This window comes from Bradyrhizobium sp., assembly GCF_047605465.1.
Classification (GTDB): Bacteria; Pseudomonadota; Alphaproteobacteria; order Rhizobiales; family Xanthobacteraceae; genus Bradyrhizobium.
Map to the genome: position 1 here is coordinate 1 of NZ_JASGFS010000026.1, position 81,364 is coordinate 81,364.

Below are 81,364 nucleotides of genomic sequence, written 5' to 3' on the forward strand. Positions count from 1 at the left end.
CCTCGTGCTCGGTGATGGAGCAGAAGGTGCAGCCGCCGAAGCAGCCGCGCATGATCGTCACCGAGAACTTGATCATGTCCCAGGCGGGAATCTTCGCATCGCCATAGGACGGATGCGGCGCGCGCGCGTAGGGCAGGTCGTAGACCGCGTCCATCTCTTCGCTGGTCAGCGGGATCGGCGGTGGATTGAGCCAGAGATCGCGGTCGCCGTGACGCTGCACCAGGGGCCGCGCATTGCCGGGATTGCTCTCCCGGTGCAGCACGCGCGAGGCGCGGGCATAGGCTTCCTTGTCCTGCTCGACCTGCTCCAGCGCCGGCAGCCGGATCACGGTCGCGCCCTTCTGGCGCGATGCGCCCTCGTCGGCGGAATCGAGATCGTCGGCGTGCAGCTCGGAATAGTCCTCGGGCACGCGGCGGAACAGCGCGACGCCTCTGACGTCGTCGAGCTCGCGCGGCGCTTCGCCGGCGGCAAGGCGCTGGGCGACCTCGACGACGGCGCGCTCGGCATTGCCGTAGAGCAGCAGGTCCGCCTTGGCGTCGGCTAGCACCGAGCGGCGCACCTTGTCGGACCAGTAATCGTAATGCGCGATCCGGCGCAGCGAGGCCTCGATGCCGCCGAGCACGATCGGCACGTCCTTGAACGCCTCGCGGCAGCGCTGGGCATAGACGATGGTGCAGCGGTCCGGCCGCTTGCCGCCTTCGCCGCCCGCCGTATAGGCGTCATCATGGCGCAGGCGACGGTCCGCGGTATAGCGGTTCACCATCGAATCCATGTTGCCGCCGGTGACGCCGAAGAACACCTTCGGCTTGCCCAGTGCCTTGAACGGTTCGGCCGAATGCCAGTCGGGCTGCGCGATGATGCCGACCCGGAAACCCTGCGCTTCCAGCAGGCGTCCGATGATCGCCATGCCGAAGCTCGGGTGGTCGACATAGGCGTCCCCGGTCACCAGCACGATGTCGCAGGCATCCCAGCCCAGCGCATCCATCTCGGCGCGGCTCATCGGCAGGAACGGCGCGGGCTTGCGGGGTCGCGCCTGGGCCATCAGGGGCTTTTCGGCGATGATGATATCGGTGTTCATGGGGCCTACGGATAAGACTCCGGGCCGGCGAATTCAACCAACGGGCGCGTGAAAGATTGATGGGTTCCGCGAGATTTCGGGACGCCTCAGGACCGGCCGCACAATGCCTGCTCGACACCGGCCGCGAAGGCGATCAGGCGTTCCTCGCTGTGCGGCGGGCCGACGATCTGCAGCGAAACCGGCATGCCGGCCTGGTCGCGCCCGGCGGGCACCGCGAGCGCGGGGCAGCCGAGGATCGACCAGACATAGGTGATCATGATCCAGTCGATGTAGCTCTCGCAGCGCATGCCTTCGATCTCGGTCGGCCACATGGTCTCGACGGGGAACGGCGCGACCTGCACGGTCGGGCAGATCAGGATGTCGAACTCCGTGAAGAAGCCCTGCATGCGCCGGTAGGTCGCCGCGCGCTGCTCCGTCGCGGACGCGATGTCGCGTGCGGACAGGCTTTCGCCATGCGCGATATCGCCGGCGACCTCGCGCGTGAAGCGGTCGCGCGATTGCGGCCAGAGCCTGCCCCAGGTCGTGAGATAGGCAAGGCCTCGGAGCGCGCGGATGGTCTGCGGCAGTCCGGTGAGATCGGGCGAGGCTTCGCTCATCGCGCAGCCGGCGCGCTGCAGCCGCTCGATGGCGCCGCGAAAGCCGGAGCGGATATCCCGATCGACCGGCAGCAGGCCGAGATCCTCGGAGGCGGCGATCCGTCCGGTCCAACTCGGCCGCGCGGCCGCGTTCCGGAATGACGTGTGCTGCCCGCGTGACAACAGGTCGGGCGCATGGAAGCCGGTCATCGCATCGAGCATCAGGGCAAGATCGGGAATCGTGCGCGCCATCGGTCCCTCGACGAACACGGTGTCGAAGGGATCGGAGAGCGGCTTGCGGGACACGAGGCCGGGCGTCGGCCTGAGGCCCGCGACGCCGCAGAATGCGGCCGGTGTGCGCAGGCTGCCGCCGACGTCATTGCCGTGGCCGAGGCATATCTGATGCGCCGCGAGCGCCGCCGCGGAGCCGCCGGAGGAGCCTCCCGAGGTCAGCGCGGGAAACAGCGGATTGCGCGTCGCGCCGAACAGCGCGTTGGTCGTGTTGGCGCCCCCGAGTTCCGACAGATTGCTTTTGCCGATCACGATGGCGCCGTTGCGCTGCAGGTAGTCGATCGTGGGGTTCGAGACATCGGGCACGCGGCCGGCCGTCAACGCGCTGCCGCCGCTGGTCGGCACGCCGGCGACGTCCGTATTGTCCTTGACCGCGAGCGGGAGGCCGCACAGCAACGGCCAATCCGCGCCGCCGGCCTTCTTGTCCATCAAGCGCCGCGCTTCGCTGCGCGCCGCCTCGAAGCGGCGCACGGGAATCGCATTGATGCCAGCATCCGTGGCCTCGATCCGGCCGATCGCGGCGTCGATGACCTCGAGCGGCGACAGATGTCCCCGGTGAATCTCGGCGATGGCTTCGACGGCGGATAGCGCGGCGATGCCGGATGAAGGCGGAAGGCCCGACGCGTCGCTCATGGCTATTTCCGGATCGCCGCGGTGGAACCGCGCACCACGAGCGCCGGCTGGAGCTGGATCGATCTGGTTTCGTCGTCACCGAGGCCGGACCGGCCTTCGGTGATTCGCGACAGCAGCGTGGACACCGTGGCTTCGGCGATAGCTTCGGAAGGCTGCGTGACGACAGTCATTCCGGGACGCACCAATCCGGCCCAGGGCAATTCGTCGACCGCGATGATGGAGAGATCGTCGGGCACGGAGACGTTCCGCTCGGTGATGGCGCGCAGCAATCCGAGCGCGAGGTGGTTGTTGGTCGCGAAGATCGCCGTCGGAGGTTCGGAATGCGCGAGCAGCCGCAACGCGGCCGCGTGACCGGCGGCCTCGGAGAAATTGTCCTTCGCGATCAGCCGTTCGTCGAGCGTGACGCCGCGCGCGGCGAAACCGGTTCTGAAGCCATCGAGACGGTGGCGCGCGATCGGATGCTCGGGCGAGCCCATGATCACGCCGACGCGCCGGTGGCCGAGATCGTCGAGATGCTCCGCGGCGAGGCGCCCGAGCGCGACATTGTCGGTCGTGACGGAATCGAGATCGAGCCCCTCGATCCGCCGGTCGACCATGATGCCGGGCATCGGAAGGCTCGCGAGCGCGGCCTGGCGTCCGCTCCAGCCGCGCCGGGTCGGAATCACGATGGCGCCATCGGCGCGCTGCGACAGCAGCATGGACAGATGCCGCTCCTCGCGTTCGGGATCCTCGGCACTGTTGCAGAGGATGACCGAATAGCCGGCGGCACTCGCCAGCCGCTCGATGCTCTCGACGAGCTTGAGGAAATAGGGATTGGCGAGATCGGCCACGAGCAGGCCGAGGATACGGCTGGCGCCGCTGCGCAGGCTGCGGGCGCTGGCATGCGGCGCATAGCCGAGCTTGCGTGCCGCGGCGGTGACGCGCTCCTGCAGGAGTTCGCTGACCTTGCCCGAGCGGTTGAGCGTCTTCGACACCGTGGCAACCGAAACGCCCGCCAGCCGCGCGACCTCATGGATGGTGGGCAACGGCCCTCCGGACATCGGCTCCTCCTGTTAAACGTTTTTCTATAGACACGGATTGTCGCAGGCAAGTCGGATATTCCCAATAAATACAAGCTATTGCGAATAAGCGACGTCCGTGCTTACTTAGAAAAACGTTTAACTAAGGGAGGCGAAAGTGCGGGGCGGTTGTTGCAACCGGCAGGCGCCGGGCCGCATTCGCGGTCCGGAGGAGGCAGCATGACCTCCTATGTGCTGGGCCGGTTGCTTGCGGCCATTCCCGTATTGCTCGCGGTCGCGGTGTTCGTCTTCCTGTTGCTGAGCCTCGTGCCGGGCGATCCGGCGGTGCTGATCGCCGGTGATTTCGCCTCGCCGCAGCAGGTGGAGGCGGTACGCCAGGCGCTCGGGCTCAATCTGCCGCTGCTGCCGCGCTTCCTCGCCTGGACGGGACGCATGCTGAGCGGTGATTTCGGTCTGTCGCTGTTCAGCCGAATTCCAGTCTCGCAACTTGTCGCGCAACGCATCGAGCCGACATTGATCCTGTCGCTGATGACGATCACCATCGCGGTTGTCGTCGCGGTGCCGCTCGGGCTCGTTGCCGCCTATCGACCGAAGGGATTTGTCGCGCGATTGACCATGGCGGGTGCCGTGCTCGGCTTCTCGTTGCCGGTCTTCGTCGTCGCCTTCGTTCTCGTCTACACGCTCGCGCTTGGCCTGCACTGGTTTCCGGTGCAGGGCTACAAGCCGCTGTCGCAGGGTGTGCTAGCCTCGCTTCATTCGCTGGTGCTGCCCGCGATCTCGCTGTCCTTTCTCTATATCGCCCTGATCGCGCGGGTGACCCGGGCCGCCGTCCTCGAAGTGCTGCGCGAGGATTACGTCCGCACCGCTCATGCCAAGGGGCTTTCGAACCGCAAGATCATCGCACGGCACGTGCTCAGCAATGCCGCGGTGCCGATCATTACGGTCGTCGGCATCGGGTTTGCCGCGCTGCTCGGCGGCGTCGTCGTCACCGAGACTGTGTTCTCCATTCCTGGACTTGGCCGGCTGACGGCCGATTCGATCCTGCGGCGCGACTATCCCGTGGTGCAGGCGCTGATCCTGCTGTTCGCCTTCGTCTATGTCGTCGTCAATCTCGTGGTCGACATTCTCTACGCCGTCGTCGATCCGCGGATCCGGTACTGATGCGGGACGAGCCGATGACGATCACCTCTGCAGCTGACGGACTTGAAACGGCGGATGTCGGCAGCAACCGGTTCGCGCGGATCGCCGGCCTGCCGCTGCGCCAACCCATGTTGGCCGTGAGCTGCGTCCTGCTCCTCGCCTTCGGCGCGCTGGCCGTGGCGAGCCCATGGATCACGCCGGATCCGGCCGCGCTCGACCCGCTGAGCCGGCTGCAGCCGCCATCCTTCGCGGAGCCCTTCGGCAGCGATCAGGTCGGCCGCTCGGTGTTCGCTCGCGCGTTGTGGGGCACCCGTGTCTCGTTGTCGGTCGGGATCGCCGTCGCGATCGTCACCACGTTGATCGGCGTGACCATCGGTGTGATCGCCGGCTATTTCCGCGGCGCCGACACGATCGTCATGCGCGCCATGGATGCGGTGATGGCGATCCCAGCGATCCTGCTCGCGATCGCGCTGGTCGCGCTGATCGGAGCCTCCCCGGTCGTGATCGTCGCGGCGATCAGCCTGCCGGAAATTCCCCGCATGGCGCGCGTGGTGCGGGCCAGTGTCCTTACCTTGCGCGAACGCGTCTATGTCGAGGCGGCCATCACCTGCGGCGGTCGTACGACGACCATCCTGCGCCGTCACATCCTGCCCGGCGCCGTCGGGCCGATCATGGTGCAGACGACCTACGTCTTCGCGTCGGCGATGATCCTGGAGTCGATCCTGTCTTTTCTCGGCGCGGGGACGCCGCCGGACGTGCCGAGCTGGGGCAACATGATGGCGGAAGGCCGGCAGTTCCTGCAGATCGCCCCGTGGATCCTCGGCTTTCCCGCGCTGATGCTGGCCGCCACCGTGCTTGCCGCCAACCTGCTCGGTGACGGGCTGCGCGACATGCTCGACCCGAGCCTTGGCGGAGGCGAGGTGCGATGAGCGCTCCGCTGCTCTCCGTCGAGAATCTCTCGATCTCGCTCAACGCGCGCGGAACGCGGGTTCCGCTCGTCCGCAACGTGTCCTTTGCGATCGATCCGGGCGAAACGCTCTGCCTGGTCGGCGAGAGCGGCTGCGGCAAGAGCCTGACCGCGCTCTCCATCATCGGTCTGCTCAACCGCAACGTCATGCAGGTCACCTCGGGCCGGATCCTCTTCGAAGGGCGCGACCTCGTCACGCTCGGCGGCGATGCGATGCGCAAGCTGCGCGGCGATCGCATCGCCATGGTGTTTCAGGAGCCGATGACGTCGCTCAACCCGCTGCTGCGCATCGGCGAGCAGATCGCCGAAGTCATCGTCGAGCATCGCGGGGTGTCCCAGTCAGATGCGCGGCGCCAGGCGATCGGGTTGCTCGATCTGGTGCGCATTCCGGATGCGCGTCGGCGCGCCGCGGAGTTTCCGCACCAGCTATCGGGCGGCATGCGGCAGCGTGTCATGATCGCGATGGCGCTCGCCCTGCGCCCGGCGTTGCTGATCGCCGATGAGCCGACGACAGCACTCGATGTCACCATCCAGGCGCAGGTGTTGACTTTGATCGACGACCTCCGCCGCGAGTTCAACACCTCGGTGCTGCTCATTACGCATGATCTCGGTGTGGTCGCCGAAATGGCGGACCGCGTCGTCGTGCTCTATGCCGGCAGCATTGTCGAGCAGGCGGCCGTCGACGACATCTTCGACGCGGCCGCCCATCCCTATACGCGCGGCCTGCTCCGCGCGATCGGGCAGCTCAACAGCGGGACGCGGGATCGCCTCGCCGAAATCCCGGGAAGCGTGCCGGGCTCCACCGCGCTCGGCATCGGATGCGCCTTCCGTCAGCGCTGCGGCGTGGCCATGCCGATCTGTCAGTCCGAGATGCCGCTGCTGTCGGGCTCGGGCGCGCACCGGGCGGCCTGCTGGCTCGGCGAGACGAGCACGGAGGCGCTTGCATGAGCGCCGTACTCGAAGTCTCCGGCCTGACCCGGATATTCACCTCGCAGAAAGGGCCGTTCGGAATGTTCGGCCGCCGCGAACTGCGTGCGGTCGACGATGTCAGCTTCACGGTCGCGCGCGGACGTACCTTCTGTCTCGTCGGCGAAAGCGGCTGCGGCAAGACCACGATCGGCCGCATGGTGGTGCGCCTGCTGAAGCCGACGGCGGGCTCCGTCCGCATCAACGGCGAGGATTTCGGCAATCTGTCCGGCGAAACGCTGCGGCTCCGGCGGCAGCAGGTGCAGATGGTGTTCCAGGATCCGTTCGCCTGTCTCAATTCCCGGATGACGGCGGCCGAGATCGTCGAGGAGCCTCTACAGAATTTCGGCATTGGGGACGCCGCCTCGCACCGGCGGAAGGTCGCGCGCCTGTTCGATCAGGTCGGCCTGCCCCAGCATTTCCATGCACGCCTGCCGCATCATCTATCCGGCGGCCAGCGGCAACGGCTCGGTATCGCGCGGGCGCTCGCCGCGGAGCCTGCGCTGGTCGTCGCCGACGAGGCCGTGGCCGCGCTCGACGTCTCGATCCGCTCGCAGATCCTCAACCTCCTGAAGGACGTGCAACGCGAGAGCGGGATTTCCTATCTGTTCATTTCCCACGATCTCGCCGTGGTGCGCTATCTCGCCGACGACGTCGCCGTGATGTATCTCGGCGCGATCATGGAGCGGGGACCGGCGGAAATGGTATTCGCCGCACCGGCCCATCCTTATACGCGCGCGCTGATCGATTCAGTGCCGGCAGTTCATCCGCGCAACCGCCGCCGCCGGGCCGCCCTCGAAGGTGAGGTGCCGAGCGCCGCCGCGCTGCCGTCGGGATGCCGCTTTCGAACGCGCTGCCCGTTCGCCACCGACATCTGCGCGCAACAGGCGCCGGCGATGACCGAGGTCGCGCCCGGCCACGACGTCGCCTGCCATCACGCACGATCACTGCCGCGCTTCGACGCTCTGCGTCCGGGCGCGGCCGGCACCAACGCCATCGTCTAAAAACAGTGAAAACGGGAGGAGTACAGAGAATGAAACGGCCGAACCGATTGTTTGCCGTCATGATCGCGGCGGGCCTGCTGGGCGCAACGTCGCCAGCCTTTGCCGAAACGGTGTTGAAGATACGCCCATTCGGCGATCTCAAGCAGATCGATCCCGTCATCACGTCCGACTACATGGTCCGTAACCACGGCTACATGGTCTACGACACGCTGTTCTCGCTGGATGAGAAGCTCGTCGCGCAGCCGCAGATGCTCGAAGCCTTCACGGTCAGCAACGACCAGCTCACCTATACCTTCACGCTGCGTGGCGGCCTGACCTTCAGCAGCGGCCAGCCGGTGACCGCGGAGGACGCGGTCGTTTCGCTGAAGCGCTGGTGGCAGCGCGACGGCCTCGGCCAGCAACTCGCCTCGGTCAGCGACACGCTCACGGTGAAGGACGACAAGACCTTCGAGCTGAAGCTCAAGCGTCCATGGGGCCTCGTGATCGAAGCGCTCAGCAAGCCGAGCTCCAACGTGCCGTTCATCATGCCCAAGGCGATCGCGGCGACGCCGGCCGATACCGCGATCACCGACGCCACCGGCTCCGGCCCCTTCATCATGAAGAAGGACGAATGGGTCCCGGGCTCCAAGGTCGTCTATGTCAAGAACCCCGGCTACAAGCCGCGGTCCGAGCCTGCGAGCGGGCTGGCCGGCGGCAAGCTTGCCAAGGTCGATCGCGTCGAATGGCATTACATTCCGGACGCGCAGACCGCGCTCAACGCGCTGCAGGCCGGCGAGATCGACATCTTTGAGGAAGTGCCGCCGGATTTCCTGCCGACGCTCGCCGGCAATCCCGACATCAAGACCATGCCGCAGGACACGCTCGGCATGCAGATGGTGTTCCGCATGAACACCTCCGTGCCGCCCTTCAACAACCAGAAGATCCGGCAGGCGATCAGCTACATGATCGACCAGGAGAAGTTCGCGCGGGCCTATGTCAGCGATCCCAAGCTCTACAAGAACTGCCCGAGCTTCTACATGTGCTCCTCGCCCTACTTCTCGGCCGACGGCTGGGTGAAGCCGGATATCGAGAAGGCCAAGAAGCTGATCGCCGAGAGCGGCTATGACGGCACGCCAGTCGTGGTGCTGCATGCCACCGAAAGTGGCCCGACCAACACGTTCAGCCTCGTTGCCGAACAGCTGATGCGGCAGATCGGCCTCAAGGTCGAGCCGCAGGCGATGGACTGGGGTACGCTGGTCGGACGCCGGGCGTCGAAAGAGCCCGCCGACAAGGGCGGCTGGTCGCTGTTCATGTCGGGCCCGACGGGCGCCGACATGTTCGAGCCGGTCGGACATCTTGGCCTGCGCGCCAACTGCGACAAGGCCTGGTTCGGCTGGCCCTGCGACGAGCAGATCGAAAAGCTGCGCAGCGAGTTCGCGCTGGCGACGGACCCCGAGCAAAAGAAGAAGATCGCGACGGCGATTCAGCTCAGGGCCGTCGACTATGTGCCGTATTGGCCGGCGGCGCAGCTCTATCTCGTGCGGGCGGTGCGCGGCAATGTCGACGGCATCGTGAGCGCGGCGGTCCCTGTCTACTGGAACATCGCCAAGAAGTAATCCTGCCCGGCCGGGGTATCGCAGCTTGCGAACGCCCCGGCCGGTCGCGTCGGGACTGTGACACGGTCCACATACCGCCCGGCATGGTCATGTCATCCTCCCATCGTTTCGAGGGAGAGAACCATGTTCCTGGTCGACGCGCTGCTGATCCTGGCGATGACGTTTTTCCTGTTCCTGCCCATCACCGATCGCAAGACGGTGCGGATGAAGCTCTGCGTGCTGTGCGCGCTGGTTGCGGTGTTCTCGGTCACCATCAGCCGGACTGAGGTCGCGCCGGTGCGGCTCGCGGGCGTCGTCTCGACACGTTGAGCGGCGCACCCCCTCCACGTCGGCCGGTTGCCTTTTGGGTTCTCGTCGCGCCGCACATGGGTTATTCGGTTGTGCATGGGCAAGGGAATACCAGAGGCCGGCGGTCGCGGCGCCGCGGCGTCATCCACAACCGGCTGGCTCGGCGCGGTGGCGCTGATCGGCTTCATCCTGGTGGCGACCGCACAGGCGTCCAATCAAATCCTGGCGCGCGGCCTCGCGGGTTCCGTCCCGCCTTTCGCGCTGGCCTTCTTCCGCTGGAGCATCGTTGCGATTGGGCTTGCGCCGATCGCGCTCGCCGAAATCCGCGACGGCCGCGTGCCGCTCGGCCGGAACGCCTGGCCGGTACTGGCCGCAGGCTTCATGGGCATGTTCCTCTGCGGCGGCCCGGTCTATGCCGCTGGCGTTTCCACCACCGCGATCCATATCGCGCTGATCATGGCGCTGTCGCCGATCACCGTGCTGCTGATCTCGGCGGCGCTCGGCATGGAGCATATCGGTCCGCTGCAATGGCTCGGCACGGCGCTGGCGCTGGCCGGCGCTCTGCTCATCATCTCCGGCGGCCATTGGCAGGCGCTGACCGAGTTGGGCGCCGCATCCGGCGACGGGCTCGTCGTGCTCGCGATGCTCGGTTGGTCGGGTTACACCCTGCTGCAATCGCGCGCGGCGCCGCAGGCGTCACTGCTTGCGCGGATCAGCCTGTTCTCCGGCGCCGGTGCGCTGTTCTCGCTGCCGCTGGCGGTCATGGAGATGTGGGCCATGCCGTCGCAGGTCTTCAGCGGCAAGGCGTTGTCCGCCTATCTCTTCGCCGGCATCGTTCCCGGCCTGCTCGCCTATGCGGGCTTCGCCTGGCTCGGCGGCAAATTCGGCTCGGTACGGACATCGCTCGTGCTCTACATCGGACCAGTCGCGAGCGCCCTGCTGTCGTTCGCGATCCTCGGTGAGCCGCCGAAGCCGATCCATTTTCTAGGTGGCCTGCTGATCCTCGGCGGCGTCTGGGCGAGCCTGCGCAAATAGTTCCATCTGCCGTGCAATCGGCTATGGTGTGAACGGCGGTTCGCATGCGGGAACCAACCGCCTCCGCGAACATTCTGATGAGGGATCACGCCTCGCGCGCGCCTTTGCGACCGCGCCTGCGCCCGCAATCGGATGCCTGCCTCGATGTTCGCCTTGGGCGATGGAGGTGCTGTGAGTACGGTCATTGAGAATTTGCTGTTGCGGAAGCAGAAACTGGTGGAGCAGCTCCAGACGGAACAGTCGCTGGAGGAGCGCGACAAGATCGAGCACCAGCTCGAGCAGATCAACACCGCGCTGGATTTCCTGGATAGGCCGGGTCCGCAAGGCGGGCGCTAGCCGCGATCAATCCATCTTCAGGGCCTTTGCATAGGTCACGCCCGAATTGGTGATGTGCGTCGTCATCAGCCGTTCGAACTCGGCGAGATCCCCGCGCGCGAAAAGATCGAGCAGCTTGCGATGCTCGTCGAACGAGGTCCGCGTCCGCACGTCGATCGGCGAGGTGAGATTGGTCCGCAGCGCCGCGACGCGGCCCGCAACGAGCTGATAGGATTCGACGAGATAGCGGTTGCCGCAATGGGCGAACAACGCCTCGTGGAATGCGGCATCGGCGCGGCCATAGGCGATGTTGTCCCTGGTCGCGACCGCCGGCTCCATGGCGGTGATCGACGCGCTCATCGCCGCGACAGCACCGTCGCGGTCATGATGATGCGCGAGCTCGGCCGCCTTGGGTTCGAGCGCGATCCTGAAGGTGCAGAGCGCATTGATGTCCTCGGCGCTCGGCGTGAAGACGAAGCTGCCGACCTGGGGGCGTATCACCACGAGCCCCTGCGCCTGCAACAGCCCCATCGCCTCGCGCACGGGTGTACGGCTGACGCCGAACGAATTCGCCACCATCTCCTCGGAGATGTCAGCGCCGAGCGCGAACTCGCCGTCGATGATGGCCTGGCGCAGCCGCAACATGACGCGCTGCGCCAGCGACCTCGGTGTGTCGAGCTTCAAAGATCTCGCTGTGGCCTCCGGGCGCGGCACCTCGGTCAGACCACCTTGCCGGGATTGAGCAGGAGGTCGGGATCGAGCGCGGCCTTCAGCGTCCGCATCAGCACGATCTCGGCGTCGCTGCGGGCGTGACCCAGCCATTGCTTCTTCAGCGTGCCGATGCCGTGCTCGGCGGAGACGCTGCCGCCCATCTCGCGCACGAGGCCATAGATGATCGCGTCCATGGCGTCCTTCGGCTGGCGTTCGACGGGAAGGCCGCTGACCCAGGAGACGAGATGCAGATTGCCGTCACCGATATGACCGTAATAGACGCTCTCGCATCCCGCGATCTCTGCGGCGAGCGCCGCCTTGCAGCGCGTGACGAATTCGTCCATTCGCGCCACCGCAAGCCCGATGTCGTAGGAGATGTGCGGGCCCAGCACCTGGCCGAATTCGGCGCAGATGTCTCGCACGCGCCAGAAGCCCTGCGCCTGCGCCAGCGATTGCGCCACCGCGGCATCCACCAGCAGCCCGCGCTCCATCAGTTCCTCGAGCCAGCTCTGGAAACGCGGCGCATCGAAGCTTTCGTCGGTGCCCTGCGCCTCTACCAGCACATAGAGGCCATGACCTGCGGCGACCGGCGGCTTCACCCCGGCGCGCGTCGTGATCACGTCCCAATAATCCGGCCACATCACCTCGAACGCCGATAGCAGCGGGCCGAGCCCGGATCGCGCCGCATCCAGCAGCGCGATCACCCCGGCGTAATCCTTCAGCGCGCACAGCGCGGCCATCGTCGAGCGCGGCTTCGGAAACAGCCGCAGCACCACGCGGGTGATGATGCCGAGCGTGCCTTCCGAGCCGATGAAGAGATGCTTGAGGTCGTAACCGGCATTGTTCTTCATCAGCTTGTTGAGGCTGGTGATGATGGTGCCGTCGGGCAGCACCACTTCGAGGCCGAGCACCAGTTCGCGCGTCATGCCGTAGCGGATCACGCGATTGCCGCCGGCATTGGTGGAGAGGTTGCCGCCGATGGCGCAGGAGCCGCGCGAGCCGAGATCGAGCGGAAAGAAGAAGCCGGCTTCGTCGGCTGCCTTCTGGATCGTCTCCAGCGGTGTGCCGGCCTTCACGGTCATCGTCGCCGATGCGCGATCGATCTCCTCGATGCCGGTCATGCGCTCCAGCGAGATCGCGACCCAGCCCGTTTCGGGCGAGGCGCCGCGGCACAGTCCGGTCAAGCCGCCTTGCGGAACGAAGGGCAGGCGTGCCCGCCGACAGGTGGCGATCGCATCGGAAACGCCCTGTGCGTCGATCGGACGGATCACTGCGCGCGGCGTCTGCGGCAGACTCGCGCTCCAGTCGTTGCAATTGCGCGCGGGCACATCGCCACCGGTCAGGACGGCCGCCGCGCCGAGCTTGTCGCGGAGAGCGCCGAGCAGTTGGGTCGGATTGTCGACGGGGATGATCATGTCCATGTGAGGCCTCTCGTGGTCCGGCCGGGTGGTCATCGCGCGCCATCGCGGCGGACAATTGCATGGCTGTTGTATGTAAGGTACAACAGAAAGACAAAGCAAGAGAAAGCTGGGCACAGGCCTCGAAGATCGTTTTTGATCAAAGGCTTAGCGCCGAGCCGCAGCAACGGGTAGGACCATGAGCGAGGCAATTCGCGGGTTTTGGGTAGCGTCGGCAACGCCCCTGGCGGCGGATGGCGGCGTGGATCACGCCAGGCTCGCGGGCCATGCGCAGCAGCTCTTCGGCAAAGGCGTCGACGGCGTCGTGCTGTTCGGCACCACGGGCGAGGGCGCTTCCTTCAATGTCGCCGAGCGCGTGGCCGCGCTCGAGGCAATGCTCAAGGCCGGCGTCGCGGCCGAGCGTATCGCCATCGGCGGTGGCTTTCCCGCGATCAGCGACAGTATCGCGCTGACGCGCGCAGCGCTCGGCCTCGGCCTTCGCCACGTGCTGCTGCTGCCGCCTTACTTCGATCGCAGCGTCACGGCGGAGGGTATCGAGGACGCCTTCGCCGCGGTGCTCGACGGCGTCGCCGATGATCGCCTGCGCGCCACGCTGTATCACATCCCGCAAGTCTCCGGCGTCGCGATCCCGACCGTCGCCGCCGCCAACCTGCGCAAGCGCTACGGCAAGCTGGTCGCGGGCCTGAAGGACTCCAGCGGCGACTTCAAGCAGTTCCAGGCGTTTCGCGCCGCGGCTCCCGAGCTCGCCATCACCGTCGGCAACGAAACCGATATCGCCCGCGCGATCGCCGCCGGCGGCGCAGGCACCATCTGCGGCATGGCCAACATCGCGCCCGCGCTGGTGAAGGCGATGATCGACGGCAAGGACGTCGAAGCGCGCATGCAGGCCGCGGTCGACATCGTGGTGAAATCGCCGTCCTTCCTCGCGACGTTGAAGGCGATCCTGGCGGCGCAGACCGGCGATGCAGCCTGGCTCCGCGTCCGGCCGCCGCTCCGCGCGCTGTCCGATGGCCGCGCGCTCAAGCTGAAGCTCGACGAACTGATCAGCCCGGTCGCCGCCTGAGGCCGCGACCGGCCTCATCACGACGGGAGTGATGCGACATACTGTCGCTCATTCGCGCGCGATGTGCCGCAAATTGCCGTGCGAGCAATCGCGATCGCGGTTCGCAGCCACCGCCCTCTTAGAATGATTCCACGTTAGAGAGATTCAATCCCGCCTACGGTTCTCCGCTGACGCTTCGATTGCTAGACGCGCAAGCTTCAATGTCACTGCAGAAGTGAAGTGGGGCGAAAGTGCGTGTGTATGTGGATGGCGAGCGCGTCGGCGGCCATCGTCATCGTGCCGGCAAGGGCCGGGCAAGTCTTCTCATTGGAGCGGCGGTGCTGCTCGCGGAATGCCCCTCCAACACGACGACCGCGCAAGCGCAATCGGCGCTGCCGCCGGTGACCGTGGATGCGCCGGTGCAGCGGCCCAAGCCCGCGCGCGCCTCGGAATCATCCCAACGCCGCGCCCAGACGGCCGCGCGTCAGCGCAACCGGAGCGCCACACCCCCGGTCGCGCCGACGATCTCGGAACGTGCGGCTGCCGCAGCGGCGGCCCAGCAGGTCGCAAAGCTCGGCTACCGTGCAATGCCGAGTTCGACCACGCTGCGCACCGGTGCCTCGCCGCTCGATACCTCGCAAGCCGTCAACGTGGTGCCCGAGCAGGTGTTGAAGGACCAGTTGCCGCGCAACATCGACGATGCGCTCGGCAACGTCTCCGGCATCACCCAGACCAACACGCTCGCCGGCAGCCAGGACGCGGTCATCCGCCGCGGTTTCGGCGACAACCGCGACGGCTCGATCATGCGCAACGGCATGCCGCTGGTGCAGGGCCGCAGCTTCAACGCCGAGGTCGAGAGCGTCGAAGTGCTGAAGGGACCGGCCACGATGCTGTACGGCATCATGGATCCCGGCGGCATCGTCAACACCATCAGCAAGCGTCCGGAGCTCTATCAGCACGGCTCGGTCACGCTGCTCGGCTCGGCCTACAGCGCCTCGAAAACCGGCGCCGACGGCTTGCTCGACGTCACCGGTCCGATCGGCGACCAGGGTCTCGCCTACCGCTTCATCGGCTACGGCGTCAGCGAGGACTACTGGCGCAATTTCGGCCGCCACCGCGAAATGCTGATCGCGCCGTCGCTGGCCTGGTACGGCCAGGACACCACCGTCCAGCTCAACTACGAGCATCGCGAGTTCATCTATCCGTTCGACCGCGGCACGGCGTTCAATCCGGTCACGAAGGCACCTCTGGCCGTTCCCGCCACACGCCGGCTCGACGAGCCGTTCAACAACGTGTGGGGCACGTCCGACCTGATCCAGGCCTCGGTCGAGCACCGCTTCAACCAGGACTGGAAGCTCTACGCCGGTTACAGCTACAACACCGAGACTTTCAGCGCCAACCAGCTCCGCATCTCCGCCCTCAACTTCACGACCGGAGTCGAGACGCGCAGCAATGACGGCACGCAGGGCTCGCTCAGCAATGTCAGCTATGGAACGTCCTATATCTCGGGCGGCTTCTGGCTCGGTAACATGCGCAACGACGTGCTGTTCGGCGGCGACGGCCAGTATCGCACCATCTACCGCGACAACCTGATCCGGCAGACGACGCCGGCCATCAACGTCTACAATCCCGTCTACGGGCTGATCGGGCCGGGCACGACCGTGTCCAACAGCGACAGCGCACAGACCGACAAACTCGGCCAATGGTCGCTGTTCTTCCAGGACACGCTGCATCTGACCGAGCGCTTCGCGCTCGTCGGCGGCGTGCGCTACATGGACTACGATCAGCTTGCCGGAAAGGGCAAGCCCTTCGTCACCAACACCAATGTGTCGGCGGACAAGGTGCTTCCGCTCGGCGGCGCCATCCTCAAGCTCACCGACGAGCTCTCGCTCTATGCGAGCTACACCCAGTCGCTGAAGCCGAACTCGACCATCGCGCCGCTGAACAACGGCGGCGGCGTCGTGCTCGGATCGAACATCGCGCCCGAAGAGGGCACGCAGTACGAGACCGGACTCAAATTCGATCTCAACAAGCGGCTGTCCGGCACGCTCGCGGTCTACGACATCCAGAAGCAGAACGTTCTGGTCAGTCAGCTCAACACCTCGACCGGGCTGAACGTCTATACTGCGGCCGGCAAGGTGCGTTCGCGCGGCGTCGAACTCGACGTCACCGGCCGCCTCTCCGACAATTGGAGCATGATCGGCAGCTACGGCTACACCGATGCGCGGGTGACCGAAGACCCGACCTATGCGGGCAAGCAATTGCAGAACGTCGCGATGAACACGGCCTCGTTGTTCGTCGTCTACGATTTCGGCACGGCGCTGCCCGGCCGTCTCCGCGTCGGCGGTGGTCCCCGCTATGTCGGCGATCGGCCCGGCGATGCCTTGAACACCTTCGTCTTGCCGTCCTACGTGGTCGCGGATATCTTCGCGACCTACGAGACGAAGTACCAGAACCTGCCGGTGATCTATCAGTTCAACATCAAGAACCTGTTCGACACCGTCTATTATCCCTCCGCCGTGAACAATCTGAACGTGGCCGTCGGCGACGCGCGACGTTTCTCGTTGGCGGCCACCGTGAAGTTCTAGCGATGGGCGCGCGGCACACGGCCGTCGCGGCCCTGATTGCGCTGGCATCTGCCTGCGCCGCGACCGCGTGCCGTGCCGAGGAGATCACGCTCTATTCGACCAGAGAGGCAACTCTGGTCGAGCCCGTTGCCACGGCGTTCACGGCGACGAGCGGCGTCAAGGTCGACATCGTCTTCGTCGAAGACAGTCTGGTCAGGCGCCTCGCATCCGAGGGAGAGGCATCCCGCGCCGACGTGCTGATGACGATCGGGCTGGACAAGACGACCCAGCTCGTATCCCGTGGGTTCACGCAGGCCATTGCCTCGCAACGCATCGAACAAGCCGTGCCCGCGAACCTGCGTGGCGAAGATGCGCAATGGTTCACACTCGCCATTCGTCCGCGCGTCGCGCTGGTCCGCAACGACAATGCGACGACGGCCATCGACTATGAAGACCTCGCCGATCCCAAATGGCGCGGCAAACTTTGCATGCGGGCGGCTCTGCATCAGAACAATGTCGCGCTGGTTGCTGCCTATCTCGCCCATCACGGCGAGGCCGAGACGGCCCTCTGGCTCTCCGGCCTGAAGGCCAATCTCGTCCACAGACCGACCGGCAAGGACAACGACGTGATCCGGGAGCTTGCGCAAGGGACGTGCGAGATCGGGATCGGGAATACGGTGGCGCTGGCGCAATTGCGTGACGGACGGGAAGGTGCCGACTGGCGCGACTGGGCGCTGGCCGTGAAGGCGATACCTTCGAAGTTCAAGGGCGGCGGCGCGCATGTGAACCTCACCGGCGCCGCCATGGCGAGACACGCGCCGCACCCGGCGACCGCGCGAAAATTCCTGGAATTTCTTGTCACTCCAGCGGCGCAGCGGATCTTCGCGGCCGCCGAACTCGAATATCCCGTGCTCGCCGCGGCAGAGCGCACCCCGATCGTTGCCGATATCGGTTCGTTCGATGCTGATGCAATGCCGGTCGATCGGATCGCCGCGCAGCAGCAGACCGCGATCGCGCTGATCAGGAGGGCCGGCTTCGATGAATAGGCTCGGTCACAAGATCAAGGCGATCCTGCTTCAGGTCCATTCCATCGCCGGTCTCGCGCTTGCGCTGCTGCTCGCCCTGATTGCCCTGACGGGCTCGATCATGAGCTTCGAGGACGAGATCTCCGACTATCTGAACGCCGACATCATGCATGTGGCGCCGCGGACGACGCCCGCGCTGTTGCCGGACGACCTGGTCGTGCGACTGAAAACAGCGGAGGTCGCCGGAAAGGTGGCCTCCGTCGTGCTTTCGAGCGATCCATCTGCGGCCGTGCGGGTTCGCTTCGCTCGCGACGAGCGGGGCGCACGGCAAGGCTCGCTCTACGTCGATCCCTACGACAGCCGAGTGCTAGGTGCGCCTCGCGGCGAAGAGTTTTTCGTCACAGTGCGCAGGCTGCATCGCTGGCTGCTGATTCCCGGCGAAGCCAAGGGATGGGGACGCCAGATCACCGGCGTTGCCGCGCTCGGCCTGATCGTGATGCTCGTTTCCGGCCTTGTGCTGCGCTGGCCGCGCCGGGCAAATAGCGTGAAGATGTGGCTGAAGCCGAATGTCGGTCTTCGCGGCCGCGGTCTGCATCGTTCGCTGCATGCCGTCATCGGCACCTGGGTGCTGCCGGTCTACCTGGTGATGGCACTGACCGGGCTTTGGTACTCGTTCGACTGGTACAAGGATGGCGTCGTCTGGCTGTTGTCGCGCCCGCATGTCGCCGTCGCCAAGATGCAGCCGAAAGGGCCGCATACCACCCCCCGTTCCGAGCCGGATCAGCCGGCAGGTTTCGATCGAGCGTGGGCGACGATCCAGCGAGAGGAGGGCGGAAATTTCTCCAGAGTGCTGCTGGCGCTGCCGAATGGGCCGGGCACCGTAATACGGATCCGGTCTTGGGCGAAGGATGCGACGCTCGATACCACGCGCGATGAATTCCGCATCGACGCCGTCACCGGCCAGGTGATTTCGGCGGAGCGCTATGCCGACAAGACATTCGGCGAGAAGATCATCGCCAACGTGCTCGATATCCATCGTGGCGCGTTCCTTGGCTGGCCCGGCAAGCTCGCCTTCATGATCGCCGCGGCGTTGATGCCGCTGTTCTCCGTCACCGGCATCCTGCTCTATCTGTCGCGCCGCAAGCTGCGGCGCCCGGCACAGCCGCCGCTCGGACGGCTCGTTCCGGGCGAGTGAGCACGAGGCCTGTTCGATCGCTCGGTCATTCCCAAGCAACGCCTCGCGCGGAAAGCACGACGAAGCGCCTGCCGCACGGCAGACCAGAAGTACTTGCCATGAATCTCGTAAAATGGTTCGATCTTCGCGGCGCACGCCGGGGTTGTTGTAATCCGCATGGTACTATCAGTACGAGATGAGATCGAAGAGACTGCACGCCCTGCTGTGCTTGTTAGACGCAGCGACCTGCCGGTACCGCTCTCGCACCCGGCGCGAAGTTTTTTCGGCGGCCTCCCCAAACTACCCCCGCAGTTCGAGTGGCCGAAGGCTGAGGTCAAGGCGCACGAGGTGCTAGAGACGGTCGCGCTCACCTTCGTGGCCCAGATCGATCTGGCCGAAGTGCCTGACGCAAAATGGTCGCCGCTTCCGAAGCGAGGCACGCTGTATTTCTTCTGCAGCTCGGTATTCGAGGGCGAAGCGTTTCCACCGTGTCGCGTAATCTACAGTGATACGGCGGGTGATGCGTATGCCGATCGTGCTCCACCGCCGGATCTGATGCCACTCGCTGGTACCAGCGGTGGTTTCCGGGTCAAGTGGCTCGATCCAGCCCTCGATTTTCATTCCAAGGTCGAGTTCAAATATCCGCTTTCCTTCCTGCCGTATCGCGACTTCCTCTTTCTGGAGGATGAAGCCGTAGCCGGCGAGCTCACGATCGAGGAACTATGTAAGGCGCTGGGCCCGGGCGAGCCCGAGCAACGGGATCTGCTCCAATTTCGAAGCCTCTCTGAATATGAGAAAGACGAGCATTGGCCCTTCAACTGGCTCCTGGTCACATATGTAGTTCGGGCGGTTTTGTGGCACGTGGAGCACGATCTGACGCCTGGTTCCCATTATCGACCGCTCACCGATGAAACAGTGGTGGAATTGACGCGCCTTCGCGCCGGCGCAATCGAGTGGTTCGAGCGTTGTCGAGCGCCGATCCCTATGGATCGGGTCGATACGGATACGAAAGCGATCTTCAGGTCCTGGTGGCTCGACGTCGCGCGGGCCTACAAGGAGATGCATGGACGGACCGCCACCTATCCGGGCCAAATGCCAACGGACCTAGGCAATGCCATCAATCATACGATTCGCTACATGGCCATCGAGGACGCCGATCTTCTCGACGACGTTCCTCTTAGCTATGTTGTGAATCTCGAGCGGCAGAATCGCTGGATGACGCCGACCGGGACGGATGGACAACACCGTTTCTTCAGCATCGCGCTTCACCAGATGCTGGGGTATGGTAGCAGTCCGCCGGTCCGAACGAGGAGCATCCGGAGAACATATCGTTGCTCCAGATGCATGGCGATCTCGCTTTTCTTGATTGGCACGCCAACATCGGGTGCGTCCTTCAATTTTGGATCGATCCGGATGCTCTCACGAAGCTCGACTTTACGCAGGCTGTCGCCACGCTCGAATGCGACTAGCGTGATGTCTGCCCTGTGAACGCGCGATTGCGCCAAGGGTGCCGGGTATCGCGTCCTTCTTGATCCAGCCCATTCGACAATCCTGTCGCCCCGTTCCATGACATGGCTAGCCAACACCGCGACAATGGTCCAAAAGCTGACGGCCGTCGTCCCAGGGTTCGCGACATGAAGCTTCCGGCCGTCACTTCCGCCGATATCCGCCGCGCGCTGCTCCTGCGCAGGGAGATCGCACTGCTCGATCTCAGATCCGAGGCCGCCTTCGCCACCGGCCATCCTCTGTTCGCGGCCAATATGGCTATCGACAGGATTGCGGTCGAAGCCGAGGTGAGGCTGCCGCGCAAGGATGCCCCGGTCGTGGTCTATGATGACGGCGAAGGCCTGATCGCAGCGGGGAGCGAAAGCCTTGCGGCGCTCGGCTATGCCAACATCAATACACTGGACGGCGGGCTGAAGGCCTGGCGGGCTGCGGGCTACGAGGTGTTCGAGGACGTCAATTCCTACTCCAAGGCTTTTGGCGAACTGGTCGAGGCGCGCCGCCATACACCCTCGTTGAGTGCCGACGAAGTCGCTAAACTTATCGCGGACAAGGCCAATATCGCGATTCTCGACGTCCGCCGCTTCGATGAATACGCCACCATGAACATCCCGGGCTCGGTCAGCGTGCCCGGCGGCGAGTTGGTGTTGCGGGCAGGTCGAGCCGCGCCCGATCCCGACACCACGATCATCGTCAATTGCGCGGGGCGCACGCGGTCCATCATCGGGACGCAATCGCTGATCAATGCCGGCGTGCCGAACAAGGTGCGGGCGCTGCGCAATGGCACGATCGGCTGGACCCTGGCGCGCCACACGCTCGATCACGGCTCGGACCGACGCGGCCTCATCGGGCCGTTCGAGAACGGCCCGGCCAATGCCCGTGACGTCGCCTATCGCGCCGGCGTCCGCCACATCGGCCCGAGCGACGCGGCGGCGCTCCTCGCTCAGAGCGAGCGCACGCTCTATCGCTTCGACGTCCGCGACGAGCAGGAATATGCTGCCGGCCATCTCCCCGGCTTTCGCCATTATCCGGGCGGGCAGCTCGTTCAGGAAACCGACATGGCGGCACCGGTGCGCGGTGCGCGCATCGTCTTGACCGACGACAAGGGCGTGCGCGCCGACATGACCGCGTCGTGGCTCGCGCAGATGGGCTGGGAGGTCTATGTCCTCGAAGGCGGCTATGATGGCGAACTCGAGGTCGGCCCGCCGCGTGTCCTGCCGAAACCCGATCCGGCACATCGCTACCGGCGTCCCTATGAAGGCACCGAAGTCGCCGAGCAGGCGATGCAGGCCTATCTGGATTGGGAATATGGTCTCGTCGAACAGCTCCGCCGCGACGGAACGCATGGGTTCTATGTCGTCTGACGCACGACGCCGCCGGGAGTGGCCCGCGCGGGGGCGGGACGCCCGACGCGGGCGGGAACCTGCCATCTTCTCCTCATATCCGAACCCTATTGTGTTCTTCGCCGTCCGCAGTCTATGAGCAGCGGCAAAGCCGTTATTCATGGAGACACTATGCCAGCCTCAGGCCAAAGCCCGGAGCGCGACGCGAAGGCGTTGCTGCTCGAAGGCGTCAATGACAGCGCCGTGGATCTGTTCAGGACCGCCGGTTTCACCAACGTCGAGCGACTGACCAAAGCGCTGGACGGCGAGGCGCTGCGGCAGGCACTCAAGGGCGTGTCGCTGCTCGGCATCCGTTCGCGCACCCAGATCACCGACGAAGTGCTCGCGGCCGCCGACCAGCTTCTCGCCGTCGGCTGCTTCAGCGTCGGCACCAACCAGGTCGATCTCCTGGCCGCGCGCAAGCGTGGCATTCCCGTCTTCAACGCGCCGTTCTCCAACACGCGCAGTGTTGCCGAGCTCGTCATCGGCGAGATCGTGATGCTGCTCCGGCGAATCTTCCCGCGCTCGGTGTCGGCGCATGATGGCGGCTGGGACAAGTCGGCGACCGGCAGCCGCGAGGTGCGCGGCCGCACGCTCGGCATCGTCGGTTACGGCAATATCGGCTCGCAGCTCTCCACGCTCGCCGAAGCCATGGGCATGCGCGTGATCTATTTCGACCGCACCGACAAGCTGCGCCATGGCAACACCGAGCCGGTGGACAAGCTCGAGGAGCTGCTGGCGCAGAGCGACGTGGTCAGCTTGCACGTGCCCGAGACGCCGGAGACGGCCGGGATGATCGGCGAGAAGGAACTGCGGGCGATGAAGCCGGGTTCGTTCCTGATCAACAACAGCCGCGGCACCGTGGTCGATCTCGATGCGCTCGCCGGCGCGTTGCATGACGGTCATCTCGCCGGAGCCGCCGTCGACGTGTTTCCGGTCGAGCCATCCTCGAACTCCGAGCGCTTCAAGAGCCCGATGCAGGGGCTCGGCAACGTCATCCTCACGCCCCATATCGGCGGTTCGACTGAGGAGGCGCAGGAGCGGATCGGCGGCGAGGTGGCGCGCAAGCTCGTCGACTATTTCATCACCGGCTCGACCATGGGTGCGGTGAATTTCCCGGAAGTGCAGTTGCACCTGCGTCCCGCCGGCGCCCGCTTCAGCCATGTCCATCGCAACGTGCCGGGCATGCTGCGGCGTCTGAACGAGGTCTTCCTGCAGCGCGACATCAACATCGTCGCGCAATATCTGGAAACAGCCGGCGACCTCGGCTACGTGGTGCTCGACGCCGACCTCGCCGGCCAGGATTCGGACGCCCTGCTCCAGCAGATCCGCGGCCTCGAGGGCACGGTCGGCGCCCGGCTGGTGTTCGAACACTAGGCAGGATCACGTTACGGTTGCATCGGGCAGCCACGGCTCGCTACACTGTTGTCATCCTCGGCGTGCTACAAGTCGCGCCGAATTTGAACTTCAGTTGCGTGGGTGCCGATGGACCGGGACACCGTACTGATCGATCTTGCGCTTCAGGGCGGTGGTTCGCACGGAGCGTTCACCTGGGGCGTGCTCGACCGTCTGCTCGAAGAGAGCTGGCTCACGATCGCCGCTATTTCCGGAACGTCGGCCGGCGCGATGAACGCGGCGGTGCTTGCCGACGGGTGGACGGCGGGTGGCGCCGAGGGGGCACGCGCGGCGCTCGACCAATATTGGCGGCGCGTGTCGCGGGCGGCCGCTTTCAGCCCGTTGCAACGTTCGCCGCTCGACCGGCTGATGGGCCGCTGGACGCTTGATACGTCGCCGTTCTACATCCTCACCGACTTGATGTCGCGGCTGCTCTCGCCCTACGACCTCAACCCGACCGGTTACAATCCGTTGCGCGCGGTGTTGGCCGAGAGCATCGATTTCGAGCGCCTCGCCCGCTCGCCGATCAAGCTGTTCATCACTGCGACGAGCGTGCGGACCGGGCGCGGACGTATCTTCCGCAATGCGGAGATCACCGCCGACGTCCTGCTGGCGTCGGCATGCCTGCCGACTATGTTCCGTGCGATCGAGATCGATGGCGAGCTTTACTGGGACGGCGGCTACGCCGGCAACCCGACGATCACGCCGCTGGTGCGCGAAAGCGATGCCCACGACACCATTCTGGTGCAGATCAATCCGACCGAGCGACCGGAGGAGCCGCGCACGGCGGCGGAGATCCTCAACCGGCTCAACGAGATCTCCTTCAATTCGCCGCTGATGAAGGAACTGCGCATGATCGCGCTGTTGCGCCAGGCCGCTGATCCCGGTAGCGGCGAGGGCGCGCGCTGGGCAATGATGCGGACGCACCGGATCAAGAGCGACATGCTGACGGAGTTCGGCGCCTCGTCCAAGCTCAACGCGGAATGGGAGTTCGTTTCGATGCTGCGCGCCGAGGGACGGCGGGCGGCCGAGACGTTTCTCGCCGAGCATGGCGCCGATATCGGTCAGCGTTCGACCGCCGATCTCGACGTCCTGCTCGCGGAGTGCTGAGGCATGGGTCTTCTCGGCCTTTTCGTCGGACTCGGCCTGCTCGTGCTGTTCGCCTTTCGCGGCTGGAGCGTGCTCCTGCTGGCGCCTTTCGCCGCGCTCATCGCCGCGCTGTTCGGCGGCGAGCCGCTGCTGGCCAACCTGACCCAGGTCTTCATGGTGAGCGCGGCGGGATTTCTGGCGCAGTTCTTCCCGATCTTCCTGCTCGGTGCCGTGTTCGGCAAGCTCATGGACGACAGCGGCGCGGTGACCTCGGTTGCGGGCTTCATGGCGGAGCGCCTGGGCGAGCGGCGCGTGATCCTGGCCGTCGTGCTGGCCGGCGCGGCCGTGACCTATGGCGGCGTCAGCCTGTTCGTCGCGTTCTTCGTCATCGTGCCAATGGCCCGGTCCCTGTTTCGTGCGGCCGCGATTCCACGCCGGCTGATTCCGCCCGCGGTCGTCCTCGGCACCTCCACCTTCACCATGTCGGCGCTGCCGGGCACGCCATCGATCCAGAATGCGATCCCGATGCCGTTCTTCGGTACGACTCCCTTTGCCGCGCCCGGCCTCGGCATCCTGGCCTCAATTGTCATGCTCGGTACGGGGCTGTGGTGGCTGCGTCGGGCAGAAGCGGCGGCGCGGCGCTCCGGGGAAGGCTATGGCGACGAAGGTACGGAGGACGTGACCGAACGCGCCGTTGCCGATGAACTCGTGCGCGAGCGCGCGACGACAGCGCGGGAGTTCGACCCGGCGGAACTGCAGCACGGACACCGCAGCGGCAAGCCGTCGCCGGTCGCGAGCGCCATCCTGCCCCTGATCGTGGTCGTGGCCGTCAATCTCGTGATGTCGCTGGTGGTGCTGCCGCGGCTCGACGTCGCCTATCTGGCCGAGCCGCGTTTCGGCAACACGTCGCTGGCCGCGGTCGCGGGCGTGTGGTCCGTTGCGGTCGCGCTGGCGACCGCCATCGTCGCGACCATCGCGCTGAACTGGTCGCGGTTGCCGGAGCTGCGGCAGACGATGGATGCCGGCGCGAATGCATCGGTCCTGCCGGCGCTCAGCGTCGCCAGCCTGGTCGGCTTCGGTGCCGTCGTCGCCTCGCTGCCCGCCTTCACGATCGTGCGGGATTGGGTGCTGGCGATCGAGGGCGGTCCGCTGGTGTCGCTGGCGGTGGCGACCAACATCCTGGCCGCGTTGACGGGCTCCGCGTCGGGAGGCCTGACCATCGCGCTCGACGCGCTCGGCCAGACCTATGTCGACCTCGCGGCGCGATCCGGCATCGATCTCGCATTGATGCATCGCGTCGCGGTGATCGGCTCCGGTACGCTGGACATCCTGCCGCATAACGGCGCCGTGGTCAGCCTGCTCGCGATCTGCGGCCTGACGCATCGCGACAGCTATGTCGACATCGTGATGGTCGGCATCGTGTCGTCGCTGCTGGCGCTGGTCGTCGTGATCGGTGCCGGCAGCATGTTGGGATCGTTCTGACTGCGAACATATGTCCTTCGTTGACGAGGCGATGAAGGTCGCATTGAATGCGGCTGCTCGCTTTGGATCGGGCAAGAAAACCAAAAGGGAAGAAACGATGGCGCGAACGGGTGCGGGATTTGGTGTGCTGCTCGCGGGGGCGTTGACCGCATTGGGCGCGAATGCCGTATCCGCGGCGATATTGCCGCAAGATGCCGACGCGGTCTGCAAGGGGCTCGCTGGCGGCGCCGATGCCGTGAAGATCGATTCCGCGGCGTTGCAGTCGCCCTCGCAACTCGTGGTCGCCGAGCGCGGGCCGACCCCCTTGGGACGGATCACGCCGGCCAATCCCGCCTTCTGCAAGGTTCTCGGCCATATCGAGCCGACCGATCCGAAGGCGCCGCCGATCAAATTCCAGGTCAATCTTCCCGTCGAATGGAACGGGCGCTCGGTGCAATACGGCGGTGGCGGCTTCAACGGCGTGCTGATCACCGGGCTCGGCTTGCCGCCGGCCTATCCGTTCGACAAGCCGTCGCCGCTTGCACGCGGTTTCGTGACTTACGGCACGGATTCGGGCCACGAATCGAAGCCGGGTGAGCCGCCGCAGCTGTTCGCGCTGAACGACGAAGCCTTCGAGAATTTCGCCCATCGCGCCTACAAGAAGGTCCGCGACGCGGCTGTCGCCCTGATGGAGCGCGCCTACGGCCGGAAGCCCGAGAAGATGTACTTCATGGGCTCGTCTGAAGGCGGCCGCGAGGGCCTCACCATGGCACAGCGCTATCCCGACGATTTCGACGGCATCTTCGCCCGTGTGCCGGTGATCAACTGGGTCGGGCTGCAGCATGCGGGCACGCGCTCCGGCCTCGCCACCATGGGCGATGGCTGGATCAACCCGGCGCAGGTGAAGCTGGTGGCCGACGCGGTCCGTGCCACCTGCGACAAGGCCGACGGCTCCGATGATGCGCTTGTGCAGAACCCCGTGGCCTGCAAGGCCGCGTTCAAGGTCGAGAGTCTGCGCTGCGGCGCCGGCCAAAGCGGTGATCGGTGTCTCACCGACGCACAGATCAACGCCGTGAACACCTTGCATGCGACCTACAAATTCCCGTTCGCGCTGGCCAACGGCCTCGACGATTATCCCGGCTGGGGCGTCTCGGGCGAGGACACGCCGGCGATCGGTCCGACCGGGGGCTGGATCGCCTGGTGGCTCGGCACCGCGCCCCCGGCGCAGCCGCCCGCGCCCAACAACGGCATTGCCTGGGTTTACGGAGCCGGCGGCATCCAATACGTGTTCGCGCGCGATCCGAAGCTGGATGTGACGACCTACAAGGTGGAAGAGCACAAGGCGCGGCTGCTTGAGGTCTCGAACCTGATGGATTCGACAGATCCCGATCTCAGCCGCTTTCGCGCCCGCGGTGGCCGGCTGGTCATGCTCGAGCACATGGCCGACTACGCTCAGAGCCCCTATGCGGGCATCCGCTATTTCGAGAGCATCGAGCGCAAGCTCGGCAAGGCCGAGACGGCGGAATTCGCGCGGCTCTACACCGCGCCTGGCGTCGATCACGTCGGCTCCGGCGCACCGGCCAATGTCGACATGCTGAGTGTGCTCGTGGATTGGGTCGAGAAGGGCAGCGCGCCCGGCGATCTCGATGTCACCGAGCAGAAGGCGGAGGCGCCGTCATTCGCGACGCTCCGCGCGCTACCGCTGTGCCGCTGGCCGTCCTGGCCGCACCACAAATCCGGCCCGGTGACGGAAGCCTCGAGCTTCACTTGCGCGCCGTAACGACCGCGCCTTCATCTCGTCCCCCGGCGCGACGACCGAATGTGAGATGATCGTTGGCTGCGGGCGGTGTCTCACAGCGTCATGGCCGGGCTTGTCCCGGCCATCCACGTCCTCTCCCGAGCTACGAAGACTTCGGATGCCCAGGACATGACGGCCTCCCGTGAATGCTTCAATGCGCGGGACCGCCGCCGGCCGACTTCACGCGCCGGGTCAGCAGCACCGCGATTGCGGCGAGCACCAGCATCACGCCGATCACGGCGAAGGTGTCGGAGAAGCCCATCACCAGCGCCTGACGCTTGACGATCTTGCCGAGCGCGATGATGGCCTGTTCGCGTGCGGCGTTGGGATCGGGAACGCCGTGCGCTACGAAGTAGTTCGTGAGCTGCGCGATGCGGGCGCGGACCTCCTCGCGGCCGAGCGTGACCGAGTGCCCGATGATGTTGGAATGAAACTGCTCGCGCTTGGTGACGATGGTCGCGAGCGTCGCTGTCCCGATCGCGCCGCCGAGATTGCGCATCATGTTAGAGATGCCGGAGGCGGCGGCCGCATCCTGCGGCGCAACGCTGCCGAGGCTGAGCGCCGACAGCGGCGCCAGCGTCAGTGCCTGGCCCACGGCGCGAACCACGTTCGGAACGAAGAACTGGTCGCCGGAATAGTCGAGCGACATCATGACGTTCATGAAGGAGCTCGCGGCAAACAGCAGCAGGCCGACCGTCGCGATGTAGCGCGCGTCGAAGCGCTGCATCAGCTTCGGCACCAGCGGGATCAGGAGCAGCTGCGGCAGGCCGGTCCATGCCAGCACGTTGCCGATCTGCTCGGCATTGTAGCCCTGGACCTGGCCGAGATAGGCTGGCAGCAGATAGACCGAGCCGAACAGCGCGAAGCCGAGGAACACGGCGGCAATCGTGCCGACACCGAAATTCCACTGTGTCAGGAGCCGCAGGCGCAGGAGCGGCTTCTCGACCACCAGCTCGTTGTAGATGAACAGCGACAGGCTGACCGCGGCGACGATGGCGAGCCGGACGATGAAGGGCGAGCCGAACCAGTCATCCTTGTTGCCTTCCTCGAGCACGGCCTGCAGCGAGGCGAGGCCGACCGCCATCGTCGCGATGCCGAACCAGTCGCCTTCGCGCAGCAAGCCGAGATTCAAGGGCTGGCGCTCCAGGGTGAAGAACAGCGTGATCACCATGATTGCGGTCGGCACGACGTTGACGAAGAAGATGGTCTGCCAGCCGTAATTCTCGGTGAGGTAGCCGCCGATGGTCGGGCCGATCGCCGGCGCGAAGGTGACGGCGAGCGAGAACATCGCAAGCCCGATCGGTTGCTGGCCCTTCGGCAGCTTGGTGAACACCAGCGTGAAGGCCATCGGGATCAGCACGCCACCGAAGAAGCCCTGCAGCCCACGCATCGCGATCATCGAGGGCAGATCGTGGGTGAAGGCGCAAGCCACCGAGAATGCGGCAAACAGCGTCGCGAAGCTCAGGATGATGTTGCGGAAGGAGAACACCCGCGACAGATAGTCGGTGAGCGGAATGACGATGATCTCGCCGATCAGGTACGACGTCGAGATCCAGGAGCCGTTGTCCACGCCGGTGCCGATGCCGCCCTCGATGTTGAGCAGCGAGGCATTGGTGATCTGGATGTTCAGGATCGCCATGAAGGCGCCGATCATCGCCGCGAATACGGCGACCCAGATCGTGGCGCTTGCGCGATTGGGATCGACGGCGGTGCGATCAGGCGTCGCGGCCGATGTTGCGGGCGTCGAAATCGTGAGGCTGGTTGACATGGCACGACCCTCCGGAAACAAGCTTTGCCTTTGACGTCGTCTTCGTTGTCTCGGGCGTCGTTGCCGCTTGCGCGGTCGGCGTCGAGCGTGTTGCGATCGTCGGAATCACGGACATGCCGGGGCGCAGCGCGATCGCAGGCGAGGTCTCGACATCCAGCGCGATCTTCACGGGAATGCGCTGCACGACCTTGGTGAAATTGCCGGTGGCGTTGTCGGGCGGCAGCAGGGCGAACTCCTGGCCGCTGGCCGGCGCGATGGAATCGACGTGACCGTGCACGACCTTGCCCGGGAACGTGTCGACCTCGATCTCGACCTTTTGTCCGGCAACGACGTTGGTGAGCTGGGTTTCCTTGAAGTTGGCGACGACATAGGCGCCTTCGGCCGGCACGATCGACATCAGCTGCGTTCCGGCCTGCACGTACTGTCCGACGCGCAGCGTACGGTTGCCGACCACGCCGTCGATCGGCGAGACGATCTGGGTGTAGCTGAGGTTGAGTTCGGCCTGTTGCTGCAGGGCGGCCGCCCGGGCGGCAGCCGCCCTGGCCTGGGTGATCTCCGCCTTGAGCAGATCGACCTGCTTGAGGGCGGAGGTGAGATTGGCGGCGTCGCGCTGGATCGCGGCATCGGCGCCCGCGTCGCGCGCCTGCGCCTGTTGCGCGTTCTGCACGCTGCCGAAACCGGTTGCCGCGAGGTCGGTGTAGCGCTTGTTCTCCTGCTTGGCGAAAAGCTTCGCTGCATTGTCGACATCGATGGTCGCCCTGGCGGCGGCGATCACGGCTTCCTGAACCTCGAGCTGCGCTTCCTTGCTGGTCACCGTCGCGTTCGCGGCGGCGACATCGGCCCTGGCCTGGTCGAGCGCGACCCTGAAGTCGCGATCGTCGATCCTGGCCAGGACCTGTCCGGCCTTCACATGCTCGTTATCGCCGACGGCGACGCGGTCGAGGTAGCCGCTGACTTTCGGGGCGATGGTGGTGTTGTCGGCCTTCACATAGGCATCGTCGGTGGACACGAGGAAGCGGCCGACCGTCCAGTAGTCATGGCCGTACCAGCTTGCGCCCGCCAGCGCGGCGGCCGCGACTCCGATCAGCAACAGCTTGCGAAGGTTCAGCTTTTTGCTGCGCACGGGTGCCGATGCGCGCGGCAATATGCCCTCGGGAGCATCGGTCGGAACCACGGCAGCTTCGGTCTTGGACGGATTGGTGTGCACGGTCATGGCCGGCTCCCTGAATTAGGAAACTTGACGATTTCCAAAATAGGACTAGCTTTGGAAGTGTCAATGGAATGACAGGCATCATTTAAAGACATGGCTCAGGCGAAACCGGAAACCGAATGCCGTCCCCGCGGGCGGCCGCAAGCACGCAGCGACGAAGAGACGAGGCACATCGTCCTGGACGCCGCACGGCAGGCCTTTGCCGGCGACGGCTATGCCGCGACCAGCACCGAAGCGCTCGCGCGCCGCGCCGGCATCTCGACCAAGACGCTGTATCGCCTGTTTCCCGGCAAGGCTGCGCTGTTCGAGGCAATGTGCGCGGACCGGCTCGAGCGTCTTCTCTCCGCGGTCGATCTCCAGGCGAATGACGAGGTCGATATCGAGACCGGTCTTCGCGCCGCGCTGCTTGCCTGCGCCGATCTCGCGCTCGATCCGGAAGTCGTGGCGTTGCAGCGCATGGTGTTGCAGGAATCGGCTGCATTCCCCGAACTTGCCGCGAATTTCTACAAGAACGGGATCTCTCGAACCGTGACAGCGCTCGCCGGCTGGCTGCGCATCCAGGTCAGGCACAAGCGGATCGCGATCGACGACGTGGAGGAGGCCGCCGGCATTCTCATCGGCATGATCGCGTCGGCTCCGCAACGTGCTGCGCTGTTCGGCGGTGTGCCCTTGCCCTCGCGCAAGCAGATCGAACGCCGTGTTCGCGTCTGCGCCGTCCTTTTCCTCGACGGTAGCCGCGCGCCGCGGGCTTAGCGGCCCGCTTTTGACAATCATGATTCATTCGACTAGATAATTCGCGTGCGAAATAAATCGGAGCGCGCTTGACCGCGACGAGGCATCATCGGCTGATCTATCTCCTCAACGTCGCGCAACGAAGGTTGCAGCGCTGGATGGCGGCGCAACCCGGCAGCGAGGTGACGCCGGCGCAGGCCGGGCTGCTGTTCACCCTCGGCAAGCAGGACGGCGTCCTGATGGGGGAGGCGGGTGCTGCGCTCGACCTCGGTCCGGCCGGCATTTCCGGCCTTGTCGATCGCTCGGCGGCCGTCAAGCTGGTCGAGCGGCGCGCCGACAACGAGGACGGACGCGCCTGGCGGGTCTTCCTGACGCCGAAGGGACGCACCGTGCTCGCGCAGGCCAAGACCAACGCCGCCGCGGTCAACGCGGCGTTGACGGAAGGATTCACCGGCGCCGAGATCGAAATCGTCGCGCGCTGGCTGACGAGCATTCAAACCAGATTTCCACGAGGAGCAGACGAATGACCGAGCATGTCCGGATCGAGAACAACGACGGCGTTGTCACTCTCACGCTGGCGCGTCCCGACAAGAAGAATGCGCTGACGGACGCGATGTACGGCAAGCTCGCCGACGCCATCGAATCCGCCGAATCCGATCCGTCCGCGCGCGTGCTGCTGATCCGCGGCGAGGGCGACATGTTCACCGCAGGCAACGATGTCGGCGAGTTTGCAGCGGTGGCCGCCGGCAAGTCCGAGGGCAGCCGCAACGTCGTGCGCTTCATCCAGTCGCTGGCGCGCTGCACCCGGCCGATGGTCGCCGCCGTGCAGGGCCGCGCCGTCGGTGTCGGCACCACGATGCTGCTGCATTGCGATCTTGTCGTGCTCGCCGACAACGCGCAATTGTCGACGCCCTTCGTCAGCCTGGCGCTGGTGCCGGAAGCTGCCTCCAGCCTGCTGATGCCGGCCCGCATCGGTTACGCGCGCGCCTACGAGATGTTCGCGCTCGGCGAGACCGTTCCGGCCCGGTCCGCGCTGGAATGGGGCCTCGCCAACAGGGTCGTGCCGCTCGACAAGCTCGACGCCGAGGCGCTCGCGCTCGCACGGCGTCTCGCCCGCCAGCCGGCCGGCGCGCTCACCGCCACCAAGCGGCTGATGCGCAACGGCGAGGCGCTGGTCGCGCAGATGAATGCGGAGGGCGAACAGTTCGCCCAGCGCCTTCGCACAGCCGAGGCGCGCGAGGCCTTCACCGCCTTCGCCGAGCGCCGGCCGCCGGATTTCACCAAGGTCGCGTGAGGCAAGGCAGCCGGTTACGAGGTCACACCCGTGTCGCGCGGCATGCTCCCTCCCTACGCCGCGAATGGCATTGCCGCCCCTTCCGGCCGCGGGTACATCTGTGACGCCGCGCCTTGCGGGTTCGGCCAATGCAGAAGACCATCGGGATGGAGAGTTCGATGCCGGTCACGCCGCTGCCCAAGGTCCAGCGCCCCTATCGCGGCGTGTTCCCGGTGGTTCCCACCATCTTCGACGAGCGCGGCGAGCTCGATCTCGACGGACAGCGCCGCTGCGTCGATTTCATGATCGACGCCGGCTCGCACGGGCTCTGCATCCTTGCCAATTTCTCCGAGCAGTTCGTACTCACCGATGCCGAACGCGAGACTGTGATGCATGCCGTGCTGGAGCATGTCGCGGGACGGGTGCCTGTCATCGTCACCACCAGCCATTTCAGCTCGGCCGTCTGCGCCGCGCGCAGCAAGCAGGCTGAAGCGGCCGGCGCCGCCATGGTGATGGTCATGCCGCCCTATCATGGCGCGACCTTCCGGGTGCCCGAGAAGGGCATCGTCGAGTTCTTCCGCCTGCTCTCGGGCGCGATCACGATTCCGATCATGATCCAGGATGCGCCGGTCGCCGGCACGCCGCTGTCGGTGGAGTTGCTCGCCAGGCTCTCGCGCGAATTCGCCAACATCCGCTATTTCAAGATCGAGGTGCCGGGCGCGGCCGCAAAGCTCAGGAGCCTGATCGAAGCCGGAGGCAAGGACATCGAGGGTCCCTGGGACGGAGAAGAGGCGATCACGCTGCTGGCCGACCTCGACGCCGGTGCCACCGGCGCGATGACCGGCGGCGGTTATCCCGACGGTATTCGCCAGATCATCGATCCCTATTTCGCGGGCAAGCGCGACGAGGCCAAGGCCGCGTATGAACGCTGGCTGCCGCTGATCAATTACGAGAACCGCCAATGCGGCCTGATCGCCTGCAAGGTGATGATGCAGGCCGGTGGCGTGATCAAGTCGGACACCGTGCGCCATCCCTTGCAGCCGCTGCATCCCGCGACGCGTGCCGGGTTGCTGGAACTGGTCGGGGAGCGAAACGCGCTGGCGTTGCGGTGGGGGAAATAGTCCGCGGCGCCAGCCAAATTTCCGCCGTCGTCCCGGCGCGGACCGGGACCCATGATCCGCGGGGGCTGTGAGCGAGATGGTCGCTTCGAGCCGTCGCCAAACTCGACCCTGTGATGATGGGTGCCGGCCTTCGCCGGGACGACACTGAGTTTGGCGAGCGGATTTTCGCTTATTTCGTCAGCGCCCATTCGCCGACGATGCGGAAGCGCGCCTTCGCATCGTCCTGCTTGAACAAAGCGATGCGATCGATCGACAACGTATCCAGCTTCAGCGCCGCGAACCGCGCCCGCAGCATCTCCACGATCGGCCCGCGCCGGTCCGCATCCAGGCGTCCGGTGAGCGTCATGTGGAAGCGGAATTCCTCCATCACGTAGGGATAGCCCCACCGGTCGAGATAGTCGCGCTGCCGCTCGCTCAGCTTCTCGGGCTTGCGACGTGCGCGGTCCTCCGCCGTCAGCGCGGCGCGGAACGGGTCGAATTCGCGGACGCAGCCGGCAGCGAGTTGCTGGAGTTCCTGGACAGGCTCGGCTGGGATCACGGCAATGAAGCCGCTGATGGAATCGACGACCGGACGGATCACCGGGATCGGTCGCGCCGTATCCGCAAATCTCGCGCAGGCGGCGAGCAGTTCGATCTCTGTCTTGCCGGATCCCAGCGCCATCGGTGCCTTCAGGGTGCCGTGAAAGCCGTATTTGCGGGGGTCGATGGTGATGTCGCGCCAGTCCTGCGCAACGTGCAGGGCCTCGCGCGGGAACGGCGCTTCGTTGCCGCTGTGGGCGTCATAACCAAGCAGTGCGGCGCCGAAGCGGGAGAGGGCGCTCTCGGCGCCGGCGGCGAAATAGACCGCGTAGCGGGGGAAACCTGTCATGGCGCGAGCATAACCGGTTTATGCAGCGGCAACAGCCTCGTGCGGCGTTGTCGCCGCGCCGAGCAGTCGTGTCGCATCGGTCAGGTGCACGAGTTTCCCGGCGGAGATCACCGCGACGAGGCGTGGCCGCAGCGCCACGCTGTCGTCCACCAGCAGGATATCGGCGCGGCGCCCGTCCGCGATGACGCCGCGATCGGTAAGGCCGGCCGCGCGCGCAGGCCCGGCCGAGACCAGGCTCCAGGCCTCGGCGAGCGGCAGCACACCATCCGCGGCGAGGCGGAATGCCGCGAGCAAAGGCGCAGGATAATAATAGTCCGAGGCCAGCACAGAGCAGAGCCCCTTGGCGATCATGTCGGATGCCTTGGTCCAGCCGGTATGGCTGCCGCCGCGAACCACGTTCGGAGCGCCATAGACGATGGCGTCGCCGTTGCCCGCGGCATCTCGTGCCGTTTCCTCGTTGATCGGAAACTCGGCGATCGTCACGCCCATGGTACGAAAGCCCTGGCGCATTGCCGGCGTCGCGTCGTCATGGGAGAGCATGCGCACCTCCGCGGTGCGGGCGGCCGTCGCGAGCCGCGACACCGAACCAGGCACCTCGGTCGCCCGCGCGATCACGCGGCCGACCAGCCGGTCGAATTCCTCGTTCGACAATCCGGTCCGCTCGACCATCCGGTTGCGCTTGCGTGGCTTCGCCATGTCGGCAACGGTGCCGTCCATGTGGTCGTTGAAGGCAAACAGGTCGACGCGGCCCTCGGCGAGCCACTGGCCGATCTCGTCCTCGGCGTCGAGATTGTAGGTCTCGTGTCGCAGATGGAAGCGGGTGTCGGCTGCGAATTGCGGACGATGGCGCTCGATCGCCTCCAGCAGGCGCCGCGCATTGTCCCCGCTGCGCAGGCCCGGCTCCCACGACCAGGTCGTGGCGTGAAACACCGTCGTGAGGCCGTTGCTGATCGCCTGGCGGTCGCTGTCGGCGAGCGCAACGTCGATCGGGAAGTCGACACCGGCGCGCGGCATCATCTGCCGCTCGAATGCGTCGCCGTGCAGATCGACGATGCCGGGCAGCACCAGGAGATCGCGTGCGTCGATGGCTAGCCCGGCGCGGCCGCGAGGGGATCCGATCCGCGCGATATCCTGCCCGGACACGGCGAGCGAGGTTTCGACGAATTCTGCGCCGATCAGGGCCCGGCCGCCCTCGAGGAAAATATCTGTCACGCGACCGCGCTCTGTTTGCTGGCAGGGGAATTGGCCCGTGCTTCGTATGTCGAGAGGAAATCTTCAATCCCGAGCTTGCGGAAATCGGGGATCGCTGAACGCAACTTGTCGTGATCCCAGTCCCACCAGGACAGCCGGGCGAGACGGTCGGCGACCTCTTCCGAGAAGCGCCGCCGCACGGTTCGAGCGGGATTGCCCGCAACGATGGTGTAGGCGGGCACGTCCTTGGTCACAATGGCGCCGGCTGCGATGACGGCGCCGGTGCCGATGTTGCGGCCGGGCAGCACGACCGCGCCGTGGCCGATCCAGACGTCATGGCCGATATGGACATGATGCTGGCGGCGCCAGTCGAAGAATTCAGAATCGTCGCTCTCGCCGGGGAAATAGGCGCTCGAGCGGTAGGTGAAATGGGCCTGCGTGGCGCGATGCATCGGATGATTGCCGGGGTTGATGCGCGTCATCGCCGCGATCGAGCAGAACTTCCCGATCGTCGTGTAGGTGATCTGCGCGTCGTTCACGACGTAGGAATAGTCGCCCATCGTGACTTCATGCAGTATCGTGCGTGCGCCGACCTCGGTATAGGCGCCGAGCCGCGTCTCGTGAAGCTTCGCCGTGGGATCGACGGTCGGTTGAACGGAGAGCGCTTTGGCAACCATGATGCATCCGAAAGTCGAGGGCGGGCGTTTCTCTTCGAGCGGCATGATGACGATGTCATGACGAAGCCATGACAGGGGACGAGGTGTGTAGCATCGCCGCAGTGCGACGGCCATGTCACACGACTGTCAAGCGCCGGCGTTAGCGGTGGCAGCCAGCTATTGTGGAGCCCTGCATGCTGGTGGTGGAAGGTCTGACGTGCCGCTTCGGCGCAAAAGCCGCGGTGGACGACGCTTCGTTTCAAATTGCCCCCGGCGGTTTCGTCGGCGTGATCGGACGATCCGGTGCGGGCAAGTCGACGCTGCTGCGAACCATCAATCGGCTCGTGACACCGACGCAGGGCCGCATCCTGTTCGACGGCATCGAAGTCACCGCGTTGCGCGGCAAGGAGCTGCGGCAGTGGCGGGCGCGCTCCGCGATGATCTTCCAGCAGTTCAACCTGGTCGGCCGTCTCGACGTCCTGACCAACGTGCTGATGGGACGGCTGGCGACGATGCCGGCGTGGCGATCGCTGACGCAAACGTGGCCGGAGGACGACAAGGCGCTGGCGATGTCCGCGCTGGAACAGTTCGACATGGCCTCGCTCGCGGCCCAGCGTGCCGACCAGCTCTCCGGCGGCCAGCAGCAGCGTGTTGCGATCGCGCGCGCTCTCGTCCAGCAGCCGGATATCATCCTGGCCGACGAGCCGATCGCCTCGCTCGATCCGCGCAACACCAAGATCGTCATGGATGCGCTGCTGCGCATCAACAAGCACTTCGGCATCACCGTGCTCTGCAATCTGCACTCGCTGGACCTGGCGCGCACCTATTGCGACCGCCTGATCGGCATGGCGCAGGGCCGCGTCGTGTTCGATGGCGCGCCGTCCGCGCTCACCGATCTCGTCGCACGGGAGCTCTACGATCTCGAAGCAGCCGAAGTGATGGGCGGCTCGTCCGCGCCTGCGCCCGACGGTGTTCCGGCGCTCGGGACGGCTGCGGCCGCCTGAGCCACGCCGAAACGTAATTATCAGTTTTGCGTCAACCGATCTCAACCGATCAAGAGGGTACTATGATCACTCGCAGACTCGTTCTGGCCGGCGCCGCCGCGCTCGCCTTCACGGCCTCCGCTTCCGCTCAGGACTGGAAGGCAAAGTATCCGGAGCTGACTTTCGCGGTCGTTCCGGCCGAGAATGCCTCCGGCGTCACCGAGCGCTGGTCGCCGTTCGTCGATTATCTGTCGAAGGAGCTCGGCGTGAAGGTCACGCTGCGCATCGCCAACGACTATGCCGCGGTGATCGAAGGTCAGCGCGCCGGCAACATCCACATCGCCAGCTACGGCTCGGCCTCGTTCGCGCGCGCGCGCCTGACCGGCGTCAAGACTGACGCGTTCGCCAACGACATCAACGCCGACGGTTCGACTGGCTACTACTCCGTGTTCTTCGTCAAGGCGAGCAGCCCCTACAAGAGCGTCGATCAGCTCAAGGGCAAGAACCTCGGCCTGGTCGATCCGAACTCGACCTCGGGCAACAACGTGCCGCGCTTCGAGCTCGACAAGATGGGCATCCCGGATGCCGACACCTATTTCAGCAAGGTCGTCTTCACGGGCAGCCACGAGAACGCGATGCTGGCGCTGGCGCAGGGCACCGTCGACGTTGCGGCGAACCAGTGGACCAGCGACGACGATTCCACGCTCGCGCAGATGCTGACCAAGGGCATGCTCAAGAATGCCGACGGTTCGGCGATGAAGAAGGACGACTTCCGGATCATCCACAAGTCGGCGCCGATCATCAACGGCCCCTATGCCTATAATTCCGACCTGCCGGAAGACGCCAAGGCCGCGATCGCGAAGGCTTTCTTCGACGCGCCGACCAAGGACAAGGCCGCTTTCGAGCGCCTCTCCGACGGCCAGAAGAAGGGTTTTCATCCCGCCACCACCAAGGATTGGGACGGCACGATCGAGCTGATCAAGTTCGTCGACGCGCTGCGCAAGAAGAAGGCGTCCTGATCTCGGGACCACGTCACTCGAGCCGGGTCGAACGACCCGGCTCTTTCTCTTTGACCGGCCACTCCGTCTGACCAGATGACCGTTGCGGTTTCGATCCTCCCTGAGCAGCAACTGGCCGCGCTCAATTCCGCCTATCGTCAGGCGGTCGCGCGCAAGCGGTGGCGTCTCCTGCTCGGAGTCGTGGTGTTCGCCGCGGCGCTGGTTCTCGCCGCGATCGGCGCGGAAGTGAACCTGCGCACGCTCTTCACCTATTTCGGCAACTTCCTCAGCTATTTCGATCGCATTCTCACCCTCGACAGCGGCCAGCGCGTCTGGACCGATCTCGGCGAGTGGTTCTGGGGCTGGCGCAAATGGCTGAAGATGCTCGGCGAGACGCTGCTGATCAGCTATGTCGGAACTCTGATCGGCGCGACTTTCGCCTTTGCCCTGAACTTCTTCGCCGCCGAGAACACCTCGCCAGCGCCGTGGCTGCGGTTCACGGTGCGGCGGCTGCTCGAATTCGCCCGCACCGTTCCCGGCATCGTCTTCGCGTTGATCTTCGTGATCGCCTTCGGGCTCGGGCCGATGGCCGGCGTGCTCGCGATCGCGATCCACTCCACCGGCGCGCTCGGCAAGCTGTTCTCCGAGATCGTCGAGAATGCCGACATGAAGCCGGTCGAGGGCATTCGCTCGACCGGGGCGAGCTGGCTCTCCTGCATGCGCTTCGCGATCGTGCCGCAGGTGACCGCCGGCTATGCCAGCTACGCGCTGCTGCGCTTCGAGATCAACGTTCGCGAGGCTTCCGTGATGGGCTTTGTCGGAGCAGGCGGCATCGGCCAGGAGCTGGTCGTCGCGATCCGCAAGTTCTACTATTCAGACGTCAGCGCGATCCTTCTCACCATCATCGTGACCGTCTTCATCATCGACATCACGACCGGCTGGCTGCGTGGCCGCCTCTTCGGCAAGGAGGCGCGGACGTGACCGGGCCGCAGGACGTCGACACTGCCCAAATTCGCGCGCGTTATCCCGATGTGTTCGAGCGGCCGGCCTCGGCACGCCTCGCCACGCCGGCGATGATCGTCCTCGCGCTCGCCATCTTCGTCTACGGCCTCGTCGATCTCGACTTCTCGCCGTCGCGTTTCTTCAATGGCCTCAGCCAGCTCGGCTGGATCAGCATGATGATGATCCCGCCGGATCCCGGTTCATCTCTGCCGGTCTATCTCAAGGCGCTGGGCGAGACCCTTTCCATTGCGCTGCTCGGCACGACGCTCGCGGCGATGTTCGCGCTTCCGGTCAGCCTGCTGGCGGCGCGCAATGTGGTGCCGTCGAACGTCCTGCGCTTTCCGGTCCGGCGCTTCCTCGATTCGATCCGCGGCGTCGACACACTGATCTGGGCGCTGGTCTGGATCAACGTCGTCGGGCTTGGCCCGTTCGCGGGTGTGCTCGCCATCGCCGTGTCCGACTTCGGCGCCTTCGGCAAACTGTTCTCGGAAGCGATCGAGGGCGCCGACCGGAAGCAGGTCGAGGGGATCCGTGCCTCAGGCGGCAGTGCGCTGCACGAGATCCGGTTCGGTCTGATGCCGCAGGTCCTGCCCGTGATCGCGGGCCAGGTGCTCTATTTCATCGAATCCAATACGCGCTCGGCCACCATCATCGGCATCGTCGGCGCCGGCGGCATCGGGCTCCAGCTGGCCGAGCAGATCCGTGTCCTGGAATGGCAGAAGGTGTCGTTCCTGATCCTGATGATTCTGGTCGCGGTCGCAGCGATCGATTTCATCTCGGGCAAGCTCCGCTTCGCCATCATCGGCCGGCGCGCGGTAGCCTGATCGCGCCGCCGTTGGGTGCGCAAAGCGAAGCGTGGCCCGCCACCTTTGCTCAGAAACCGCGGAAGGATGATGGGCACGGCGCTTTGCGCCTTTGCCCACCCTGCGAGATCTGTCCAGGTAGCCCGCTCAGCCGTTCTCCACCAGGAACTCCACCCGTTCCGCGGCAAAGCGCGAATGCTTGGTCACAAGAGGCTTGCCCTCGAGATCGTGGTCGGTCGCGTCGACCACCAGGATCGGCCGTCCCAGCGGAAGGTCGAGCCGTGCGGCATCGGTCGCGTCGACGATTCCGGCCGTGATGCGGGTCGCGCCGCGGCGGTAGTCGTGAATGCCGTAATGCTCGAGCAACTTGGTCATCGAGCGAGTCGCGGCAAAGACATTGCCCGCGCCTGGGAACAGTCCCGCCGAGAGCCAGGTGGTCGAAACGCAGATCGGCGTCCGGTCGGCGAGGCGTATCGCCTCGATCCGCACCAGCGGCGCGCCGACTTTCAGTCCCAGTTCCCGCGCGAGCTCGCGGGTCGCGACGTCTTCGGATGCTTCGATCAACTGGCCGCGCGGTTCGCGGCCCTCGGCGCCGACGATCTCGGAGAAGCGTGTGCGCGAGCGCAGCGGATAGGCGAGGCGCTGCGCCTCGACATAGGTTCCACTGCCACGCTCGGCACGAACGATCCCGCGCTCCGCAAGCGCGGCCAGCGCGCGCCGCACAGTGTGGCGATTCACGCGATAGGTCTCGGCGATCTCCATCTCGCCCGGCAGCTTGTCGCCGGCGGCAAAACGGCCGTCGGCGATGCCGCGTTCGATGCCGTCGGCAACGAGGCGCCACAACGCGACGCCTGAGGAGGCGGTGTCCTGCATGCTCATGTCGCGGGCAACCTACTCCAGAAATCACACCTTTGTCACGAAACAGTCATGGCGCTTGCGTATCAAGTTGTCTATTATCATAGACAACTTGAATTCGGCAAGTTCGGTGAATTCCGTGACCCAGCACAACAACCAGCAAGCCCAGCGCCAGGCCGCAATGGCCGTGCTGGCGCACGCGGAGGCGGGCGAGATCGCCGCCCGCCTCCGCAACTTTGCCCTCCCCGCCCATCAGGACCTGCGCGCGCCGGAAAACGGCCTCGTGATGTTGCGCGGCCGGGTCGGCGGCGACGGTGCGCCGTTCAACCTCGGCGAAGCAACGGTGTCGCGCGCCGCGGTGCGGCTTGCGAGCGGTGAAGTCGGCTTCGGTTACACGCTCGGGCGCGACGGTGAGAAAGCGCGGCTGATCGCGCTGTGCGATGCGCTGGTGCAGTCGCGGGACTTTGGCGCGGCCGTCGAGCGGGACGTTATCGCGCCGTTGCGCGAGCAGCTTATGATTCGACGCAAGCAGGCGGCGGCCGAGACCGCTGCGACGAAGGTTGATTTCTACACCATGGTGCGCGGTGAGGGGTGAGGCCATGACCACGATTGCGGAACTGCCGCCAGGGTTTGCCGACAAGGTGTTGTCGGCGCAGTCGACCTTTCGTTCCGTCATGGACGCGATGGCGCGGCCGGGATCGGTCCAGCGCATCGTGCCGATGGCGGGAACGCCAGGTCCGATGATGCGCGGCACGGCCGCGATCGCGCTGACGCTGTTCGATCACGACACGCCGCTCTGGCTTGACGAGCGGATGGCGGAGAGCTCCGAGGTCGTGAAGTGGATGAAGTTCCACACCGGCGCGCCGGTGGTGCAGGATTCCGCCATCGCGAGTTTCGCGCTGATCGGCGATGGTGCCGCACTTCCAACGCTCGAGCGCTTCGCGCTCGGCACCAGCGAATATCCGGATCGTTCGACCACGGTGATTCTTCAGGTCGACAATCTGGATGCGGGCCGCAGCTTCGAGCTGCGCGGCCCCGGTATCGACGGTGTCGCGACGCTCCAGGCTGCGATCAGGCCTGCCGATCTGTTCGAGCGGTTGCGTGTCAACGAGGCGCTGTTTCCGCGCGGCATCGACGTGGTGCTGGTGGCCGACGACGCGGTGGTCGCAATTCCCCGCACCACCCGCGTCGTGAACAAGGGAAGCTAGAGCATGTATGTCGCAGTCAAGGGCGGCGAGCGCGCCATAGAGAATGCTCATCGCCTGCTCGCAAATGCGCGGCGCGGCGACCAGCGCGTTCCCGAGATCACACTCGACCAGATTTCCGAGCAGCTGGGTCTCGCCGTGGACCGCGTCATGAGCGAAGGCTCGCTCTACGATCGGGAGCTCGCGGCGCTCGCGATCAAGCAGGCGCGCGGCGATCTGATCGAAGCGATCTTCCTGGTCCGCGCCTTCCGCGCGACGCTGCCGCGCTTCGGCGCGAGCGAGCCCGTTGACACCGGCAAGATGCGCGTGCGGCGGCGGGTGTCCTCGACCTTCAAGGACATTCCCGGCGGCCAGATCCTCGGGCCTACCTTCGACTACACGCACCGGCTGCTCGATCCGACGCTCGCCGAGGGCTTTGTGCCCGAGTCGCCCGCGACCGCAGAAGCGTCGACAGCCGCGACGCCGCGCGTCACGGACATTCTCGGTCGTGACGGCCTGATCGAATCCTCGCCGCGGGCCGATGAGGGCGCCAGCGTCGGCGACCTCACGCGTGAGCCGCTGAACTTCCCGGCCGACCGGGATCTGCGGCTGCAGAATCTCGCGCGAGGCGACGAGGGCTTCCTGCTGGCGATGGGCTATTCCACCCAGCGCGGCTATGGCCGCAACCATCCCTTCGCCGGCGAGATTCGCTTCGGCGAGGTCGAGGTCGAGTTCTCCGCGGAAGACGTCGGCTTCGCCGTGCCGCTCGGCTCGATCGAGTTGACCGAGTGCCAGATGGTCAACCAGTTCAAGGGCTCGGCGACGGAAGCTCCCTGCTTTACTCGCGGCTACGGCCTTGCCTTCGGCCAGAGCGAGCGCAAGACCATGTCGATGGCGCTGGTCGATCGCGCGCTGCGCGCCCGCGAGCTTGGTGAAGAGGCCCTCGCACCGGCGCAAGATGAAGAATTCGTGATGTCGCATTCGGACAACGTCCAGGCGACCGGCTTCGTCGAGCATCTGAAGCTGCCGCATTACGTCGACTTCCAGTCCGAGCTCGGCCTGCTCCGCAAGCTGCGCAAGGAATTCGCCGAGGCCAACGCGCCCGATGCCATGAAGGAGGCCGCGGAATGAACGCGCCCGCCTACAACTTCGCCTATCTCGACGAGCAGACCAAGCGGATGATCCGTCGCGCCATCCTCAAGGCGATCGCGATCCCCGGCTATCAGGTGCCGTTCGCCAGCCGCGAGATGCCGATGCCTTATGGCTGGGGCACCGGCGGCGTGCAGGTGACAGCCGCGATCCTCGGCCCGCAGGACGTGCTGAAGGTGATCGACCAGGGGTCCGACGACACCACGAATGCGATCTCGATCCGAAAGTTCTTCGCCAAGACCGCAGGTGTCGCCACGACCACGGCAACGGAAGATGCGACCGTGATCCAGACACGCCACCGCATTCCAGAAACGACGCTCGCGGCCAACCAGGTGCTCGTCTACCAGGTGCCGATCCCAGAGCCGCTGCGCTTCCTCGAGCCGCGCGAAACCGAGACGCGGCGCATGCATGCGCTCGCCGAGTACGGGCTGATGCATGTGAAGCTCTACGAGGACATCGCGCGCTTCGGCCACATTGCGACCGCCTATGCCTACCCGGTGAAGGTGAACGCGCGCTACGTGATGGACCCGTCGCCGACGCCGAAATTCGACAATCCCAAGATGGACAATTCTCCGGCGCTGCAGCTCTTCGGCGCCGGCCGCGAAAAGCGCATCTATGCGATTCCGCCCTATACGCAGGTAGTGTCGCTCGATTTCGAGGATCACCCGTTCGAGCCCTACCGTTTCAACGCGCCCTGCGCGCTGTGTGGGGCCGAGAATTCCTATCTCGATGAGATCGTCACCGACGACAAGGGCGGGCGGATGTTCGTTTGCTCCGATACCGACTATTGCGAGAGCCGCCAGGCCGCCGGCCATCACGGCAGTATGAGCGCCGCGCCGTACAAGGAGAAGGCGCAGGGGACGTCTAATGGCTGATCAGCACATGACAGAGAACGACCAGCCGCTGCTCGTCGCCGACTCCCTCAGCAAATCCTATGGTCGCATCGCCGCGTGTCGCGACGTGTCCTTTTCGCTCTATCCGGGCGAAGTGCTGGCGATCGTCGGCGAATCCGGTTCCGGCAAGTCGACGCTGCTGCAGATGCTGTCGGGTCAACTCGCGCCGAGCGCGGGCCATGTGTCCTACCGGATGCGCGATGGCGTGACGCGGGATCTCACGACGCTCGGCGAGGCCGAGCGGCGCTTCCTGTTCCGCACCGACTGGGGCTACGTGCACCAGGATCCGGCGCACGGCCTGCGCATGGCGGTCTCTGCCGGCGCCAATGTCGGCGAGCGGCTGATGGCGGTGGGATGGAATCACTACGGCCGCATCCGTGACACCGCGTCCGACTGGCTCACCCGCGTCGAGATCGACGTCGCCCGCATCGACGATGCGCCGCGCACCTATTCCGGCGGCATGCGCCAGCGCCTCCAGATCGCGCGCAACCTCGTCACCGAGCCGCGTCTGGTGTTCATGGACGAGCCGACCGGCGGTCTGGACGTCTCCGTCCAGGCGCGCCTGCTGGATCTCGTGCGCAGCCTCGTCGCCGAGCTGCACCTCGCGGTCGTCATCGTTACCCACGATCTCGCTGTCGCGCGGCTGCTGTCGCATCGCGTGATGGTGATGAAGGGCGGCCGCGTCATCGAGACCGGTCTCACCGACCAGGTGCTCGACGATCCGCGCGAACCCTATACGCAACTCCTCGTTTCCTCGATTCTGCCGCCATGAGCCCTCCGATGACCGCCATGATCGACGTCGCCGATGCCAGGAAGACCTTCACGATGCACCTTCAGGGCGGGATCGAGTTGCCCGTCGTCAGCGGTGTGACATTCCACGTCGAACCCGGCGAATGCGTCGTGCTCTCCGGGCCGTCCGGCGCCGGCAAATCGTCGATCCTCAAGATGATCTTCGGTAATTACCGTTGCGATTCCGGTCGCATCGGCATCCGGCATCGCGGTGCGCTGATCGATCTCGCTACCGCGGAGCCGCGCCAGGTCCTCAATGTCCGCCGCGCGACCATCGGCTATGTCAGCCAGTTCCTGCGCGCGGTGCCGCGCGTTGCCACCGTCGATGTCGTCGCCGAACCCTTGATCGTCAACGGCGTGAGCCGGGCCGACGCACAGGCCCGCGCGGGCGAGTTGCTGCATCGCCTCAACATTCCCGAGCGGCTCTGGCAGCTGCCGCCTGCGACCTTCTCCGGCGGCGAGCAGCAGCGCGTCAACATCGCGCGCGGCTTCATCTCGGATCTGCCGATCCTGCTGCTGGACGAGCCGACCGCCTCGCTGGACGCCGCCAATCGCGCCGTCGTGGTCGAACTGGTTGGAGAGAAGAAACGCCGCGGCGTCGCCATGGTCGCGATTGTGCATGACGACGAAATCCGCCATGTGATCGCCGACCGCATCGTCGACGTCACCAGCTTTGCCGCCGCGGCCTGAAGGAAGACAGGGACATGAACGTCAAGCCGAAGGAAACCGTGATCGCCAACGCCAGGATCGTGCTGGCCGACCGGGTGATCGAACAGGGCTGGCTCGCCTTTGCAGACGGACACATTGCCGAGATCGGCGAAGGCAAGGCGCCGGCGGGGTCGGAAGACGCCGGCGGTGATCTGGTCATGCCGGGCTTGATCGAACTCCACACCGATCATCTCGAAGCGCATTATGTGCCGCGGCCGAAGGTGTTCTGGAATCCGGTCGCCGCTGTCGTCTCGTATGACGGCCAGCTCGCCACATCGGGCATCACCACCGTGTTCGACTCGCTGCGGGTCTGGCGGGAGGATGGCGCCGAGGAGGTCGATGGCCGCGCCGGGACGCTGGCTGCCGCGATCTCGACCGCGCGTGACGCCGACCTGCTGCGTGCCGATCACTTCCTGCACCTGCGCTGCGAAATTCCGATGCCGAGCGTGGTCGAGGAAGCCAAGGAGCTGATCGACCGTCCCGACGTCCGCTTGATGTCGCTGATGGACCACACGCCCGGTCAGCGCCAGTTCCGCGATGAGGTGAAGCTACGCGATTATTATCGCGGCAAGGGCGGCGGCAAGACCGATGCCGAGCTCGACGAGCTGTTCGCCAAGCGCTTCGAGTACCAGAAGGCCTATGCTGCGACCAACATGCGTCAGATCGTGTCGCTGGCCCATGAGTACAGGATTCCGCTGGCGAGCCACGACGACACCACCGAGGAGAACGTTGCCGACGCCGTGCGCGATCGCGTCTCGGTCGCGGAGTTCCCGACCACGCTGGAAGCTGCGCGCGGCTTGCACCAGGCCGGCATCGACATCCTGATGGGGGCGCCGAACGTCGTGCGCGGCGGCTCGCATTCCGGCAACATCGCGGCGGTCGATCTCGCGCGCGAGGGTCTGCTCGACATCCTGTCGTCGGACTATATCCCGTCGAGCCTGTTGATGGGCGCGCTGCAATTGCCCGAGCACGTGCCGGCGATCAGCCTGCCCGCGGCGGTCCGCACGGTAACGAAGGCTCCCGCCGAGGCCGTCGGCCTGTCCGACCGCGGCGAAATCGCGGTCGGCAAGCGTGCCGACCTGATCCGGGTGCGTGTCGCCGGCAGCGTTCCCGTCGTCCGCAGCGTCTGGCGCGAGGGAGGCAGGGTCGCATGAGCGAGACCGTCATCACCGCGCCGGAGCAGGCGGGCGCGATCGGGCCCGGGCGGCTCGTGCTCGTCGTCGGCCCCAGCGGCGCCGGAAAGGACACGCTGTTGCGCCTCGCGCGGGAAGCCTGCGTCGACGATCACGAAATCGTCTTCCCGCGCCGCGTCGTGACACGCGAATCCTCGGCCGACGAAGACAATGTCGCGCTGGGCCCCGACGAATTCCGCCGTGCGCGGGAGCGTGGCGATTTCGCGGTGCATTGGGATGCGCACGGCCATTCCTACGCGCTGCCGCGCGGGATCGACGATGACATCCGGGCCGGCCGCGCCGTCGTCGCCAATGTTTCGCGCACGGTGATCGGCGCATTGCGCAAGGCCTATGCCAATGTCGTGGTGGTTGCGATCACGGCACCTCCGGACGTGCTGGCGCAACGCCTGGCCGCCCGCGCGCGGCACAGTGACGGAAACCTTGCCGACCGCCTCGCGCGCAGCGTCGACGACGCGTCGGCCCATGCCGACGTCACCATCCTCAATGCAGGCACCGCCGAGTATCACAGCCGCCAGCTCGTGCGCGTCATCAGGAACGAGTGCTGGCACGAATAGTCACGGGCAGAACCAGGAGAGAGTGGAATGACGGTGATCAATACGGTCGAAGAACTCGAGGCCATCTACGGCGCCACCAACGACGCCTCGACCGTGAAAGTCGCCGACCATGTCACGCCGCTCTACCGCATCTTCATCGAGAAGGCGCCGTTCGCCGCGCTTGCGACGATTGGACCCGAGGGCATCGACTGCTCGCCGCGCGGCGATCTCCCCGGCTTTGTTCGCATCCACGATCCCAAGACGCTGATGCTGCCGGACCGTCGCGGCAACAACCGGGTCGATTCCCTGCGCAACATCGTCCGCGATCCGCGCGTGTCGCTGATGTTCCTGATCCCCGGTTCCGGCAACGCGGTCCGGGCCAACGGCCGCGCCCACCTCTCCATCGATCCGGCGCTGCTGGCCTCGTTCAAGGTCGAGGGCAAGGCGCCGCGCAGCGTGATGGTGATGGCGGTCGAGGAGATCTACTTCCAGTGCGCCCGCGCCATCGTTCGCTCCGATCTCTGGAATCCGGACAAGCGGATCGACCCGAAGACCCTGCCGACGCCGGGCCAGATCCTCGCCGAGATGAGCGAGAACAAGGTCGGTGGCGCGGAATATGACCGCATCTGGCCGGAGCGCGCTGCCGCGACGATGTGGTGATATTTCTTACCCTCTTCCAGAAGGGCGGCAGGAGGAAGAGGTCGCGAGTCCGGCTGGTCCAGCTGCCGCGCTCAGTTGAACGCCATTCCCCCGCTCAGTGCGATGGTCTGACCCGTCATGTAGGCATTGTCGATCAGCAGCATGGCGGCCTTCGCTACTTCTTCCGCGGTTCCGAAGCGGCCGAGCGGGATGCGGCTGACGAGCTGGGGCTGGCCGCTCATCATGTCGGTCTCGATCAGTGATGGTGCTACCGCGTTGACGGTGATGCCCTCCTTGACCAGCCGCGCCGCATAGCCGCGCGTGAGGCCTTCCATGCCGGCTTTTGACGCGTTGTAATGCGGCCCGATCGACCCGGCGCCGCGCGCGGCACCGGAGGAAATGTTGACGATCCGCCCCCATTTCCGCGCGCGCATCGCCGGCAGCACAGCCTGCGTGCACAGGAAGACGGATTTCAGGTTGACCAGGATCGTGCGATCGAAGTCGTCCTCGGTGAGATCGTCGACCCCGCGCGTGATGGCGATGCCGGCATTGTTGACGAGGATGTCGACCGGCCCGAGCTCCGTCGTGACGCGCTCGATCATTCCGGCGACGGCCTCACGCCGCGAGACGTCGGCGGCGATCGCGATGGCCCGTCCACCGTGCTTGCCGATCTCGCCGGCCAATTGCTCTGCCTGCTCGATTCGCTCGCGGCAGTTGATCGCCACGGTCGCACCGGCTTCGGCCAGCAGGCGGCACACCGCGGCCCCGATGCCGCGGGAGCCGCCGGTCACGAGCGCCGTGCGCCCCTTCAGATCATGCGGCATATCCAAATGTCCCAATTTCCACCGTTGTGCCGATCGCAGCTTATCATGCCGGCCGTAGCCCCGGGTTGAACTCATCGCGAGATGAATCCGTCTGCCGCCCCTTACACGGGGAGAAGCGCCCCGGTGCGGCGCCGCTAAATATGGATAGTCATTTCATTGACCAATTGTGCCTTTGGCTCGATATTTGGCTTATCGAAACTGCTCCTCGAGCCGAAGCCGCAAAGATGAAAACCGATCACAAGCGCAATCCTGTCGACATGCAAGCGTGCATGGCGCGGCGCTGTGTCTCGGCGGCGACCGGTGCCTGTTGTTGTTGCTGATCGCGTTCCAGCAGCACCCCATTCCAGAAAATCCAGACAGGAACGCCGCATTCGCGGCGAACGAGCAGTCATGTCCCAGCTTCAGCCCCAAAGCCAATCGAACGCCTATATCATCGAGATCAACGATCATGCCGCCGGCATCATCACGCGCGAGGAACGCGGCTTCCGCTTCTTCTCCTCCGCTCGCCTGTTCGACAGCCTCGAAGGCCGCCAGTTCCGTTCGGCGCGCGAGGCCGAGCGCGCTGCCCGCGCGATCTTCACCGAGCGAAGCCGGCGCGCGCATGCCCCGATCCTTGCCTTCTGAACCCGGCTCGATTCTCCGCTAGCTACTGCGTCGCGCCCGGGTGCGTGCCGCCTTCTTCGCGGCGGCCGAGCGTGCCTTGGCGCCCTTGGTGCGGCTTGCTTTCCGCGCGGACGCCGAACGGGCTGCTGCAGTTCGCTGGCTCGCGGCACGCTTGCCTTGCTTCGACAGCGCCCGATGCGAGGCCGCCGCGCGCGGCTCCTTCTTCAGGACGCTCTCGACGGCGCGCGACACGCGGGGCCGGCGTTTTGGAGTTCGCTTGCCCTGGCCGACCTCGTAGGCGTATTTCGCGCTGCGGCGCGTCGTCTCCTTGGTTCGCCCCTTTCGCGGCGGCGGCAGATCGACGCCGCTGCGTCGTGCCTCGGACAGGCCGATCGCGATCGCCTGGCGCGTCGAGCGCGCACCGTGCTTGCCCTTCCGGATCTTCTCGATCTCGTCCTTGACGAATTCGCCGGCCTGCGTGCTGGCCGATTTTCCGGCACGCTTGTCCTGCCTGGCTTTGCGGATGACTTCCTGTCTTGGCATGGGTCCGTTCCCTTCGAGAGTTGCAGGGATGTCCGACCGCAACGCGCGAGAGGGAAGATTGATCCTCAGCCCTTCAATGCCGCGAGCAATTCGTCGGGACGTTCGGCCATGATCATGTGGCCCGCGCCCGCCACCACGACGGTCTTCGCATGCGGGATCGCGGCGGCGAGTGCCTTGCCCGCCTTCAGCGGTGTCATCATGTCCCGTTCGCCGAGGATCAGGGTCGCCGGCACCTTGACGCCCGCGGCCGCCGCCAGTGCGTTCGCATAGGAATTGCAGGCGGACAAATCCTTGAACAGGACGCCCGACGCGCATGCCTTGAGCACAGCTTGCGCGCCGCCGTGCATCCACAGGCCCGGCGCGAGACTGCCGCCGAGTTCGGCCTTGAATCCGAGACCCCAGATCGAGACCATGTCGATCGCGTCTTGGTCGTTCGCTTCCGCCGCCTTGAGCAGATCAGGGCCGACCGTCATGGTCGCGGCCGTGCCGATCAGGCTGAGCGCGGCAACCTTGTCGGGATGTCGCGCCGCAGTCTCCAGCGAGATCAGCGAGCCCATGGAGTGTCCGATCAGATGTGCTTTCGCCACGCCGGCGGCGTCGAGCAGCGCGGCCGTCCAGTCGGCCATCTCCGCGATGCCGGACATGGGCGGGCCTGCCGAACGACCATGTCCGGGCAGATCCGGCGCCAGCACGCCGAAGCCGTGATGGGCGAACCAGCGTGTGTGCAGCGCCCATGTCGAATGATCGAAGCCGGCGCCATGGATGAAAACCACCGTGGGCAGCGACTTGTCGAATTCGCGGCCGCCGGTTGCGACAAAAACCTCGGCGCCGTTGACGGTGAGTTTCATGGCTTCAGACCTTTTGCGAGATGCGCAGCGCCTGGGACAGATCGTCGATGATGTCGGAGGCCGTCTCGATGCCGACCGACAGCCGCACCAGCTCCTCGCCGATCCCGGCAGCCTTGAGCTGCTCGGCATCCATTTGCTGGTGCGTGGTGGAGGCGGGATGGATCACCAGCGTCTTGGCATCGCCGACATTGGCGAGATGGCTGATCATGCGCAGCGACTCGATGAATTTGCGTCCCGCGGGACGCCCGCCCTTGATGCCGAAAGAGACGATCGAGCCCGCGCCGCGCGGCAGCAATGTCTTGGCGAGCTGATAATCGGGATGGGTCTCCAGCGAGGGATGCAGCACCCAGTCGACCGCCTTGTTGGACTTCAGCGCCTCCAGCACGAGATGGGTGTTCTGCATGTGGCGGTCCATGCGCACGCCCAGCGTCTCGACGCCCTGCAGGAGCTGGAATGCGTTGGTCGGCGACAGGCAGGCGCCGAAATCACGTAGCCCCTCTGTCCGCGCGCGCATGATGAAGGCGGCGGTGCCGAACTGCTCGTCGAAGACGATGCCGTGATAGCCGCCATAGGGTTCGGTCAGCACGCCGAACTTGCCGGAGGCGCGCCAGTCGAAGCGGCCGCCGTCGACGATGGCGCCGCCGATCGCGATGCCGTGGCCGCCGATCCATTTGGTCGCCGAATGCATGATGATGTCGGCGCCGAGCTCGACCGGGCGGCTGAGATAGGGCGTCGCGAAGGTGTTGTCGATCAGGAGCGGGATCTTCGCATCATGGGCGATGGAAGCGACCTTCGGGATGTCCAGCACCTCCAGCCCGGGATTGCCGATGGTCTCGCCGATCACGAGCTTCGTGTTGGGCCTGATCGCCGAACGGAACGCGTCGAGATCGCGCGGCTTCACGAAAGTGGTGGTGATGCCGAAGCGCGGCAGCGTGTGCGCCAGAAGGTTGATGGTGCCGCCGTAAAGCGAGCTCGACGCCACGATGTGATCGCCGGCATTGAGCAGGGTCGCTATGGCCAGATGCAGCGCGGCCATGCCGCTCGCGGTGCAGATCGCACCGACGCCGCCCTCCAGTGCCGCGAGCCGCTCTTCCAGCACGCCCGTGGTGGGATTGGAGATGCGCGTGTAGATGTGGCCGGCGCGCTCCAGGTTGAACAGCGCGGCGGCGTGGTCGGAATCCTGGAACACGTAGGACGTGGTCTGGTAGATCGGCACCGCGCGGGCGCCGGTCGCGGGATCAGGGTGCTGACCGGCGTGCAGGCTCAGGGTCTCGAAGGCGGGCGGCTTGGGCGCGGGCATGCTTGGCCTCGTTGGTCGATCGGCGGAGGAGGTTCTTGTGCCACAGGATGACGTGGGAAGTCAGCCATTGACACCGCAGCATCGGTGGTCCGCTCGCTCGTCCCGCGAGGCGGGGAGGGCGAAGCAGCGCCGGACGTGGCTTAGTCGCGAATCGCCTGCTCGATCGCGTGCGCTTCCCGCAGCAGGATCTCCGCGACTTCCTGTTCGCGGCGCGGACCGAGCCTCGTCCGAACGGCGGAGACGGTCATCGCGGCGGCCGGTTGCCCGTCCGGGGTCTTGATCCAGATCGAGATCGACTTCGTGCTCTGCACCAGGCCGACCTCTCTCATATTATATCCCCGTCGTCTTGCCGCGGTGATCTGCGCCATCACCTCTGCGGCGTCGGTACGATACGCCTCGAACCTCTTTTCGTTCGCCGTGACGATCTTCCGGGCGTCCTGCGCCGGCATCGCGGCGAGAATCGCAACGCCCGCGCTGCTGACGCCGAGCGGCCGGCGCGCGCCGATCTCGATCGACAGAACCTGGATCGGATAGGCACCGATCCTGCGGTCGACGCAGAGCGTGTCGTTGCCCGTGCGCACCGTCAGAAACAGCGTGTCGCCGATCTCGGCGGATGCACGCCGCAGCGAAGGTTCGGCGGCCACGAGCAGCGGCGAGGGCCGGGGACGGGCAAGCGCGAGCTCGCGCACCTGGTTGCCGATCGCGTAACGGCCGCTCCTGTCGTGCCGTTCCACGATACCTTCCTCGATCAGCACGTGAACGATCCGATGCACGGTCGGCCGGGTGAGGCCGGTCGCCTGTACGACCTCGGCCAGCGGCACGCCGGCCTCACGCCCCGCGGCGAGAATACGCAGCACCGCGAGGGCGCGCCGGATCGCCTGTGCGCCCTGCCGGGGCTCCCGGCTGAAGGTGTTTTCCGGGGAGGATGTTCTGTCCATGATATGGACAAGAACCGCATAATTCGGTCGACAGGTAAAGCCCCGCCTCGACAGATGGCCGTCCGATCGGGTGCCGACAGGCTTTCAAGAAGAACAGGGCGGCCGCAGGTCCGCCGGCGGGAGGTGGAGATGAGATTGCTCTGGATAGCCGCGGCTGCGGCGGCGGCAATGCTGGCGGGGCCGGCGGCGGGCGAGCAGTGGCCGTCGCGCGGCGTCAAGCTCATCGTGCCTTACCCGGCCGGCGGCAACGTCGACAGCGCGGCGCGCATCATCGCCGACAAGCTCCAGGAGCGCCTCGGCCAGCCCTTCATCATCGAGAACAAGGCGGGCGCCGGCGGCATGATCGCGGGCGAGGCTTTCGCGAAATCGCCGCCCGACGGCTACACGCTGTTCGTCGGCGCCAACGGCCCGGTGTTGTTCGCGACCGAAATCAACAAGCGCGATGCCTACAGCTGGAAGCGGGACTTCATCCCGATCTCGACCGTCTCGATGACGCCGCTGGTGCTCGAGGTTCACCCTTCCGTGCAGGCCACGACCTTCAAGGAGTTCATCGACCTCGCAAAGCGCGAGCCCGGCAAGCTGACCATGGCCTCGCCTGGCCCCGGTACCACCAACCACCTGCTCAGCGAGTTGATGCAGTCCAGCCTCGGCCTGCAATGGGTCACGGTGCACTACCGCGGCAACGCGCCGGCGATCAATGACCTGCTCGGCGGGCAGGTGCAGTTCGCCTTCGACCAGCTGTCGGTCAGCCTGCAGCACATCAAGGCCGGGATGTTCCGGCCCCTGGCGGTCACCAGCCTGCATCGCCTGACGTCGCTGCCCGACGTGCCGACCTTCATCGAGCTCGGTTACAAGGATTTCGACGGCCAGACCTTCACCGGCCTGTTCGCGCCCACCGGCACGCCGGCGCCGATCGTCGACAAGCTGCATGAGACGCTGGTCGCGATCCTGAAAGATCCGAGCGTGATCGACAAGTTCGACAAGCTCGGCGCCGAGGCCGTTCCGATGACGCCGGCAGAGTTCAAGGCCTATCTCGAAAGAGAGGACGCCAAGTGGATTCCGGTCGTCCGCAAGGCCAACATCAGGGCGGACTGATCGATGCGGATCGACCCAGGCGAATTCGGTGCGGAGCGCATCTACCGGCTGATGACCGGCATCGTGGTGCCGCGTCCGATCGCCTGGGTCACGAGCCTGTCGCGTAGCGGCGTGCTCAATCTTGCTCCGTTCAGCGCCTTCACTTTCGTCTCGCAGAAGCCGCCGATGCTCGCCATCAGCGTCGGCCGCAAGGGTGCGGACTACAAAGACACCGCGCACAACATCCTCGACACCGAGGAATACGTGATCCACATCGCCGATACCCCGCTGATGCAGGCGCTGCACGACAGCTCGGTCGAACATCCCCCCGAAATCAGCGAGGTCGCGGAACTCGGCCTGGAGACGCTCGCGAGCGAGCGCGTCGGGGTGCCGCGTCTTGCCGCCGCGCCGGTCGCGATGGAGTGCCGTTTCCGGCAATGCCTCGAATTTGGCGATGCCCGCAGCCGGCTCATCGTCGGGGAAGTCGTGCTGTTCCACATCCGCGACGGCCTCGTGAACGACGGCAAGGTCGAGACCAGGGCGCTCGACCCGATCGCCCGCATCGGCGGCCCGCGCTACGCCCGTCTCGGCGAGATCGTGACCTTGAACACCGTATTCCAGACCCCGAAATCGACTGACTGAACACGCGCTGGGCGGAACGTCGGACCGCCTGGAGATGATTGGAGATAAAGACCATGCGACTCCTCAGCTATCTCGTGAACGGAGAGCCGCACTACGGCGCTGCCGTCGAAGGCGGTGTCGTCGATCTGACGAGGCGGATCGGGCGCGATTTCTCCGACGTGAGGGCGCTGATCGCGGCCAATGCGCTGGCCGATGCGCAGGAAGCCGTCGCCGGGCAGAAGCCCGACCACGCGCTTGAGAACCTCGTCCTGCTGCCGCCGGTGCTCGCGCCGGAAAAGCTCTGGTGCATCGGCGTGAACTACGCCGAGCGCAATGCCGAATACAAAGACAATTCGGACCTGCCCAAATATCCGAGCCTGTTCGTCCGCAGCATGTCGTCGATGACCGGTTCCGGCCAGCCGCTGGAGAAGCCTGCCGTGTCCGAGCAGCTCGACTATGAAGGCGAGCTCGTCATCGTGATCGGCCAGGGCGGCCGCCACATCCCGCGCGACAAGGCCTGGTCGCACATCTTCGGCATGACGCTGTGCAACGAGGGCACGATCCGCGACTGGTTGCGCCACGGCAAGTTCAACGTCACCCAAGGCAAGAATTTCGACCGGTCCGGCAGCATCGGTCCGTGGATCGTCACGGCGGACGAACTGGACCCGCGAGGGCCGCATGACATCGTCACGCGCGTGAATGGCGAGGTGCGGCAGCGGGACACGACCGAGCGGCTGATGTTCCCCTTCGACTTCCTGATCTCCTATCTCTCCACCTTCGCTACCCTGAAACCCGGCGACATGATCGTCACGGGAACTCCGACGGGCGCCGGCGTTCGTTTCGATCCGCCGCGCTGGCTCAAGGTCGGCGACGTCGTCGAGGTCGAGTCCAGCGGCATCGGGATCCTGCGCAACGCCGTGGCTGCGGAGCAATAGGTCGTGCTGGATGTCGCCACGATCGAACGTCTCGCCGCGCGCCTCGATGAGGCCGAGCGCACCAAGAAGCTGATCCCGATGTTTTCGAAGGAGTACCCCGACTTCAGCATCGAGGACGCCTACGCCGTCCAGCGGGCCTGGACGAAACTCCAGCTCGGCCGTGGCCGTGTCGTCAAGGGACACAAGATCGGCCTGACCTCGAAGGCGATACAGAACGCGGTCGGCATCTCCGAGCCCGATTACGGCGTGCTGTTCGCCGACATGTTCTATGCCGACGCCGGCCCCATCCCGTTCGACCGCTTTCATGCACCGCGGATCGAGGTCGAGCTCGCCTTCGTCCTGAAGGCCCCGCTGCGCGGTCCGGATTGCACGATCTTCGACGTGCTCAATGCCACCGACTATGTAACGCCGGCGCTCGAGATCCTGGAGACGCGCATGCACCGCGTCGATCCCGAAACCGGCGGGACCCGCAAGGTGATGGATACCATCTCCGACAATGCGGCGAATGCCGCGCTGGTGCTTGGTGGGCGGCCGTTCCGGCCCATGGAAGCGGATTTGCGCTGGATCGGCGCGCTGCTGTTTCGCAACGGCGAGGTCGAGGAAACCGGGCTCGCCGCCGGCGTGCTCAACCATCCGGCCAATGGGATCGCCTGGCTCGCCAACCGGCTTGCACCACACGACGAACGTCTTGCGGCCGGAGAGGTCGTGTTGGCGGGTTCGTTCACGCGTCCCGTCGACGTCCGCCGCGGCGACACGTTCCACGCGGACTACGGCCCCTTCGGTTCGGTATCGTGCCAGTTCGTTTGAATCATCAAGAAAAAAGGATCGTACCATGACAGGCCAGACGCGGCGCAAGAGCATCCACATCGGCGGCTTCAAGCACGCCAACCCGATCCCGAATGCATCCCGCATCGGTAATCTCGTGATGTCCGGTGTCATCCTCGGCCGCGATCCGGCGACCGGCGCGATGCCGGAGAGTCTCGATGCCCAATGCGCCAACATGTTCGCGCACATGAAGGCGACGGTGGAGGCTGCCGGCGGCAGCACCGACGACATCATCAAGATGACCGTGTGGCTGAAGGATCGCACGCAACGCGGTCCGGTGAATGTCGAGTGGCTGAAGATGTTTCCGGACGAGCATTCGCGCCCGGCGCGGCACGCGCTGCCGATGGACAACATGGACGGCGGCGCGCTGGTGCAGTGCGACTTCACCGCGGTGATCGACTGAGGGAGTGCAGTGTATGCCGACCTATCTCCCGTTCGATCCGAATCCGCGCCGCCCCGTGAAGGTGCCGCCGTCGAAAACCGTCGACAGCCAGTTCCACGTCCTTGGTCCGCTCGACAAATATCCCATTCGTCCCGGTGCGGCCTACCAGATGCCGAGTGCGACCTGGGAGGCGGCTCTGCGCATGCACAAGGCGCTCGGCATCGAGCGGGGCATCATCGTGCAGACCACGACGTACGGCGCGGACCATTCCGTCGTGCTCGACGGCCTCGCGGCCATGGGCCCGAACTATCGCGGCTGCGCCAACGCACTGGTGTTTGCGGAAGCGAGCGATGCCTATCTCGGCAAGCTGCATGACGCCGGCGTCCGCGGTGCGCGCTTCAGCTTCCGCCAGGAGCTCGGCGCGGTCCTGTCGGATGCCGATTTCGCGCGCGCCATCGCCCGTATCCGCGAACTCGGCTGGTACGTGAAGATCCAGCCGGAAAAAGACGGCATCGTCTCCAGCGTGTCGAAATACGAGAATCTCGACGTTCCCGTGCTGATCGATCACATGGCGCGGCCCGAGCCTTCGCGCGGCAAGGACGATCCGAACCTGCGCAAGATGCTCGAACTGCTCGCCAAGGGCAATTTCTGGGTCATGCTCTCGCTCGGCGAGAAGACCTCGCAGGCCGGTCCGCCCTATGACGACGTGGTTCCGATCGCGCGGACCTACATCGAGGCGGCCATCGATCGCTGCGTCTGGGCCAGCGACTGGCCGCATCCGGTCTCGGTGAAGCAGCCGCCGAACGACGCCGATCTGCTCGAGTTGATGTTTCGATATGCGCCGGACCAGGCGGAGCTCGAAAAAATCCTCGTCCACAATCCGGCGAAGCTGTTCGGCTTCCCGGATTAGTGCGGCCCTCATGGTGAGGAGCGCGGTCCGCGCGTCCGCCGTGGGCGGGCTCCTCAGGATGAGGGCTGCCGCTCTTGGCTCGACGCAGCTGGCTATGTCGCGAGGCCGGCGCTCACATTAATCTTTCGGTAACACCCAAGGCGCGTCGCGGCGAATTCGTGGCGTAACTGGGTTCTTAACGAATTGCCTCTAATTTGCGCATTCCCACCTCGTGATGGCTTGCCGCCCGATTCCTGCGCGCGGCGCCCAACAAACATCGAAGAGGCAGAATGCCGGCTCTCAAGAACCTGTTTTCCCTTCGCTCGATCGGAGCCAAGCTCGCGCTCATGACGCTGGTCGGCGCGATCTGCATGGCGCTGGTCGCCTCGACCGTTCTGTGGATCGCCCGCAACCAGCTCGTCACCGAGCGCGTCGAGAAGGCGCATGCGGTCGTCGACGTGGTCTGGAATCTGGCCGACGGCTATTACAAGGCCTATAAGGCCGGCCAGATGACCGAGGAGGAGGCCAAGAAGCGGTTCCTCGAAGCCAATAGTTACGTCTGGTACGAAGACCACAGCAACTACGCCTACATCTACGATTACGAGACCGGGCTCTGCGTTTCGAACCCCGGCATTCCGCAGTTTGTCGGCAAGGACATGCGTCCCAACAAGGACGCCAACGGCATGCTGTTCGCGGTGGCGCTGATGGAGATGGCGAAGAAGGGGCAGGGCACGTTGCGCTACGCCTTCCGCCGCAGCGGCAGCGATCCGACCCCGCTGGACAAGGTCGCCTTCACGCGCGGCTTTGCGCCTTGGAATCTGATGATCGGGTCGGCCGAATACATGTCCGAGGTCGACAATTCCTTTTGGTCGATGGTGCAGACCGCATCCATGGTCATCGCCGTCCTGATGCTGTTCTCGATCGCGATCGCCTGGGCCGTCGGCCGCAGCGTGGTCAAGCCGCTGTCGGGACTGAAGGAGCGCATGGCCTCGTTGAGCGCCGGCCAGCTCGATGCGCCGGTGGCGCATGCCGATCGCCGCGACGAGATCGGCGAGATGGCTCGTACCGTCCAGGTCTTCCGCGACGCCATGATCGAGACCAACCGGCTGCGCCAGGAGCAGACGGTCACCGAGCAGCGTCAGATCGAAGCGCGCAAGGTCGACATGAGCCGTCTTGCGGACCAGTTCGAACGCGAGGTCGGCGAGATCATCGAGCTCGTCTCGGTCGCCGCCGGGCAGCTCGAGGCGTCGTCGACGACGCTGTCGAGGACGGCCGACACCGTCGCGCAGGTCTCTGGCCGCGCCTCCACCGCGTCAGGTGAGGCGTCCGCGAACGTTCACTCCGTCGCCGCGGCGAGCGAGCAGCTTGCCTCCTCCATCGGCGAGATCAGCCGCCAGGTCGAAACCTCGGCGCGGATCGCGGGCGAAGCCGTCAGTCAGGCGCAGAAGACCGACACCCGCATCAGCGAGCTGTCACAGGCCGCGAGCCGGATCGGCGACGTCGTCGATCTGATCCAAACCATCGCCGGGCAGACCAATCTGCTGGCGCTGAACGCGACCATTGAAGCCGCCCGTGCCGGTGATGCCGGCAGGGGCTTTGCCGTGGTGGCATCCGAAGTGAAGACGCTCGCCGAGCAGACCGCGAAGGCGACCGACGAGATCAGCCAGCAGATCGCCGACATCCAGTCGGCAACCAAGGATTCGGTGGCGGCGATCAAGGAGATCGGCGCGACCATCGGACGGATCTCGGAGATCTCGGCCGCGATCTCCACCGCTGTCGAGCAGCAGGGCTCCGCCACGCAGGAGATTTCCCGCAACGTGCAGCGGGCCGCCGAGGGGACCTCGCAGGTCGAAGCCAGTATCGCCGACGTCCAGCGCGGCGCATCGGAAACCGGCAGCGCCTCCACGCAGGTGCAGTCGGCCGCGCAATCGCTCGCCAATGAAAGCTCTCGCCTCAAGCGCGGCGTCACCGGTTTCATGAGCTCGATCAGGGCGGCCTGAGCGATCTCGATGCCGCCCATCCTTGGGGACGCTCGCCCCCGGCGGGCTCCTCGGGATGAAGCTTGAACTTCGCGGTGAGATCCAGACCCTGGTGGCGGGGAGCCCGACAAAGGCGGGCGTCTCGAACCATAAAGGCCGGGTACTCACCGCCTTGAGGCGCGTTCCCTTGCTTAGACGGCCGGTTGCTTGGCCAGGCTGTCGCGCACTTCGGCGGCGATCTCGAACGAGCGCAGCCGCGCAGTGTGATCGTAGATCAGGCCCGTCGTCATCAATTCGTCCGCGCCGGTCTCGGCGATCAGCGTATTCAGCTTCTGTTCGACGACCGCGGGCGAGCCGACGGCCGAACAGGAGAGCGACTGGCCGACGCCGGCCTTCTCGGACGGAGACCACAGCGCATCCATGTCGTCGACCGGCGGCGGCAGTTGACCCGGCGTGCCGCGGCGCAGGTTGATGAACTGCTGCTGGAGCGAGGTGAACATGCGCTGCGCCTCGGCGTCGCTATCGGCGGCGAACACGTTGACGCCCACCATCGCGTAAGGCTTGTCGAGTTGCGCCGAAGGCTCGAAGCGGGCGCGATACTCGCGCAGCGCCGGCATCATCATTTGCGGTGCGAAATGCGAGGCAAAGGCGAACGGCAGGCCAAGCATTGCTGCGAGTTGCGCGCCGAAGGTGCTCGAGCCGAGAATCCAGAGCGGCACCTTCAGGCCCATGCCGGGCACGGCGCGGATCGCCTGGTTCGGCTGGACGTCGCCGAGCAGCGCCTGCAATTCCAGCACGTCATGCGGGAAATTCTCGGAGCTCGTCGCGAGATCGCGCCGCAGAGCCCTCGCCGTGAACTGGTCCGTCCCCGGCGCGCGCCCGAGGCCGAGATCGATTCGCCCCGGATAGAGCGACTCCAGCGTGCCGAACTGTTCGGCGATGATCAGGGGCGAATGGTTCGGCAACATGATCCCGCCGGAACCGACCCGGATCGTCGTGGTGCCGCCGGCGACATGTCCGATCACCACCGACGTCGCGGCGCTGGCGATGCCGGTCATGTTGTGATGCTCGGCCAGCCAGAACCGCTTGAAATTCCAGCGCTCGGCATGCTGCGCGAGATCCAGCGAATTGCGGAACGCCTGCGCGGCATCGGCGCCTTGCCGGATCGGAGCGAGGTCGAGCACGGAGAAGGGGATCATGAGAGGGTACCGGGTGAGAAGCACGGGAGAGTGCGTCGAACCTCACATGTAGTGCGGCCTGATGAAAATGTTAGTTCCGAAGGCCGGAGGCCGGGTTGTTCAGGGCGGGGGATTCCGCGACCTTCCGCTTACTTCGAGGGGGTTAGTCGGTCCGAGGCTTTCGAACCAGGTGAAGAAGTGCACCGTCGGGAGACCATCGATCGACATCGTAAGCCCGCTTGATCGCCGGCATATTGTCGAAGACCCAGGGCGCGGCGGAGTTCCACGATCCCTTGCCTTCCACAGCCTCCTTGCCGATGAAGAGATGCTGCGGGCCGTGATCGACCAGGGCCTGGATCTGCATCTCGGCGTCGCGCCTGCGCACGGTCTCGACCAGTCCCGGGCCAGGCAATGCCGATCGTTGGCCCACCTCCGCCAGAAGCACGCTCTGATAGACGGCCATGACGGACAAATGGGCGGAGGGGCTACTCGCCGACCGGATGAAATCCACCTGGGGCTGAAAGACTGCATTCGCCTCGTGCTGTAATATTTGCCGCCAGCTCTTGATGCCGATGGCCACTGCGCGCGGTATGCCGATGGAAACGTTTGCGATCGCGATGAAAAAAGCGCCGACGGTCAAAGCCGTCAACATTCCGCGCGTGACCCTGTCCTGCGGCGCCGCGCCGCTCGGCCTCCAGCTGTCGAGCAGATATCCGAGCAGGAGCACGAATGGCCAGCTGACATATAGGAAGACGACCGGATGGGAACGGCCGTTGAAATAGCTGAACAGTCCCATGGCCAGCAGTGCGAGATAGGCCGCGCGTTCGAGGCGAGGTGCGTAGGGGCCGGTTTCCATTCGGATGGCGAAGCGAACGAGCACGAGCAGAACGCAAGCCACCGCGGCCACCCAGGCATCCGGAATAGACATCGGCAGCATGAAGAAGCCGAGCACGTAGAAGATGCGCACGAAAGCCAAATAGTCGGCCAAATGCGGAGGCTGGCCGTATTTGATCGTCAGCCAGACGCCGAAGCCCGCAATCGCAAGGAGCAACCCGAGGACATGGAGGGCGCCATACGTGAGATTCGTGCGCAGACTGCGCCACGAGAAGCGCGACGACGTCGCTCCGCTGATGATGATGAAGCAGAACAGCGCGATGGCCACAGCCGCGCCGGAGTCCAGATTCCAGCAGATCGACAGGCCGGAGAACGCGCCAATCAGCATCGCCTTCAGGGGCGCTCGCCGGCGCTGCCACCAATAAACGACCAACAGGCTGAGCGCGGGAAAGAGCGTGCGCAGCGGCGTGTACTGAAAATACGGGTCCGCCGGGATCGAAGTCCAAACCGGTCTGTTCTGTGTGATGAGCACCCAGCATCCCGCCATGGCGAGGATCATCGGGCTGCGGATGAGCCTTCCCGCGAAGACCATCGTGGCGCAGAGACCCGCACCGGAGAGCAGCGCCATCACGGCAGTCATCGTGAGGACCGAGAGGCCGAACGGCTTCAGCACGGGGGCGAGTATTTCGCCGTAACAGCCATACTGGGGCAGCACGTCTCCCAGGCATGTCCCACCGTAATAGGATTGCACGACGGAGTAGAAGAATGCATCGAAGTGATCCAGCATGGCGTAGGCACTGGCATCGCCGAAGATGCGCCAGGCGAGCGTCAGCCCGACGGACAGGCCGCACAATGAGATGACGACCGTTCGATGGGTTTCGCGCTTCTGCGTTCTCACACGGTCGAAGATCGACGTTGCTGCCGCCCGCATCCTGGTCTTGTCGAATTTGCAGGCAATAACGAAGATCGCGGCGATCCCGACCGCTGCGATCAGCGCATTCTTGAGAAAGGCCGCGCGAAACACATCGAGAGGTATCGCGACCAGGATCCCGGCGCCAAGGAGCAGGGGAGTGAGCCAGCTCGTTGTCGTCTCGCGCAAGCCAAGCCGGGCGAAAAACTTGACGGATATCCAGATGACAAGCGGCGCCATAACGGTCAGCGCCATATAGGTGTAGCGCTCATTGGCCTCCGGCTGGAGCACCCCAAGCGACAGGATCAGCAGTTGGGCGGCCTCTTCCGGGTCGACCGTGGACACGCCCACGAACGAATATATGACCAGCCCGGCCAGGCTCAGCACGCTCGCGCAGAGAACGAAGACCATCGTGCAACTGGGCGCATTGCGCGAAACGGTGTGGTGCACCGGCGGCGCGATTGAAGCCGACTTCACGAAGCCCCCTTGGCCGTCAAAACGGCACGCGAACGTCAACCCATGCGCGACAAGCGCTCCCCGAACGATGAGTTGCTGATCGGTCCAGACTTAAAGCGGTTTGCACGCGCTGTCATCAGCGATGATCCGGCAAATTGCTAAGGAATCCTGCAGACTTGCGCCTCTTTGCCCCCTTGGGTGGGAGCGCGATCGCGTGCGGATGAGGGAACTTGCGTATGGGTGCCTGATGGTGGATCTGCGCGGTCACCCTCGTCCGCAGCGATCGCATGTCGTGTCCTCGCCTCGGCCATTGAAGGCATGGCCGATCTGGAGCTTCGGAAACGCGGACGATGCGCGGGCATTGCGCGCGGTCTCGATTTTCCGGAGCTGATATCCGCGAAGTTGTCTGCCCGATGTGCTATCGCATGAAGCGACGATGAGGCTGCGGCACGAGCGTATTCGTCGAACGTGGAGCCGTGAGCGAGCCAGTCGCCGATATCGAGATCCCGCCAAACAATATCGGCGAACCGCCAGCTTGCCATCGCGTGTCGACAAGCTGCCATTGTTAGACAGATTCCATCCGCGCTCGCATTGCGAAGCGGAATCTCGTCCCGCATTACCCGCGCACTGAGGAACATTCGTCGCGTGGGTTGAAGACAATGCAAAAGGTTACTGCTGGAGCCGGAATGCTCTCAGCTTTTTCGATGAGCGTTTCCATGATCGCTCTTTCACTGGGTCTATCGGCATCGCCCGTCATTGCTCAGTCCAGTCTTCCGCCCGTCACCGTCGACGCTCCGAAACAGGCATCTTCCAGCCGCGCGCAACCCGCTCGCAGCGCCAAACTGCAATCCAGCCGACGGCGAGCAGCGGCTCGCGCGGTGAGCGAGCCCGCGCGCCCTGCTTCAGGTGCGTCTCGCGAGACCGCGTGGGGACACGTGGACGGTTATGTCGCCACCCGCAGCGGCACCGGCAGCAAGACCGATACGCCGCTGATCGAAACGCCGCAGGCGATCTCCGTGGTCACATCGGATCAGGTCAGGGATCAGGGCGCGCAAAGCGTGGCGCAGGCACTGAATTACACTTCGGGTGTCATCGCCGAGCAGCGCGGCGTCAACATGAGCGGCTTTGAATATCTGACCGGCCGCGGCTTCCAGCTCGAGAAGTATCTCGATGGTTTGCGAATGCCGAACGTCGCCTACAACGTCCCTTCCTACGAGGTCTACAATCTCGAGCGGATCGAGGTGCTGCATGGCCCCGCCTCAGTCCTCTACGGCCAGGGCCTGCCCGGCGGTCTGGTCAATCTCGTCAGCAAGCGACCGACCGAGAAGGCATTCGGCGAGATCAACGTTTCTGCGGGCACGTATAATCTCGGCGCCACGTCGATCGATACGGGCGGTCCCGTCGATAAGGACGGCAAGCTGCTCTATCGTTTCACCGGCGTGTTCCGCGACAACGATACCCAGGTCGACGGCACGCATGAGCGACGCATCTCCGTGGCTCCGGCATTCACCTGGCGGCCCGATCTCGACACCACGCTCACGGTGCTCGCGAACTATCAGAAGGATCCGAACGCGGGTTACTTCAACTTCATTCCGGCGGTGGGCACCGTGCTGCCCAATCCGAACGGGCAGATATCGCGCTCGCTCAATCCCGGTGAACCCGGCTTGGACCGTCATTCGCGAGAGCAGTACGGCATCGGCTATCTGTTCGAACACAGGCTCGACGACAATCTGACCGTTCGTCAGAGCCTTCGCTATACCGGCATCAAGGACGACCTGCTGAACGTGTTCACCTACGGGCTCGGCGCCGACAACAGGACACTCGGACGCTACTCGTTCTTCAACAATGAAAACCTGACCCAGATCACCAACGACAACCAGATCGAGGCGAAGTTCGCCACGGGTCCAGTGAAGCACACGGCGCTGGTCGGCTTCGACTATCAGAACATCAAATACACCGAGCTCTACGGCAGCAATTTCGCCGTGAGCGGTCTCGATGCCTTCAATCCCGTCTATGGCGGCGCGGTCGGGCTTCCGACGGCGGGTGGAAGCGACGATGCGCGGGTGAGCCAGGCCGGTCTTTATGCGCAGGATCAGATGAGCCTCGGCGGATGGCGCTTCATGATCAGCGGCCGGCAGGACTGGGCCGCCTCGCACGATTTCGATCGCATCAACAACGTCAAGACCGATCAGTCCGACACGGCCTTCACCTGGCGCACCGGGCTCGTCTATCTCTTCGACAACGGCGTTGCGCCCTATGCGAGCTATGCGACCTCGTTCCAGCCCCAAGTGGGCACCGGCTATGGCGGCGTGGCATTCAAGCCCACCACCGGCGAGCAGTACGAAATCGGCGTCAAGTACCAGCCGGTCGGCTGGAACAGCTTCGTAACCGCGGCGCTGTTCGATCTCACTCAGAAGAACGTACTCACGCCCGACATCACGCCCGGTCATACCGGCTTCAGCACGCAGACCGGTGCCGTTCGATCGCGTGGTCTCGAGCTCGAATGGCACGCGAAGTTCAACCGCAACCTGGATGTCGTTGCCGCCTACACTTACCTCGACAACATCGTCATCGCATCGAACGACACCTCATCGTTGTTCTCGATCAACGTCGGCACTCATCCGGTCGGTATTCCGCGCAACACGGCCTCGCTCTGGGCCAAGTATACGTTCGTCGACGGGCCTGCCGCTGGTCTCGGGCTCGGCGCTGGTGTGCGCTACGTCGGCAATACGTATGGCACCTACACCAACGTCTGGACCGGCGTCGCCGGTCTTGCCACGACGCCGTCGCTGCTTCCGTCCTACACGCTCCTCGACGCATCCGTGACCTATGATTTCGCGGCGAAATACACCGCCATGAAAGGCTTCTCGCTCGCGGTCAACGCCCGAAACCTGTTCGACAAGACCTACGTCTCCTACTGCCAGGGCGTCGGCCTCTGTCAGTACGGCATGGGGCGAACTGTGTTGGGCACCCTCACCTATCGATGGCAGTGACGGGCGCGCGAATGCGGGGCCAGGAAGAGATGACATGCACCATGCTCGCCTCTGCCCTGCGTGATCTCGCTGCAACAAGACACCGCAGAACGTCGCGACTTGGAGGCTTTCTAAGTTGAGATCCGTGTGCGATCGCAAAAAGTTTCGCTAGTGGAAATTCACTTCTCCCGATCGAGTTTGGAGCTTTGTTTCCCTATGTTTCTGAAGAGCAGGACCGCCAAGCAGGCCACCAATGCGTTGATGTTTCTGGCGTTCGGCTCTTGTCCAGTTGACAGCGCGTTCAGTCAGACCGCTGAACCGGCAGCACCCAGCGCAACGCTTCCCGCGGTCGTCGTGCAAAGCCCCAGCACCAGACAGGCAAAGCCGGCGGCCTCGCGGTCGGGACGATCGGCGTCACGCAACGCTGCACGCAACAGTCGAAGTGCGAGCCGCGACGCTGCGCCCACGCCGTCCGGCAACAACGCGACGGCGCAACGAACAGAGACCGCGTGGGGACATGTCGATGGCTATGTCGCCACCCGCAGCGGCACGGGCACCAAGACGGACACGCCTCTGATCGAAACGCCGATGGCGATTTCTGTCGTCACGCAGGATCAGGTCCAGGCGCAAGGCGCTGTCACGGTCCCGCAGGCCATTCGCTATACTTCGGGCACGACGGTCGAGCAGACCGGCGCCGACCTGCGCTTCGACAACATCTACATCCGCGGCTTTCTGGCGGACCAGTACCTCGATTCGCTCAAGCTGATTCAGGGGTCGTGGGCGCAGACGATCGTCGAGCCCTACAATCTCGAACGTATCGAGGTGCTCCATGGTCCGTCGTCGGTTCTCTATGGACAGGCGTCGCCCGGCGGAATCGTCGACATGGTCAGCAAGATGCCGACCGTGGATCCGTATCGCGAGATGTTTCTGACGACGGGAAGCTACGGGCGCATCCAGGGCGGCGTCGACGTCAGCGGTCCCATCGACAAGGACAAGCAGTTTCTCTACCGGTTGACCGCCTCCGGCTTCGATGTCGGAAGCCAGGTCGACGACACCCGGTATCAGCGCGTGTCGATCGCCCCGTCCTTGACCTGGCGTCCCGACAACGACACCTCGATCACCTTCCTCGGAACGTATCAGCGAGATCCGAAAGCCGGCTTCTTCAACCAGCTTCCGCTCGGCGGAGCCGGGACGCTGTTTCCCCTCGTGACCGGCTACAAGATTCCGACCAGCTTCTATCCCGGCGAACCCAGCTACGACAAAATGGACCGCACGCTGGCATCGGTCGGCTACAAATTCGAGCACCGTTTCGAGAGCGGCTGGACGGTGCGGCAGAATCTCCGGTACCGGGAAAACGATGCGGACGTCGCCGTCGTATCGCCGCTCGGCACCATCGATGCTTCCGGCAACATGTCGCGCTCGGCCTTTACCGAACAGGAAACGCTGAAGACGTTCTCGGTGGACAATCAGGCGGAGGCCAAATTCAACGCGGGACCGTTCCAGCATACGGCATTGTTCGGCATCGACTACCAGCATGGCACGGACCGGGTCCAGTCGACGTACGGAACGACGGGCGTTGCCGCCATCAACGTCTATAACCCCGTCTACAACGTCGCGATCCCGCAGCAGCCGCTGTTGGCGAACAGCCTTCAGACCTTCAATCAGCTCGGCTTCTACGCCCAGGACCAGATCAAGCTCGGCAACTGGGTCGCGCTGCTCGGACTGCGCCAGGACGAGTCGGATACGACGACCAACAACTTCAAGACCTCGAAGACGACCTCGCAGACCGACCACGCATTCACCAAGCGGGCGGCGCTGCTCTACAAGTTCGACAACGGCGTCGCGCCCTACGTGCAGTACACCGAGTCCTTCCAGCCCGTCGTCGGCACCGATTTCTACGGCAATCCTTACAGGCCGACCACGGGCCAGCAGGAAGAGGTCGGTATCAAGTTTCAGCCGAACCCCAAGACGCTCCTGAGTGCGGCCGTCTTCAACCTCACGCAGCAGAACGTCCAGACGCCCGACCCCAGCAATTCGCTGAACACGATCCAGACCGGCGAGATCAGGTCGCGCGGCGTCGAGCTGGAAGGCAAATCCGAGGTGACGCCCAACCTCACGGTGCTCGCGTCCTATACTCATCTCGATCTCGCCGTGACGGCGACCAATACCGCGGGCACGCTCGGAAAGCGGCCGGTGGGCATTCCCGACAATACGGCCTCGGTCTGGGCCGACTACACTTTCCATAGCGGCCCCCTCGATGGCTTCGGCCTCGCCGGCGGCGTGCGATATCTCGGCGAGAGCGCCGGAAACACGACGAACACCTATTCCGTGCCCGCCACGACATTGGTGGATGCAGCCCTGCACTACGATCTCGCGGGGCTGAGCCGGCAGCTCAAGGGCTTCAAGATGAGCGTCAATGCGACCAACCTGTTCGATCGAACCTACGTGCAATGGTGCCAGAACTTCGGCTGCTATTACGGCCTGAGGCGCCAGGTGTTGGCCACCCTGCGATATCAGTGGTAGACGTCGATGATGTCCCGTCTCGCTTTCCGGCGCTGGTTCTGGTTGCACAAATGGTCGAGCCTTGTGTGCACCGGATTCCTGCTGCTGATTTGCGTGACGGGACTTCCTCTGGTTTTTAGCGATGAGATCGGAGACTGGCTCGAAACAGGGCCGGCCTACGCATCCGTTCCGGACGGTACGCCCGCGGTAAGCCTGGACAGCGTCGTGGCAACTGCACGGGCCATGTACCCCGAGCAGGTCGTCGGCAACATCTTCATCGACGACGACGAGCCGAGGATCATGGTGGCCATGGCTCCGTCGTGGGCCGCCTTTGCCGCCGATCGCTCCACCTCGCACTGGATCAAGTTCGACGCGCATACCGGCAAGGTTCTCGCCGAGTCGCAAACGTTCAGCGGCGACGGGGGCCGTTTCATCGCGATCATGCTCAGCCTCCACCGCGATCTGTTCGCGGGTCTCACTGGCGAGCTGTTCATGGGCGCGATGGCGTTGCTGTTCGTCATCGCGATCGTTTCGGGCGTTGTTGCCTATGGCCCCTTCATGCGGAAGCTCGATTTCGGCACGGTGCGCACCGGAAGGTCCCGGCGCCTGAAATGGCTCGACCTGCACAATCTGACCGGCATCGTCCTCCTCGCGTGGATGACCGTTGTCGGTGTAACCGGCGTCATCAATGAGCTGTCGACACCGCTATTCGGCCTGTGGCGGCTCACGGATGTCCAGGCCATGCTGCTGCCGTTTCGCAACAAGCCGACACCACAGCAAAACGAGCTGAGTTCGCCACAGGGAGCCCTGGATGCCGTGAGGGCGGCCATGCCCGAGATGATCGCGAACAGCGTCGTCTTTCCCGGCTCGCCCTTCGGGTCACCCTATCATTATGTCGTCTGGACCAAGGGCCGGCAGCCCTTGACGTCGCGGCTGTTCAGCCCTGCGCTCGTCGATGCGCGCTCGGGCAAGCTGACGGCCGTGGTGGAAATGCCCTGGTATTTGCGCGCGCTGGAAGTCTCGCGCCCTTTGCATTTCGGCGACTATGGCGGGTTGCCTCTCAAGATTCTCTGGGCGCTCCTCGATCTCGTGACGATCGTGGTCCTGGCGAGCGGCCTTTATCTCTGGCTGTCGCGCAAGGCGTCCTGGAATGAAGCCGAACAGGAATTGGCTGTCAGCAATGCGGCGGCCCCGTTGCCCGAGGCTGCGGAGTGACCAGCCCACGAATATCGAATTCATTCCGTCACATCTGGCGCTGGCCGCTGATGCTCGCGTTGCTGACGGTCTTTGGCCTCCTGTCGGCCTTGCTGGGGCAGGGCGGAGTATGGTGGCCTCTGTCGTGGATCGCCCTGGCCGTTCTGCTGATCGTCATCGTTGCCTTCGCGTCGCGCTCGGTCCGCCGGAATCGGACCACGCGCGCAGGACAGTCGCTCGGATCCAAATAGGCGCAGTCTCGGGACGTAGCGATCGGACCCGCTGGACATGCTGGCGGTTGCTGAGTCCTGGCGGTTTTGCGGGTATCAGGGATCGAGGCTGGTGCTGCCGGACAGGATTGAACTGTCGACCTCTCCCTTACCAAGGGAGTGCTCTACCACTGAGCTACGGCAGCAGGCGCTGGCAAAGAATCGGGCCGCCACATGGGCCCGCCAAGCGGGGCGATGGATGCCACAAGGCCCCCTCATGTGCAAGCTTGCCGGCCGTGGGAAATCGATAAAATCGATCCCGTCGTGCGCCGGAGGCGGGCTTTTTGTCCCGAAATGACCGATTTCGGGCGATTTTGGTTCCACGGAATCCCCAGCCAACCGGCCAGTTGGCCAGGCCCTCGAATTTGGCCAATTCTCCCGCTTCGTTGCCGAGGCGGTATCCCCTTGAGCTGTCGCCATTCGATGGCATTCTGCGGCCGACCGCTTTGATGAGCCCAAAATGACCGACGAGAACGACAAGATCGCAAGGAACGACAGGGCGTCCCGGGAGAGCCGGCTGAAATCGGCGCTGCGCGAGAACCTGAAGCGGCGCAAGACGCAGGCGCGCGAGCGCGCCGCGCCCCCCGATCCCTCGCGGAACGAAGATGGGCCCCTGGATGAGGGGCAGGCCGGGAAGGCCGGCGGATAATTGATGGAAGAGTGAGAGTGACGATGGGGCAGGATGATCCGCGACGAGCCGAGGGGAACGCGCTGATGTCGCAATTCACGCGGCCCGAACAGACATTCCCGACGTTGACGGCCTCCGAGATCGAGCGGATGCGGCATTTCGGCGAGGTTCGCAGCTACGCCGATGGTGAATTCCTGTTCGAGACCGGCAAGCCCGGGCCCGGCATGTTCGTCGTGCTGAAGGGGCATGTCGCCCTCAGCCAGCGTGACGGCCTTGGTCATGTCACCCCCTTGATCGACCAGGGGCCGGGGCAATTCCTGGCCGAGCTCAGCCAGCTCTCCGGCCGCCCGGCTCTGGTGGACGGTCGTGCCGAGGGCGAGGTCGAAACGCTGTTGCTGCCGCCGGAGCGCCTGCGCGCGCTGCTGGTCGCCGAGGCCGAGCTTGGCGAACGCATCATGCGCGCGCTGATTCTTCGCAGGGTCAATTTGCTCCAGGGCGGCGTCGGCGGTCTGGTGCTGATCGGCCCTTCGCATTCGGCCGGCGTGGTGCGGCTGCAGAGCTTTCTGACCCGCAACGGCCAGCCGCACCATCTGCTCGATCCCGATGGTGATCGCGACGCCGCCGAAGTCATCGCGCGCTATTCGCCCAAGCCCGAGGACTGGCCGCTGGTTGTCACCGCTGGCGGCGAGGTGCTGCGCAATCCCAGCGAAACCGAAGTCGCGCGCGCGATCGGCATGATCGGCGGCCCCCGCAACGACCGCATCTACGATGTCGCGATCGTCGGCTGCGGACCGGCGGGTCTCGCCACTGCGGTGTATGCTGCCTCCGAAGGGCTTTCCGTCGCGGTGCTCGACACCCGCGCCTTCGGCGGCCAGGCCGGCGCAAGCGCGCGCATCGAAAACTATCTGGGTTTTCCGACCGGCATTTCCGGCCAGGCGCTGACCGCGCGCGCGTTCAACCAGGCGCAGAAATTCGGCGCCGACATCATGATTCCCGTCACCGTGAAGTCGCTCGACTGCACGCGCACCGATGGCGCATTTTCGGTCGCGCTCGACGGCGGCGATCCGCTGCGATCGCGCGCGGTGGTGGTCGCGAGCGGCGCGCGCTATCGGCGGCCGCAGATCGACAATCTCGAGACATTCGAAGGGCGCGGCGTCTGGTACTGGGCCTCCCCCGTCGAGGCGCGGCTCTGTGCGGGCGAGGAGGTGGCGCTGGTCGGCGCGGGCAATTCGGCGGGCCAGGCCGCCGTGTTCCTGTCGGGACACGCCAGGAAGGTTTTGATGATCATCCGCGGCGGCGGCCTCGGCGCCAGCATGTCGCGCTATCTCATCGAGCGCATCGAGGCGACGCCGAACATCGAACTGCTCTTCAACACCGAGATCACGGCGCTTGAAGGCGACGAGGCCTCGCTGCTGCGGCGCGTCCACTGGAAGAGCCGGTTGTCGAGTGACAAGGACGCCGCCGACATCCGCAATCTCTTTCTGTTCGTCGGCGCCGATCCCGCGACCGCGTGGCTCGACGGCTGCGGCGTGACGCTGGATCGCGGCGGCTTCGTCGTCACCGGCGCGCAGTCCGAGCAGAACCAGGGCCGGCTCGTGGCGCCGCTCGAAACCTCGGTGCCCGGCGTCTACGCGGTCGGCGATGTCCGCTCCGGCTCGGTCAAGCGCGTCGGCGGCGCCATCGGCGAGGGCGCCCAGGTCGTGGCCTCCCTGCACGGCTATCTCGGCGACGCCGCAAAACCGGCGCTTTAGTCAAGGACAAGACAAGCAAACGGCAAGTGCAATGTGACTTGCCATCTTGCCGTGTCATGCGTGACTATCCCCTCATCCCCGGAGCGCGTTCGCGCGCGTCTCACTGTGAGGAACGAAAACACAACAAGCTTCAAGGGAGGACCAAATGGCTGATCTCGTCGTGCTCTACAAGACGCCCAAGGATGCTGCGGCCTTCGACAAATATTATTTCGAAACGCATGTCCCGCTCGCAAAGAAACTTCCCGGCCTCAGGAAGTACACCGTGAGCAAGGGACCGGTCGGCACGCCCGGGGGGCCCTCGCAATTTCATCTGATCGCGACGCTCTCCTTCGACAGTCTTGCCGACATCCAGAAGGCGTTCGGCACGCCGGAAGGCAAGGCGGCCGCGGGCGACGTGCCGAAATTCGCGTCCGGTGGTGTCGAGATGCAGATGTTCGACACGCGCGAGGTCTGACGCGCCGGCGGAGGCTTCGGCTTTCGTCGAAAGCCTGCCGTGTTTTGTGACGGTCATGCGAAATTTTCGAGCAGGCGCTCGTCGTTCGGTACGGCGGGCGCCTCACATGCGCGTCAGGTCGCCATCTTCGCATGTAGCAATCCAATGAGGACCGTAATACCATTCGCTTCGTCTCAATGGGGAGAGTTGCCATGGTGCTTGGGTTGAGCCTGCCTGCCTTCACGTTGGTCCATGTCATCATCAGTCTGGTCGGGATCGTCGCCGGCATCATCGTGATGTTCGGACTGCTCGGCTCGAAACCGATGCCGGGCCTTACCGCGATCTTCCTGCTGTTCACGATCCTGACCAGCGCCACCGGCTTCCTGTTTCCGTTCAAGGAGCTGTTGCCCTCGCACATGGTGGGCATTCTGTCCCTGGTGCTGCTGGCGATCGCCTGTATCGCGCTCTACGGCATGAAGCTCTCGGGTGCCTGGCGTCCGATCTATGTCGTGACCGCGATGGTCTCGCTCTATCTCAACATCTTCGTGCTGGTCATCCAGTCGTTCCTGAAGGTGCCGGCACTGGCCACGCTTGCACCCGCCGTTCCGCCGGCGCCACCGTCGGGCCCTGTATTCGGCGCAGTGCAGGGCATCGTGCTGGTGTTCTTCGTGCTGGTGATTATCGGCGCCTGGCGCCGCTTCAGGCCGGCGACGTTTGCCTGATCGATTACAGCGGCTGTTCCCGCCGTCACGGGATGGGGCGCGTGTGTCGGACCCCGACGCTCGCGCCATCCTCTCCAGCTTCCGGGGTCATGTCTGACGGCCCCGACTGACGTCTCTCACTGAAGGAGTGCTCCCATGCCAACGATCACCACCAAGGACGGCGTCGAGATCTTCTACAAGGACTGGGGCTCGGGCCAGCCGATCGTGTTCAGCCATGGCTGGCCGCTGTCGTCCGACGACTGGGACGCGCAGATGATGTTCTTTGTCACGCACGGCTACCGCGTCGTCGCCCATGACCGCCGCGGCCACGGCCGCTCCGCGCAGGTCGCCGACGGCCATGACATGGATCACTATGCGGACGATCTGGCGGCCGTGACGTCGCATCTCGATCTGAAGAGCGCGATCCATGTCGGTCATTCCACCGGCGGCGGCGAGGTCGTGCACTACATCGCCCGTCACGGCGAGAGCCGGGTGGCGAAGGCCGCCATCCTCTCCGCGGTGCCGCCCTTGATGGTGCAGACGGCGGCCAATCCGGGCGGCCTGCCCAAGAAGGTCTTCGACGATTTCCAGGCGCAACTCGCCGCCGGCCGCTCGGCCTTCTATCGCGATATCGCCGCCGGTCCCTTCTACGGCTACAACCGTCCGGGCGCGAAGCCGTCCGAAGCGGTGATTCAGAACTGGTGGCGTCAGGGCATGATGGGCGGCGCGAAGGCGCATTACGACGGCATCGTCGCGTTTTCGCAGACCGACTTCACCGAAGATCTCAAGAAGATCACCGTGCCCGTTCTCGTGATGCATGGCGACGACGACCAGATCGTACCTTACGCCGATTCCGCGCCGCTGTCGGCCAAGCTTCTGAAGAACGGCACGCTGAAGACCTACAAGGGCTTTCCGCACGGCATGCCGACCACGGAGGCCGCGACGATCAACGCGGACCTGCTGGCGTTCTTCAAGGGATGAAGGACGAGCGCGTCACTTCAATATCGCCCTGATCGCGTCGAACGTTCGTTTCACGAAAGCCTCGGGCTTCTCGCGCGCACCTTCGCCGATCCAGCTTTCGCCGCCGACGCGCATCGCGCCGGTGGCGATCATGGCGACGAGCCGCGCCTTCGACCGCTCCGATTTGCGGCCGGAGCGCTGCGCGAGCCCGTCGGCGAGCGCGCGTTCGAGCTTCTCGTATTTGAGCTGGTCGCGCGCCTGAAGCGCGGGGTTGTCGCGCTTGAGCCGTGACATCGCGGCAGCCTCGGCCGGATCGATCCGCTTCACCGCCGTCGCGATGGCATTCTCGGCCGCCGTCAGCATGGATTCGCTCGCGGGCCGGGCAACGATCTCGGCGACCAGCGCGGTCGCCGCGTCTTCCTGCCAGGCGGCGACCACGTCCTCCTTCGAGGCGAAATAGTGGAAGAAGCTGCGGCGCGACATGTCGGCCGCGGCCGAGATGTCGTCGATGGTGGTGGCCTCGAAGCCGCGTTCCAGGAACAGCGCCATCGCCGCGCGGGTCAGCCGCTCGCGCGTCGCTTCGCGCTTGCGTTGGCGCAAGCCCGGCGCCACGGGCGATTTACGTCCCGGGGACAATGGCTTGGCGCGTGTCCTGGCCTGGTTCGACGCCTTCAAATTCCTTCACCTCTTGCAAAATTGCACTGAGTGCACATTTAGACCCGTCGCGGGCCTTTTCCACCCCCGACAGCCTGGAGATATGGCATGACCGACTGGACCACGGCAGACATTCCCTCCCTTGCCGGCAGGACAGCCGTCGTCACCGGGGCGACGGGCGGCCTCGGCTACGAGACGGCGATGGCGCTGGCCGGCGCCGGAGCCATTGTCATACTCACCGGGCGCAACGACGCAAAGGGCCTGCAGGCGATCGAGGGCATCTGCAGCCGGTTTCCCGACGCGCTGATCGCCTATGAGCATCTGGATCTGGCCAGCCTCGCTTCCGTCGCCGATTTCGCCAGGCGCTTTGCCGCCAGCAACGAGCAGCTCGACCTCCTGATCAACAATGCCGGCGTGATGGCGCTGCCGAAACGGCAGCAGACGGACGACGGCTTCGAGATGCAGTTCGGCACCAACTATCTCGGCCATTACGCGCTCACCGCGCGCCTGTTGCCGCAGCTCCGCCGCGCGCGCAGCCCGCGCGTCGTCAATCTGTCCAGCCTTGCGCACCGCTCCGGCGCGATCGATTTCGACGATCTCGACGGCAAGCGGTCCTATCGTCCGTGGCGTGCCTATTCCCAATCCAAGCTCGCGATGCTGATGTTCGCGCTGGAATTGCAGCGCCGCAGCCTCGCCGGCGGCTGGGGCCTCATGAGCCTCGCCGCCCATCCCGGCTATGCGCGGACCGATCTCATCTCCAATGGCCCCGGCGCCGACGCCTTCACGTGGCGGGTCGGCCGGGTGCTGCAGCCTCTCATCAGCCAGTCGGCCGCGGACGGCGCGCTGCCGACGCTGTTCGCGGCGACCTCGGCGGCTGCGGAGCCCGGCGGCTATTACGGCCCGAACGGTTTCTACGAATTGAAGGGAGCGCCGGTGCCGGCGAGGATCATGTCGCGGGCGAAAGATTTCGCCGCAGCGGCGATGCTGTGGGATGTCTCGGCGACCCTGACCGGTGTATCCTTCGACGAGATCGCGGCCGCCGCATGAGCCGCGACGCCGTGAGGGATGTTCCGATGCAGGTCATCATCTTCGGTGCGACCGGCATGGTCGGGCAGGGTGTGCTGCGCGAATGCCTGATCGATCCCGGCATCGAGCGCGTGCTGGTGGTCGGCCGCAGTTCGACCGGCGTTCGCAATGCCAAGCTCACCGAGATCGTCCACGACGACTTCCTGGACTATTCGGCGATCGAGCCGCGGCTCACGGGCTTCGATGCCTGCTTCTTCTGCCTCGGCGTGTCCTCGATCGGCATGAGCGAGGAGCGCTACCGGCACTTCACCCACGACATCACCCTCGCGGCGGCGACGGTGCTGGCGAAGCTCAATCGGCGGATGACCTTCGTCTACGTCACCGGCGCCGGAACCGATTCCACCGAACAGGGCGCGCTGATGTGGGCACGCGTCAAGGGGAAGACCGAGAACGATCTGCTCAGGCTGCCGTTCAGGGCCGCCTACATGTTCCGGCCCGGCGTGATCCAGCCGCTGCACGGCGCGCGCTCCAAGACCGCCTGGGTGCAGGCGGTCTATGACGTGAGCTGGCCGTTGTGGTCGGTGCTGCGCCGCCTCGCGCCCAGGCTCGTCACCTCGACCGAGCAGATCGGCCGCGCCATGATCCGGGTCGCCCGGGAGGGCTATTCGAGGAAGGTGCTGGAGATGGAGAACATCAATAGCCTCTAGCCCGCCACTCCGCTAGTTTTCCGGATATTCCGGCTTGCTTCCGCGTTGAGCCGGATGCCCCTGAAGGAGAAGTGTCGGCGATGTCCTCCCAGCTCAAGATGATCGCGCTCGATGCCGACGATCTCGCGGTGATCTCCACCCATGTGCAGGACGCCCGCGTCCAGGCCTCCGATATCATCTGGCGGCAGGGTGAGAAGCGTCTCGTGGTCGGCATGAGCCGGCTGGACTGGGAACAGACGCTGGAAGGCCGGACCGAGCCGCGCCGGCGGGTCGCAGCCCTTCGCTTCGACCGTGTGCTCGCCTGCAAGGCGCGCAACATCGATCTGGCCGTGCCCGACAAGGTGCTGGACCTCGTCGGCATCGAGTTTCATCCTCAGGACGGCCGCGACGAGGAGCCCGGCGGCAGCGCGCTGCTGCTGTTCGCCGACGGCGCCGCGGTCCGCCTCGACGTCGAGTGCCTGGAATGCGAGCTGACCGACCTCGGGGCCGACGAATTGGGGACCGCGGCGGAGATCGAGGGGGAAGGGTGAGGTGGGATACCAGGCGGCGATCGCGTCCCGGCGGAAACCCTGGACCACGCCGGAGCGGAACGGCCCGGGCTCGGGCCCAGCCTCCGGGCCGGCCAAGGGTTGACGCCGCTTTCCCGCCGCGCCATTGAGCAGGGGCTTGGTGATGCCAGCCCGCCCCCAAGGACCAGCCAAAAGACTGTCGAAAAATGCCCGTTCGTCTCGACCGCAGCAGCGCCGATTTTGACCAGCGATTCGTGGCCTTCCTGGCCGCCAAGCGCGAGGTGTCGGCCGACGTCGAGGCCACAGCGCGCGGCATCGTCGACGACGTGGCCCGGCGCGGCGATGCCGCCCTGATCGAGGCCACCGCCAAGTTCGACCGGCTGACGCTGGATGCGGCGTCCCTGCGCGTCTCGGCCGGCGAGATCGATGCCGCCGTGAAGGTCTGCGATGCCGCGACGCTCGATGCGCTGAAACTGGCGCGCGACCGGATCGAGACCTACCATCTGCGCCAGCTCCCGAAGGACGAGCGCTTCACCGATCCGCTCGGGGTCGAGCTCGGCTGGCGCTACACCGCGATCGAATCCGTCGGCCTCTACGTGCCCGGCGGCACCGCGGCCTATCCGTCCTCGGTGCTGATGAACGCCGTGCCGGCGAAAGTGGCCGGCGTCTCGCGCCTGGTGATGGTGGTGCCGGCGCCCGACGGCAAGCTCAATCCGCTGGTGCTGGCGGCGGCCCAGCTCGGCGGCGTCACCGAGATCTACCGCGTCGGTGGCGCGCAGGCGGTGGCCGCGCTCGCCCACGGCACCGCGGCGATCGCGCCGGTCGCCAAGATCGTCGGCCCCGGCAACGCCTATGTCGCCGCCGCCAAGCGGCTGGTGTTCGGCAAGGTCGGCATCGATATGATCGCCGGTCCGTCCGAGGTGCTGGTCATCGCCGACGACACCGGCAACGCCGACTGGATCGCCGCCGACCTGCTGGCGCAGGCCGAGCACGATGCCAGCGCGCAGTCGATCCTGATCACCGATTCCGCGCGCCTCGCCGCCGACGTCGAGAAGGCCGTCGAAGCCCAGTTGAAGACGCTGCCGCGCGCGGCGATCGCGCGCGCCTCCTGGGCGGATTTCGGTGCCGTCATCATGGTGAAGAATCTGAGCGAGGCCATCCCGCTCGCCGATGCCATCGCCGCGGAGCATCTCGAAATCATGACCGCGGATCCCGACGCGCTCGCCGCGAAGATCCGCAACGCCGGCGCGGTATTCCTCGGCCCGCATACGCCGGAGGCGATCGGCGATTACGTCGGCGGCTCCAACCACGTGCTGCCGACGGCGCGTTCGGCGCGATTCTCCTCGGGACTGTCGGTGCACGACTTCATCAAGCGCACCTCGATCCTGAAATGCGGCCCCGACCAGCTCCGCGCGCTCGGCCCCGCCGCGATGACGCTCGGCAAGGCGGAGGGGCTGGACGCTCATTCACGCTCGATTGGATTGCGCCTCAATCTGTCATGACCCAGCCGCCCGAACAGGACGACTCGACCAACCGCATCGTCGCGGTCACCCTCGACGAGGACTCGATCGGCCGTTCCGGGCCCGACATCGAGCATGAGCGCGCCATCGCGATCTACGACCTGATCGAGCAGAACCTGTTCGCGCCCGACGGCGCGGACGGCAAGGGGCCGTTCACGCTGCATATCGGCATCAGCGGCAATCGCCTGATGTTCGACATCCGCCGCGAAGATGGCACGCCCGTGGTCGCGCATCTGTTGTCGCTGACGCCGTTCCGGCGGATCGTGAAGGACTATTTCATGATCTGCGACAGCTACTATCAGGCGATCCGCACCGCGACCCCGGACAAGATCGAGGCCATCGACATGGGCCGTCGCGGCATCCACGACGAGGGATCGCGCACGCTGCAGGAGCGGCTGAAGGGCAAGGTGCGGGTCGATTTCGAGACCTCACGCCGTCTGTTCACGCTCATCACCGTTCTGCACTGGAAGGGCTAGGGCATGGCCCGGAACAATGTGCAGCGATCGTCCGGCAAGGCCATGCCCTCCATCATGGGGGGCTAGACCGGATGGCGGCGCCGCCACGCGCACGCGATCCGCAATCGGTGCTGTTCGCTTGCGCGATGAACAGCGTGCGCTCTCCGATGGCCGAGAGCCTGCTGCAGCACATGTTCCCGCAAGGCCTCTATGTGAAGTCGGCCGGCGCCAGGAAGGGTGAGCTCGATCCGTTCGCCGTCACCGTGATGGCCGAACTCGGCCAGGACATCTCCGCGCACAAGCCGCAGACCTTCGAGGAGCTCGAGGATTGGGAGGGGCTGAATTTCGACCTCATCATCACGCTCTCGCCAGAGGCACACCACAAGGCGCTGGAACTGACCCGCACGCTCGCCGCCGACGTCGAATACTGGCCGACGCAGGATCCCACCACGATCGAAGGCAGCCGCGACCAGAAGCTCGCCGCCTATCGCGAAGTCTGCGACCAGCTCCTGCTGCGCATCCGCAGGCGGTTCGCGAAAGTGGGCGCGGCGAGCGGGTAGCATTCGCCGCCCGTAACACCCGCGTCACAGACTGAGGGCACACGCATGTCGGACACCTCGAATCACCAAACCTCGGGTTCCCGGGTTGTGAAATCAGCCCCCTTCCGATAGGTTCCGCGCGCAATTCACCCCCTGCTTCGCCCCCGCAAATCACCTGATGCTCGGCCGCCCCAAATTCGTTCTTGCCTCCGGTTCGCCGCGACGCCTGTCGCTGCTCAACCAGGCTGGCATCGAGCCTGACGCGCTCCGTCCGGCCGACGTCGACGAGACGCCGAAGCGGGGCGAGCTGCCGCGCGCCTGTGCCAATCGCTTGGCGCGGGCCAAGGCCGACGCGGCGCTGAAATCGGTGCAGCTCGACGACGAGCTGCGCGGCGCCTTCATCCTCGCCGCCGACACCGTGGTGGCGGTCGGCCGGCGGATCCTGCCCAAGGCGAACCTCGTCGACGAGGCCGCGCAGTGCCTGAGGCTGCTCTCGGGACGCAATCACCGCGTCTACACCGCGATCTGCCTGGTGACCCCGCGCGAGGCCTTCCGCCAGCGCCTGGTCGAGACCCGCGTCCGCTTCAAGCGCCTCTCGGAGGACGACATCCAGGCCTATATCGGCTCCGGCGAGTGGCGCGGCAAAGCCGGCGGCTATGCCGTGCAGGGCATCGCGGGCTCCTTCGTGGTCAAGATGGTGGGCTCCTACACCAACGTCGTCGGCCTGCCGCTCTACGAGACCACCACGCTGCTCGGCGGCGAAGGCTTCCCGATCCGCTTCGGCTGGCTCAACGCCGTCGGCGTCTGAGCGCGGCCCGGGCATGGCCCGACAAAAATCCCGAAAACAACCCCATGCACAGTAGGATCGCCGCGTCAGACCCGGTGGAGGCGCCTGCGCGTCCATCGGAGGAACCCGCATGCCGACAGGCTCTTGAACCCCGTAACCTCGTGTAAGCTGCCCCGACCATGGACGACCACGTCAAAAAGCCCGCCGGTTCCGTGAAAACCTGCCCGATCTGCGGCAAGCCGGCCGTGCACGCCACCCGTCCGTTCTGCTCGCCGCGCTGCCGCGACGTCGACTTGAACCGCTGGCTGAAGGGCTCCTACGTCATCCCCGGCCGCGACGACGGGGTCGATGACGTCGAATAGTCGTTAAGTCTCAATTGCTTGCCGAAATGTTCGGCGGGCCGCGCGCCAGCCGCAGCAAGCCTCCCGCACCTTGTGCACAGCCGGGCCGCTCCCGGCGAAGCCTCTTGGCGAAGCCGGGTGGACAGGCTGCTCCGAGCCCACTATAAACCGCCCGCTCGATGGGCCTTGGGTCCTTCGCTCGGCACGCCCAGGTAGCTCAGTTGGTAGAGCATGCGACTGAAAATCGCAGTGTCGGTG

General features: G+C 65.4%; 78 protein-coding genes and 1 tRNA gene. 59 read left to right on the plus strand and 20 right to left on the minus strand.

What is annotated here, in order from left to right; all coding sequences use genetic code 11:
- The 3 genes from QM712_RS19800 to QM712_RS19810 form a co-directional block, all read right to left on the minus strand.
- A partial coding sequence (locus QM712_RS19800) for a YgiQ family radical SAM protein (protein ID WP_415024820.1) occupies positions 1 to 1,078 on the minus strand: 1,078 nt, incomplete at its 3' end.
- Positions 1,079 to 1,164: 86 nt separating this feature from the next.
- Positions 1,165 to 2,577 (minus strand): amidase, encoded by a 1,413-nt coding sequence (locus QM712_RS19805; protein ID WP_415024821.1) that lies wholly within the window; start codon positions 2,575 to 2,577, stop codon positions 1,165 to 1,167.
- Positions 2,578 to 2,579: 2 nt separating this feature from the next.
- Complete coding sequence (locus QM712_RS19810) at positions 2,580 to 3,617, minus strand: LacI family DNA-binding transcriptional regulator (protein ID WP_415024822.1); 1,038 nt, start codon at positions 3,615 to 3,617, stop codon at positions 2,580 to 2,582.
- A gap of 198 nt (positions 3,618 to 3,815) precedes the next feature.
- Here QM712_RS19810 and QM712_RS19815 point away from each other — a divergent pair, with 198 nt between their 5' ends.
- The 8 genes from QM712_RS19815 (at position 3,816) to QM712_RS19850 (ending at position 10,927) form a co-directional block, all read left to right on the plus strand.
- Complete coding sequence (locus QM712_RS19815) at positions 3,816 to 4,757, plus strand: ABC transporter permease (RefSeq protein ID WP_415024823.1); 942 nt, start codon at positions 3,816 to 3,818, stop codon at positions 4,755 to 4,757.
- A gap of 14 nt (positions 4,758 to 4,771) precedes the next feature.
- Entirely contained in the window at positions 4,772 to 5,665 is an 894-nt protein-coding gene (locus QM712_RS19820; RefSeq protein ID WP_415024824.1) for an ABC transporter permease, read from the plus strand.
- A complete protein-coding gene (locus QM712_RS19825; RefSeq protein ID WP_415024825.1) occupies positions 5,662 to 6,651 on the plus strand; it encodes an ABC transporter ATP-binding protein in 990 nt (329 codons plus the stop codon). The genes QM712_RS19820 and QM712_RS19825 overlap by 4 nt, the downstream gene beginning before the upstream one ends.
- Positions 6,648 to 7,673, plus strand: a complete 1,026-nt coding sequence (locus QM712_RS19830) for an ABC transporter ATP-binding protein (protein WP_415024826.1) — start codon at positions 6,648 to 6,650, stop codon at positions 7,671 to 7,673. Before QM712_RS19825 ends, QM712_RS19830 begins: the two co-directional genes overlap by 4 nt.
- A gap of 29 nt (positions 7,674 to 7,702) precedes the next feature.
- Positions 7,703 to 9,268: an ABC transporter substrate-binding protein gene (locus QM712_RS19835; RefSeq protein WP_415024827.1), complete on the plus strand. Its 1,566-nt coding sequence runs from the start codon at positions 7,703 to 7,705 to the stop codon at positions 9,266 to 9,268.
- 123 nt (positions 9,269 to 9,391) lie between these two features.
- Complete coding sequence (locus QM712_RS19840) at positions 9,392 to 9,577, plus strand: hypothetical protein (RefSeq protein WP_415024828.1); 186 nt, start codon at positions 9,392 to 9,394, stop codon at positions 9,575 to 9,577.
- A 75-nt stretch (positions 9,578 to 9,652) separates the two neighbouring features.
- Positions 9,653 to 10,591: a DMT family transporter gene (locus QM712_RS19845; protein ID WP_415024829.1), complete on the plus strand. Its 939-nt coding sequence runs from the start codon at positions 9,653 to 9,655 to the stop codon at positions 10,589 to 10,591.
- Positions 10,592 to 10,762: 171 nt separating this feature from the next.
- Positions 10,763 to 10,927 carry a hypothetical protein gene (locus tag QM712_RS19850; protein ID WP_415024830.1) on the plus strand — a complete coding sequence of 55 codons (165 nt, stop codon included), beginning with the start codon at positions 10,763 to 10,765 and terminating at the stop codon, positions 10,925 to 10,927.
- A gap of 6 nt (positions 10,928 to 10,933) precedes the next feature.
- Here the strand turns inward: QM712_RS19850 and QM712_RS19855 are convergent, their stop codons facing one another.
- Positions 10,934 to 11,590, minus strand: a complete 657-nt coding sequence (locus QM712_RS19855) for a GntR family transcriptional regulator (protein ID WP_415024831.1) — start codon at positions 11,588 to 11,590, stop codon at positions 10,934 to 10,936.
- A 35-nt stretch (positions 11,591 to 11,625) separates the two neighbouring features.
- Positions 11,626 to 13,038, minus strand: a complete 1,413-nt coding sequence (locus tag QM712_RS19860; protein WP_415024832.1) for an FAD-binding oxidoreductase — start codon at positions 13,036 to 13,038, stop codon at positions 11,626 to 11,628.
- 175 nt (positions 13,039 to 13,213) lie between these two features.
- On the opposite strand from QM712_RS19860, the gene QM712_RS19865 reads away from it, so the two are divergent.
- The 10 genes from QM712_RS19865 (at position 13,214) to QM712_RS19910 (ending at position 27,453) form a co-directional block, all read left to right on the plus strand.
- Positions 13,214 to 14,098, plus strand: a complete 885-nt coding sequence (locus tag QM712_RS19865) for a dihydrodipicolinate synthase family protein (protein ID WP_415024833.1) — start codon at positions 13,214 to 13,216, stop codon at positions 14,096 to 14,098.
- A 230-nt stretch (positions 14,099 to 14,328) separates the two neighbouring features.
- Positions 14,329 to 16,665, plus strand: coding sequence for a TonB-dependent siderophore receptor (locus QM712_RS19870; RefSeq protein WP_415024834.1), 2,337 nt, complete (start codon positions 14,329 to 14,331; stop codon positions 16,663 to 16,665).
- A 2-nt stretch (positions 16,666 to 16,667) separates the two neighbouring features.
- The gene (locus QM712_RS19875; RefSeq protein WP_415024835.1) at positions 16,668 to 17,690 is read left to right on the plus strand and encodes an extracellular solute-binding protein; all 1,023 of its coding nucleotides are present in this window, start codon (positions 16,668 to 16,670) and stop codon (positions 17,688 to 17,690) included.
- Positions 17,683 to 18,864 (plus strand): PepSY-associated TM helix domain-containing protein, encoded by a 1,182-nt coding sequence (locus tag QM712_RS19880; protein ID WP_415024836.1) that lies wholly within the window; start codon positions 17,683 to 17,685, stop codon positions 18,862 to 18,864. Before QM712_RS19875 ends, QM712_RS19880 begins: the two co-directional genes overlap by 8 nt.
- A gap of 156 nt (positions 18,865 to 19,020) precedes the next feature.
- On the plus strand, positions 19,021 to 20,331 hold the full coding sequence (locus QM712_RS19885; RefSeq protein ID WP_415024837.1) for a DUF1963 domain-containing protein: 1,311 nt from the start codon (positions 19,021 to 19,023) through the stop codon (positions 20,329 to 20,331).
- A 146-nt stretch (positions 20,332 to 20,477) separates the two neighbouring features.
- Complete coding sequence (locus QM712_RS19890; protein ID WP_415024838.1) at positions 20,478 to 21,710, plus strand: rhodanese-like domain-containing protein; 1,233 nt, start codon at positions 20,478 to 20,480, stop codon at positions 21,708 to 21,710.
- Between the two features lie 150 nt (positions 21,711 to 21,860).
- A complete protein-coding gene (gene serA, locus QM712_RS19895) occupies positions 21,861 to 23,105 on the plus strand; it encodes a phosphoglycerate dehydrogenase (protein ID WP_415024839.1) in 1,245 nt (414 codons plus the stop codon).
- 108 nt (positions 23,106 to 23,213) lie between these two features.
- Positions 23,214 to 24,233, plus strand: coding sequence for a patatin-like phospholipase family protein (locus QM712_RS19900; protein WP_415024840.1), 1,020 nt, complete (start codon positions 23,214 to 23,216; stop codon positions 24,231 to 24,233).
- Positions 24,234 to 24,236: 3 nt separating this feature from the next.
- Complete coding sequence (locus tag QM712_RS19905) at positions 24,237 to 25,694, plus strand: GntP family permease (protein ID WP_415024841.1); 1,458 nt, start codon at positions 24,237 to 24,239, stop codon at positions 25,692 to 25,694.
- Between the two features lie 97 nt (positions 25,695 to 25,791).
- A complete protein-coding gene (locus QM712_RS19910; protein ID WP_415024842.1) occupies positions 25,792 to 27,453 on the plus strand; it encodes a tannase/feruloyl esterase family alpha/beta hydrolase in 1,662 nt (553 codons plus the stop codon).
- Positions 27,454 to 27,622: 169 nt separating this feature from the next.
- Here the strand turns inward: QM712_RS19910 and QM712_RS19915 are convergent, their stop codons facing one another.
- Both QM712_RS19915 and QM712_RS19920 read right to left on the minus strand, forming a co-directional pair.
- The gene (locus QM712_RS19915; protein WP_415024843.1) at positions 27,623 to 29,239 is read right to left on the minus strand and encodes an MDR family MFS transporter; all 1,617 of its coding nucleotides are present in this window, start codon (positions 29,237 to 29,239) and stop codon (positions 27,623 to 27,625) included.
- Positions 29,187 to 30,452, minus strand: a complete 1,266-nt coding sequence (locus QM712_RS19920; protein ID WP_415024844.1) for an HlyD family secretion protein — start codon at positions 30,450 to 30,452, stop codon at positions 29,187 to 29,189. Before QM712_RS19920 ends, QM712_RS19915 begins: the two co-directional genes overlap by 53 nt.
- Before the next feature lie 90 nt (positions 30,453 to 30,542).
- Here QM712_RS19920 and QM712_RS19925 point away from each other — a divergent pair, with 90 nt between their 5' ends.
- From QM712_RS19925 to QM712_RS19940, 4 genes are all read left to right on the plus strand, one after another.
- Positions 30,543 to 31,202, plus strand: a complete 660-nt coding sequence (locus tag QM712_RS19925) for a TetR/AcrR family transcriptional regulator (protein ID WP_415024845.1) — start codon at positions 30,543 to 30,545, stop codon at positions 31,200 to 31,202.
- Between the two features lie 137 nt (positions 31,203 to 31,339).
- Positions 31,340 to 31,708: a MarR family winged helix-turn-helix transcriptional regulator gene (locus QM712_RS19930; RefSeq protein WP_415024892.1), complete on the plus strand. Its 369-nt coding sequence runs from the start codon at positions 31,340 to 31,342 to the stop codon at positions 31,706 to 31,708.
- Positions 31,705 to 32,475, plus strand: a complete 771-nt coding sequence (locus QM712_RS19935; RefSeq protein ID WP_415024846.1) for an enoyl-CoA hydratase — start codon at positions 31,705 to 31,707, stop codon at positions 32,473 to 32,475. The genes QM712_RS19930 and QM712_RS19935 overlap by 4 nt, the downstream gene beginning before the upstream one ends.
- Positions 32,476 to 32,633: 158 nt before the next feature.
- Positions 32,634 to 33,575: a dihydrodipicolinate synthase family protein gene (locus QM712_RS19940; protein WP_415024893.1), complete on the plus strand. Its 942-nt coding sequence runs from the start codon at positions 32,634 to 32,636 to the stop codon at positions 33,573 to 33,575.
- A gap of 169 nt (positions 33,576 to 33,744) precedes the next feature.
- Here QM712_RS19940 and QM712_RS19945 read toward each other — a convergent pair whose 3' ends face one another.
- Genes QM712_RS19945 through QM712_RS19955 form a run of 3 tightly spaced genes read right to left on the minus strand, consistent with a single transcriptional unit; the run spans position 33,745 to position 36,311 of the window.
- Positions 33,745 to 34,443 (minus strand): DUF1045 domain-containing protein, encoded by a 699-nt coding sequence (locus tag QM712_RS19945; RefSeq protein WP_415024847.1) that lies wholly within the window; start codon positions 34,441 to 34,443, stop codon positions 33,745 to 33,747.
- Between the two features lie 18 nt (positions 34,444 to 34,461).
- Positions 34,462 to 35,655 carry an alpha-D-ribose 1-methylphosphonate 5-triphosphate diphosphatase gene (locus tag QM712_RS19950; RefSeq protein ID WP_415024848.1) on the minus strand — a complete coding sequence of 398 codons (1,194 nt, stop codon included), beginning with the start codon at positions 35,653 to 35,655 and terminating at the stop codon, positions 34,462 to 34,464.
- Positions 35,652 to 36,311: a chloramphenicol acetyltransferase gene (locus QM712_RS19955; protein WP_415024849.1), complete on the minus strand. Its 660-nt coding sequence runs from the start codon at positions 36,309 to 36,311 to the stop codon at positions 35,652 to 35,654. The genes QM712_RS19950 and QM712_RS19955 overlap by 4 nt, the downstream gene beginning before the upstream one ends.
- Before the next feature lie 173 nt (positions 36,312 to 36,484).
- Here QM712_RS19955 and phnC point away from each other — a divergent pair, with 173 nt between their 5' ends.
- The 4 genes from phnC (at position 36,485) to phnE (QM712_RS19975) (ending at position 40,097) form a co-directional block, all read left to right on the plus strand.
- Positions 36,485 to 37,294: a phosphonate ABC transporter ATP-binding protein gene (gene phnC / locus QM712_RS19960; protein ID WP_415024850.1), complete on the plus strand. Its 810-nt coding sequence runs from the start codon at positions 36,485 to 36,487 to the stop codon at positions 37,292 to 37,294.
- 62 nt (positions 37,295 to 37,356) lie between these two features.
- On the plus strand, positions 37,357 to 38,292 hold the full coding sequence (phnD, locus tag QM712_RS19965) for a phosphonate ABC transporter substrate-binding protein (RefSeq protein ID WP_415024851.1): 936 nt from the start codon (positions 37,357 to 37,359) through the stop codon (positions 38,290 to 38,292).
- A gap of 75 nt (positions 38,293 to 38,367) precedes the next feature.
- Positions 38,368 to 39,252, plus strand: a complete 885-nt coding sequence (gene phnE, locus QM712_RS19970; protein WP_415024852.1) for a phosphonate ABC transporter, permease protein PhnE — start codon at positions 38,368 to 38,370, stop codon at positions 39,250 to 39,252.
- Positions 39,249 to 40,097 carry a phosphonate ABC transporter, permease protein PhnE gene (gene phnE / locus QM712_RS19975; RefSeq protein WP_415024853.1) on the plus strand — a complete coding sequence of 283 codons (849 nt, stop codon included), beginning with the start codon at positions 39,249 to 39,251 and terminating at the stop codon, positions 40,095 to 40,097. Before phnE (QM712_RS19970) ends, phnE (QM712_RS19975) begins: the two co-directional genes overlap by 4 nt.
- 126 nt (positions 40,098 to 40,223) lie before the next feature.
- Here phnE (QM712_RS19975) and phnF read toward each other — a convergent pair whose 3' ends face one another.
- The gene (gene phnF / locus QM712_RS19980) at positions 40,224 to 40,955 is read right to left on the minus strand and encodes a phosphonate metabolism transcriptional regulator PhnF (RefSeq protein WP_415024854.1); all 732 of its coding nucleotides are present in this window, start codon (positions 40,953 to 40,955) and stop codon (positions 40,224 to 40,226) included.
- Positions 40,956 to 41,061: 106 nt separating this feature from the next.
- On the opposite strand from phnF, the gene phnG reads away from it, so the two are divergent.
- From phnG to QM712_RS20025, 9 genes are read left to right on the plus strand one after another with little or no spacing between them, the layout of a single operon-like run.
- Positions 41,062 to 41,526: a phosphonate C-P lyase system protein PhnG gene (gene phnG / locus QM712_RS19985; protein ID WP_415024894.1), complete on the plus strand. Its 465-nt coding sequence runs from the start codon at positions 41,062 to 41,064 to the stop codon at positions 41,524 to 41,526.
- A 4-nt stretch (positions 41,527 to 41,530) separates the two neighbouring features.
- Entirely contained in the window at positions 41,531 to 42,139 is a 609-nt protein-coding gene (gene phnH, locus QM712_RS19990) for a phosphonate C-P lyase system protein PhnH (protein ID WP_415024855.1), read from the plus strand.
- 3 nt (positions 42,140 to 42,142) lie between these two features.
- Positions 42,143 to 43,246: a carbon-phosphorus lyase complex subunit PhnI gene (locus QM712_RS19995; protein ID WP_415024856.1), complete on the plus strand. Its 1,104-nt coding sequence runs from the start codon at positions 42,143 to 42,145 to the stop codon at positions 43,244 to 43,246.
- Positions 43,243 to 44,139 carry an alpha-D-ribose 1-methylphosphonate 5-phosphate C-P-lyase PhnJ gene (locus QM712_RS20000; RefSeq protein WP_415024857.1) on the plus strand — a complete coding sequence of 299 codons (897 nt, stop codon included), beginning with the start codon at positions 43,243 to 43,245 and terminating at the stop codon, positions 44,137 to 44,139. Before QM712_RS19995 ends, QM712_RS20000 begins: the two co-directional genes overlap by 4 nt.
- Positions 44,132 to 44,929 (plus strand): phosphonate C-P lyase system protein PhnK, encoded by a 798-nt coding sequence (phnK, locus tag QM712_RS20005; RefSeq protein ID WP_415024858.1) that lies wholly within the window; start codon positions 44,132 to 44,134, stop codon positions 44,927 to 44,929. Before QM712_RS20000 ends, phnK begins: the two co-directional genes overlap by 8 nt.
- An 8-nt stretch (positions 44,930 to 44,937) precedes the next feature.
- Positions 44,938 to 45,636, plus strand: coding sequence for a phosphonate C-P lyase system protein PhnL (phnL, locus tag QM712_RS20010; protein WP_415024859.1), 699 nt, complete (start codon positions 44,938 to 44,940; stop codon positions 45,634 to 45,636).
- 14 nt (positions 45,637 to 45,650) lie between these two features.
- A complete protein-coding gene (locus QM712_RS20015) occupies positions 45,651 to 46,808 on the plus strand; it encodes an alpha-D-ribose 1-methylphosphonate 5-triphosphate diphosphatase (RefSeq protein WP_415024860.1) in 1,158 nt (385 codons plus the stop codon).
- Positions 46,805 to 47,401 carry a phosphonate metabolism protein/1,5-bisphosphokinase (PRPP-forming) PhnN gene (phnN, locus tag QM712_RS20020; protein WP_415024861.1) on the plus strand — a complete coding sequence of 199 codons (597 nt, stop codon included), beginning with the start codon at positions 46,805 to 46,807 and terminating at the stop codon, positions 47,399 to 47,401. The genes QM712_RS20015 and phnN overlap by 4 nt, the downstream gene beginning before the upstream one ends.
- Before the next feature lie 27 nt (positions 47,402 to 47,428).
- Entirely contained in the window at positions 47,429 to 48,040 is a 612-nt protein-coding gene (locus QM712_RS20025; RefSeq protein WP_415024862.1) for a pyridoxamine 5'-phosphate oxidase family protein, read from the plus strand.
- A gap of 71 nt (positions 48,041 to 48,111) precedes the next feature.
- Here QM712_RS20025 and QM712_RS20030 read toward each other — a convergent pair whose 3' ends face one another.
- Positions 48,112 to 48,843 carry an SDR family NAD(P)-dependent oxidoreductase gene (locus QM712_RS20030; protein WP_415024863.1) on the minus strand — a complete coding sequence of 244 codons (732 nt, stop codon included), beginning with the start codon at positions 48,841 to 48,843 and terminating at the stop codon, positions 48,112 to 48,114.
- 390 nt (positions 48,844 to 49,233) lie between these two features.
- Here QM712_RS20030 and QM712_RS20035 point away from each other — a divergent pair, with 390 nt between their 5' ends.
- Positions 49,234 to 49,467, plus strand: coding sequence for a hypothetical protein (locus QM712_RS20035; protein ID WP_415024864.1), 234 nt, complete (start codon positions 49,234 to 49,236; stop codon positions 49,465 to 49,467).
- Between the two features lie 18 nt (positions 49,468 to 49,485).
- Here QM712_RS20035 and QM712_RS20040 read toward each other — a convergent pair whose 3' ends face one another.
- The 4 genes from QM712_RS20040 to QM712_RS20055 form a co-directional block, all read right to left on the minus strand.
- Entirely contained in the window at positions 49,486 to 49,989 is a 504-nt protein-coding gene (locus QM712_RS20040) for a DUF6496 domain-containing protein (RefSeq protein WP_415024865.1), read from the minus strand.
- Positions 49,990 to 50,054: 65 nt separating this feature from the next.
- A complete protein-coding gene (locus QM712_RS20045; RefSeq protein ID WP_415024866.1) occupies positions 50,055 to 50,837 on the minus strand; it encodes an alpha/beta fold hydrolase in 783 nt (260 codons plus the stop codon).
- Positions 50,838 to 50,841: 4 nt separating this feature from the next.
- Positions 50,842 to 52,137, minus strand: coding sequence for an O-acetylhomoserine aminocarboxypropyltransferase (locus QM712_RS20050; protein WP_415024867.1), 1,296 nt, complete (start codon positions 52,135 to 52,137; stop codon positions 50,842 to 50,844).
- Between the two features lie 140 nt (positions 52,138 to 52,277).
- Complete coding sequence (locus QM712_RS20055) at positions 52,278 to 53,075, minus strand: IclR family transcriptional regulator (RefSeq protein ID WP_415024868.1); 798 nt, start codon at positions 53,073 to 53,075, stop codon at positions 52,278 to 52,280.
- 129 nt (positions 53,076 to 53,204) lie between these two features.
- Here QM712_RS20055 and QM712_RS20060 point away from each other — a divergent pair, with 129 nt between their 5' ends.
- The 7 genes from QM712_RS20060 (at position 53,205) to QM712_RS20090 (ending at position 59,801) form a co-directional block, all read left to right on the plus strand.
- Positions 53,205 to 54,170: a Bug family tripartite tricarboxylate transporter substrate binding protein gene (locus QM712_RS20060; RefSeq protein ID WP_415024869.1), complete on the plus strand. Its 966-nt coding sequence runs from the start codon at positions 53,205 to 53,207 to the stop codon at positions 54,168 to 54,170.
- 3 nt (positions 54,171 to 54,173) lie between these two features.
- Positions 54,174 to 54,791, plus strand: a complete 618-nt coding sequence (locus tag QM712_RS20065; protein WP_415024870.1) for a flavin reductase family protein — start codon at positions 54,174 to 54,176, stop codon at positions 54,789 to 54,791.
- Between the two features lie 53 nt (positions 54,792 to 54,844).
- Positions 54,845 to 55,705 carry a fumarylacetoacetate hydrolase family protein gene (locus QM712_RS20070; RefSeq protein WP_415024871.1) on the plus strand — a complete coding sequence of 287 codons (861 nt, stop codon included), beginning with the start codon at positions 54,845 to 54,847 and terminating at the stop codon, positions 55,703 to 55,705.
- Between the two features lie 3 nt (positions 55,706 to 55,708).
- On the plus strand, positions 55,709 to 56,512 hold the full coding sequence (hpaH, locus tag QM712_RS20075; RefSeq protein WP_415024872.1) for a 2-oxo-hept-4-ene-1,7-dioate hydratase: 804 nt from the start codon (positions 55,709 to 55,711) through the stop codon (positions 56,510 to 56,512).
- A gap of 25 nt (positions 56,513 to 56,537) precedes the next feature.
- Positions 56,538 to 56,933: a RidA family protein gene (locus tag QM712_RS20080; protein WP_415024873.1), complete on the plus strand. Its 396-nt coding sequence runs from the start codon at positions 56,538 to 56,540 to the stop codon at positions 56,931 to 56,933.
- Between the two features lie 13 nt (positions 56,934 to 56,946).
- A complete protein-coding gene (locus tag QM712_RS20085; RefSeq protein WP_415024874.1) occupies positions 56,947 to 57,822 on the plus strand; it encodes an amidohydrolase family protein in 876 nt (291 codons plus the stop codon).
- A 269-nt stretch (positions 57,823 to 58,091) separates the two neighbouring features.
- Positions 58,092 to 59,801, plus strand: a complete 1,710-nt coding sequence (locus QM712_RS20090; RefSeq protein ID WP_415024875.1) for a methyl-accepting chemotaxis protein — start codon at positions 58,092 to 58,094, stop codon at positions 59,799 to 59,801.
- Positions 59,802 to 59,971: 170 nt separating this feature from the next.
- Here QM712_RS20090 and QM712_RS20095 read toward each other — a convergent pair whose 3' ends face one another.
- Both QM712_RS20095 and QM712_RS20100 read right to left on the minus strand, forming a co-directional pair.
- Entirely contained in the window at positions 59,972 to 60,979 is a 1,008-nt protein-coding gene (locus QM712_RS20095; RefSeq protein WP_415024876.1) for an LLM class flavin-dependent oxidoreductase, read from the minus strand.
- Positions 60,980 to 61,121: 142 nt separating this feature from the next.
- On the minus strand, positions 61,122 to 63,179 hold the full coding sequence (locus tag QM712_RS20100) for a hypothetical protein (RefSeq protein WP_415024877.1): 2,058 nt from the start codon (positions 63,177 to 63,179) through the stop codon (positions 61,122 to 61,124).
- Between the two features lie 914 nt (positions 63,180 to 64,093).
- Here QM712_RS20100 and QM712_RS20105 point away from each other — a divergent pair.
- The 3 genes from QM712_RS20105 (at position 64,094) to QM712_RS20115 (ending at position 69,847) form a co-directional block, all read left to right on the plus strand.
- Positions 64,094 to 66,151: a TonB-dependent siderophore receptor gene (locus tag QM712_RS20105; protein ID WP_415024878.1), complete on the plus strand. Its 2,058-nt coding sequence runs from the start codon at positions 64,094 to 64,096 to the stop codon at positions 66,149 to 66,151.
- A 240-nt stretch (positions 66,152 to 66,391) separates the two neighbouring features.
- Positions 66,392 to 68,653 carry a TonB-dependent siderophore receptor gene (locus QM712_RS20110; RefSeq protein WP_415024895.1) on the plus strand — a complete coding sequence of 754 codons (2,262 nt, stop codon included), beginning with the start codon at positions 66,392 to 66,394 and terminating at the stop codon, positions 68,651 to 68,653.
- Positions 68,654 to 68,662: 9 nt separating this feature from the next.
- Positions 68,663 to 69,847 carry a PepSY-associated TM helix domain-containing protein gene (locus QM712_RS20115; RefSeq protein ID WP_415024879.1) on the plus strand — a complete coding sequence of 395 codons (1,185 nt, stop codon included), beginning with the start codon at positions 68,663 to 68,665 and terminating at the stop codon, positions 69,845 to 69,847.
- A gap of 319 nt (positions 69,848 to 70,166) precedes the next feature.
- Here QM712_RS20115 and QM712_RS20120 read toward each other — a convergent pair.
- A tRNA-Thr gene (locus QM712_RS20120) sits at positions 70,167 to 70,241 on the minus strand.
- A 314-nt stretch (positions 70,242 to 70,555) separates the two neighbouring features.
- On the opposite strand from QM712_RS20120, the gene QM712_RS20125 reads away from it, so the two are divergent.
- The 5 genes from QM712_RS20125 to QM712_RS20145 all read left to right on the plus strand — a co-directional run bounded on the left by QM712_RS20125 (position 70,556) and on the right by QM712_RS20145 (position 74,589).
- Positions 70,556 to 70,744, plus strand: coding sequence for a hypothetical protein (locus QM712_RS20125; protein ID WP_415024880.1), 189 nt, complete (start codon positions 70,556 to 70,558; stop codon positions 70,742 to 70,744).
- 23 nt (positions 70,745 to 70,767) lie between these two features.
- Positions 70,768 to 72,474, plus strand: coding sequence for an FAD-dependent oxidoreductase (locus QM712_RS20130; RefSeq protein ID WP_415024881.1), 1,707 nt, complete (start codon positions 70,768 to 70,770; stop codon positions 72,472 to 72,474).
- 145 nt (positions 72,475 to 72,619) lie between these two features.
- Positions 72,620 to 72,928, plus strand: coding sequence for an EthD family reductase (locus tag QM712_RS20135; protein WP_415024882.1), 309 nt, complete (start codon positions 72,620 to 72,622; stop codon positions 72,926 to 72,928).
- Positions 72,929 to 73,119: 191 nt separating this feature from the next.
- The gene (locus QM712_RS20140) at positions 73,120 to 73,629 is read left to right on the plus strand and encodes a hypothetical protein (RefSeq protein WP_415024883.1); all 510 of its coding nucleotides are present in this window, start codon (positions 73,120 to 73,122) and stop codon (positions 73,627 to 73,629) included.
- Positions 73,630 to 73,764: 135 nt separating this feature from the next.
- The gene (locus QM712_RS20145) at positions 73,765 to 74,589 is read left to right on the plus strand and encodes an alpha/beta fold hydrolase (RefSeq protein WP_415024884.1); all 825 of its coding nucleotides are present in this window, start codon (positions 73,765 to 73,767) and stop codon (positions 74,587 to 74,589) included.
- A 12-nt stretch (positions 74,590 to 74,601) separates the two neighbouring features.
- On the opposite strand, the gene QM712_RS20150 is transcribed toward QM712_RS20145, so the two are convergent.
- Positions 74,602 to 75,204 (minus strand): TetR/AcrR family transcriptional regulator, encoded by a 603-nt coding sequence (locus QM712_RS20150; RefSeq protein WP_415024896.1) that lies wholly within the window; start codon positions 75,202 to 75,204, stop codon positions 74,602 to 74,604.
- Between the two features lie 126 nt (positions 75,205 to 75,330).
- Between QM712_RS20150 and QM712_RS20155 the strand changes: the two genes are divergently transcribed.
- From QM712_RS20155 to yacG, 8 genes are all read left to right on the plus strand, one after another.
- Complete coding sequence (locus QM712_RS20155; RefSeq protein WP_415024885.1) at positions 75,331 to 76,269, plus strand: SDR family oxidoreductase; 939 nt, start codon at positions 75,331 to 75,333, stop codon at positions 76,267 to 76,269.
- Positions 76,270 to 76,295: 26 nt separating this feature from the next.
- Positions 76,296 to 76,955 carry an NAD-dependent epimerase/dehydratase family protein gene (locus tag QM712_RS20160; RefSeq protein WP_415024886.1) on the plus strand — a complete coding sequence of 220 codons (660 nt, stop codon included), beginning with the start codon at positions 76,296 to 76,298 and terminating at the stop codon, positions 76,953 to 76,955.
- 80 nt (positions 76,956 to 77,035) lie between these two features.
- Complete coding sequence (locus QM712_RS20165) at positions 77,036 to 77,485, plus strand: DUF2948 family protein (RefSeq protein WP_415024887.1); 450 nt, start codon at positions 77,036 to 77,038, stop codon at positions 77,483 to 77,485.
- 185 nt (positions 77,486 to 77,670) lie between these two features.
- The gene (gene hisD, locus QM712_RS20170; protein ID WP_415024888.1) at positions 77,671 to 78,966 is read left to right on the plus strand and encodes a histidinol dehydrogenase; all 1,296 of its coding nucleotides are present in this window, start codon (positions 77,671 to 77,673) and stop codon (positions 78,964 to 78,966) included.
- Positions 78,963 to 79,460 (plus strand): UPF0262 family protein, encoded by a 498-nt coding sequence (locus QM712_RS20175; protein ID WP_212298552.1) that lies wholly within the window; start codon positions 78,963 to 78,965, stop codon positions 79,458 to 79,460. Before hisD ends, QM712_RS20175 begins: the two co-directional genes overlap by 4 nt.
- A gap of 71 nt (positions 79,461 to 79,531) precedes the next feature.
- Complete coding sequence (locus tag QM712_RS20180) at positions 79,532 to 79,999, plus strand: low molecular weight phosphatase family protein (RefSeq protein ID WP_415024889.1); 468 nt, start codon at positions 79,532 to 79,534, stop codon at positions 79,997 to 79,999.
- A 157-nt stretch (positions 80,000 to 80,156) separates the two neighbouring features.
- Positions 80,157 to 80,786 carry a Maf-like protein gene (locus QM712_RS20185; RefSeq protein ID WP_415024890.1) on the plus strand — a complete coding sequence of 210 codons (630 nt, stop codon included), beginning with the start codon at positions 80,157 to 80,159 and terminating at the stop codon, positions 80,784 to 80,786.
- 158 nt (positions 80,787 to 80,944) lie between these two features.
- The gene (gene yacG / locus QM712_RS20190) at positions 80,945 to 81,127 is read left to right on the plus strand and encodes a DNA gyrase inhibitor YacG (RefSeq protein ID WP_415024891.1); all 183 of its coding nucleotides are present in this window, start codon (positions 80,945 to 80,947) and stop codon (positions 81,125 to 81,127) included.
- Positions 81,128 to 81,364: the final 237 nt, after the last annotated feature.

What these genes read in the sequence shown, in the direction of transcription:
- QM712_RS19805 (WP_415024821.1), bottom strand. Translation starts at nt 2,577, where the DNA reads ATGAGCGACGCGTCGGGCCTTCCGCCTTCATCCGGCATCGCCGCGCTA.
- QM712_RS19810 (WP_415024822.1), bottom strand. Translation starts at nt 3,617, where the DNA reads ATGTCCGGAGGGCCGTTGCCCACCATCCATGAGGTCGCGCGGCTGGCG.
- QM712_RS19815 (WP_415024823.1), top strand. Translation starts at nt 3,816, where the DNA reads ATGACCTCCTATGTGCTGGGCCGGTTGCTTGCGGCCATTCCCGTATTG.
- QM712_RS19820 (WP_415024824.1), top strand. Translation starts at nt 4,772, where the DNA reads ATGACGATCACCTCTGCAGCTGACGGACTTGAAACGGCGGATGTCGGC.
- QM712_RS19825 (WP_415024825.1), top strand. Translation starts at nt 5,662, where the DNA reads ATGAGCGCTCCGCTGCTCTCCGTCGAGAATCTCTCGATCTCGCTCAAC.
- QM712_RS19830 (WP_415024826.1), top strand. Translation starts at nt 6,648, where the DNA reads ATGAGCGCCGTACTCGAAGTCTCCGGCCTGACCCGGATATTCACCTCG.
- QM712_RS19835 (WP_415024827.1), top strand. Translation starts at nt 7,703, where the DNA reads ATGAAACGGCCGAACCGATTGTTTGCCGTCATGATCGCGGCGGGCCTG.
- QM712_RS19840 (WP_415024828.1), top strand. Translation starts at nt 9,392, where the DNA reads ATGTTCCTGGTCGACGCGCTGCTGATCCTGGCGATGACGTTTTTCCTG.
- QM712_RS19845 (WP_415024829.1), top strand. Translation starts at nt 9,653, where the DNA reads ATGGGCAAGGGAATACCAGAGGCCGGCGGTCGCGGCGCCGCGGCGTCA.
- QM712_RS19860 (WP_415024832.1), bottom strand. Translation starts at nt 13,038, where the DNA reads ATGGACATGATCATCCCCGTCGACAATCCGACCCAACTGCTCGGCGCT.
- QM712_RS19865 (WP_415024833.1), top strand. Translation starts at nt 13,214, where the DNA reads ATGAGCGAGGCAATTCGCGGGTTTTGGGTAGCGTCGGCAACGCCCCTG.
- QM712_RS19875 (WP_415024835.1), top strand. Translation starts at nt 16,668, where the DNA reads ATGGGCGCGCGGCACACGGCCGTCGCGGCCCTGATTGCGCTGGCATCT.
- QM712_RS19880 (WP_415024836.1), top strand. Translation starts at nt 17,683, where the DNA reads ATGAATAGGCTCGGTCACAAGATCAAGGCGATCCTGCTTCAGGTCCAT.
- QM712_RS19885 (WP_415024837.1), top strand. Translation starts at nt 19,021, where the DNA reads ATGGTACTATCAGTACGAGATGAGATCGAAGAGACTGCACGCCCTGCT.
- QM712_RS19890 (WP_415024838.1), top strand. Translation starts at nt 20,478, where the DNA reads ATGAAGCTTCCGGCCGTCACTTCCGCCGATATCCGCCGCGCGCTGCTC.
- serA (WP_415024839.1), top strand. Translation starts at nt 21,861, where the DNA reads ATGCCAGCCTCAGGCCAAAGCCCGGAGCGCGACGCGAAGGCGTTGCTG.
- QM712_RS19900 (WP_415024840.1), top strand. Translation starts at nt 23,214, where the DNA reads ATGGACCGGGACACCGTACTGATCGATCTTGCGCTTCAGGGCGGTGGT.
- QM712_RS19905 (WP_415024841.1), top strand. Translation starts at nt 24,237, where the DNA reads ATGGGTCTTCTCGGCCTTTTCGTCGGACTCGGCCTGCTCGTGCTGTTC.
- QM712_RS19910 (WP_415024842.1), top strand. Translation starts at nt 25,792, where the DNA reads ATGGCGCGAACGGGTGCGGGATTTGGTGTGCTGCTCGCGGGGGCGTTG.
- QM712_RS19915 (WP_415024843.1), bottom strand. Translation starts at nt 29,239, where the DNA reads ATGTCAACCAGCCTCACGATTTCGACGCCCGCAACATCGGCCGCGACG.
- QM712_RS19920 (WP_415024844.1), bottom strand. Translation starts at nt 30,452, where the DNA reads ATGACCGTGCACACCAATCCGTCCAAGACCGAAGCTGCCGTGGTTCCG.
- QM712_RS19925 (WP_415024845.1), top strand. Translation starts at nt 30,543, where the DNA reads ATGGCTCAGGCGAAACCGGAAACCGAATGCCGTCCCCGCGGGCGGCCG.
- QM712_RS19930 (WP_415024892.1), top strand. Translation starts at nt 31,340, where the DNA reads ATGGCGGCGCAACCCGGCAGCGAGGTGACGCCGGCGCAGGCCGGGCTG.
- QM712_RS19935 (WP_415024846.1), top strand. Translation starts at nt 31,705, where the DNA reads ATGACCGAGCATGTCCGGATCGAGAACAACGACGGCGTTGTCACTCTC.
- QM712_RS19940 (WP_415024893.1), top strand. Translation starts at nt 32,634, where the DNA reads ATGCCGGTCACGCCGCTGCCCAAGGTCCAGCGCCCCTATCGCGGCGTG.
- QM712_RS19945 (WP_415024847.1), bottom strand. Translation starts at nt 34,443, where the DNA reads ATGACAGGTTTCCCCCGCTACGCGGTCTATTTCGCCGCCGGCGCCGAG.
- QM712_RS19955 (WP_415024849.1), bottom strand. Translation starts at nt 36,311, where the DNA reads ATGGTTGCCAAAGCGCTCTCCGTTCAACCGACCGTCGATCCCACGGCG.
- phnC (WP_415024850.1), top strand. Translation starts at nt 36,485, where the DNA reads ATGCTGGTGGTGGAAGGTCTGACGTGCCGCTTCGGCGCAAAAGCCGCG.
- phnD (WP_415024851.1), top strand. Translation starts at nt 37,357, where the DNA reads ATGATCACTCGCAGACTCGTTCTGGCCGGCGCCGCCGCGCTCGCCTTC.
- phnE (WP_415024852.1), top strand. Translation starts at nt 38,368, where the DNA reads ATGACCGTTGCGGTTTCGATCCTCCCTGAGCAGCAACTGGCCGCGCTC.
- phnF (WP_415024854.1), bottom strand. Translation starts at nt 40,955, where the DNA reads ATGAGCATGCAGGACACCGCCTCCTCAGGCGTCGCGTTGTGGCGCCTC.
- phnH (WP_415024855.1), top strand. Translation starts at nt 41,531, where the DNA reads ATGACCACGATTGCGGAACTGCCGCCAGGGTTTGCCGACAAGGTGTTG.
- QM712_RS19995 (WP_415024856.1), top strand. Translation starts at nt 42,143, where the DNA reads ATGTATGTCGCAGTCAAGGGCGGCGAGCGCGCCATAGAGAATGCTCAT.
- QM712_RS20000 (WP_415024857.1), top strand. Translation starts at nt 43,243, where the DNA reads ATGAACGCGCCCGCCTACAACTTCGCCTATCTCGACGAGCAGACCAAG.
- phnK (WP_415024858.1), top strand. Translation starts at nt 44,132, where the DNA reads ATGGCTGATCAGCACATGACAGAGAACGACCAGCCGCTGCTCGTCGCC.
- phnL (WP_415024859.1), top strand. Translation starts at nt 44,938, where the DNA reads ATGACCGCCATGATCGACGTCGCCGATGCCAGGAAGACCTTCACGATG.
- QM712_RS20015 (WP_415024860.1), top strand. Translation starts at nt 45,651, where the DNA reads ATGAACGTCAAGCCGAAGGAAACCGTGATCGCCAACGCCAGGATCGTG.
- phnN (WP_415024861.1), top strand. Translation starts at nt 46,805, where the DNA reads ATGAGCGAGACCGTCATCACCGCGCCGGAGCAGGCGGGCGCGATCGGG.
- QM712_RS20025 (WP_415024862.1), top strand. Translation starts at nt 47,429, where the DNA reads ATGACGGTGATCAATACGGTCGAAGAACTCGAGGCCATCTACGGCGCC.
- QM712_RS20030 (WP_415024863.1), bottom strand. Translation starts at nt 48,843, where the DNA reads ATGCCGCATGATCTGAAGGGGCGCACGGCGCTCGTGACCGGCGGCTCC.
- QM712_RS20035 (WP_415024864.1), top strand. Translation starts at nt 49,234, where the DNA reads ATGTCCCAGCTTCAGCCCCAAAGCCAATCGAACGCCTATATCATCGAG.
- QM712_RS20040 (WP_415024865.1), bottom strand. Translation starts at nt 49,989, where the DNA reads ATGCCAAGACAGGAAGTCATCCGCAAAGCCAGGCAGGACAAGCGTGCC.
- QM712_RS20045 (WP_415024866.1), bottom strand. Translation starts at nt 50,837, where the DNA reads ATGAAACTCACCGTCAACGGCGCCGAGGTTTTTGTCGCAACCGGCGGC.
- QM712_RS20050 (WP_415024867.1), bottom strand. Translation starts at nt 52,137, where the DNA reads ATGCCCGCGCCCAAGCCGCCCGCCTTCGAGACCCTGAGCCTGCACGCC.
- QM712_RS20055 (WP_415024868.1), bottom strand. Translation starts at nt 53,075, where the DNA reads ATGGACAGAACATCCTCCCCGGAAAACACCTTCAGCCGGGAGCCCCGG.
- QM712_RS20060 (WP_415024869.1), top strand. Translation starts at nt 53,205, where the DNA reads ATGAGATTGCTCTGGATAGCCGCGGCTGCGGCGGCGGCAATGCTGGCG.
- QM712_RS20065 (WP_415024870.1), top strand. Translation starts at nt 54,174, where the DNA reads ATGCGGATCGACCCAGGCGAATTCGGTGCGGAGCGCATCTACCGGCTG.
- QM712_RS20070 (WP_415024871.1), top strand. Translation starts at nt 54,845, where the DNA reads ATGCGACTCCTCAGCTATCTCGTGAACGGAGAGCCGCACTACGGCGCT.
- QM712_RS20080 (WP_415024873.1), top strand. Translation starts at nt 56,538, where the DNA reads ATGACAGGCCAGACGCGGCGCAAGAGCATCCACATCGGCGGCTTCAAG.
- QM712_RS20085 (WP_415024874.1), top strand. Translation starts at nt 56,947, where the DNA reads ATGCCGACCTATCTCCCGTTCGATCCGAATCCGCGCCGCCCCGTGAAG.
- QM712_RS20090 (WP_415024875.1), top strand. Translation starts at nt 58,092, where the DNA reads ATGCCGGCTCTCAAGAACCTGTTTTCCCTTCGCTCGATCGGAGCCAAG.
- QM712_RS20095 (WP_415024876.1), bottom strand. Translation starts at nt 60,979, where the DNA reads ATGATCCCCTTCTCCGTGCTCGACCTCGCTCCGATCCGGCAAGGCGCC.
- QM712_RS20110 (WP_415024895.1), top strand. Translation starts at nt 66,392, where the DNA reads ATGTTTCTGGCGTTCGGCTCTTGTCCAGTTGACAGCGCGTTCAGTCAG.
- QM712_RS20115 (WP_415024879.1), top strand. Translation starts at nt 68,663, where the DNA reads ATGTCCCGTCTCGCTTTCCGGCGCTGGTTCTGGTTGCACAAATGGTCG.
- QM712_RS20125 (WP_415024880.1), top strand. Translation starts at nt 70,556, where the DNA reads ATGACCGACGAGAACGACAAGATCGCAAGGAACGACAGGGCGTCCCGG.
- QM712_RS20130 (WP_415024881.1), top strand. Translation starts at nt 70,768, where the DNA reads ATGGGGCAGGATGATCCGCGACGAGCCGAGGGGAACGCGCTGATGTCG.
- QM712_RS20135 (WP_415024882.1), top strand. Translation starts at nt 72,620, where the DNA reads ATGGCTGATCTCGTCGTGCTCTACAAGACGCCCAAGGATGCTGCGGCC.
- QM712_RS20140 (WP_415024883.1), top strand. Translation starts at nt 73,120, where the DNA reads ATGGTGCTTGGGTTGAGCCTGCCTGCCTTCACGTTGGTCCATGTCATC.
- QM712_RS20145 (WP_415024884.1), top strand. Translation starts at nt 73,765, where the DNA reads ATGCCAACGATCACCACCAAGGACGGCGTCGAGATCTTCTACAAGGAC.
- QM712_RS20155 (WP_415024885.1), top strand. Translation starts at nt 75,331, where the DNA reads ATGACCGACTGGACCACGGCAGACATTCCCTCCCTTGCCGGCAGGACA.
- QM712_RS20160 (WP_415024886.1), top strand. Translation starts at nt 76,296, where the DNA reads ATGCAGGTCATCATCTTCGGTGCGACCGGCATGGTCGGGCAGGGTGTG.
- QM712_RS20165 (WP_415024887.1), top strand. Translation starts at nt 77,036, where the DNA reads ATGTCCTCCCAGCTCAAGATGATCGCGCTCGATGCCGACGATCTCGCG.
- hisD (WP_415024888.1), top strand. Translation starts at nt 77,671, where the DNA reads ATGCCCGTTCGTCTCGACCGCAGCAGCGCCGATTTTGACCAGCGATTC.
- QM712_RS20175 (WP_212298552.1), top strand. Translation starts at nt 78,963, where the DNA reads ATGACCCAGCCGCCCGAACAGGACGACTCGACCAACCGCATCGTCGCG.
- QM712_RS20180 (WP_415024889.1), top strand. Translation starts at nt 79,532, where the DNA reads ATGGCGGCGCCGCCACGCGCACGCGATCCGCAATCGGTGCTGTTCGCT.
- QM712_RS20185 (WP_415024890.1), top strand. Translation starts at nt 80,157, where the DNA reads ATGCTCGGCCGCCCCAAATTCGTTCTTGCCTCCGGTTCGCCGCGACGC.
- yacG (WP_415024891.1), top strand. Translation starts at nt 80,945, where the DNA reads ATGGACGACCACGTCAAAAAGCCCGCCGGTTCCGTGAAAACCTGCCCG.